The sequence below is a fragment of the Flavobacterium orientale genome, assembly GCF_014638005.1.
In the GTDB taxonomy this organism is placed as follows: Bacteria; Bacteroidota; Bacteroidia; order Flavobacteriales; family Flavobacteriaceae; genus Flavobacterium; species Flavobacterium orientale.
Genome location: NZ_BMFG01000005.1, coordinates 115,344 through 230,686 on the forward strand (window position 1 = coordinate 115,344; position 115,343 = coordinate 230,686).

Annotated in this window: 91 protein-coding genes and 1 tRNA gene (1 of these 92 only partly in view); 61 read left to right on the forward strand and 31 right to left on the reverse strand. The window is 34.6% G+C overall.

Annotated features, from left to right (window positions below; translation table 11 throughout):
• Window positions 1–260 precede the first annotated feature (260 nt).
• Entirely contained in the window at window positions 261–3,878 is a 3,618-nt protein-coding gene (locus IEV15_RS08010; RefSeq protein WP_188362003.1) for a DUF7619 domain-containing protein, read from the reverse strand.
• 606 nt (window positions 3,879–4,484) lie between these two features.
• Between IEV15_RS08010 and IEV15_RS08015 the strand changes: the two genes are divergently transcribed.
• On the forward strand, window positions 4,485–5,291 hold the full coding sequence (locus IEV15_RS08015; RefSeq protein ID WP_188362004.1) for a hypothetical protein: 807 nt from the start codon (window positions 4,485–4,487) through the stop codon (window positions 5,289–5,291).
• 71 nt (window positions 5,292–5,362) lie between these two features.
• Here IEV15_RS08015 and IEV15_RS08020 read toward each other — a convergent pair whose 3' ends face one another.
• The gene (locus IEV15_RS08020; RefSeq protein WP_229734119.1) at window positions 5,363–5,938 is read right to left on the reverse strand and encodes a four helix bundle suffix domain-containing protein; all 576 of its coding nucleotides are present in this window, start codon (window positions 5,936–5,938) and stop codon (window positions 5,363–5,365) included.
• Between the two features lie 400 nt (window positions 5,939–6,338).
• Between IEV15_RS08020 and IEV15_RS08025 the strand changes: the two genes are divergently transcribed.
• The 16 genes from IEV15_RS08025 (at window position 6,339) to IEV15_RS08100 (ending at window position 27,437) form a co-directional block, all read left to right on the forward strand.
• Entirely contained in the window at window positions 6,339–7,475 is a 1,137-nt protein-coding gene (locus IEV15_RS08025; protein WP_188362005.1) for an endonuclease/exonuclease/phosphatase family protein, read from the forward strand.
• A 355-nt stretch (window positions 7,476–7,830) separates the two neighbouring features.
• Window positions 7,831–9,285, forward strand: coding sequence for a class I SAM-dependent DNA methyltransferase (locus IEV15_RS08030; RefSeq protein WP_188362006.1), 1,455 nt, complete (start codon window positions 7,831–7,833; stop codon window positions 9,283–9,285).
• Entirely contained in the window at window positions 9,282–10,529 is a 1,248-nt protein-coding gene (locus IEV15_RS08035) for a restriction endonuclease subunit S (RefSeq protein ID WP_188362007.1), read from the forward strand. Before IEV15_RS08030 ends, IEV15_RS08035 begins: the two co-directional genes overlap by 4 nt.
• Complete coding sequence (locus tag IEV15_RS08040) at window positions 10,526–10,864, forward strand: hypothetical protein (protein ID WP_188362008.1); 339 nt, start codon at window positions 10,526–10,528, stop codon at window positions 10,862–10,864. The genes IEV15_RS08035 and IEV15_RS08040 overlap by 4 nt, the downstream gene beginning before the upstream one ends.
• Before the next feature lie 10 nt (window positions 10,865–10,874).
• Window positions 10,875–13,334 carry an EcoAI/FtnUII family type I restriction enzme subunit R gene (gene hsdR, locus IEV15_RS08045; RefSeq protein ID WP_188362009.1) on the forward strand — a complete coding sequence of 820 codons (2,460 nt, stop codon included), beginning with the start codon at window positions 10,875–10,877 and terminating at the stop codon, window positions 13,332–13,334.
• A 17-nt stretch (window positions 13,335–13,351) separates the two neighbouring features.
• A complete protein-coding gene (locus tag IEV15_RS08050; RefSeq protein ID WP_188362010.1) occupies window positions 13,352–13,615 on the forward strand; it encodes a hypothetical protein in 264 nt (87 codons plus the stop codon).
• 191 nt (window positions 13,616–13,806) lie between these two features.
• Window positions 13,807–14,934, forward strand: coding sequence for a hypothetical protein (locus tag IEV15_RS08055; RefSeq protein ID WP_188362011.1), 1,128 nt, complete (start codon window positions 13,807–13,809; stop codon window positions 14,932–14,934).
• 19 nt (window positions 14,935–14,953) lie between these two features.
• Window positions 14,954–15,808, forward strand: coding sequence for an abortive infection system antitoxin AbiGi family protein (locus tag IEV15_RS08060; protein WP_188362012.1), 855 nt, complete (start codon window positions 14,954–14,956; stop codon window positions 15,806–15,808).
• Window positions 15,809–15,845: 37 nt separating this feature from the next.
• Window positions 15,846–17,699 carry an OLD family protein gene (locus IEV15_RS08065; protein ID WP_188362013.1) on the forward strand — a complete coding sequence of 618 codons (1,854 nt, stop codon included), beginning with the start codon at window positions 15,846–15,848 and terminating at the stop codon, window positions 17,697–17,699.
• Window positions 17,696–18,682 carry an HNH endonuclease family protein gene (locus IEV15_RS08070; RefSeq protein WP_188362014.1) on the forward strand — a complete coding sequence of 329 codons (987 nt, stop codon included), beginning with the start codon at window positions 17,696–17,698 and terminating at the stop codon, window positions 18,680–18,682. The genes IEV15_RS08065 and IEV15_RS08070 overlap by 4 nt, the downstream gene beginning before the upstream one ends.
• Complete coding sequence (locus IEV15_RS08075; RefSeq protein ID WP_188362015.1) at window positions 18,672–20,702, forward strand: AAA family ATPase; 2,031 nt, start codon at window positions 18,672–18,674, stop codon at window positions 20,700–20,702. Before IEV15_RS08070 ends, IEV15_RS08075 begins: the two co-directional genes overlap by 11 nt.
• A gap of 11 nt (window positions 20,703–20,713) precedes the next feature.
• Window positions 20,714–22,504 (forward strand): GmrSD restriction endonuclease domain-containing protein, encoded by a 1,791-nt coding sequence (locus tag IEV15_RS08080; RefSeq protein ID WP_188362016.1) that lies wholly within the window; start codon window positions 20,714–20,716, stop codon window positions 22,502–22,504.
• Window positions 22,505–22,556: 52 nt separating this feature from the next.
• Window positions 22,557–23,234, forward strand: a complete 678-nt coding sequence (locus IEV15_RS08085) for a hypothetical protein (RefSeq protein WP_188362017.1) — start codon at window positions 22,557–22,559, stop codon at window positions 23,232–23,234.
• Window positions 23,235–23,378: 144 nt separating this feature from the next.
• Complete coding sequence (locus IEV15_RS08090) at window positions 23,379–24,014, forward strand: ribonuclease H1 domain-containing protein (RefSeq protein WP_188362018.1); 636 nt, start codon at window positions 23,379–23,381, stop codon at window positions 24,012–24,014.
• A 6-nt stretch (window positions 24,015–24,020) separates the two neighbouring features.
• Window positions 24,021–26,387: a UvrD-helicase domain-containing protein gene (locus tag IEV15_RS08095; RefSeq protein ID WP_188362019.1), complete on the forward strand. Its 2,367-nt coding sequence runs from the start codon at window positions 24,021–24,023 to the stop codon at window positions 26,385–26,387.
• Between the two features lie 231 nt (window positions 26,388–26,618).
• Entirely contained in the window at window positions 26,619–27,437 is an 819-nt protein-coding gene (locus tag IEV15_RS08100; protein WP_188362020.1) for a hypothetical protein, read from the forward strand.
• Between the two features lie 709 nt (window positions 27,438–28,146).
• On the opposite strand, the gene IEV15_RS08105 is transcribed toward IEV15_RS08100, so the two are convergent.
• The gene (locus IEV15_RS08105; RefSeq protein ID WP_188362021.1) at window positions 28,147–31,146 is read right to left on the reverse strand and encodes a DEAD/DEAH box helicase; all 3,000 of its coding nucleotides are present in this window, start codon (window positions 31,144–31,146) and stop codon (window positions 28,147–28,149) included.
• Window positions 31,147–31,956: 810 nt separating this feature from the next.
• Here IEV15_RS08105 and IEV15_RS08110 point away from each other — a divergent pair.
• On the forward strand, window positions 31,957–32,931 hold the full coding sequence (locus IEV15_RS08110; RefSeq protein WP_188362022.1) for a PQQ-binding-like beta-propeller repeat protein: 975 nt from the start codon (window positions 31,957–31,959) through the stop codon (window positions 32,929–32,931).
• Between the two features lie 40 nt (window positions 32,932–32,971).
• Here the strand turns inward: IEV15_RS08110 and IEV15_RS08115 are convergent, their stop codons facing one another.
• From IEV15_RS08115 to IEV15_RS08125, 3 genes are all read right to left on the reverse strand, one after another.
• Window positions 32,972–34,309, reverse strand: a complete 1,338-nt coding sequence (locus IEV15_RS08115) for a hypothetical protein (protein WP_188362023.1) — start codon at window positions 34,307–34,309, stop codon at window positions 32,972–32,974.
• A gap of 88 nt (window positions 34,310–34,397) precedes the next feature.
• A complete protein-coding gene (locus IEV15_RS08120; RefSeq protein WP_188362024.1) occupies window positions 34,398–34,931 on the reverse strand; it encodes a hypothetical protein in 534 nt (177 codons plus the stop codon).
• 888 nt (window positions 34,932–35,819) lie between these two features.
• The gene (locus IEV15_RS08125; protein WP_188362025.1) at window positions 35,820–39,194 is read right to left on the reverse strand and encodes a T9SS type B sorting domain-containing protein; all 3,375 of its coding nucleotides are present in this window, start codon (window positions 39,192–39,194) and stop codon (window positions 35,820–35,822) included.
• Between the two features lie 875 nt (window positions 39,195–40,069).
• Here IEV15_RS08125 and IEV15_RS08130 point away from each other — a divergent pair.
• The 8 genes from IEV15_RS08130 (at window position 40,070) to IEV15_RS08165 (ending at window position 46,890) form a co-directional block, all read left to right on the forward strand.
• Complete coding sequence (locus tag IEV15_RS08130; protein WP_188362026.1) at window positions 40,070–40,888, forward strand: hypothetical protein; 819 nt, start codon at window positions 40,070–40,072, stop codon at window positions 40,886–40,888.
• Window positions 40,889–41,318: 430 nt separating this feature from the next.
• Window positions 41,319–41,486, forward strand: coding sequence for a hypothetical protein (locus IEV15_RS08135; protein ID WP_188362027.1), 168 nt, complete (start codon window positions 41,319–41,321; stop codon window positions 41,484–41,486).
• Window positions 41,487–41,765: 279 nt separating this feature from the next.
• Entirely contained in the window at window positions 41,766–42,464 is a 699-nt protein-coding gene (locus tag IEV15_RS08140) for a phospholipase D-like domain-containing protein (protein WP_188362028.1), read from the forward strand.
• Window positions 42,465–42,870: 406 nt separating this feature from the next.
• Window positions 42,871–43,395, forward strand: coding sequence for a DinB family protein (locus IEV15_RS08145; RefSeq protein WP_188362029.1), 525 nt, complete (start codon window positions 42,871–42,873; stop codon window positions 43,393–43,395).
• 193 nt (window positions 43,396–43,588) lie between these two features.
• Entirely contained in the window at window positions 43,589–44,200 is a 612-nt protein-coding gene (locus IEV15_RS08150; RefSeq protein ID WP_188362030.1) for a hypothetical protein, read from the forward strand.
• Window positions 44,201–44,316: 116 nt separating this feature from the next.
• A complete protein-coding gene (locus tag IEV15_RS14670; protein ID WP_262891224.1) occupies window positions 44,317–44,445 on the forward strand; it encodes a hypothetical protein in 129 nt (42 codons plus the stop codon).
• Between the two features lie 164 nt (window positions 44,446–44,609).
• Window positions 44,610–45,638: an energy transducer TonB gene (locus tag IEV15_RS08160; RefSeq protein WP_188362031.1), complete on the forward strand. Its 1,029-nt coding sequence runs from the start codon at window positions 44,610–44,612 to the stop codon at window positions 45,636–45,638.
• A gap of 916 nt (window positions 45,639–46,554) precedes the next feature.
• Complete coding sequence (locus IEV15_RS08165; protein ID WP_188362032.1) at window positions 46,555–46,890, forward strand: GIY-YIG nuclease family protein; 336 nt, start codon at window positions 46,555–46,557, stop codon at window positions 46,888–46,890.
• A gap of 396 nt (window positions 46,891–47,286) precedes the next feature.
• On the opposite strand, the gene IEV15_RS08170 is transcribed toward IEV15_RS08165, so the two are convergent.
• Together IEV15_RS08170 and IEV15_RS08175 are read right to left on the reverse strand one after the other, a co-directional pair.
• On the reverse strand, window positions 47,287–47,796 hold the full coding sequence (locus IEV15_RS08170; protein WP_188362033.1) for a YybH family protein: 510 nt from the start codon (window positions 47,794–47,796) through the stop codon (window positions 47,287–47,289).
• 1,000 nt (window positions 47,797–48,796) lie between these two features.
• Entirely contained in the window at window positions 48,797–50,764 is a 1,968-nt protein-coding gene (locus IEV15_RS08175) for an endonuclease (protein ID WP_188362034.1), read from the reverse strand.
• 217 nt (window positions 50,765–50,981) lie between these two features.
• Here IEV15_RS08175 and IEV15_RS08180 point away from each other — a divergent pair, with 217 nt between their 5' ends.
• Window positions 50,982–52,106 (forward strand): TlpA disulfide reductase family protein, encoded by a 1,125-nt coding sequence (locus IEV15_RS08180; protein ID WP_188362035.1) that lies wholly within the window; start codon window positions 50,982–50,984, stop codon window positions 52,104–52,106.
• 175 nt (window positions 52,107–52,281) lie between these two features.
• A tRNA-Tyr gene (locus IEV15_RS08185) sits at window positions 52,282–52,363 on the forward strand.
• A 266-nt stretch (window positions 52,364–52,629) separates the two neighbouring features.
• Here the strand turns inward: IEV15_RS08185 and IEV15_RS08190 are convergent.
• Window positions 52,630–53,316 (reverse strand): SIMPL domain-containing protein, encoded by a 687-nt coding sequence (locus IEV15_RS08190; protein WP_188362036.1) that lies wholly within the window; start codon window positions 53,314–53,316, stop codon window positions 52,630–52,632.
• A gap of 58 nt (window positions 53,317–53,374) precedes the next feature.
• Window positions 53,375–54,016 carry a rhomboid family intramembrane serine protease gene (locus tag IEV15_RS08195; protein WP_188362037.1) on the reverse strand — a complete coding sequence of 214 codons (642 nt, stop codon included), beginning with the start codon at window positions 54,014–54,016 and terminating at the stop codon, window positions 53,375–53,377.
• Window positions 54,017–54,123: 107 nt separating this feature from the next.
• Between IEV15_RS08195 and IEV15_RS08200 the strand changes: the two genes are divergently transcribed.
• Window positions 54,124–55,002 (forward strand): lysophospholipid acyltransferase family protein, encoded by an 879-nt coding sequence (locus IEV15_RS08200; RefSeq protein ID WP_188362038.1) that lies wholly within the window; start codon window positions 54,124–54,126, stop codon window positions 55,000–55,002.
• On the opposite strand, the gene IEV15_RS08205 is transcribed toward IEV15_RS08200, so the two are convergent.
• From IEV15_RS08205 to glmM, 4 genes are all read right to left on the reverse strand, one after another.
• On the reverse strand, window positions 55,003–56,487 hold the full coding sequence (locus IEV15_RS08205; RefSeq protein WP_188362039.1) for an aminotransferase class V-fold PLP-dependent enzyme: 1,485 nt from the start codon (window positions 56,485–56,487) through the stop codon (window positions 55,003–55,005). It lies immediately after the preceding gene.
• A 64-nt stretch (window positions 56,488–56,551) separates the two neighbouring features.
• Window positions 56,552–58,168 carry a S41 family peptidase gene (locus IEV15_RS08210; RefSeq protein WP_188362040.1) on the reverse strand — a complete coding sequence of 539 codons (1,617 nt, stop codon included), beginning with the start codon at window positions 58,166–58,168 and terminating at the stop codon, window positions 56,552–56,554.
• A gap of 21 nt (window positions 58,169–58,189) precedes the next feature.
• A complete protein-coding gene (def, locus tag IEV15_RS08215) occupies window positions 58,190–58,837 on the reverse strand; it encodes a peptide deformylase (protein WP_188362041.1) in 648 nt (215 codons plus the stop codon).
• 4 nt (window positions 58,838–58,841) lie between these two features.
• Window positions 58,842–60,251 carry a phosphoglucosamine mutase gene (glmM, locus tag IEV15_RS08220; RefSeq protein ID WP_188362042.1) on the reverse strand — a complete coding sequence of 470 codons (1,410 nt, stop codon included), beginning with the start codon at window positions 60,249–60,251 and terminating at the stop codon, window positions 58,842–58,844.
• A 120-nt stretch (window positions 60,252–60,371) separates the two neighbouring features.
• Between glmM and IEV15_RS08225 the strand changes: the two genes are divergently transcribed.
• Genes IEV15_RS08225 through IEV15_RS08235 form a run of 3 tightly spaced genes read left to right on the forward strand, consistent with a single transcriptional unit; the run spans window position 60,372 to window position 64,486 of the window.
• The gene (locus tag IEV15_RS08225) at window positions 60,372–60,956 is read left to right on the forward strand and encodes an acyl carrier protein phosphodiesterase (RefSeq protein ID WP_188362043.1); all 585 of its coding nucleotides are present in this window, start codon (window positions 60,372–60,374) and stop codon (window positions 60,954–60,956) included.
• Entirely contained in the window at window positions 60,953–62,638 is a 1,686-nt protein-coding gene (gene ggt / locus IEV15_RS08230; protein ID WP_188362044.1) for a gamma-glutamyltransferase, read from the forward strand. The genes IEV15_RS08225 and ggt overlap by 4 nt, the downstream gene beginning before the upstream one ends.
• Before the next feature lie 30 nt (window positions 62,639–62,668).
• The gene (locus IEV15_RS08235; protein WP_188362045.1) at window positions 62,669–64,486 is read left to right on the forward strand and encodes a chloride channel protein; all 1,818 of its coding nucleotides are present in this window, start codon (window positions 62,669–62,671) and stop codon (window positions 64,484–64,486) included.
• 115 nt (window positions 64,487–64,601) lie between these two features.
• Here the strand turns inward: IEV15_RS08235 and IEV15_RS08240 are convergent, their stop codons facing one another.
• Window positions 64,602–65,123: a DUF8685 domain-containing protein gene (locus IEV15_RS08240; protein WP_188362046.1), complete on the reverse strand. Its 522-nt coding sequence runs from the start codon at window positions 65,121–65,123 to the stop codon at window positions 64,602–64,604.
• Between the two features lie 125 nt (window positions 65,124–65,248).
• On the opposite strand from IEV15_RS08240, the gene uvrA reads away from it, so the two are divergent.
• From uvrA to IEV15_RS08275, 7 genes are all read left to right on the forward strand, one after another.
• Window positions 65,249–68,080, forward strand: a complete 2,832-nt coding sequence (gene uvrA, locus IEV15_RS08245; RefSeq protein ID WP_188362047.1) for an excinuclease ABC subunit UvrA — start codon at window positions 65,249–65,251, stop codon at window positions 68,078–68,080.
• A 32-nt stretch (window positions 68,081–68,112) separates the two neighbouring features.
• Window positions 68,113–68,838: an LOG family protein gene (locus IEV15_RS08250; protein WP_188362048.1), complete on the forward strand. Its 726-nt coding sequence runs from the start codon at window positions 68,113–68,115 to the stop codon at window positions 68,836–68,838.
• Between the two features lie 116 nt (window positions 68,839–68,954).
• Window positions 68,955–71,786 (forward strand): aminopeptidase, encoded by a 2,832-nt coding sequence (locus IEV15_RS08255; protein ID WP_229734120.1) that lies wholly within the window; start codon window positions 68,955–68,957, stop codon window positions 71,784–71,786.
• A gap of 184 nt (window positions 71,787–71,970) precedes the next feature.
• Window positions 71,971–74,376 carry an alpha-ketoacid dehydrogenase subunit alpha/beta gene (locus IEV15_RS08260; protein WP_188362049.1) on the forward strand — a complete coding sequence of 802 codons (2,406 nt, stop codon included), beginning with the start codon at window positions 71,971–71,973 and terminating at the stop codon, window positions 74,374–74,376.
• A gap of 90 nt (window positions 74,377–74,466) precedes the next feature.
• Complete coding sequence (locus IEV15_RS08265) at window positions 74,467–75,150, forward strand: peptidoglycan DD-metalloendopeptidase family protein (RefSeq protein ID WP_188362050.1); 684 nt, start codon at window positions 74,467–74,469, stop codon at window positions 75,148–75,150.
• Window positions 75,150–75,623, forward strand: coding sequence for a hypothetical protein (locus IEV15_RS08270; protein WP_188362051.1), 474 nt, complete (start codon window positions 75,150–75,152; stop codon window positions 75,621–75,623). Before IEV15_RS08265 ends, IEV15_RS08270 begins: the two co-directional genes overlap by 1 nt.
• On the forward strand, window positions 75,610–76,080 hold the full coding sequence (locus IEV15_RS08275) for a nuclear transport factor 2 family protein (protein WP_188362052.1): 471 nt from the start codon (window positions 75,610–75,612) through the stop codon (window positions 76,078–76,080). The genes IEV15_RS08270 and IEV15_RS08275 overlap by 14 nt, the downstream gene beginning before the upstream one ends.
• Here the strand turns inward: IEV15_RS08275 and IEV15_RS08280 are convergent.
• The 6 genes from IEV15_RS08280 to IEV15_RS08305 are packed head-to-tail and all read right to left on the reverse strand — an operon-like array spanning window position 76,070 to window position 81,739.
• Window positions 76,070–77,113: an o-succinylbenzoate synthase gene (locus tag IEV15_RS08280; RefSeq protein ID WP_188362053.1), complete on the reverse strand. Its 1,044-nt coding sequence runs from the start codon at window positions 77,111–77,113 to the stop codon at window positions 76,070–76,072. The two genes, IEV15_RS08275 and IEV15_RS08280, sit on opposite strands and share 11 nt — an antisense overlap.
• 6 nt (window positions 77,114–77,119) lie before the next feature.
• Window positions 77,120–77,797: a metal-dependent hydrolase gene (locus IEV15_RS08285; protein WP_188362054.1), complete on the reverse strand. Its 678-nt coding sequence runs from the start codon at window positions 77,795–77,797 to the stop codon at window positions 77,120–77,122.
• Window positions 77,798–77,812: 15 nt separating this feature from the next.
• Window positions 77,813–78,754 carry a 1,4-dihydroxy-2-naphthoate octaprenyltransferase gene (gene menA, locus IEV15_RS08290; protein ID WP_188362055.1) on the reverse strand — a complete coding sequence of 314 codons (942 nt, stop codon included), beginning with the start codon at window positions 78,752–78,754 and terminating at the stop codon, window positions 77,813–77,815.
• 24 nt (window positions 78,755–78,778) lie between these two features.
• Window positions 78,779–80,275 (reverse strand): PH domain-containing protein, encoded by a 1,497-nt coding sequence (locus IEV15_RS08295; RefSeq protein ID WP_188362056.1) that lies wholly within the window; start codon window positions 80,273–80,275, stop codon window positions 78,779–78,781.
• Between the two features lie 3 nt (window positions 80,276–80,278).
• Window positions 80,279–80,878 carry a PH domain-containing protein gene (locus IEV15_RS08300; protein WP_188362057.1) on the reverse strand — a complete coding sequence of 200 codons (600 nt, stop codon included), beginning with the start codon at window positions 80,876–80,878 and terminating at the stop codon, window positions 80,279–80,281.
• Between the two features lie 21 nt (window positions 80,879–80,899).
• Window positions 80,900–81,739: a 1,4-dihydroxy-2-naphthoyl-CoA synthase gene (locus IEV15_RS08305; RefSeq protein ID WP_188362058.1), complete on the reverse strand. Its 840-nt coding sequence runs from the start codon at window positions 81,737–81,739 to the stop codon at window positions 80,900–80,902.
• Between the two features lie 60 nt (window positions 81,740–81,799).
• On the opposite strand from IEV15_RS08305, the gene IEV15_RS08310 reads away from it, so the two are divergent.
• From IEV15_RS08310 to IEV15_RS08320, 3 genes are all read left to right on the forward strand, one after another.
• Window positions 81,800–81,985 (forward strand): hypothetical protein, encoded by a 186-nt coding sequence (locus IEV15_RS08310; RefSeq protein WP_188362059.1) that lies wholly within the window; start codon window positions 81,800–81,802, stop codon window positions 81,983–81,985.
• 67 nt (window positions 81,986–82,052) lie between these two features.
• Window positions 82,053–82,493: a PH domain-containing protein gene (locus IEV15_RS08315; protein WP_188362060.1), complete on the forward strand. Its 441-nt coding sequence runs from the start codon at window positions 82,053–82,055 to the stop codon at window positions 82,491–82,493.
• A gap of 62 nt (window positions 82,494–82,555) precedes the next feature.
• Complete coding sequence (locus tag IEV15_RS08320; RefSeq protein WP_188362061.1) at window positions 82,556–83,767, forward strand: serine hydrolase domain-containing protein; 1,212 nt, start codon at window positions 82,556–82,558, stop codon at window positions 83,765–83,767.
• Window positions 83,768–83,769: 2 nt separating this feature from the next.
• Here IEV15_RS08320 and IEV15_RS08325 read toward each other — a convergent pair whose 3' ends face one another.
• Complete coding sequence (locus tag IEV15_RS08325) at window positions 83,770–84,603, reverse strand: CvfB family protein (protein WP_188362062.1); 834 nt, start codon at window positions 84,601–84,603, stop codon at window positions 83,770–83,772.
• A 62-nt stretch (window positions 84,604–84,665) separates the two neighbouring features.
• Window positions 84,666–86,327, reverse strand: coding sequence for a 2-succinyl-5-enolpyruvyl-6-hydroxy-3-cyclohexene-1-carboxylic-acid synthase (menD, locus tag IEV15_RS08330; RefSeq protein WP_188362063.1), 1,662 nt, complete (start codon window positions 86,325–86,327; stop codon window positions 84,666–84,668).
• Window positions 86,328–86,455: 128 nt separating this feature from the next.
• On the opposite strand from menD, the gene IEV15_RS08335 reads away from it, so the two are divergent.
• Window positions 86,456–86,962, forward strand: a complete 507-nt coding sequence (locus tag IEV15_RS08335) for a GNAT family N-acetyltransferase (protein WP_188362064.1) — start codon at window positions 86,456–86,458, stop codon at window positions 86,960–86,962.
• Window positions 86,963–87,058: 96 nt separating this feature from the next.
• Here the strand turns inward: IEV15_RS08335 and IEV15_RS08340 are convergent, their stop codons facing one another.
• Both IEV15_RS08340 and IEV15_RS08345 read right to left on the reverse strand, forming a co-directional pair.
• Window positions 87,059–87,640 carry a glutathione peroxidase gene (locus tag IEV15_RS08340; protein ID WP_188362065.1) on the reverse strand — a complete coding sequence of 194 codons (582 nt, stop codon included), beginning with the start codon at window positions 87,638–87,640 and terminating at the stop codon, window positions 87,059–87,061.
• 75 nt (window positions 87,641–87,715) lie between these two features.
• On the reverse strand, window positions 87,716–90,859 hold the full coding sequence (locus tag IEV15_RS08345) for a cytochrome c biogenesis protein CcsA (protein WP_188362066.1): 3,144 nt from the start codon (window positions 90,857–90,859) through the stop codon (window positions 87,716–87,718).
• Between the two features lie 150 nt (window positions 90,860–91,009).
• Here IEV15_RS08345 and IEV15_RS08350 point away from each other — a divergent pair, with 150 nt between their 5' ends.
• The 10 genes from IEV15_RS08350 to IEV15_RS08395 all read left to right on the forward strand — a co-directional run bounded on the left by IEV15_RS08350 (window position 91,010) and on the right by IEV15_RS08395 (window position 103,637).
• Window positions 91,010–91,771: a Rossmann-like and DUF2520 domain-containing protein gene (locus IEV15_RS08350; protein ID WP_188362067.1), complete on the forward strand. Its 762-nt coding sequence runs from the start codon at window positions 91,010–91,012 to the stop codon at window positions 91,769–91,771.
• On the forward strand, window positions 91,755–92,282 hold the full coding sequence (locus tag IEV15_RS08355) for a KdsC family phosphatase (RefSeq protein WP_188362068.1): 528 nt from the start codon (window positions 91,755–91,757) through the stop codon (window positions 92,280–92,282). Before IEV15_RS08350 ends, IEV15_RS08355 begins: the two co-directional genes overlap by 17 nt.
• A gap of 6 nt (window positions 92,283–92,288) precedes the next feature.
• Window positions 92,289–93,215 (forward strand): geranylgeranylglycerol-phosphate geranylgeranyltransferase, encoded by a 927-nt coding sequence (locus IEV15_RS08360; protein WP_188362069.1) that lies wholly within the window; start codon window positions 92,289–92,291, stop codon window positions 93,213–93,215.
• Window positions 93,208–93,792 (forward strand): Maf-like protein, encoded by a 585-nt coding sequence (locus tag IEV15_RS08365; protein WP_188362070.1) that lies wholly within the window; start codon window positions 93,208–93,210, stop codon window positions 93,790–93,792. The genes IEV15_RS08360 and IEV15_RS08365 overlap by 8 nt, the downstream gene beginning before the upstream one ends.
• Window positions 93,793–93,805: 13 nt before the next feature.
• Entirely contained in the window at window positions 93,806–94,336 is a 531-nt protein-coding gene (locus tag IEV15_RS08370) for a mechanosensitive ion channel domain-containing protein (RefSeq protein WP_188362071.1), read from the forward strand.
• A gap of 37 nt (window positions 94,337–94,373) precedes the next feature.
• Entirely contained in the window at window positions 94,374–96,206 is a 1,833-nt protein-coding gene (locus tag IEV15_RS08375) for a BamA/TamA family outer membrane protein (RefSeq protein WP_188362072.1), read from the forward strand.
• An 86-nt stretch (window positions 96,207–96,292) separates the two neighbouring features.
• Complete coding sequence (locus tag IEV15_RS08380) at window positions 96,293–96,772, forward strand: hypothetical protein (RefSeq protein WP_188362073.1); 480 nt, start codon at window positions 96,293–96,295, stop codon at window positions 96,770–96,772.
• Window positions 96,773–96,890: 118 nt separating this feature from the next.
• Window positions 96,891–99,395: a PIG-L family deacetylase gene (locus tag IEV15_RS08385; RefSeq protein WP_188362074.1), complete on the forward strand. Its 2,505-nt coding sequence runs from the start codon at window positions 96,891–96,893 to the stop codon at window positions 99,393–99,395.
• Between the two features lie 116 nt (window positions 99,396–99,511).
• Window positions 99,512–101,215, forward strand: coding sequence for a sodium:solute symporter family protein (locus IEV15_RS08390; RefSeq protein ID WP_188362075.1), 1,704 nt, complete (start codon window positions 99,512–99,514; stop codon window positions 101,213–101,215).
• 13 nt (window positions 101,216–101,228) lie between these two features.
• The gene (locus IEV15_RS08395; protein WP_188362076.1) at window positions 101,229–103,637 is read left to right on the forward strand and encodes a TonB-dependent receptor; all 2,409 of its coding nucleotides are present in this window, start codon (window positions 101,229–101,231) and stop codon (window positions 103,635–103,637) included.
• 57 nt (window positions 103,638–103,694) lie between these two features.
• Here IEV15_RS08395 and IEV15_RS08400 read toward each other — a convergent pair whose 3' ends face one another.
• Entirely contained in the window at window positions 103,695–104,546 is an 852-nt protein-coding gene (locus tag IEV15_RS08400; protein ID WP_188362077.1) for a DUF2911 domain-containing protein, read from the reverse strand.
• A gap of 138 nt (window positions 104,547–104,684) precedes the next feature.
• Here IEV15_RS08400 and IEV15_RS08405 point away from each other — a divergent pair, with 138 nt between their 5' ends.
• From IEV15_RS08405 to IEV15_RS08425, 5 genes are all read left to right on the forward strand, one after another.
• Complete coding sequence (locus IEV15_RS08405) at window positions 104,685–105,152, forward strand: SRPBCC family protein (RefSeq protein WP_188362078.1); 468 nt, start codon at window positions 104,685–104,687, stop codon at window positions 105,150–105,152.
• Window position 105,153: 1 nt separating this feature from the next.
• Window positions 105,154–105,852 (forward strand): SDR family NAD(P)-dependent oxidoreductase, encoded by a 699-nt coding sequence (locus IEV15_RS08410; RefSeq protein ID WP_188362079.1) that lies wholly within the window; start codon window positions 105,154–105,156, stop codon window positions 105,850–105,852.
• Window positions 105,853–105,894: 42 nt separating this feature from the next.
• Entirely contained in the window at window positions 105,895–107,181 is a 1,287-nt protein-coding gene (locus tag IEV15_RS08415; protein ID WP_188362080.1) for a cryptochrome/photolyase family protein, read from the forward strand.
• Between the two features lie 22 nt (window positions 107,182–107,203).
• Window positions 107,204–108,664 (forward strand): cryptochrome/deoxyribodipyrimidine photo-lyase family protein, encoded by a 1,461-nt coding sequence (locus IEV15_RS08420; RefSeq protein WP_188362081.1) that lies wholly within the window; start codon window positions 107,204–107,206, stop codon window positions 108,662–108,664.
• A gap of 77 nt (window positions 108,665–108,741) precedes the next feature.
• Window positions 108,742–108,975, forward strand: a complete 234-nt coding sequence (locus tag IEV15_RS08425) for a hypothetical protein (protein WP_188362082.1) — start codon at window positions 108,742–108,744, stop codon at window positions 108,973–108,975.
• A 33-nt stretch (window positions 108,976–109,008) separates the two neighbouring features.
• Here IEV15_RS08425 and IEV15_RS08430 read toward each other — a convergent pair whose 3' ends face one another.
• The 5 genes from IEV15_RS08430 to IEV15_RS08450 all read right to left on the reverse strand — a co-directional run bounded on the left by IEV15_RS08430 (window position 109,009) and on the right by IEV15_RS08450 (window position 113,188).
• Window positions 109,009–109,668 carry an HAD family hydrolase gene (locus IEV15_RS08430; RefSeq protein ID WP_188362083.1) on the reverse strand — a complete coding sequence of 220 codons (660 nt, stop codon included), beginning with the start codon at window positions 109,666–109,668 and terminating at the stop codon, window positions 109,009–109,011.
• A gap of 81 nt (window positions 109,669–109,749) precedes the next feature.
• Window positions 109,750–110,463, reverse strand: coding sequence for a tRNA threonylcarbamoyladenosine dehydratase (locus tag IEV15_RS08435; protein ID WP_188362084.1), 714 nt, complete (start codon window positions 110,461–110,463; stop codon window positions 109,750–109,752).
• A gap of 14 nt (window positions 110,464–110,477) precedes the next feature.
• The gene (locus IEV15_RS08440; protein ID WP_188362085.1) at window positions 110,478–111,161 is read right to left on the reverse strand and encodes a TatD family hydrolase; all 684 of its coding nucleotides are present in this window, start codon (window positions 111,159–111,161) and stop codon (window positions 110,478–110,480) included.
• Between the two features lie 10 nt (window positions 111,162–111,171).
• Window positions 111,172–111,768, reverse strand: coding sequence for a DUF1684 domain-containing protein (locus tag IEV15_RS08445; RefSeq protein WP_188362086.1), 597 nt, complete (start codon window positions 111,766–111,768; stop codon window positions 111,172–111,174).
• A gap of 22 nt (window positions 111,769–111,790) precedes the next feature.
• Window positions 111,791–113,188, reverse strand: a complete 1,398-nt coding sequence (locus IEV15_RS08450; protein ID WP_188362087.1) for an alpha-amylase family glycosyl hydrolase — start codon at window positions 113,186–113,188, stop codon at window positions 111,791–111,793.
• Between the two features lie 232 nt (window positions 113,189–113,420).
• Between IEV15_RS08450 and IEV15_RS08455 the strand changes: the two genes are divergently transcribed.
• From IEV15_RS08455 to IEV15_RS08465, 3 genes are all read left to right on the forward strand, one after another.
• Entirely contained in the window at window positions 113,421–114,629 is a 1,209-nt protein-coding gene (locus IEV15_RS08455) for an MDR family MFS transporter (RefSeq protein ID WP_188362088.1), read from the forward strand.
• 195 nt (window positions 114,630–114,824) lie between these two features.
• Entirely contained in the window at window positions 114,825–115,184 is a 360-nt protein-coding gene (locus tag IEV15_RS08460) for a BlaI/MecI/CopY family transcriptional regulator (RefSeq protein ID WP_188362089.1), read from the forward strand.
• Window position 115,185: 1 nt separating this feature from the next.
• Window positions 115,186–115,343: the 5' end (the start) of a M56 family metallopeptidase gene (locus tag IEV15_RS08465; RefSeq protein WP_188362090.1), read on the forward strand. Its footprint extends 1,609 nt past the window's final position; the window shows 158 of its 1,767 coding nt (coding positions 1–158); it begins with the start codon at window positions 115,186–115,188; the stop codon falls past the right edge of the window.

Here is a 115,343-nt window from a genome sequence, read left to right on the forward strand (position 1 = left end):
ACCTGCCTGCCGATAGGCTGGTCCGCCTCATCCATGCCCAAAAAAAAGAGCGAAGCTCTAACAAAAAAAAAACGAACCTCAAATCAACAAACCAGCAGCCAAAAACAACAAAGCCCGGAAGTACTCCCACCTCTGCAATAAAAGAAGGCACAACCCTAAAGCTAGTAGAGTCTTACATACTGGAATTCACAATCCTACAAAGAATGATGTAAGATAAATAAAAACGAGGAGGCTGCCTTTTAAGCCCCCCCCCTTTCTCCTTAAAATTTAATGAATTTGGAGGTTAAAACTCCTTTATTTGAATAAATTTGGATAAAGTAATTACCCGATTGTAAGCTAGAGACCTCAATGCTTGAAACATTTTGCATGTTGGGCATCGTCATAACCAATTGTCCAAGGGAATTGTAAATCGCAAGGGACGAAATCGTGATATCTTCTTCTCGCGAAAGCTGCAACAATCCGCTTGTTGGATTAGGATAAATCGTGACATACTGTTTAGATTCAAATTCTGGGATGCCCAAGGTTTGGATGTACGTCGTGGCAAGTTCGGTGTCAATAGGATAGTTGTAATCGAAATAAATACTTACACTATTACTAAAAGAATCACCATGTTGCAGACTTGCAAGTGTTCTGATCTTAAAAGCCACATAGCCATCGTTTGTAGCATCATCAAATGGCAAATTGATGTCCTTGAAGAAGAATTCGGCTTTGTTCCCGTCACTTATTTTGGTAACAAACGGATGGCTTCCGCTAACGGGTCTCAAAGAATTGATGTCATATTTTGAAGTGTCAATCAGGTCAACTATGTTGACGTTCTGAGCAGTATAAGTTCCCGTATTTTCAAAGCGGATCATATAATGTACATAATCGCCCACTTGATCTATGGATATTTGGGTGCCTTCCAGACAGGTTTTGTCGTTTGGATCAAACGAATTAACTACGGTTTGGTGCAAGGTGACAGTATTGTCTTCAGGGGTTTCATCAGTTAGTACAGAACTGATTTCGGCGGTAAAATCCAGAATCGATCCGGCGTTCAGAGCTGGCGTTTCAGTAGGTGTGTTCAAGTTTAATGTGACCACTATTTCTCGGGTTTCCAAGGGTTGCATAGCCGCAAAATTCCAATTCAGTGTATTGGCCGTTTGTGTCGTAAAGGACGGAATTGAATTTACTAAATCAGTCACCAAGTCATCATAGCTTAAACTAACCGTGCCCGACTGCATTTGATTCCCCTTGTTTTTATAGACAATTTTGTAATGGGAGTCAAACCCCGGCCTGGCTACATTGAGCGGCAAGATCGTAACGTCGAGATCCGGGTGGTTCCCAATTGGGCTAATGCAGAAATTTTGTGTCAGCGGACTTACCTGTGAAGGGAAACTTACAGTTACGCTCGACGGAGTAACCGAAAAATAAGAAGGGTTTTCGAATACCGGTGTCAAGGTATAATCCCCGGCTGCGACAGGAATAGCATAACCTCCGGATATATTGGTGATGTAACTGAAATCGTTTGTAGTTGAGGACACCTGAAAGTTGAGGTTGGGAAAAACCGGATCGGCTGCATCACAACCATTGCCATTACTATCAAATTTATTGGTTCCCGTTATGAAATAATAGTGCTCGTTCAGTATTCGCAGAATCCTGAGGGCCGGTAAACCGTTGTACGTTCTAAAATTACCTGTAGCGACAATCTTACCATCAGGTTGCAACAGTAAATGGAAGGCACTTCCCGAAAGAAGCGTTCCCGTATCGAAACTGCTGTCTACGCTACCGTTACTGTTTAAACGCTCGAGTTTGGTGAATCCGGACGAGGAAGTGTAGTTGTTCAATAGTTTGCCATCCGGCAAAAGGAGAAAATTAAAAACGTTGTGCGGACTGCTCGAAGGTGGATAAGTAAAGCTGTTGTCAAGTGAGCCCGATGCATTCAGACGCTGGATCTTTGCTGAGCCATTCCATGTTTGCACGAGCTTGATTAGAATTTTTCCATCCGCTTGTGTGCAAATGTTCGAAACGGTCGACCCAACACCACTGGTGAAGGTAGTGTCGAGGCTTCCACTCGGATGCAAACGTACCAAAGCGGTGACAAAGGTGCCGTTTATGGTACTTTGAAAATTGCCACCAACGAGCAATTTACCGTCGGGTTGCAAATACAAATCCGAAATAGAAGCTGTTGGAACAACCAATGAGCTGGTAAAAGTGGTATCCAAGCTTCCGTCGGAATTCAACCGGATGATAGTAGGGCAAGACTGCGAATTATAAGCGTCGAAGTTGCCAAATAGAATAATCTTACCGTCTGGTTGAAGCAACATTTTTCTAACGCCATAGAGTACTGCTGAGCTTGTGAAGCCTGTTCCGATGTTAAAAGTAGTGTCTTTGGAACCGTCGCTGTTAAGCCTGACAACTCCTCTTTGGGATTCGCCGTCAAAAAAAATGAAATCGCCGCCCACTACTATTTTCCCATCAGGTTGCACAACGATCGTCTTGACGGGATTGTTGTAAGGTCCGATTGGAACAGCAGCATTCTCCGAAAACCCAAGGGCTGGTAGGTTGAATGAAGCGTCGTGACTACCGTCGGCATGGAGGCGAACCAACTTTTGGGTGGGGATACCGGTATAGCGTTCGAAGTTTCCTGCGGCCAAGATTTTCCCGTCGGGTTGCAATGCCGAAGCATTAACTTGGCCGTCAAATCCCTTGCGGATATTGGTAAAGCTCGCATCCCGACTTCCATCGGAGTTAATCCGTACGATACGGCCTATCGGAAAACCTTCATAAAATTGTATTGTGCCCCCTGCAATCACCTTATCTCCGGGCTGCCAAACCAAAGTGTTGACGCCTACATTTACTACTGTCGACTCGAAACCAAAACCATTGGCCGATTCAAACGTGGCATCTTTGCTTCCATCGGAATTCAATTTAACGATACCTTTTGAGGCAATACCGTTGTAGGTATTGAAATCGCCGGCTGCCACTATTTTACCATCGGGTTGAACAAGTAAACTTCGCAATCTCGCCGAGTTCTCGAAACCGGTTGAAACATTGAAAGTAGGATCAACAATGCCGTTCGCCTCCAATCGCACAATATTATCAGCACTCGAAGTAGAATAGGAATTGAAACGGCCGCCAAGTAAAACCTTTCCATCATTCTGTAGGGCTATCGCCAAGATAGTTTCTGAGGTACTGATGTTGCCTTGCGCAAAAGTGCTGTCGTAAGAACCATTGCTGTTATATCGTGCCAGCCTGTTATAAGTAGAGCCGCCGTTAGCATTGGAAAGAGCTAAGATTTTGCCGTCAGGTTGCACGAAAAATTTGCTGTTCGCTGTAGCAAAATTATAGGTGTTGACGAAACTGGTATCAAGCGAACCGTCGTTATTTAGACGCGTTATACCATTAATAGTAACGTTGTTATAACTCGGAATCGGACCAAAAACCAGCATTTTCCCATCAGCAAGGGCCACAACTTGCTTAGGCACAGTGGTCGATGTTACATAAAATGAATTGCCAACCGGTTCAAACGTAGTGTCGAGGCTTCCGTCTGTATTAAGTCGCACGATATATTTACGCGAGATGCCGGCGTAGGAAAGGAAATTACCAACAACCACTATCTTTCCATCGGGCTGGATGGAGAAATCGGTTAGGTTGCTGTTGAGTTCAAATGCCGTAGTAAATGTGTGGTCTACCCCGTTCTCATCGATTCGGACCAAAGTGTTAGTAAGGATAAGCAACTTGCCGTCGGCTTGGGCTTCTATTTTTAGAACAGTAGCTTCGTTGTAATACTGATTGATGGCTATCGGAGCAGTATTAAAGCCGGGATCAAGATCGGCGGGATTCTGTGCATGGGCCAAAGTAATGGAAAAGAGGACAAGTAACGAGTAGATTTTTTTCATAAGGTGTAGCTGTGAAACAAATATATAGAACTGTAAAAATATAACCAAATTCCTTACTAACAATTAAGTATGAAATTTACGATTAGGCAGAACATTTACATTTACATTCATTTTGTAGAACGATTTTGTTGTTTTCCGCCTTTACCTAGCCAATCAAAAACTAAAAAACCAAAAATCCCCCATAGCAGTAACCACAAAACCGTATGCTCGCATTTTCTATACCTTCGAAGAAATCGTAACCAATGATGCACTGTTGGGGAATATTTTTGCTAATTTCTGTTTGGTAAATAACAAAGGGGTTACCGGTCTGGTTTCTTTTAGTATCAACTCCGTCAGCATTCCAAACTCTGATGGAGTTGGAGTAGCTTACTTGTATTCATTATCTTTTATCTAAGGTTGTTTCTCTTTATCTGTTAGCATCAATAAGGTAGTGGTACTGTTGTAGTACGTTTGAGTTGAAGTGTCTATGGGTTTACTACCTAGTATCCACGGGGTATCTATAGGGTATATACGCTATAAAGACGCTATATATACGTCATATACACACTATATATACGCTATAAAGTTTTGAAAATTCTTGGTTGGGAAATGGATTTTTGTATCTTTGTGACTAACCGGGAGGGCATTACATCAAAAATACTAATAAGAAATTTAATAAGCAATAGTATGGCAAAAGTAAAAGGGATTATACAGTTAATAGGTACCGTGGGTGATAGAAATTATTATATGCGTAAGGGTAAAAATGTTTCTCGAAAAGCCGGTGGTGGTTTTGATGGGGAGGCTATCAAGACTTTACCAAGCATGGAAAAGGTACGCAACAACGGTACAGAAATGGGGAATGTTTCGCGGTTGGTTAAGTATTTTAAGTTGGGTATTGCTCCGCTCCTATTTTCGAATAAGTTGCCGGAACTGCATGGGCGGTTGATGAGTTTGTTTCTCAATGTGAAGAATGAGGATGTGGTTGCGGAGCGAGGACAGCGGACCTTTGCTAACGGTGCCGGAAGTGTTGCGGGGCGGAAATTATTGTTGGGATATACTATTGCGGGGGCGAAAACCGGGTTTAGGAGTTTGCAGTCGCAGGTTCATTTTGATTGGGCGACTTTTACTTTGACGTTTCGTGGATCATCGGAGGTATTGTTTACTTTTCCGAAGGGGGTTGATGCAATTTCGTTTCAGGTTGGGGTTTTGCAGTTGGGTGCCGGAGAGACGGGTTGTTTGTTGACGCTTTCGGAGACCGTTTTTATTACTAAGGGTGGTGTGTTACCGGAGCAGTTGGTTGTTCCTGTTGAGGAGGTTGTTACGGAGCGGTGTTTGGCGGTGGTTTCGTTGCATCATTGTAAGAGTGTGGGTGGTGGTTATGAGCGGGTGGCGTTGAAGAGTGGTTTTTATTTTGAGGTTGTGGGGGTTAGTTGAGGGGGTGGATATTGGGGACGGTGGTGACAATTGGGACTATGGGGACTTTGGTGACGATGGGGACATTGGGGTTATTTTTGGTGGTTTTTTCTTGATTGATACATTTTTTCTTTGAAGCCTCCTTGGGTGGTGAATTGTCTTTCGAGGGTGGTTAGTTGTCTTGCTAAAAGGTAGGTGTTTACTTTTATCAATAGTCTTAGGACGTTTGTGGTTATTTCGGGGTTTGGGTTTTCGATTGCTTTTTTGAACGTTTGGTAGTTTGCGTTTGGGGTTTTATTGATTTGGTTAAAACGCAAGGTGTATGGGTGGTCTCTTTCCCAAAATGGGATGTTGTTTGTTCTCATGTAATCTTCGTAATCGATTAGCAGCTCTTCTAAGCTTGCCCGAGCTACATTTGTGAGTTTTATTTCAGTTTCTTTAGAGGTGGCTGATGCCATACTGGCTTCGGCAATATTTTGTTTACCTGAACGTGCGGCTTGCATCATTTGGTCGTGGGTTCGGGTATATTTGTTTAGGATGTTGTTGCAGAAGTAGCTGGTTCCATCATAGATAATTTCTGCTTTTTGGAAGGTTATTAATTTTCTATAACCTCCGTGTTTTGGGAAGATGTTTGAATTTTGCATGGCGTGTAAGTGATTGATTAACAAAATTATGGATTTTTTTGATTTTTTGGGGGGTTTGGGGATTTTTTTTTGGGGATTTTTTTTGGGGACGGTGGGGACTTTGGGGACTTTGGGGACGGTGGGGACTTTGGGGACTTTGGGGACGATGGGGACGATGGGGACGGTTGGGCTTACGTACTCACTTAATCGGTAATTTATGATAAAAAATCTTGTTATTCTTTGAAAATAAATTTAGTATTTATTTGATTTTGAGACAATTATTTATATATTCGTTTTTCCAAAAACAAGTTTCTGCCGGTTGGTGGGAATGATTTCCTTTTACTTTATTTTATTTTAATTGAATGTGGTAGACTGCAATGCTTCTGTATTGCCGTTTATGGCTTTTTCTTTTGTATTGTCTTGTACCTGCTTAATTACTAAAAACATGAAACTAACTACATGGAATATAGAACACTTGGCTAAGCCTTTGGCTGCTATGAATACCCCCGATAATAAAGGAAGGTTACAACGTATCTCCTTGCAAATTACTGAAATGGATCCGGATGTGTTGTGTTTGATTGAAGCTCCGGGAGATCCGTTGTTGATTCAGGAATGGATTGATAAACCTACGGATGATGGTGGGTTGAATGGGACTTATAAGGTTGCTATGATTGAGGGTACTGAAGCTTTAATAGCAGCCAATCCGAATAATCCGCGAGAGGCTATCAAAAAATTGTATGCCATGGAAGGGACTTCATTAACAGGGAATCAATGGATTTGGTTTTTGATAAAACATTCTTTTTATACGGCTCACTTTGTAAAATTACAAGAACCTGCTATTTGGCATGGTTTAACGGGACAGAAACAATGGAATGTTAACTATTGGGGGAAAATGAATGCTTCTAAACTTTCTCACTGGCGACACCCTCAGACCTTGGTTTTGGATTTAAACGGCTATGAAGTGGAAATTATTGGGGTACATTTAAAAAGCAAAATCAATCAAGTGAATCCGTTTGATGCTGATAAAAATTTGACCGAAAATTATGTGGCTGAAGCTTTGAAGGCAAGAGTAAAATTAGCTACTGAGACTTATGATGTGCGGATGTATATCAACCAGCGTTTTGAACAGGAAGCCAACCCCAGGATTATTGTTTGTGGTGATTTGAATGACGGACCCGGACGTGAATTCTTTGAACGTCAATTTTTGTTTTTTGATTTGATTTCCAACATTCAAGGTGATATATTTTTTGCGAAACGTTTTTTGAATCATGCTCTTTTTGATTATGAGGAGCATTTGCGATGGTCTACGGAGTTTAATGACCGTATTGAACGATGGGCACTTGAGCACGTGCAAACGTACAATCTACCTGATTTACCGGTTGATGTGACCCGTAGGCAATTGATTGACCATATTTTGTTTACGCAAGAATTTGTAAATCGTGATTCAAGCGGACCAAAAGTCAAAGCCAGATCAGGTTTTGTTGAGCATACGGTGCATGCCAAGACTAACGCCAGCCAACCTGCTAAGTTTAAGACGAGTGACCATCGACCGATATCGTTGTTGGTGGCGGATGGGTATTAGGTGGGGAATTGTTTTTGCATTGGGGACGATGGGGACCATTGAGACGATGGGGACTTTGGGGTTATTTTTGGTGGTTTTTTCTTGGAGTAACACTTTTACCTATCTCCCATTACTCATTACCTTTTTTTATTATATTAGCTACTCCAAAAACAACTTCCTGCTTGCCGGTGGGAGGAACTCCTTTGAATTTATTTTAGTGGAATGCGGGAATCCGTAAAATAGTATCCTTTTTGGTTACTAGCTTTGTAAATAAATCGCTTTTGTAAGGTTTTTAATTACTGTAAGAATTAATTGTTAAAACGAGGAAAATTTGGTAGGTTTGAGGAAACAAAATTAATATAACATAAAAGCATACATGTTCGAACAAACATTCAAAAATATAGACGACCTGCTTTACAAAGATTCAGGGGCAGATAGTGAATTAGATTACATTGGACAAACCTCTTGGGTGATGTTCTTGCGTTACTTAGATGAATTAGAACAAGACAAAGCCGACCAAGCCGAATTAAAGGGAGAGGAATATACTTATATATTAGACGAAGAATACCGATGGCCCAACTGGGCAATGCCAAAAGATGAAAATGGAAAACTCGACCATCACAAAGCAATGACTGGACCCGACTTGGTGCAGTTCGTAGATGGAAAACTATTCCCGTATTTAGCTAAATTTAAGCAAGAAGCGGAATCAGCCAATACGATTGAATATAAAATTGGGGAAATCTTCTCGGAATTGAAAAACAAAATTCAATCGGGTTATAACTTACGTGAGATTTTAGAATATGCCGACAGTCTTCCTTTTCGTGCTTCAACCGATAAGCATGAGTTGAGCCACTTGTATGAAACCAAGATTAAAAACATGGGAAATGCAGGACGAAATGGCGGACAATATTATACCCCAAGACCTTTAATTCGTGCGATGATACAAGTGGTTGACCCACAAATTGGAGAGAAAATATACGATGGTGCAGCGGGTTCCTGTGGTTTCTTGGTAGAAGCCTATGAGTACTTGTACCAACGGATGGAAAAAACGACTGATAATTTAAAAATATTACAAGAAAATACGCTGTATGGAAAAGAGAAAAAGAACTTGGCGTATGTGATTGGGATTATGAACATGATTTTACACGGCATTGAAGCACCCAACATCATACACACCAATACACTAGGCGAAAACATTCGCGACATACAAGAAAAAAACCGGTACCATGTGATTTTGGCTAACCCACCCTTTGGAGGAAAAGAACGACCGGAAGTACAACAAAACTTTGACATTAAAACAGGAGAAACCGCTTTCTTGTTTATGCAACATTTTATAAAGAGTTTAAAAACCGGTGGTCGTGCGGCTATTGTTATCAAAAACACCGTGTTGAGCAATACCGATAATGCCTCGGTAGCGTTGCGTAAATTGTTACTGGAAGGTTCTAATTTACACACTATTTTAGATTTACCAGGTGGAACGTTTACCGGTGCAGGCGTTAAAACGGTAGTTTTGTTTTTTCAAAAAGGAGAACCAACGAAAAAAATTTGGTATTATCAGCTGAACCCGGGACGCAACATGGGCAAAACCAATCCGTTGAATGATAAGGATATGGAAACTTTTGTAGCATTACAAAAAACAAAGCCTGAAACCGAACAATCGTGGAATATAAAAGTTGCCGATATTGACGAAACTACTTTTGACCTAAGCGTTAAAAACCCAAACACTCCTGAAGAGGCTGCTTTAAGAAGCCCAGAGGAAATACTAGACGAAATGGTATATCTTGACAAAGAAACCAAATCTATTTTGAATTCTATTAAAGAGCTAATATGAAAGAAGGTTGGGAATATAAAAAGTTAGGTGATTTAACAGAAGTAATTACTAAAGGAACTACACCTACCTCGGTTGGATTTAATTTTGAAGATGAAGGTGTCAATTTTGTAAAAATAGAATCTATTACATCTAATGGTAATTTCATAGTTAATAAATTCGCTCATATTTCTAGCAAAGCAAACGAAGCATTGAAAAGGTCTCAACTTAAAGAAGGTGATATTTTATTTTCAATAGCTGGTGCACTTGGTAGAACTGCAATTGTATCTAAAGATATATTACCTGCAAATACAAATCAAGCACTATCAATTATAAGACTTAAAGTTGATGAAAATGTATTAATAGAATATATATTTTTAGCTTTAACTTCTGGATATGCTTTAGAGCAAATTGAAAAGTTTAAAGGAGGTGTTGCTCAGCAAAATTTATCATTAGAACAGATGAAAAGTTTTCAAATCCCAATCCCACCACTACAAGAACAAAAACAAATCGTAGCAATTCTAGACCAAGCCTTTGAAGCCATAGACCAAGCCAAAACCAATATTGAAAAAAACATAGCAAACGCAAAAGAGTTGTTTCAATCTAAATTGAATGATATTTTTAGTCAGAAAGGTGATGGTCGGGAGGAGAAGAAACTTGAGGAAATATCTAATATTATAAACGGTTATAGTTTCAAGAGTAACGATTTTTCGGATGATAACGAAATTAAGTCTATTAAAATTACAAACGTTGGAATTATGGAATTTGTTGAGGATATTTCAAATAATTTACCATCTTCATTTGCCAATGATTATTCAAAAGTTAAAGTTCATGAAGGAGATTTAGTTTTAGCTTTAACACGTACTATTATTTCTGGAGGACTAAAAGTTGCTCGAGTTCCTAAAAGTTATCATCATGCTTTATTAAATCAACGAGTTGCAGCTATAGTACCTAATGTTGAAAAAGTGGATAGTGATTATTTATATTATTATTTCAGTTCAAATATTGTGTATAATTATGTTCTAGACAATGTAAATACTCTAATGCAACCTAATTTGTCCATTGAAGATTTAAAAAGAATGATTGTACCTATTACCTCAATAAAAGGTCAAAAAACAATTAGTACTCAAATTAAGAATTTATCAGAAAATACCAATTCTTTGATTAATAACTATGGAATAAAATTAAAAGATTTAGAAGACCTAAAAAAATCGATACTCCAAAAAGCGTTTGCAGGAGAGTTGACAAATAAAGAAGTGGAGGTATGACTTGGACAGAAGCTAGAAAAAAAATAGAAACCTCTCTAAAAGTAAATAACGATTCAATTGATAAAAAATCAATATTTAGAAATGTTAGAGCCGCAAATGATAAAGGTTTCTCAATAGGTAAAGGACAAAACCAAGCTGTTTCTATTCCATGGACAATGCTTGAAACTATTTTTATTTCTTCTAAAAGAAAAGGGTATTATGACAACTCTGTTTTTAAAGAAAAATTTGAAGATAAATTAAAAAGCACAAGTTGTTATGTTCGTATTGTTGGAAACATCTTTTGTGTTGCAGGCATTATGAAAATTGAAGGAAATAAGTTTATATTTATAAATTAAAACATTGTTAATGAACGAAGCACAAACCAAACACGATTTAATTACACCCGCTTTGCAAGCTGCAGGTTGGGGCATTGTGGAAGGCAGTCGTTTGCGTTTGGAGTTTCCCATAACCAAAGGTCGCTTAATTGGGCAAGGCCGGAGAGCCACACCCCTTTTTGCAGACTACGTTTTAGAATATAAAAACAGAAGAATTGGTATTGTAGAAGCCAAAAAAAGAGATGATTATTATACTGCTGGTGTCGGTCAAGCCAAAGATTATGCCGAGCGTTTAAACATTCGCTACAGCTATGCTACCAATGGGTTACAAATCTACGAGATAGATATGGACGAAGCCGCAGAAGGCGAAGTTCCAAAATACCCAACCCCCGACGAGCTTTGGGAAATGACCTACCCTACTCCAAAAGAGGAGTATAAAATAGAAATCGCCAATTGGAAGGAACGTTTGTTCGCTGTTCAATTTGAAGACCGAGGTGGCACATGGCAACCAAGGTATTACCAACAAAATGCCATTGCCAAAGTGTTAGAAGGCATCGCTGAAAAGAAAAACCGAATGTTGCTCACCTTAGCCACAGGAACAGGAAAAACAGCCATTGCTTTTCAGATTGCTTGGAAACTATTTCATGCCAAATGGAATTTAAAACGTGATGCCAGTAGAAGTCCAAGAATATTATTTTTAGCCGATAGAAACATATTAGCCGACCAAGCTTTTAATGCTTTCAATGCCTTTGATGTAATTGATGAAAACATCAAAGTACGCATCAGTCCAAAAGAAATAAAAAAGAAAGGACAAGTTCCTACCAATGGAAGTATCTTCTTTACCATATTTCAAACCTTTATGACTAGCAAACAAAAGGAAGATACCGTAGAAGAAGAAAATGACCGTGATTATATGATTGCCGCTGAACCGATGGAAGTATATGGTAGTTCTGAATTTAATTTCGGGCAATATCCAGCTGATTTCTTTGATTTAATTATTATTGACGAATGTCACCGCGGTGGAGCCAATGACGAAAGTTCGTGGCGAGCTATTATGGAGTATTTTTCTCCTGCGGTGCAATTGGGTTTAACGGCAACGCCAAAACGTGATGTGAATGCAGATACGTATAAATATTTTGGTGATCCCATCTATACCTATGCTTTAAAAGATGGTATTAATGATGGATTCCTTACGCCATTTAAAGTAAAAGAGATCCAAACCAATTATGATGAATATACCGTTACAGCAGATGATATTATTATAGAGGGTGAAGCCAAAGTGGGTGACACTTTTACCTATCGTGATTATGGTAGAAAAATCATCATTCAACAAATAGAAGAATACCGTGTTAAGAAATTCTTGGAGTTGATTAATCAAAATCAAAAGACGTTGGTTTTTTGTGCTACGCAAAAACATGCGGCATTAATTCGTGATTTAATTAATCAGTTTTCGACAAGCAGAAACATTAATTACTGTCATCGTGTAACGGCTGATGATGGAAAAATGGGTGAACAACATTTAAGAGATTTTCAGGATAATGAAAAGAGCATTCCAACGGTATTAACGACTTCACAAAAATTAAGCACTGGTGTAGATGCACCTGAAATTAGAAATATCGTTTTGTTGCGTCCTGTGGATTCAATGGTTGAATTTAAACAGATTGTAGGTCGAGGTACGAGATTATTTGATGGTAAAGATTATTTTACGCTGTTTGATTTTGTGCATGCACACGAACATTTTAAAGACCCCGCTTGGGATGGAGAACCATTGGAGCCAGAACCACCAACAGGCGGTGGAACACCAAGAGTTTGCAAAGTGTGTCAAGTTAAACCCTGTGTTTGCGAAAAAGAGGAAGAAAAAGAATGTGACGAATGCCATAATATTCCTTGTGTTTGCGATATTCCTGAAAGCAAAATAATACGAGTTAAACTATCTGACAATAAAGAAAGAGAAATAGATTCTACGGTAAAAACTTCTTTTTGGAGTCCAACCGGTACTCCTATTTCATCTATTGAATTCATACAACAATTGTTTGGCGATTTGCCTAGTTTCTTCGCTAATGAAGAAGAATTGCGTAAACTGTGGAGTTTGCCAAGCACTAGAAAAAAATTACTCACTGAATTAAGTGAAAAAGGCTATACCAATGAACAATTGGAAGATTTACGACTGTTAATTCATGGAGAAGATAGTGACTTATTTGATGTGCTAAATTATATCGCGTATAGCAAAGACTTAGTACCTAGATTTGAAAGAGCTACTAGAGCAAAAGTACAGTTAGGAGATTACAATGCTAAACAACAAGAGTTTTTAAACTTTGTATTAGAACAATACGTAAAAGAAGGTGTTAATGAATTGGATGATTTAAAATTGTCGCCTTTATTAGTTTTAAAATACAAAGCCATTGCCGATGCCAAAAAAGAACTTGGAGAAATAAAAAGTATTAGAGATGTTTTTATTGGGTTTCAGCAATACTTATATAAAACATCCTAAAGTAAAATATCTATATTATGGCAGTAATCGTAAGAACAAGAAAAATTAGACCATCTACAAGAAAATCAACCTCTGTAAATTATCGGGTAGAAATATCGAAGGTTGGAAAAGATGATACTTTAGAAGTTGAAGTATCTCATGAAAGTAATTCTTTTTTGAGAACATACTATTTTCATGGAAAAGATATCGCTAATAAAAATAATATTAGTTTCAAAGTAATACAAGAAGTTCCAGAAATTGAAATATTATGGAGTGGAGCTAGTCCATTTAAGGTGGAATAAGACTTCTACTTAAGTATTTTAGGTAGTGTTCAGGGCGGAGAGTTTCTCTGACCTCCCAAATTATATTTATGATTTGTTGTTGAGTAGGATTAATGTGAGTGTGCAGACGGATGAGGTTGTTGAGGGGCTGCCGAGGGTGAGGTTTGAGTGATTAAATCACTAATTACAAGTAACTAATAAATTTATATAGTATGAAAAATTGTATTACACTTTTGTTAATTGTAATTAGTTATTGCAGTTATGGACAGACGTATGAAACTTTAAAAAATGTTAAACTACCTGACAATATAATACTCACTAAAAAAGTAACTGTTCCATGTTCACAACCTGTAAACAAAGGTGACAAGGTTGTTAGTGAAACAGAATATAAACATACTGTAGATGGTAAAACAACAACTAAAACTATAATCAAAGAAGATGTAATTTCTACTGATGGAGAAACTACTGACGTTGACAAAGAAATTAAAGTAAAAGTAAAATCAATTAAAGATGGAAAAGCAAATATTTATGTAGATGAAAAAGATAATTCGATCATCCATGTTAATTATTGGCTAAATCCAACAAATAAGCTTTTAAAGAATACGGAAATTGAATATATTATTAGAAGTTACGATTGTGAAGGAGTACTAAAAGAAAAGAAAATAAAAGCTAAACTTGAAACTGATAAAAATTTCTTATTGAAAAAATATATAAAATTAGATAATGAAGATTTTACGAAACACAGCGATACAATAATTAAGGTTTTTAAAAGCGATGCAACTACAGTAGATTATTACTTAGTAAATACATATGACAGAAAAGTAGATTATACATTTCAGTTAGCTAATCGTAAAACAATAGCAGTAAAATATACCTCAGTAGTTTTGGGGGCAATTACAATACCAATAAAATACAGACCTGGACAAGAAAAAAATGATATCAAGGTAAAGGAAGATTTTTCTGCTGATTTCAATGCTGGAATTTTTGCTGGGTGGACAGTTGGAAAGCAAAAAGTAAATTACCAAAGAGGAGTTGGATTCAAAGATAACGTGAGTTTTTGGTCGGCTACAATTGGTCCATTTTTTAGTATAGGTACAACTTCATTAAACAAAAACAACACAACGATTGGAGATACACCTATTACAACTGAAGACACCCAAAACATAGGAACAGTCTCTACTGGCTTAGGATTGATTAAAAATGTATATAACTTTCAGTTCGGTGTTTTCTATGGTTGGGATATTGGAGTTGGCAGAGACTCTAATGATTGGAACTATGATGGCAAACCATGGTGGGGTTTTGGTATTGGTTATAGTTTGACAGGATTTTGGAAGAAATAGAAATTAAATAAATACCCTAATGGAAGTAAATTTAAGTTCAAATACTTTATTTCATTTTACTAACGAAAAAAAATATCTAATCAGTATTTTAAAAAATGGATTATATGTAAGATACAGCTTGGAGAATTATCAAAATTTGATCAACAATAAAGCCGAAATTGTTTTTCCAATGGCTTGTTTTTGTGATATACCGTTATCACATGTTAAGAATCACACAAAAACATACGGAAGATATGCTATTGGTTTAACAAAAGAATGGGGTATGAAAAATAAAGTAAGTCCTGTTATTTACTCCTATCCTAATTCAGAAACAACAGAAATACTGAATTATGTATTCGAAAATATTGAACGGTTTTTTGATATAGAGCTAGAAAAAATACAAAACGTAAAATTAAATAAAAGCACTGAAAAACTCATTGAACATTATGATGAGAGAGACAGAGAATTTGGAAAGAAAATCAGTGGTGTTTATAATAACCTCAGCAATTTTATTAGATATATAAAACCCTACGAAGGTAAATTCTATAGAAATGGAAATTATCTTAAAAGTAATGTTAAGTTTTATGATGAAAGAGAGTGGAGATTCACTCCTACAAGAGATTTTCTTTCAAGTGTTGGTATAAAAGATAGTTATATTAAAGACTTATATATTGACCCAATAAAACGAAGAGCTTTAAATATAAAACTAGCAAAACACATAAAACTAAATTTCGAACCTAAAGATATTCGTTTTATTATTGTTGAAAAGGATAAAGAAATTCCTGAAATGATAAATCAATTAGAAAAAATTTTTGGTAACAAATCCACTTCAAATGATTTAAAGCTATTGAGTACTAGATTGATTTCTATGGAACAAATATTGGAGGATTTGTGATATTGACGATAAAATTTATTCTATTAAGTTAAAAGATATGAGAATTGCTGCTATTTATATTTATGAAGATTCTTTACCTTATGTGTTTGGTGAGAACCATAAAGGTCAAACTATAAATTTAGGTGGAGAATACTTATATGATGTTGGTGAAATACGGGGTAGAACTGTCATATTGAAAAAAGAAAAAAATAAAAATTTCATTAACGATTTTTGGAATAATAATATCATTCTAATTTCAGCAATTGTGGGTGCTAATGGAACAGGAAAATCAAAAATTTTAGAGTATATAAAAACAGGATGTGAACTAGTTATTGAAATTGGAAAGGCATCTAGAATACTTTGGTCAAAAGATGTAGGTCAATTTCTTTTTCACACACCTTATTTAACTGAAAATAATGAAGGACAAGACCAATCAAATGTATTTAACTTATCCAAACTTTCTCAAATGACAAAAGATTCAGGTTCTGCAACTATGGATTTTAACGGTCATTGGGAATATCATACATCAGAAAGATTGAGAAGAATTTTAATTTTTTTAGAAAACGAAAACTTTAAAAAAAGTTTTAATGATTTGAAAATCTCAACTTTTGATAAAGTTAAAATAAAATTTTTAAGAATTAAAGAAGATGATTGGAATACATCAAGAAACTTTATTCCTTATTTTGAAGCTTTAATTAAGTTAAAAGAAAAGGAATGGAAAAAGACTGAAATAGAGTTGCAAAAAAAATTTAAAATAAAAAATAATGAAGATTTAAAAAAAAATAATAGTTATAAAATTGCAAGTCAAAAATTACGATTAAGATTAACTATATTAGAAACTATAATTTTAAAAATTCATTCTATTCTAGAACGAACCGGAAATAAATTTTTGGAAGAAGGCTTTATAAATGGTAATAACTTTCCTACTGACCCAGAATTTAATAAAATTGAATCTACTAAAGAAGCTTTTTTTTGGTTCATTAACAATGCATACTTAAAATTGAGAAGTAAAAAATATTTTTTGCCTGTAAAAGATATTGAAAACTTAGTAAATACGATATTGCCACTAGTCGATTTAGATAGTAAAATTGATAATTGGACTATTCTAACTGTAAATTTTGATAATGCAAAAAAAATTATTGAATCCTATCAAGCATTTTTAATTTCATTTAAAGACATCTTTACATATGATGAAAAAATATTCATTACATTTTACCCAGATAAAAATTTAAGTACAGGTGAAATGTCGTTTTATGAATTATTTTCTTCCTTGAACAATGCAAATTATCGCATAAAAAACAAATTGGATTCACAAGCTTATGAGAAAGTAATAGATCATAAAAATTATACATTTTTATTAGATGAGTCTGATTTAGGTTTTCACCCATATTGGAAAAAAAAATATATAAAATTTTTATGTAATATTATTCCAAAAATATTTAATAGTAAAACCATACAAATAATAATTACAACTCACGACCCTTTAACTTTATCAGATATTCCAAATAATAATATTGTTTACCTCAGAAAACAAAACTATAAATCAGAAGTATTAAATTTTGATAGCAACGAAAGACCTAATAAAACATTTGGTGCAAATATAACAGATTTACTATCTGATAGTTTCTTTATTGAAGATGGTTTAATTGGAGAGTTTGCTAAAGATAAAATTGAAAAAACCATTAATTGGATTAATACGGAGATAATAAAAAAAGAAAAATCTCAAAATAATTATGTAACCGATGAGAAAGAATACCAACATCATAAAAAAATCATATCAATCATTGATGAACATGTAATAAGATTAAAATTAGCGGAGATGCTAGAAGAATTAAAAGGAGTTAAAAAATTACAAGAAGAATTAATTGATAAAGAGATAGAATATCTACAAAATAAAAAAAGAATGTTATGATTTATATTAATTCTAATGATGCAAAAATTAAATCTGCATTAAACTTTCATATAAATGGTTTATTTTCAATTTTGAAAAGAAGAGTTAGTCGCTGCACAAATAGTGACATTAGAAACTTTTTATCAGATGGGAATTTAATGATTTTTTTACAAGGAAATCCAGATGAGATTCAAGGTTTAAATAATCAATTTTATAGTAGTATTACTAATTATACATTCAATGGATATAATGATTTTAGATTAAATATTGATAAAGAACCAAAATCTAGAGCTGAAAAATGTAATGTTACAAAATACAGAACTTTACATTTATTAATTGAAACCATTTTCAATTATGAAACTTCTTTCTCAAAAAAAACAACAAAATATTCTACTTACAATTTAGCTAAAAACTTGGATATTAATACTTGCGTTTATTGCAACAGAATGTATACTAAAACAGTTTTTACCCCTGATAAATTAACTAGACCAGAGTTTGACCATTGGTTTCCAAAAAGCAAATACCCTCTTTTAGCTCTATCATTTTATAATTTAATTCCTAGCTGTCATATTTGTAATAGCTCTTTAAAAGGTGCTACAAATTTGAATCTTAATGAGTATTTACATCCTTATATCGATGATGAAAAAACCATAAATAATGATATCAAATTTAGTTACTATAATAAATCATTAAATACTTACGGTTTTAAAATGAATACTCTCAGTAGCAAAGGAAAGAATACAATTGAAGCATTTAAGATTAAAGAAATATATGAAACTCATGAAGAAGAAATTAAAGAATTAAGACGTATAAGAGATGTTTATTCTGACAGTTATTTACAAAAATTATCTACATTATATAAAGGAATTATTTCTCAAGATGAAGTTTATAGATTGGCTTTTGGAGTATACATAGAAGAGGCTAAGTTTGAAAAAAGACCTTTGAGCAAAATGAAAAAAGACATATTAATTGAATTAGGAATAATTACAAAAAATGAAAAGTAATTTTAAGATTATTGCTTTAAAAGCACTTGAAGAATGTGATTCTAACTTTACTAAAGTTTTAGAAAAAGAAAAATTATATTATTTCTATTCTGATTATGAAATTATTATAAATAATGATGGTAGAGAAGAAATTAAAATTAAGAAGGAGATTGTTGATGGAATATTTAATGACAATGAAATTAAAAATGATGTAAATATTAATATTTGTGCAATTGTTGGTAAAAATGGTTCTGGAAAAAGCTCAATTATTGAATTGCTATTTAGAGCTATTAATAACATTGCTTATAATTTTAAATTTGAATCCGGTATACCAAAAAAAACTATTACAGCCGATTTAAAGATAGTTGATGGTATTCATGTTGAATTTTATTATAAAACGGATAAATTTTACAAAGTAATAGTAAATGAATCAAACTTTGAGGTTTTTAGTTTCAATACAAACGGGTTAGTAAATGAAAAATCTGAAGAATCAAAGTTTGATTTGAGTAAATTATTTTATACTGAAGCCGTTAATTATTCTCATTATGCTTACAATAGTTTTGAATTTGGGTTTATAAAAAATGGAGTGTTTGTAAATTGGCTAAAGGAATTATTTCACAAAAATGATTCTTATCAAACACCTTTAGTTTTAAATCCAATGAGAACTGAGGGTAATTTTGATATAAATAGAGAAAATGATTTAGTTAAACAACGCTTATTAGCAAACATTCTAAGACCTACGCAAAAAGGTAAAATTGATTTTAGAAAATTTGGTGACAATTTAAAAGCTGATACATTAATTTTAAAACTTAAACCAAAAAAAGAAAAAGTTTCATATTGGATCAAAGATAGTAAAGGTGAAGATGTTGAAAGATTTTTTAAATTAGGTGCTTTTACGATTAAAGAAAAAGATGATTTGGTAAATACTTTAATGTTTGAATTACATGGTATTTCAAATATTAAACTAGGTTTATCAAAAAAAATAAAATACGATTTAGCTAGGCAATATATTGTTTATAAACTTGTTTCTATTTGCAAAAAATATGACGATTATAAACAATATTTACTTCCTAAACATTATAAATTCGACACTAGTCTTTTTAAAGAGTTTATTAAACAAATAAAAGAAGACGATAGTCATATTACTTTTAAATTAAAGCAAACGTTAAATTACTTGAAAAATGATTTCATAAATTTAAGTAATGAAGAAATTGAGTTAAACGTCGAAGAACTTTCAAAAAATATTCAAAAAAGAAAAAAAAGAAATCAGTCAATTTTAGAATTAATACCTCCTCCTATTTTTGATATTGAAATAGTTCTTAAACCTATCGAAGAATTAGATAAAATCATTAAATTTAGTTCGCTGAGTTCTGGAGAGAAACAACAAATTTATATGGTAAGTTCTTTACTTTACCATCTATATAATTTAGACTCAGTAACTGGGAATAAAATTAAATATGAAAATATAAATATCATTTTTGAAGAAGTAGAACTATACTTTCATCCGCAAATGCAAAAATCTTTTATTAAATATTTTTTAGATAGTATAAGTAGAATTGAATTAAAGAAAATTAAATCAATAAATATATGTTTTGTTACACATTCACCTTTCATTCTTTCAGATATTCCAAGCAATAATATTATGTTTTTAGAAGTTATTGATGGCAAAGCCATTCAAAAGAAAGAAAATCTTAAAAAAACGTTTGGTGCAAACATTCATGAATTACTAACTGATAGTTTTTTTATGACTGATGGATTTATAGGAGATTTCGCAAAAGATAAAATTGATGAAACTATTAATTGGCTAAACACGGAATTATTGAAAAAAAGAGAATTTGAAAAAAAAGAAACTTCTGAAAGATATAATGTAAATAAAGAAGACTTTAAGTTTCACAAAGGCATCATTTCTTTAATTGATGAACCAATCATAAAAATAAAATTATCAGATATTTTATCTGAACTTGATGATAATGATGAATTTCATGATGACATTATCAATGAACAAATAGAAAATTTGAAAAAACGACTCAAAAAGAAATAATTTCAATTACCATGCAAAAATACTCCGTAAACCAACACCTCATCGAAACGCTATTAACTTGGGTAAAGTCTGGCGAGATTGCTATTCCCGAAATTCAACGTCCGTTTGTTTGGGACAGTTCCAAAGTGAGGGACTTAATGGATAGTTTGTATCAAGGATTTCCGGTGGGTTATGTCATTGCCTGGCGAAATCCGAATGTGCGTTTGAAAGATGGTAGCATGAGTGAAGGTAAAAAAATATTGATTGATGGGCAGCAACGGGTAACTGCTTTAACAGCTGCCTTATTGGGTGAATATGTTGTGGATAAAACCTATCAACGCGTCAAAATAAAAATCGCCTTTAACCCTATTCTTGAAAAATTTGAAGTACAAAACCCTGCTATATTAAAAGACAGTAGTTGGATTCCAAATATAGCAGAAGCTGTTAGTGGTGAAATCAGTATTTTAAAATTGGTTCGTAATTATTTAGCGGTTAATCCTGAAGTTGATGAAGATTTAGTGGAACGTGCTTTTACCAATTTGATTAATATTCCGAAAAAGCAAATTGGAATTATCGAATTATCCCACGATTTGGATATAGAAACCGTTACCGAAATATTTATTCGAATCAATTCAAAAGGAGTGGTTTTAAGTCAGGCTGATTTTGCAATGAGTAAAATTGCTTCCAATACAGAATACCAAGGCAATGTATTAAGAAAAGCCATTGATTATTTTTGTCATTTGGCAATTTCACCGGAGTTCTACAAACACATTGTGGATAATGATCCTGATTTTGCGAAAACCGACTTTTTTGCAAAAATGAAATGGTTAAAATCGGAAAATGAAGATTTATATGACCCGGAATACACGGACTTAATCCGTGTTGCTTTTACATCGCAATTTAATAGAGGTCGTTTATCAGACTTAGTTAGTTTGCTATCCGGTAGAAATTTTGAAACCCGTTCGTTTGAAGATGCCATCGCAGAACAATCCTTTGAAAAATTAAAACAGGGTGTTTTTAATTTTATGAATGAAACGCATTTTAAACGTTTTTTGATGATTATTAAATCTGCAGGTTTTATATCGCCTAAATTAATACGTTCTCAAAATGCTTTGAACTTTGCGTATATACTTTATTTAAAATTAAGAGAATTAAATGTCAATTCTGTTTCTATTGAAAGCTATGTAAAGCGTTGGTTTGTTTTTTCGGTATTAACCGGAAGATATTCAGGTTCGCCGGAATCAGTATTTGATTTTGACATCAAACAAATACACAACCGTCCGTTTGATGAGTATTTAAAAGAAAAAGAAGAAGGTGAATTATCCGAAGCTTTTTGGAATGCTTCACTACCTCAAAGTCTCGACACTTCGGTAGCCAGCAGTCCGTATTTCAATGTGTTTTTAGCTTCACAGGTCAAGGCTAATGATAGAGGGTTCTTATCTAAAGATGTAATGGTTAGTGATTTAATTTCCTTGCGAGGGGATATTCACCACTTATTCCCAAGAGATTTTTTGAAAAAGAATGGGTTAGATAGAAGTAAGTACAATCAAATAGCGAACTATGTTTATATGCAATCGGAAATCAATATTAAAGTGGGTAATAAACCACCTAAAGATTATTTTGAATTGATTACTAATCAGATTGCTGCTGAAAACAAATTAGTGAGTGGTTTATCTTCTCACGAGGAATTAGTAGCTAATTTGAAAGCAAATTGTGTTCCAACTGAAATCATGAACATGAATTTAGAGGATTATCAGGAGTTTCTAATATTGCGAAGAAAGCTGATGGCACAAAAGATAAAGGAGTATTATTTTTCGTTGTAATGGCTAAAAAAAAAAGGTTCAACTTTAATTATTCAATTTAAATACATGTATTATGGCTCGACGATCAAGACCTTTAAATACAACTAGAAGTGAATTCTGGTTGAGAAAACTTATAAATGAACATTCAAATTTATTGAATGAGTATTTACTTGAAAATAAAATAATTTCTAAAAAAGATATTATTGAGTGGTTATCACCGATTTCAAATGATGACAATGCTGAATACTACGACGAGGAGTTTTTAGAAAAATTAAAAATTGATAAGAATAAATTAAAAATTCCATTAAAAGAGTTTTGGCCTTCTGGTGGTCCTAGATGGGATGGTATAGGTAAAACCAATACTAATAAATACTTTTTAATTGAGGCAAAAGCCCATATTGAAGAAGCCGTTGATTATGGTTCAGGTGCAAAAGCAATAAAATCAATAAACTTAATTGAGAAATCAATTGAAGAAGCAAAGAATTTCTATTCAAATAATCAATCTGCTTATTGGCAAAAGCCATTTTATCAATATGCAAATAGGCTTGCACATTTATACTACCTGAAAGAATTAAACGAATTAAATGCCTATGTCATATTTATCTATTTTTGTAATGCACCTGATGTGGTTAAACCTACCAGTAAAGAAGAATGGACGGGACACATTAGAACTATTGAAAAAGTATTTGCATTAAACGGAAAATGCAAGAATAAGGTAAATTTCCTTATAGATACTGATAAGTTAAAATAACGAGGAGTTATTATTTTTAAAAAATATAACTGTAAATTAATGATATAAGTTAATATTATGATCTAAATAGGTTTGTTGCTTACGAGATTTTTTAAAATAAACCTAGTTATTCAAAGTGAAGTATAAAGTGTTTGTTTTTTTTAAATGGCTAAAAAACCTAAATATTACGTAGTTTGGTATGGTAGAGAAACAGGAGTGTTTGACTCATGGGAATTGTGCAAGCAACAAATAGATGGTTTCCCTTCGGCAATTTACAAATCATTCAACACCAAAGAAGAAGCTACAACTGCATTTGCCAATGATAGTTCCTATTATATTGGCAAAAAAAGTTTAGCCAATAAAATAGTAAAAAAAAATCTATATCATTTAGGTGTCCCAATTACTGAAGCCATTGCAGTAGATGGAGCATGGAATACCGCAACAGGTATGGTGGAATATCAGGGAGTGTATCTAAAAACCTATGAAGTTTTGTTCCATATAGGTCCATTAGAAGATGGTACCAATAACATCGTAGAGTTTTTAGCCCTTGTTCATGCTTTGGCTTTATGTAAACAATGGCATTGGAAAGTACCGATTTATTCTGACAGCACCATTGCCCTAGGTTGGGTAAGAGATAAAAAGGCAAGAACCAATCATTTACCCAGTGAAAAGAATAAAAAATTGTTTGAAATGCTAGAAAGAGCGGAAAAATGGTTGGAAAACAATACTTTTGATAACGAATTATTAAAATGGGAGACCAAAGCATGGGGTGAAAATCCTGCTGATTTTGGGAGAAAATAAATCATTATGTTAGAATACAATAACACCATACTTAGGGGTTTAAACGATAAACAAAAGGCATCCATACTTTCGGAAGCCAAAAGAGTCTTAGTGCTTGCAGGTGCAGGTTCAGGTAAAACCAAAACTGTTATTTCAAAATTACTTTATTTAATTTTTGAAAAAAACGTAAAACCATCTTCCATATTAGCCATTACTTTTACAAAAAATGCTGCTAATGAAATGATTGACCGTTTAATTGTTTCTAGTGAAACCACAAATACTTATGAAGCTTTTATTCAAAATAAAACTACAACCGCTTTACAAAAAGATGTTGAGAGAAGGAAAAGAATTCAAGAGCAACCGTGGATTTCAAATTTAACCATCAGAACATTTCACTCTTTATGCTATAAAATACTCCGCGATAATGGTAATCCGGTTTTTGACAACAAATTCAAATTAATTACAGATAATGATGTTGAAGAAGTTGGTGTTGAGTTAAAAGGAATGGATATCTTATCAAGTGAAAAACCAAAAGATATAATTGGTAAAATGTTAATTCTTGCTTGTAAGAATAGAGGCTATTTTTTAAAACTAAAAAGATATATTTTAGATTATTACGTTGATAAAGTTTCTTTAGACAAAGAAATGAAATCCTACGCCAATGAAGGTCAACGAACGTATACAACACTAAAAGGAGAAACAGTAAAATCAAAATCAGAACGCGATATTGCCGATTGGTTGTATCGCCATAACATTAAATATGTATATGAAAAAGTAACCAATTTTAAAGATTTTAATTTTAAACCTGATTTCTTTATTCCGCAAGCCAATCTTTATTTGGAACATGTAACAGATAAGAGTTACTCTATGGAAAATAAAGAAAAACAGTTTATAAAAAGTGGCAAAAATTGTGTTATTACTTACGAATCCATCATGAATAATTCTATGTTGTTTAATTTGGCAATGGAAAGAATTATAAAGGGTAAAATTACGGAAGAAATTACGGAAGAAATTTCTTTGAATTATGAAGAAGAATTTAAAAGCTATCATAATAAAGTGGATGAGTTTTTAAAAACGGTGATGCGACTTCAGTCTATGATTAAAGGTGAAGACATTAATCCTATCAGTTTATTTGATAAATCATCCATTAGCGAACATGAAAGAATTAGAGTTTTTTATGAGCTTGCCATTCCATTAATTGAATCTTATAAAAGTTATTGCACCAATAAATCCTACGTTGATTTTGACGATCTAATCATCTTAACTGTTAAGCTTCTTATTGAAAACCCTGATGTTAGAAGTTTCTATCAAAACAAATACAACTATTTAATGGTAGATGAATTTCAAGATGTCAATGGTTTGCAAGTTAAATTACTGGACTTATTACTTAAACCTGAAAATCAATTGTTTTGTGTAGGAGACGATTGGCAAAGTATTTATGGCTTTAGAGGTTCGGATGTTGATTATATCGTAAATTTTGAAAAGCATTACAAAAATTGTGAAGTTTATAAACTGGATATGAATTACAGAAGTACGCAAACCATTGTTGGTGCAAGTAATGAAGTAATAAAACATAACAAAAATCAGATAAGCAAAGACATAAAAGCTTTTAAACAAACACCAAGCAAAATTCAAATTTATAGAGCAAAAAGTTTAGATATTGATGGTGTAGATTTTTTAGTTGAAGAAGTAAGGAAACTCTATAGCAGTGGATTGGGTAAAGACGATATACTAGTTTTATATAGACGATCAAAAATGTATAGTCACTATTTTAGTGCATTGAAAGACAACAAACTATTTGTGTCATCCAAAACGATACATGCTTCTAAAGGATTGGAAGCAAAAGCAGTATTCATTATTGGTTTGAAAGAAGGAAATGGTGGCTTTCCCGATATATGGTTAGATGATGCTATTTTTAGGGTTGTTAAAGATGTAAAGTACGACATTTTACTTGAAGAAGAAAGACGCTTGTTTTACGTTGCCATAACAAGAGCAAAAGACCAATTGTTTTTGATAACAGAATTAGGTAATGAATCTTCTTTTGTGGATGAAATTCCTAATCATTTTTTCCAAATTAATAAATCTGGATTAAAAAGTGATGTTGAATTAATGCTCGCTTGCGATAAATGTGGGTTGTCAATAAATGAATCAGATAACTTTTGCAGTAAATGTGGTAATAAATTAACCTCTGAATTAACACCAAAGGAACTTCCTGATTATGTTAAAAAAGCAAGGTTAATTCATAAAAATGCATATGAAACTTGGAGTAGTGATGACGATTTAAAACTAAAAGAACTCTATTTGCAAGGAAATTCAATAAAGCAATTAAGTGCGTATTTTGGGAGGAACTCAGGAGCTATTACTGCTAGAATTCAAAAATTAGGATTTGAATAAGTGATTTGTCTTAGCTTCCGCAGCTATCTGAAGTCTTATACGTTAGCACTGTGCTAGGCGAATTTCTCTGACTTCCCACGCTGCTTGCACGAATCCTTTCGTGTAGCTTTTAAATTAAGCAACTCACTCGGCGAATGTTGAAAACCAACTAAAAAACAGCATTTTACGGAAAACCGTAAAAATGTATGATTTTCAAATGATAAGTTTACCTAAATTATAAAACTACCTATTATGAAAAATCAAACAATTTTTTTATTGCTGACCCTAGCTGTTTTTTTAACTTCATGCAAACCTACTTTATTTTATCAAGTCTATGAGACCGTTCCTAAAAATCTAAAAAGTGAATCCAAAACGCTAGTTTTCGAAAATGAACAATGTAGTATTAGCTATAACTTATGGTCTAATGAGGGAGATCCCGGATTTGTTTTTTTTAATAAAACCAATGAATTGATCCATGTGCATCTTGACGAGAGCTTTTTTGTGATTAATGGAACAGCCTATGATTATTTTCAAAATAGGATTTTTTCAAGTTCCAGTGCCACTTCAACACAATCTACAAAAACGAATTCCGTAACACAATGGGGCGGGTGGTTAACTGCCTTAAATGTGCAACAACAGTCGTATGTAGCAATCAACAACCAAAGTGGCATTACAGAGGTGGAATCAAGAACAATTACAATTCCTCCCAAAACCTCGAAATCAATTTCGGAATTCAAAGTCAATAATGTAGTATTCAGAAGTTGTGATTTATTTTTATTCCCAACAACTAAGCAAATCAAATCTATAACGTATAATGAAGGTACTACACCGATACAATTTTATAATTTAATAAGTTATAAAGTCGGTCAGGCAACGGCTCCTCAGATAGTACGCCACGATTTTTATGTTTCCTCCGTCACAAACTATTCCGAAAACGATTTTTATCGCTATGAAGTTGATGAATTTTGCGGTAAAAAAAGTCAAAACAAAAAAAGATATTTTTCACATAATGCCCCTGATAAATTTTATTTAGAATACATCAGAAACTCAGGCGATTCAAGGAAAAATTAAAAGCGTTAAGATACCATTTCAGCCGTTTAAATTTAGATTGATAATGGACGCTCGGTGTCTCCAAAACCCTTGAAGCGTTGTAAATTCTTTAAGGTAACGAGATTAATTGATAAAATTTGAATCTTCATAATGCAACAGGATATCCAAAATTTAGTTGGATAAGCGTTGTCTTGGAAGTCTTCAAATGTTAGAATGGGAAACGAACCTGGCTCCCCGTATTCTCTGACTTCGTAGCTTCATTTTAAAATAATTACAAACCCAACAGCTATCGAGATTGTGTTCTTTTCGGTAGAACAAAACGAATTCATAAACGACTTGTAGTCAGAGCTTATATAGCGTTGCATTTATAATTCTGAGAAGCTGAAACAAGTTCAGCTTGACAGAGCTGGGTGTAAGTTTAGATTGAAGAGATGCTGAAACGAGTTCAGCTTGACAGAGTCGGGTGTAAGTTTAGATTGAAGAGATGCTGAAACGAGTTCAGCTTGACAGAGTCGGGTGTAAGTTTAGATTGAAGAGATGCTGAAACGAGTTCAGCATGACAGAGGGGGATTGAACCTTGAACCCTCGAAGGGTGTTGAACCCTTCGAGGGTGGGTGCTTCGACAGGGTGAGCAGGTCAGAGGGGTATTTAATTGGATTTTGTATGAAAACCGGTTTTACACTATAGGTCGAGTTGATGGATTTTTTTTATCCCTTCAATTATCTTATAGTTATGCATTTTCAACATCATAACTATCAAACAACGTTTTTTGAAACACATCGCCGTTGAACTTATTGATTAATTCTCGGATAAATTCGTAGTGCTTTACATATTGATTGGGGATGACTACTAAATGTATCTTCTTGCCGGCAAGTAATTCCATTTTAATTGTATCTGATTGAATGGTCTTTTTGTTTTGATAATGCTCTCGCCCATTTAATTCAAAAACCACTTTGGGGATGTTGTTTTGATAAAGTACGCCATCAAATTCTTTTTTATTGATTAGTGGGTTGTTGCTTTCTTCCGGAAATAAAGCAGCTACCTTTATATTTCTCGCAAACCTGGCATCGTTTAAGGAACAATAGTGTTGCATGGTTATATAGAATTCATCCTCAAACTTGGAATTGTTGGAGAAGCCTATTGTAAACTTATTGACTGTACTTTTCGCTATTTCAGTGGTTCCGTTTTTAGCGGCATATTCTATTAAGGCATACAAATCATCGTCTTTTCGGGATAAGCTATCTATTGCTTTTTTGTCGGTGACCACAATTAAATTTTCTTTTGCTCTGGTAACACCCACATTGATTAATTGGCTGTTGTTTTTAATCCAGTCGTAGGTTCTAGGGGTTGTTTTCGTTGAAATAGCAGTGGAAATGATGATGGTTTTATTTTCTTGGCCTTGTACTTTGTGAATGGTGCCGCAACTTACTGAAGTAGCTATCGCCCCTGCTCCTTTTGCTTCAGCTAAAAAATAATTGATTACTTCTTCCTGATTTCTAAATGGCGTCAGTATGAAAACATCTGTTAGGTTATTGTCTTTTATATACTTTACAATTTCCGTTGCTTCTTCTATCTGTGCATTTTTTTTCTTTTGATTGGCGTTATTTACTTCCAGCAATTTCAACGTACCACTATTTGTAATCGCGGTAAGGTTTAGTCTTTGTTCATAGAAACGCTTGTTAGAATAATCGATAATTTTCTTGCCACAGCGGTAATGGTAACTCAATAAAATTTCCCTTGAAATGCTGTCAATATTTTTATAAACGGACAGTATGGAGTTGTTGTAATAATCATACTCTTTACTGATATTGAATTGCTGCATTAATTTTTCGTTCTTGCTTTCTTCAAAAATGATGATGGGTTTTAGTTGGTTGGTATCCCCTATCAGCACCATGTTTTTACATTTAGTTATCGGAATCAAGCTGGTTGGAATGTCGCATTGACCCGCTTCATCAATCGTCAATAAATCAAATTTAAATTTGTATCCCAATCGACGGCTTGAAATATTGGTTGTTAGTATGATTGGGAATACTTTGGTGAATTTTTCTAGGTTTTTGTCGCTTCCCATCCATGCATTAAACTCTTTTACTTGTTCGTCTTCGGACAGATAGAGTATTTCAATCAATTCATGGTAGTCTTTGCTTTTTAATCGTTTGATGTATTTCAAGGATTCATAGTAGAAAAATTGAAGGAGCTTGTGATTGCCTTGGATACTTTCAAAGATTCCTTTTACATTATCATCGGTAGTTTCGGGAATGGAATTTATTTTCTTAATTAACTTCTCTTTTTCTTGTTCGAGTAGCCAATAGTTTCCTTTTTTCAACAACTCATTTATAAATTCCAGATTTTGCTCTAAGTCCGTTCGTTCTTCGTAATTGTGTAATTTATCCAGTAATTGTTGGTTTTTCTCTCTTGAATTTTCTTTTAGATTGAGTAATAAGGACTCTTTTGGCACGTCGGTCGTTTCAAACTCGTACAGCTTTTTAATCGTTGCTAATGCCTCTAGGGTGCATTGTTTATTTCCTAGTCGAATAAAGGGTAACAAAATTTCTTTATCTCTATACTTTCCCAATACCAATTTCTCTTTAATTCCATCGATTGGGATATTGTTGTTAGACGTAATCAAAAGTGTTTTATTGTTTGTCAAACAGTTAACTACGATATTTAAAATCGTTTGCGTTTTTCCTGTTCCGGGCGGTCCTTGAACGTAGGTAATGGGGTATTTTAACGCATTATAAATCGTACGAAGTTGGTCGATATTTACATTGTTGTCATAGAGCACGATGTGTGGTTCTTTTCTGTTTTTCCTGTCTAATAAGGACGTGTTTCTAAAGAATGCCTTCAAAGGAATTTGCATTTCATCGTTTTTGTGCTCCGAATTTATACCCTCGTAAATAGCGGTGATGTCTATTCGTGCATAGCCTAAAATGACGACTTCGGGTCTGGTGTTGGGTAACTCCCCTGCTTTAAAATTATCCCGTAGCATTTCGATAGTGCCGGCTCGGTCATTCAAATAAGACTTTTCAAAATCTGCACTGCTTACATCCGTATAATAAGACAAGGTGTATTTTACATCTTTTACAAAAAAATTGGGGTTAAAGTGCGTTTTTTCACTGATTTGAATGGTTCTTTTTACGGGGTCGTAGGTTAATTCCCGGTAGGCTACCACAAATTTTCCTTTGGATTCTAAATCAATTGAAAATTCACATAGAGCGAGTTTGTAATCGTGGAATTTGCTGTACTCATTTTGATATATCTCTTTGATCATGTGCCGTTGTTGCTCTAAGGATAGCTGGTACGGGTTCTGCTTGACCAACTCCGTTACATCAATTTCAGGAATTAAATGGGATCTATGAAGAAAGGGGTCTTTATTGGCTTTGTAGCATTCTAAGTAGTAGTTTACTATATTGTTGTCGTATTGGTCAAATTCGTAGTGTTGTAAACTTTCATCCTCATCAATTTTTTTTATCAATTTATCCGGAACATCGTAATGGGAGAACTTTAGTAGTTCTGCCGTTTGGATTGCAGAAATGTAAATGGACGTGTTTAGTATGGGCTCGTCTTTCATTACATTGAACATGTCGACTACTATTTTGTCATTAGCGGTAATGTCCGTAATGCAAATCCAAAAAGGTTTTATCTCCCCTTGCTTGTTTTTGTAGTGGATGCTTAGGTATTTACCTTCTCTAATGGCGGCTCCTATAGTTGCTGTAATCTTTTTGTTGCTCATTTGAATTGGTTTGCGAGGGGTTTGGGTGGCTTATAGAGAGGAATATCAAATATACGAGATTATCTTTGAATTTGAACCCTCGAAGTGTGGGGAAAGAAGGTTTAATCGACTAAGTAATAAAGCCTAAAAATCAAGAAATAGGTTTTATTAATAATGGAAAATACTTGCTGAAGTTTGTATCTTGAAGAATAGTTTGACGTTTTGGATTAATTTGAAAAAGGGCTCGCTGGACGTTCCTAAAAATTTGGCAAGAGATGTTTCTTCCATTGGTCATTGGGGGGAATGGGGATTATGAAGTGGTTGTTAAAAATACCGAAGACTTACAGTATGTGCTGTATTTGATTGAACAGGATCTGTAAAGATTGAATATAGTAACTTTTCAATTTGTGCTATTTAATGTTTTGATGATGAATAAAGTTTATCTTCTTAAATTATTAAAATTAATTACATATGGAATTGAAAGTAAAAAATTAAATACTTAAGCAGACTGAATATTGTAAAAGGCTATTTATAGGGAAATCAAGATAACTTTGTAGAAACCGTAATGACTATTGGTGGACATTTAATAGATATTCATAAGGTTGAAGTACTTAAGAAAATTAAGTACGATGCTTACAAATATGAATGTATAAATAAGATAAGAAGTCATTTTTACGTTATTGTACCAATCATTCGTTAAGTACCAAATGTATCCAAAAATGTAATCTTTATATGAAACTGATAACAACTACTTCACTCTTTTTTTTCTACCTATTTTCGTACGCACAAATTGAATTCTATAGCTCAAAATTTGAAATATCAAATCATAATTTGACAGCGTTTTATTCGTCCATTATTGATGATTATGAATCTGTTTATGTTATAACTAATGATTTTCACATTCATGCTATAGACAAAAAAACATTATCCACTAAATGGTCTTATTATTTAGCTACTAAAAGTAATGTTCGGCCTGTACTATTTCAAGAATCCATTTTAGTTGGGCAACACAAATCTGCAAATGAAAATTATTGTGTACAATTAAATGCTTTTACCGGCGATACTATTAAAACATTAAAAATAAATAGATTTGAGACTACCCCTAACATCAAAGATAATATCTTATTTGGCACTGCAATAAATCCAAAAACCGGCGGCTCAATGATTGCTTATGATTTAAATAATAATTCAATTGTTTGGCAAAAATTCATTGCTCATGGGTATACCAAAAAACCGTATTATTTTAATGCTAAAATTATTGTAAATGCTGAAAAAGATAATTGGTTTACTATTGATTATTATGGGAATATAATCGATACAATTTGCACTAAAAAAAATAGGTTTTTTGATGATGAAAATGCATGTTTAAGAAATTTTAAATTGATAACATTTGATGAAAAAGAATTGAAAAAAGCATTTTTGGAAAAGCATTTTAAAGAAACATCCAATATTATTCAAGAAAACAATAGTAATATGACCGTCCTTATGGCAAATGAAACTTTGCTTATAATTGGTAAAAACAAAAAAATATTGCAAAAAATAAACCTTAACAATCATATTCCAAAAGTAAGTGATAAAATAAGTGACTACTCAGCGATATTGAAAATAGACGATACCAAGATATGGTTTTTTTATAATGACAATTTAGCGACCTATGATATTAAAATGAAGATTATGACAAATATTTACGACTTAAAAAAATGGAATACACACCAGTTGGTCTTAGATTTAAGTAATTTAAATTTATGGCTAATATCAAAGAATGACGGCCAACTTTATGGCTTAAAACTGAATCAATACTATTAACAGTTTATTAAAATAAAAATTTGTAATCAATTATCTTAACTTAGTTATTAGCTTTAAAATAGGAACTATTAGATACATTATTATTAAAATTGTCAATTCTTGTTTGGAATTCCTTTGTAAGCTTAACATCCCCTTCCTCTTTATAAATTGCATGCAATATAGTTAGTGTATTTAAATGGTTTGGATTACTTCTTTCAGCATCCTTTAAATACGACTTCATTTTATTAAAATTAATTGCTATTTTTTGTTCAATTAATGTTTTTTGTTGGTTATCATTTGTTTTTTGTAATTCTTGCATAAGACCAGCTGATATTTTACCATAAAATAAGCCCAAATAAAAATAAACCTCTGTTTCGTTTGGACTTTTTTTGAGCACTAAATCATAATGTTTTAAAGCCTTTTCTTCAAATTTTTTAAATTCACTACTTTCATATTGAAAATCAATTGCAGCTTCCAAACATGCAGTTATTACGTCAATTTGAAGAGAAATATTTTTGGGGTCTTTGGAAGCAATATCTATAAATTTTTGTACATATAAATCATATTCTTTTTTATTTTTATAATGTAGCAATTCCCTTCCAATTAGATCAGGATTATCAGAAAACAATATCTTGCCTTTTTCCAGATATTCAAATGCTTGCTTTTCATTCGTATCTATTGTTAAATCAAACAAGTGTGCGTAAACAATGACTTCTTTGTAATTTTTATTATATAATTCTATATACTTTTCTAATGCTTTATTTTTCATTCCTAATTTAACGGCAGTTCCAGCATACCAAAAAGTGTACTTTTCTAGTTTCGCATTATCAAAATTTTCATGATTTATATGACTGTAAATATTTTGCAAATCAATTAAGCAACCTACATCATTTAAGGTAGCATAATTATAATTTTCGGAAGTTATTATAAATTCATCACTTAACGATATTTCTAATTTTTTAAAATACTCAATTATTTTATTTCTAAGTGAGTTGTTTTTTGGAAAATCATCAAATAATTTTAAAAATATTACAAATGACATTCTACCAGACTCTTCTTGTCTTAAAAAATTCGGATTATATGATTTTTTTAAAATTCCTTTTCTATACGATTCAAAAATTTCAAAGTAAATTTCACCAAACAAAAAAAAATCATTGAAATCATATATTTCGTAATTTGAAAGCTCATTATCTTTTGAGGTTCTTATTATTTCAATTTTTTCGAAAGCGTTTGATAATTGATTTACATCTCCAGATTTTTTGAAGGACGTAAATTCATTTTTAGCAGATTTAAAGACATTCTGATGATAATGATTTTGAGAAGTAGCAATCATTGTGAAAAAGAAAATAATATATCCATTTTTCAAAATATGTAGAAATTTAACTTTGATCAGTTCCATAAATAAAATTTTAAGTTAAAAAATGTTTGTAAATGTAAATAATTTTCTTTTATTTTTACAGTGCAAAAATAATTTTCGAGTTACAATATTAATAATTAGCCGAACTCCAATGATATAGTATCCAATTCGTTTTAGTTTCAATTAAGTAATTGTGTTCATGCCAATAATCGTCAAAACATATTACATTAATAATGGTATTTTGATCTAGTAAATTAAAATAAACTTCGCGGTTGTCATTTTTGGTAAATTCGAAGGTAGGTTTAGCGATGATATTGGATATGGTTTCACTGTAATTCTTGTAGAATAATTTTGTTGAAACCTTTTTACCAATTGTATTAATAAAACCACGCTGAGCAATAAAAAACTCAATAAATTGGAATACTGTTGGTGTAGTTGTGTTCCAATGTTCTTCCCAAATAGCAAGTGCCTTGGTTTGTTTTTGTAATAAATAAATAAGTGCCTCAATATTGGTTGTTGCCTCTTCTTTTGATAAGGTGATGACTATAGCTTTGTTCCAAAAGGAGCTATTAGTTTCAATTGCATAAAAATCAGCTTTTTGCCAAATTTCATTGGTTAATAAATAGTTATATTGATGCGTGTTATAAATGGTGTTTAGGTTCATTTTAAAAAAGATAATATCATAAGGTTGTTACAAGATACAATTGGGTGACATTTATATCAGCATTAAAGGTTTATCTCCCCTTACCAGTTTTAATAGGTTATGCTTAGGTACTTACCTTCTTTAATGGCTGCTCCTATAGTTGCTGTAATTTTTTTGCTGCTCATTTGAATTGGTTTGCGAGGGGTTTGGGTGGCTTATAGAGAGGAATATCAAATATACGAGATTATCTTTGAATTTGAACCCTCGAAGGGTGTTGAACCCTTCGAGGGTGGGGAACCCTCGAAGGGTGGGGAAAGATGCTTTGACTTGTTGGGGTGATTGGGGTGGAGATGCTGGAACAGGAGATGCTGAAACGAGTTCAGCATGACAGCGTCAAATGTAAGTTCAGATTTAAGAGGTGCTGAAATATTGAAATAATTTCAACACAAGCAAGTTCAGCATGACAGCGTCAGGAGCAAGTTCAGCGTAAAGAGAATCTGAAACACGTTTAGGTAGTTAGTGGCACACAAGTTGCCAAGTGCTTCCTATGACTACTGTCATGCTGCCTTAATTCACTATCTAGTAATGACTTTATACTTAGATTTATCCAAAAAACATAAGATTGAAGCAATCGTTTTCTCTCCAATTACGCCTTTGATTATTGTCCGGTATAATCCCCAAAATAGGAACATTGAAAAAATCAATAGTGATAGTACAAAGTTCATAATTATGGCTCAGTGGTAAATTTAGTCTAATGGTTTTCCGGTTTGCGAAGACGGGGTTTTTACAACATTAAACTTCAATAGAAGCACAAAGCTTGAATTTAGCACTTCGCTTTCTTTGATACACAAAATTTACTTTTAGTACTAAAACCGCCACTTCTTACCTAACTTGTTGATAGAAGCCTTGTCATCTTTTCAAACTAAAATGACCTTTATATTCTTTTCCGTTTTCTCTTGTAACCACAAACCAATAGTCACTTGATAAAAGCTCATTGCCATTATATGTACCGTCCCAAGAAGTGGTATTATTCAATGTTTTTATGAGCTTACCATAACGATCAAAAATATTTACTTTTAAGTTTGGCTCATAATAAGAAAATTTAATTGCCCAAGTATCATTATATCCATCACCATTGGGCGTAAAAAATTTAGGATACGTTAGCAAGAATATATCATCTGCGGCAATGCCACATCCATTTTTATCACGAACATAGACGGTATATTGTCCGCTATTTAATCCAGAGAAGATATTACTATCTTGATAAATAATGCCATCTATTGAAAATTCATAATTTCCAAAACCATTTGTGTTTACAATTATTATGTTTTCTGCATCAGTCCAATCTTGAGTTTCAATAGAAGTAATTGTTGCAGCATTCGATAGAACAACAGTGAAATCTTTTGTTGTAGAACATATTTTATTTCCATAATCAAATGATGCCGTAACTGAATAATTTCCGGGTTGTGAAATTGTAATGGCTTGTGAAGTTGATCCATTAGACCATAAATAACTATAGGAATTATTAGTAGCATTTACCAGTACACTACCATTTTCACATAGTATCACATCGTTAGGGATTGTTGAAAGAATTGGAGTTGCCAGAAGTAAAAAATCAATCTTGGCAATACTGGAACAATTATCAGGTGATATAATAGTTACAAAAACAGGGTTCTGATTATTTAGTATCTCATAACTTGTAAAATTTTGAATTTGATTGTTAAGATTTAAATTTTGAGCATCTGTAATTGTCGTAAAATAATAAAAATTATAAGCACTGTGATTGTTTATCAAAAAAGTAGCATAATCTGTTAAATTTATTGTTTCAACTTGGTTGTTATCACTATCGCAAACATAGGCCTGATAATCAGAAACCGAAGGGTTTGGGAGGTAATTTGAATTGAAATTTACATTAATAGCTTGCGAAGTACAATTATTATTTTTCACTACTATTATATAATTGATATTACCTGTTAAATTTGAAATAGTATTATTTGAATCCCAAGTAAGCCCATTGTCAAAACTATATAAATCAGCTACTGTTGTTATGGTAATACTACCATAGGTATTGCAACCGGCATTTGCTATTTGATAACTCGGAGAAATATCAGTAAAATCTTGAAGATGAATAAGTACAGAATTAGATTCACAGTTTACTCCATTTCTAACTTTTATAAAATAAAAATTAGGCGAAAGGTTATTAAATGAGGAGTTTGATGACCAAGTAACGCCGTCATTAATACTATACTCTTGAGCCGTTGTTAAAATATTTATACTACCATTATTAGTACAACTTGAATTAATTAGTGAATAATCAATATCAATAGCTAAAATATAGGTTTGTAAGTAGACTATTTCCGCTAATGATACACAGTTTTGAGCATCTTTAACTTTTATTTGGTGATAGCCAGGATTTAAGTCTGTTGCAATGTTGTTAGTCGACCATGTAACTCCGTCATCAAAACTATATTGGGCTGCTTGCGTAATTACTGTAATTGTACCCAACATTCCACAAGCAGGTTGCGTGAAAGTAACTTGAGGTTTCTGTAAATTATCAGTTCCTATGAAAACTTGTTTAATTTCAGAAATACAATTAAATTCATTTTTTATCATAACATTGTAACTACCGGCACTTAGATTGGAAAAAGTAGCATTGTCGAACCAAGTAACTCCTCCATTTATGCTATATTGTTGTGCCGTTGTAGTAATTGTGATTGTACCTCCAATACCGCATCCCGAATTTGTGGTAGTTACTGTAGGTTCAGGGAGTCTGAAAGGCATCATTACAACATACTTAGCAACTGTTATACATCCTAACAATGTTTTAATTCTAACTTTATAATCGTGATAATAATTAGGAGGTAAATTACTTAAGGTTGGATTTGTAGTCCAAGTCACACCATCATCAAAACTATACTCTAATGCAGGAGTTGTTACTGTAATTGAGCCATTAGTTTGACATCCAGGTTGTACGACAATTACTTCAGGTTGCGTGTAAATAGTTTCTAGTGGTGGAGAAATTAATACAACATACCTTGCACTAGATGTACATCCATTTTTTTTAATTAAAATCTTTATGGGATTAAAAAATGCAGTTAAATCGCCTTTTGATGGGTTTGTAGACCAAGTTACACCATTATCAAAACTATATTCATCAGCAGGAGTAGTGATTGTTACAGTTGTAGTTCCGGGAAAACATGGCGACTGGTCAATGGTATAATCAGGAACATCAATAACTGTGTTCACGTTATAAAAAGGACTTATTTTACATAAACTTGAATTAGTAATTTTAACTTGATAATTTCCAACAGTATTCGTACTATAATTTAAATTTAATATACTATTTGTAGCACCTATAATTGCAACCCCATTTTTATACCATTGAAAAGAATATCCAGTGCCAATACTTGAATCAATAGCAGCATTTAAAGCTAGTGTATTTTCGCAGAAAATTCCAGTTGAATTAATTTTAAGTCCTAAATTAGAGGAATTGTTTAAGATTATATTATCAAAATAAAAATACGGAAAACAAGATCTATAATCATATTCATCTACATAAGTATCAGGTACATTATAGGGAGAACCTAACATTATTGAATTCACATTTATTGAAGGTGTAAAAATAATAGATAATTGATTCCAGTTTTTTGAAGGTAAATAGTTAGCAGTTCCTAATGGCAGCCATCCGTAAGGAAAAAAGTTTGTATTTGGTGGTGTAGAAGTATTGCAGTTTGATCTACCATATAACGTTATTTCAATTCTTCCAGCGTTCAAAACACCATCATTACAAACTAGTCCGATATTTGGATCGTTACCTATAGTTCTGCCGGATGAAGAAGAAGCAATGTCAAAATTTAACTGATATTTAGTGCCCGCTACTAGCGTCGTGTTAGTACAAATCCCTATAAATTCTTTATAGTCTCGTGCAACTAATATACCTGCAACACCATTTCCATTTGAAGGCGGCAAAGGATAAATACCAGCGTCTGTTGCTGAAATAGGAACAAAACCACAAGAATTAATATAATCAGTAGTTGCTGAACTGGGTAAAAACCAATTTGTTGCTGCATTAAATTGTGCAAAATTATTTGGACAAAAATTTATTTCTTCAAAATCATGGTTATTAACAAAGCTTGCAGTAGTTGTATTTTGGCAGATACAGTCCGGATCATTCAAATCAATCAATCCATCGCCATCATCATCAATTCCGTTATTACAATTCTCTTGTCCCATAGACATAATTGTAAATAACATAAATAAAATTGAAAGTGTCACTTTCTTCATATATAATTATTTTTTTAAGACTTTCATTGCGAATTTTTTGTTTAAAAAAAATCGTCACGGTTTTTTAAAGTTTCTGCCAACTAGCAAACATCTCCAAATATAAACATCTTTTTCACCACATCCCAAAACAACCCAAGAGTTTTCTTATCTGTTTACTAACAAAGAAAAGTAATAATTAAGAAGCCCGATTACGGATTTCCGTAATCGACATATAAATGTTTAATGATAAATCCCACCGACTGGTGGGAGCTTGTTTTTGGAAAGACTAAGGTAGGGGAAAAAAAATTAAGAATTTTTTCATGGTTGGCTTTTCAAGTTTAAAGAATCTCGAGCTATTATAGTCTGGTATTTTATATCCGAAAAGTCGTCAATAAAACGTAAGGGATATTCATTCCTTTTTAAAAATTCATTTCTGTAATTTCTGTCTGTTAAAAATTGTGGAATATTTAGCATAAGTGGTAAAGTTTTATCTGCTACAAATTTTTCGAATTCATTCCAACCTAATTCCCTTTCAAAGCCTTGTCCAACCTGTTGCCCTAAGTCTCCTATCTAACACGCTGCTCGGCGAATGTCTCTGACTTCGCCTTATAAAACGTAAAGTTACTTTAAAATTAACTACATTTTTTAACCTTACTACACAAACCGCTTTTTCTGATGTCAACTCAAATTTTGAATAGAAGGATAATGTGTAAACGCTTGTGGTAATGCAATACGTTTCACTCACTGCTTACACGAATCCTTTTGTGTAGCTTTTCAATTTAGCATCCCACTCGGCGAATGGTGAAAACCAACTTAAAAAACAGCACTTTACGGAAAACCGTAAAAATGTATGATTTTCAAATGATAAGTTTACATAAATTATAAAACTACCTATTATGAAAAATCAAACTATTTTTTTTCTGCTGACCCTAGCTGTTTTTATGACTTCATGCAAACCTACTTTATTTTATCAAGTCTATGAGACCGTTCCTAAAAATCTAAAAAGTGAATCCAAAACGCTGGTTTTCGAAAATGAACAATGTAGTATTAGCTATAACTTATGGTCTAATGAGGGAGATCCCGGATTTGTTTTTTTTAATAAAACCAATGAATTGATTCATGTGCATCTTGACGAGAGCTTTTTTGTGATTAATGGAACAGCCTATGATTATTTTCAAAATAGGATATTTTCAAGTTCCAGTGCCACTTCAACACAATCTACAAAAACGAATTCCGTAACACAATGGGGCGGGTGGTTAACTGCCTTAAATGTGCAACAACAGTCGTCTGTAGCAATCAACAACCAAAGTGGCATTACAGAGGTGGAATCAAGAACAATTACAATTCCTCCCAAAACCTCGAAATCAATTTCGGAATTCAAAGTCAATAATGTAGTATTCAGAAGTTGTGATTTATTATTATTCCCAACAACTAAGCAAATCAAATCTATAACGTATAATGAAGGTACTACACCCATACAATTTTATAATTTAATAAGTTATAAAGTCGGTCAGGCAACGGCTCCTCAGATAGTACGCCACGATTTTTATGTTTCCTCCGTCACAAACTATTCCGAAAACGATTTTTATCGCTATGAAGTTGATGAATTTTGCGGCAAAAAAAGTCAAAACAAAAAAAGATATTTTTCACATAATGCCCCTGATAAATTTTATTTAGAATACATCAGAAACTCAGGCGATTCAAGGAAAAATTAAAAGCGTTAATATACCTTTTCAGCCGTTTAAATTTAGATTGATAAAGGACGATCGGGGTCTCCAAAACCCTTGAAGCGTTGTAAATTCTTTAAGGGTAACGAGCTTATTTGATAAAATCTGAATCTTTATAATGCAACAGGATATCCAAAATTTAGTTGAATAAGCGTTGTCTTGGAAGTCTTCAAATGTTAGAATGGGAAACGAATCTGGCTCCCCGTATTCTATGACTTCGTAGCTTCATTTTAAAATAATTACAAACCCAACAGCTATTGAGATTGTGTTCTTTGCGGTAGAACAAAACGAATCCCTAAACGACCTGTAGTCAGAGCTTATATAGCGTTGCATTTATAATTCTGAGAAGCTGAAACGAGTTCAGCATGACAGAGCTGGGTGTAAGTTTAGATTGAAAAGATGCTGAAACAAGTTCAGCTTGACAGAGTCAAGTGATGTTGCCTACAGAGATTTAGCCTTCCGGAAAATATTGGATGACGTTATGTCTAAACAACGTAAAAACGAACTGGATTTAGATCGTCTATTTGCTAAAGATGACGCTTTTTATCAAGCTTTTTTTGATACTATGAAGCGAATGGTTGGGTGAATGTTTAGGGGTAGAAAATTAGTGTAAGTAAGGATTAAACCTAACAGTACTATTAAATTAGTTACAAAGAATTTAAAACCAAACTGTTGTAACCTGTAAAAAATTAAATTGTTTAATAACAACATTATTTCAATTTGGCATTGATAGTATTCTTAAATTGCAAACTATTTCAAATAAATACTATCATTAAATCACAACATTTTTTATAATTACAAACTATATAGTAAATCATTATATTTTTTGATATAAAATAGCGATTATAAAGAATAACACTTAAACATGGCAAAATTTTTAACCACATCAGGTACCTCATATTACATAGAGAGTATAATATTGGGAGCAAAAAAAGAACTCTATTTAGTTTCTCCTTATTTACAAATTTCAAAGACACTTTCGGAAAGACTAAAAGATGCGGCCAGTAATGGGGTTTTTATAAAAATAATTTATGGTAAAAGTAATTTATTAGCGGATCAACTTAAATTACTTGAATCTATTCAAAATCTACAAATATATTTTTTTGATAATTTACATGCTAAATGTTATTTCAATGAGCAAACAATGGTGATTACCTCCATGAACATGTATCAGTTTTCTGAGAAGAATAATCGCGAAATGGGTATTTTTATTGACAAAGATGCAGATGCAGATTTGTTTGGAGATGCATACCGTGAAACAAAGTCAATCATCCAATCTGCTGTAATCCATAAAAAAACCGGTGCTATAATTAAAAAAGAAAGCTCAGTCAATATTATTCAGAAAGAAAAAACGAAAACACAAAACCCAAAAGGATTTTGTATTCGATGTAATGATAAAATATCCTATAACATTGAAAGGCCTTATTGCAAAACGTGTTTTTATATTTGGAGCGAATGGGAAAACTACAACTATGTAGAAGTGGGTTGTCATGGCTGTGGAAAGCCAGAAGCTACAACATTCATGAAGCCTGAATGTTATTCGTGTTTTAAAAAAAATTCGTGAATTCGTGTATAATTATAGTTTACTCTTTTTTAACTAATTTTCTCCCTACTCCCCGAATCCCGATAGAGCTATCGGGACTGACTTCGTGGTTTCATTTTAAAATAATTACAATCCCAACAGCTATCGAGATTGTGTTCTTTTCGGTAGAACAAAACGAATTCATAAACGACTTGTAGTCAGAGCTTATATAGCGTTGCATTTATAATTCTGAGAAGCTGAAACAAGTTCAGCTTGACAGTTCTATAAAACATATTCTTTATATTTGTTCCGTAGGTCAGCAACTAAAAGTAGTCAAACTTCTTTTACCGGAAGTAACAGGTACGAATTGCTGCTTACCTATTACCAATTAAAAAGTATAGTTTGCTACTTTTTTAGCTAATTTTCTTCACAACAAACACTCATTGCCATGCGATATTTATTTATTTTACTGCTTTCCGTTTTATTTTGTCCGTCTGTAATGGGTCAAAACCACGACTCCTTATTTGTGGCCTCTGCTTTAAAAAAACTTGAAAATTCAAAAGCCTATTTATTACAAGTGGCCGATATGATGCCGGCAGACCAATATGCTTTTAGACCAACCGAAGAAGAGATGCGTTTTGGCGACCAACTTTTACACATTTCTTCCAACATAGGATGGCTTTGCTCTTCGTATTTGTCCGACGGAACAAATCCGGTTTCAAAATCCGACGAAAAGTTAACAACCAAAGATAGTATCCGAGCCGTAGTTGTTCGCACGTATGATTATGCGATTGGTGTTTTAAAGCAATTTCCATCCGATGCTTTAGGAGATAAAGTCTCCTTTTTTGCAGGACCGCTAACCAAATTACAAATTATCAATTTGTTAAGTGATCATCAAACGCATCATAGAGGGCAACTGCTTGTGTATCTTCGGCTTTCGGGATTGACGCCGCCTAGGTATGTGGGGTGGTGATAGCATGGTAGCTATCGAAGGTTTCCCCCACCCTCGAAGGGTTCGAAAACCTTCGAGGGTGGGGGAAACCTTCGAGTTGAAAAAAAATCCTTTGAAAAGTTCAAAATCTTTATTAGTTTTGATTTGTTAATCTAAAAAGCTTCCGAAACTTTTAAGGATTTAACAATTATCTATACGCCAAACAAAACTAATTATGGAAGTAAAAACACCTTTACTCCACGGACATTATTATCACATCTATAACCGTGGAAACAACAGCTCTCCCATTTTCTTTGAAAATGAAAACTATTACCATTTTCTTCGTTTGTATGCCAAGTATATCGACCCTATCGCGGAAACCTATGCCTGGTGTTTACTGAAAAATCACTTTCACATTTTGGTTAGAATCAAAGAAAAAAGTGAAATTATTGAAAGTGATTTGACTTTCAACACTACTGCAAAACCAAAGGTAATTGAACCGTATCGGCAGTTTTCGCATTTGTTTAATGCCTATACGCAGACCATCAACAAACGACACCAACGCACGGGTAGCTTGTTTGAAAATAAATTTGAGCGAAAAATGGTCACTTCTGAAAACTATTTTCAACAATTGATCTTTTACATTCACAACAATCCGGTTCATCATGGTTTGGTGAAGCAAATGGGTTTGTATCCTTGGTCCTCTTTTGAATCCATGCTTTCCCAAAAACCTACTATGCTGAAAAGAGAGGAGGTTATGGAACTGTTTGGTGATAGAGAAAATTTTATTGACTATCACCATCAAGAACAAACTGATGATGGGATTTTGGATTTGATTATCGAATGACTCGAAGGGGGGTAACCCTCGAAGGGTTTTGAACCCTTCGAGGGTTACCCCCCTTCGAGAGTTAAAAAAAATTTCCTTTCTTTGTAATCATCCATCAAATAAAAACAGCACCCATCATGCGTTACGTCATCGCCTTCTTCCTCCCCTGGCTATCTTTGATGCTTCAAGGTAAAATTTTGTCAGGTATCATCTGTTTGATTTTACAAATCACCATCATCGGTTGGATTGCTTCGCCAGTTCGCTAACGCTCGTGTCCCGCCGTTATTTGGGCCTTTACCGCCTTAAATCGCATGTATGCGGATAGGAGAACGAATAAGATTATTAAAGAGATGAAAGCAAGTAAGGGATAGCTAGTCATTTTCGTTACCTATTTAATTCCTTACTTTTAGTACCTAAAACAAAACAACCTATGATACGACTTCTTTATTTTTATTTACTCTTACTGGTTCTCCCCACTCAAGGCCAAACCGATTTTTCAAAAGGCACCTATACCACCCTTGATGGTGTTGCTACGGATGCCTATATCGCATCCCGCAACTGGAACGAACCGTTTGAAAGCATTCAAGTAAAAACCAATTTGAACGATAGTCCCAAAACCATTGCAATTGAGCAATTGCAAAAATTGTTCGTTTCCCCCGAGAATCAATTTGTTCGCCAAAAGATATGGAAAGCTCCGGTTTGGGTACCCGATCACACGGAATTAAATTATACTAAAAATGAAGCCGTCTTTTTGAAACTCGTGGGTTATGGCAAAGTCAGTCTCTATACCTATTATGAAGGCACAACACAGCGAATCGTTTATCAAGCCAAGTCCAATCGCTTTATGGAATTTGTACCGCCGAATGCAACCGCTACTAAAACCGGAAAGCCTTTGGATTATAAAGACCAGATAAAAGCAGATTTTAACAGCTCCCTGTATCAGGAACGCGATTTGAAGCAACTCACCTATTCCCTGTTAACCCTTATCGAATTCGTTAGAAATTATAACAGTTATATCAGGGATGATAATCAAGTGGCCTATTCTGAAGTGGTTGCGATGGAAAGAGCTCCACATGGCGAGGTGATGGAAGAACCCGACTTTGAAGTACCTTTTGCTGTAGTAGAAAAAAGTCCGGTGTATCCCGGTTGTGAAAACCTAGCTACTGAAGAAGAAATCAAAACTTGTTTGAACACCGCATTGGAAGCTCTTTTTGTAAAGCATTTTAAGTATCCCAAAGCAGCGGCTCCTGAACACAAAGACAAAAAAATGTTTGTGAAGTTTCTGATTCAAAAAGATGGTACGGTTCAATTGTCTTCCCTGCGTGCGGCTCATCCTTCTATTGATGAAGAACTGCGACGGGTATTTGGGAAAATGAAAAAGTTAAAACCCGGTATGGTTAGGAATACGGCGGTTAATGTGGCGTATTTTCAGGTGTTTAAAGTGAAGGAGAAAAAGTAGGTTGAGATGCTGAAACAAGTTCAGCATGACAGTAGTGGGTTCAGCAGGATAGTGGTGTGATAAAAGAGATGCTGAAACAAGTTCAGCATGACAGTAGATTAGTGTTCAGCATATCAGAAATCTAATCACCAACTCTGTCAAGCTGAACTCGTTTCAGCTTCTCTCTAACCTAAACCTGTCAAGCTGAACTCGTCTTCTATACCTGTCAAGCTGAACTCGTTTCAGCTTCTCTCTAACCTAAACCTGTTAAACTGAACTCGTCTTCTATACCTGTCAAGCTGAACTTGTTTCAGCTTTTCTCTAACCTAAACCTGTCAAGCTGAACTCGTCCTCTATACCTGTCAAGCTGAACTTGTTTCAGCTTCTCTCTAGCCTAAACCTGACAAACTGAACTCGTCTTCTATACCTGTCAAGCTGAACTCGTTTCAGCTTCTCTCTAACCTAAACCTGTCAAGCTGAACTCGTCTTCTATACCTGTCAAGCTGAACTCGTTTCAGCTTCTCTCTAACCTAAACCTGTTAAACTGAACTCGTCTTCTATACCTGTCAAACTGAACTTGTTTCAGCTTCTCTCTAACCTAAACCTGTCAAGCCGAACTCGTCTTCTATACCTGTCAAGCTGAACTTGTTTCAGCTTCTCTCTAACCTAAACCTGTCAAGCCGAACTCGTCTTCTATACCTGTCAAGCTGAACTCGTTTCAGCTTCTCTCTAACCACCACCTCTGTGAAGCTGAACTTGTTTCAGCTTCTCTCTAACCTAAACCTGTCAAGCTGAACTTGTTTCAGCTTCTATTAAAATTATTATTACTTTTATATTATATAAAGCTGAACAGAAAAACAGATGGAATGAAAGAGATGCTGAAACAAGTTCAGCATGACAGTAGAATAGAATTCAGCTACTATAAAAATCAAACATAATGGCTAACAGAGACTACCACAACTATTGGGTGTACATCCTTACAAACAAACCAAACGGCACTTTATATATTGGTGTGACAGGTGGTTTAGACGATAGAATGGAAAGGCATTTGAACAATGAAGGAAGTAAATTTACTGCTAAATATAATTTGAAAATACTAGTTTATTTTGAAGAGTTTCACTACATAAATGATGCTATTGCAAGAGAAAAACAATTAAAGAATTGGCACAGGCAATGGAAGATTAATTTAATTGAGGAGCATAATCCGAATTGGATTAATTTATGGAAGGGTGGTGGTGCTATTGAGGGAGATGCTGAAACGAGTTCAGCATGACAGTAGTGGGTTCAGCAGGACAGGGGATTTGGGTTCAGTAGGATAGTGATGTGATAAAAGAGATGCTGAAACAAGTTCAGCATGACAGTAGTGGGTTCAGAATGACAGTAGTTGGGGTTTAACAAGAAAGGAGTATGGAATAAAAGAGATGCTGAAACAAGTTCAGCATGACAGTAGTGGGTTCAGAATGACAGTAGTGGGTTCAGAATAACAGTAGTTGGGGTTTAACAAGAAAGGAGTATGGAATAAAAGAGATGCTGAAACAAGTTCAGCATGACAGTAGTTGGTTTAGCATGACAGTAGTTGGTTTAGCAGGATAGGAATGGAGCGTTGTGCATGAAAGTAAATAATAGTGCGTACATAAAAAAAGGTGAACATTGCTGTTCACCTTTTCTTTTATTCTTTTTTCATAAGTGGTGCGTCCGGTGTACTCATATCGCGGATACACACATACTTCCCATCTCGTTTTTCGAAAAGGCTCATATAATGTCCGGTTCGGGCTTTGCCACCTAAGGAATCTAAAGAAGTGTACGAACCAATCTCGGTCACTAAAGACCCATCATTGGAAACAAATACATCTTTCACCGAGTAAGAAACGGTGGAACCTTTTGGATAACTTAGCAAATCTTCTTGAATGGAAGCTCTCATCGCTTCTTTTCCAACAACAGGTGCTTTTTCAGACGGATAACTAACTGCATCATCAGCATAATAGGTCATAATTCCATCCACATCTCTGGCATTAGAGGCTGTAGCATAAGCATCTTCTAACGCTTGGATTTCTGTTTTGATAGCATCCGCATCAACGGCAGGAGCTTCTTCTACCGGAGCTTCCGATTTTGTGTTGCAGGCAGTCATTAATACCATGCAAATACCCAACATTAGGGGTTTTAAAAATTTTTGTTTCATAATTTAATTCATTTAAGGGTTTAGATAAGTAACTATTTTACAGTTAACAGACTAAAGATAAACAAATTAAAAACACTGTGAATTAATTTTTTAACATTTTTTAGTAATACTCGATGGTGGTTGCTATTTGGTAAAAAAGGCTTACTATAAATCTTACTTTAACCTATAAGATATGTTTTGTTTCGTTTTTTTTTTTTTAACCACATAGAGCCATAGTTGTTTATTCTATTTAAGACGCTTCGCTCAATTAAAGTAAATCATAGCTATGCGAAACCAAGCATTGGTTCTATGTCCTTTTTCCTATGTAGCTATGTGGCTAATTTTTTTGTTTGTTTTTTTTTAAACCACATAGAGCCCTAGTTGTTCATTCTATTTAAGACGCTTCGCTCAATTAAAGTAAATCATAGCGATGCGAAACCAAGCATTGGTTCTATGTCCTTTTTCCTATGTAGCTATGTGGCTAATTTTTTTGTTTGTTTTTTTTTAAACCACATAGAGCCCTAGTTGTTCATTCTATTTAAGACGCTTCGCTCAATTAAAGTAAATCATAGCGATGCGAAACCAAGCATTGGTTCTGTGTCCTTTTTCCTATGTAGCTATGTGGCTAATTTTTTTGTTTGTTTTTTTTTTAAACCACATAGAGCCATAGTTGTTCATTCTATTTAAGACGCTTCGCTCAATTAAAGTAAATCATAGCGATGCGAAACCAAGCATTGGTTCTGTGTCCTTTTTCTTATGTATCTAGGTGTCTAATTTTTTTTGTTTGTTTTTTTAAACCACATAGAGCCATAGTTGTTCATTCTATTTAAGACGCTTCGCTCAATTAAAGTAAATCATAGCGATGCGAAACCAAGCATTGGTTCTGTGTCCTTTTTCCTATGTATCTAGGTGGCTAATTTTTTTTGTTTGTTTTTCTCCAACCCCATAGAATACTAGTTATTTAAAATAAAAATAAGGGCCAATTAGCCCTTATTTCTTAAGTAGTTATGTGGTGTGTATTTTACTTTATGATTATTTTCTTGCTTGACGTTTTGTCGTTTGAAGTTACTTTGATGAAGTACATTCCTGAGGCTACATCTAAAGTTAATGTAGTTACACCGTTTGCCGTAGCTGCTGCTACTCTTTGCCCGTCGATGGTGATTACTTCATAGGTATAGCTCCCTTCAACACCGGCAAGCGTCATTGTTCCTGATGACGGATTCGGATACAGGTTAAAATCCAAATAAGTTGGGTTTTCCACACTTAAATTACCTTGCCATACTTGACCGGCGTTGGCTCCCCAGATGTAATCTGCCAGTTGAGGTAAGTCAATAAACGGATTTCGGTTGTATTGCCACGTATAGATATAATTATTTCGGTTCATTTCAAAATCATCCGAAGGATCCGTTTGATTCCAAGTTAACAGCGTTGCTAAATCACCTAATTCATATAAAGTATTGTCCGGAGGGTTACCGTTCACTACATTTAAAACGTTGTATCTCACAGCCATGTAAAAAACCGCACGAGCTACATCACCTTTCCAGCTTCCCAAATTTCCTGTGGGACCGTTGTAATCATTCAATCCGTAATCTCTGTTGTTACGCGAACTGTTTTCCGGACCGTCTTCTGCACGAATATGGTGAGCATCGGCATGTCCTGCTAAAATATCATTAGCATCAGTGGGTAACCAAATATCGATTCCGTCTGCGGTATCGCTGGTTCCATTAGAAAATCCACCTCTCGATTGCGGATAAATATGTTCTCTATTCCATTTTCCTGTACTACTTCCCGTAGTTTGAAAATCTAATTTCGCACGCGGTTGTTCCACATACATCAACCACACTTGGTTGTTGTTGGCCGGATTTTGATCGGCTAGTTTGAGTATATCTGTAATGTCACCATAATTGTGAGCACGAACTACATTTGGATTCGCAATGATATCCTGAAGGGCTTGTGTTAATACGGCACCTGCTTTTCCATTTAGTGAATCATAATAGCCTGCCGGTGCGGTACTGGTAACCACTCCATACGTAGGATTCAAAGGTGTTCCCCAAGGAGAAACCGAAAAATCATTATCAATCACACGAATGTAAATGTTGTCATTCATTCGAACATAACCGTCGGGTATCACCCCAAAACGAATACGCATTTCTTCATCCCCTTCATCCAATTCGTCATCTATGATTTGAATGGTGGATGTAAACGTTGTGCCTCCTTGTGGGATAAAAACGTTTAGATTGCCTGAAAAATCGGCTGCATTAAACCCGCCATTGTTCAGCAAAAAGCTAAAATTTAAATCGGACAGGGTTGGGTTTTGTGTGGTAAACGTAATATCAAAACTATCCCCTTCGTTTTTATGTGATGTGTCAACTGTGATGGTGATTCCGTTAAATTGAATCCCACTTCCGTCATTATTTGCTCCGGGTGTTGGGATTTTTACTTCATACGTCCCGTCATTTTTTCTTTGAATGGAATGATTGGCCGCTTGACCAAACTGATTTTCGTTGGTTTGCACAAACACATTAAATAAATCCATCAACCCAATAGCCTGTGGGTCACTGGTATCATAAATCAACACATCAATAAGATTGGTGGTGGTCGCTAATGTAAAATCAGGAAAATCATCGGGAGTACCTAAATAAATCGCCACGGCATCTTCACCATTTTGAATTAAATTATCTGCAATTATACGTTGCGGTACAGGAGCAACCAAAGCACTTCCAATCACCACTAAGCCGTTGGCATCGGTAACCAATCCTGATAAATTGATTGTTAAATAACTTCTGTTGGCATTACTAGCCGTAGGGTTTCCGTTAAAAAAAACCAACACATAACCGTCAAGAGAAAAGAAAGGTGTGGTGGATTTTAATTCTACAAATTCTTTATCATCAATACCCGGCGTATCGGAATCTAATTCATTTATAACCACTTGGCTAAAAGAAAATGTAGCCACTAAAGTCAACAAAAAGGTGTAGAGGTATTTTTTCATCAAGATAAATTTGTTTTTGCGAAGATAAGTTTATTTGAAAGGAAATCATATTTCTTTAACATTAAGCCATTATTATCAGTTCATTGTGTTGTTTTTTATAAGAAATTTTAGCTATAAAATTCTATTAAATAAAAGATAAAAAACTATTACTACTAGATTAATTTCTATAATTTTGGCAAAAATTAAAAACGACTACATTCTTATGAAACAATTGTTTATGCTAATAGCCCTTGCGGCTTTTGTAACTTCTTGCAACGAACTTAAAGAGAACGAATTTAAAGTTGAGGGAACTATTGAAGGACTTGCCAACGACACCAAAATCATCCTTGAACGCCAGAATGAATTGGGTCAATTTGTGGCTCTTGATTCTACCACGCTAAAGGACGGAAAATTTTCTTTCAAAAATGAATTTGCAGAACCTGAATTTCGTTACATCCAATTTAAAGATGTTCCAGGTAAGGTACCTTTTATTGCCGAAAACGGAACTATTTCCGTTGTTGCTTACAAAGACAGTGTACACAGAAGCAGTGTAAAAGGAACGTATAGCAATGACCAGTATTTGGCTTACATAAAAGAAGGAGAAGCTTCTAATAAAAAAAGAAAAGCATTTCAAGAGGCAAACAATGCCAAATGGATGGCAGCCCAACAAGCTCAAGATACGGCTACCATCAATGCATTAATGAAAGAGAGCAAAAAATATGAAGATGAAATGATTGCTATTGGTAAAAACCACATTAAGAACTATCCGAAATCCTTCATATCTGTTTTGTTTTTAGATCACCTTGCGGGCATGCCTGATGAAGATAAAACGGAATTAAAAAAATGGTATGACAATTTATCGGAAACCTTAAAGAATACAAAACCGGGTAAATCGGCACTTGAAAAATTAAACTTTGTAGTACCTCAATTGCCATCCAACGTTGGTCAAGAGGCACCTAACTTTTCAGCACCCAATCCGGATGGTAAAGTTATTTCGTTAAAAGAAAACTTAGGTAAAGTAACTATCATTGATTTCTGGGCTTCGTGGTGTAAACCATGTCGTATTGAAAATCCGAATATGGTAGCTCTTTATAATGACTTTAAAGGTAAAGGTCTTCAAATAATTGGTGTTTCACTAGATCAGGAAAATGCTGGTGAGGCCTGGAAACAAGCTATTGCTGTTGACAAATTAACGTGGGTTCATATGTCAAATTTAAAGCATTGGAAAGATCCGATTGCACAACTTTATAGTGTGGAGTCGATTCCAGCTATTTTTATATTGGATGAAAACGGAACTATCGTTGCAAAAGATTTACGTGGTGATGCTCTTAGAGCTAAAATCGCTGAACTTTTAGGAGCGTAGGCTTTCAAAATCACTACTAAATCGACTTTAAATGAACATTTTTTAACTTCATTTAAAGTCGATTTCCTTTTATATCACTTTATTCCAATGGATTAAAAAAATATTCCAATTATTTTGAAGGAATGGTTTGCAATGTTTGAAAACAATTCTATATTTGCAACCGCAATAACGCGATGGGGAGATACTCAAGCGGCCAACGAGGGCGGACTGTAAATCCGCTGATTACATCTTCGCAGGTTCGAATCCTGCTCTCCCCACAAAACAAAAATCCCTGACATATGTCGGGGATTTTGTTTTTGGTTAGGCTTCTAACCTAGGATGACCGAAGGTAGTTCTTTCGAGGTTTGCATAGCACAAATAGGAACGCGGATTAGGGCAGGTAGGCTTCGCCAAACGGTGATAACGCAGATTTCTCGAAATCCTGATAAATTTAGAGCACAAAAAGAGAAAATGAATCATTAGCAAAAAAAAAAGGATGCACTAAAGTGCATCCCCATTCCAATTGCTTCGCAATTGGTATGATTTATTCTAATACAAAACTCACCGATACATTAGTTAAAATATCTATTTCGCCTATGGCTAGTGTTTGTTGGCTGGAACTATCTGAGGCTTCCATCGCATACAAAGTATTTTTATACATCGGTGGTTGATAATGGCTTGAATTATCCATAATTAAAATCGCTTTTCCTACTTTTTGATTTAATACTGACACATAATCTTCTGCTTTCTTTTTGGCGTCAATAATGGCTAATTTTCGAGCTTCCGATTTGTGTTGCTCCATTTTAGACGATTTGAATTCCACGTTGTCGATTGAATTCACTCCGTTATCCATAAGTCCCATCATTAATTCATCATATTTCGTCAAATCTTTTAAAACAATAGCAATGGTCTGACTAGCTTGGTAGGTTTGTTTCTTTTTATCGTAGTCGTATGTTCTATTCAAACTCACTTGCGTGGTTTTAAAATCGGATGCAGGAATGCCGAATTTTTTGATGTATTTCAACACCTTATCGACGGTTTCGTCGTTTAGCTTTTTTACTTCGGCAGCATCTTTGCCTAAATTTTTAACTCCCAAATTGATTTCAACACGGTCCGGTACGACTTTAACTCTTCCTTCGCCATTAACAGAAATTTGAGGAACTTGTTTCGATTCCTGAGCAAACATTGTGGTTTGAGCAACCAAAAATAAGAACAAAACTATTTTTTTCATGATTATAATTTTAAGTTAAAGCATCCATCCAATTAACATGCCAAAATCAAAAGCAACTTTACAATTTACCTAATTTTGCCAGTATAAATAAAATAACAATCGGAATGGCTAGCAGCACGACCATCAGTGTGTTTTCTGTCAACAAATACGGTTGGTTAAACAACGTTATCATATAACCACCGATGGCTCCTCCGAAATGTGCGGTGTGACCAATATTGTCTCTTCTGGATTTCATTCCGTAAATAGAATACAACAAATAACCTATTCCAAAAATATAAGCCGGTATTGGAATTGGGATAAAAAAGAAATACAGATTCATGTCGGGACGCAGTAAAATTGCTGAATACAACACCCCGGTGACAGCACCTGAGGCCCCTACTGCTCGATAGTAGAATTCATTTTTATGGAATTGCAAGGTTAACAAACTGCCACAAATTAGACTTCCGAAATAGACTAATAGGAATGATGGCGTTCCCAGATTTGTGATCACAACGGGAGCAAAAAAATAAAGTGTAATCATGTTGAAAGCCAAATGGGCAAAATCCACATGAAGAAAAGCGGAGGTAATCATTCGCAAACTTTCACCGGAGCGAATGCTTCCTACATGAAATTCATATTTTCTAAAAAATAATACATCATTAAATGCCTTATAACTAATTAAAACATTTGCTGCAATTATTACAATTAAAATTACTGCCATTTTTTTCCTTCTTTTTTGTTTTGTAAAAATAGTAATTGTTTTCAGCAATTCAGAAAGACCTCTTTATAAAATTAGAAATACCCTTATATTTGTAAAAAAATAAATTCATGCAATTTTTATTATATGTTGTTTTGTATCCTATTCTTTGGATCATTTCAATACTGCCTTTCCCTATTTTTTATGCCCTTTCTGATTTGGTGTGTTTCTTCACCTATCGTGTTTTTGGGTATCGAAAGAAAACGGTTCGAAAAAACTTAGCGATTGCCTTATCTCATTTACCAGAAGCGGAACGGCTTGTGATTGAAAAGAAATTTTACAGTCATATGTGCGATTTATTTTTGGAAATGGTCAAAACAATGACCATTTCGACTACAGAAATGGATAAACGGTTTGTGATACAAAATCTTTCTTTTATGAAAGAATTAGAAAAAAAAGGAAAAAGCATCGCCATTATGACTTCCCATTATGCCAGTTATGAATGGTCGATTTCTATCAATAAAAAGTTGTCTTTTGAATCTTTTGCGATATATAAGAAAATAACCAATCCGTATTTTGATAAGTTAATTCGTCGTATTCGTTCAAAATTCGGAGCTACATTAATCAACACCAAAGAAACGATTCCGACCATTGAATCTAATTTTGCAAAAGGACATCCCAGTATTTATGGATTTGCGAGTGACCAATCACCCAGAGCTTCACGAGCGACACATTGGGATACTTTTTTTGGCATTGAAACACCAATTCAAACCGGTGCTGAAGTATTGTCAAAGAAATATGACATGATTATGGTATTCATGCACATCAAAAAAGTAAAACGCGGCTTTTATGAATGCCGCTTTGAATTGATGTCAGACGATCCGAAAAGTGTACCTGATTTTGAACTGACCACTAACTTTATGCGAAGAGTGGAAGCTCAAATATTAGAAGCACCTGAATACTATTTGTGGACCCACAAACGATGGAAACACAAAAGAAAATCGAACTAATTAGTTAAACCAACTTTTGACCATTTCTTTTTCTGGAATTGTATCATTTTTATGATAGAAATTATTGGTTTTTCCATCATAAATATAGTCTTCGCTCCAAGTTTTGTGGTTGGCTGCTACTTGTTTGATGCTTTCACAAACTTTCTTAATTTCTTCTGACGTAGTAGTAGGATGAATAGACATTCTAATCCAACCCGGTTTTTTAATTAAATCACCCGATGTAATTTGGCACACCAAATCATTGGATGTTTGTTGGTCAACGTGCAATAAATAATGCCCGTAAGTTCCGGCACAACTGCAACCGCCACGGGTTTGAATACCAAAACGATCGTTTAGCATTTTGACACCCAAATTAAAATGCAACTCGTCAATATAAAACGAAATTACACCCAAACGATTTTGATGTTGTCCTGCTAAAATTTTAATATTTTCAATTGTCCCTAATTGTTCGAAGACATAGGCTACCAGTTCGTGTTCGCGGTCTAAAATATTTTGAACACCCATCTTTTCTTTTAATTGAATAACCAAAGCGGTTTTGATTACTTGTAAAAAACCAGGAGTTCCACCATCTTCCCTATCTTCAATATTGTCGATGTATTTGTGTTCACCCCAAGGATTTGTCCAACTTACGGTGCCACCACCCGGACAATCGGGTACGTTATTCTTATATAAATTTTGATTGAAAACTAGAACCCCTGAAGTTCCGGGGCCACCTAAAAACTTGTGCGGCGAAAAGAAAATAGCATCCAAATAACTTTCCGGGTCTTCCGGATGCATATCAATTTCAACATAAGGTCCTGAACAAGCAAAATCAACAAAACAAACGCCATTATTTCGGTGCATTATTTTAGCCACTTCGTGATAAGGTGTTTTAATTCCCGTTACATTAGAACACGAAGTAATGGACGCTATTTTAAAAACGCGGTCTTGGTATTTTTGCACTAACTTTTCGAATTCGTTGATGCAAAACAATCCCTCTTCATTAGCAGGAATTACTGCAACATCTGCAATTGTTTCCAACCATGACGTTTGATTGGAATGGTGTTCCATGTGCGAAATAAAAACAATTGGTTTTAAAGCATCAGGAATCGTAGTAAATTCTTTTAAATTTTCCGGAACCCGCAAACCTAAAATGCGTTGAAACTTATTCACAACGCCTGTCATTCCTGTTCCGTCTGTGATTAAAACATCATTTGAATTGGCATTAACATGTTTCTTGATGATGGAACGGGCTTCGTGATAAGCCATGGTCATTGCCGTTCCCGTAATGGTAGTTTCTGTATGGGTATTGGCTACAAAGGGTCCGAACTGATTCACTAATTTTTCTTCAATAGAACGGTACAATCTTCCGCTTGCTGTCCAATCCGTGTAAATGATTTTCTGTTTTCCGAAAGGGGAAGTAAATTCTTGGTCAATTCCGACAATATTATTTCGAAATTGTTGAAAGTATATTTCCAATGCTGTTTGGGTCTCCGTAGCTGTCATATTCACCTAATTTGGGTTCAAAGATACATATTTTTACTAACTGCAAGCAATCGGAAAGCGACTACTATTTCGTTTGCGTTGGAGCTGCAACGGTTTCCAAGATATATTCCAGTTCCGGGTCATCTCCCTTAATTCGTTGTTCTACTGTTGGAATAATCTCCACATTTGGCATGATTCCTCTACCCTCTTGCTCCGTTTTGTAAACGGGACGAATATCCATCAACCCTAAGCGAAGGGGTAGTTTTGAATGGGGTAATTTTAATACAGGCATTCTTCCCGCAACGGTTCCGTTGAAAGCACCTCCGGTTTCTTCGCCTACAAAAACAGCTCTTCCCGTGGCTTGCAAATTTGAAGCAATAATACACGAAGCCGAAAAACTACCTCCATTTATGAGGACATAAACTTCTCCGTCAAAATGCAACGGATTTGCCTCCATCGGTTTAGAGCTTTTAATTTTGAAATACAACTTTCCATCCTTTTTTTTCTTCGTTTTTGAAACCATTACGGTAGCAAAAACCGGATATAAAGGAGCCGCAATCGGATAAGTAAGTATAGGCAGTTGATTGAAATAATTGGCGAACAGGCTGGTTCGTGAAGTCACTTCCGGTTCCTGAATGAATTGGAATTCTTCTGCCACTAAATAGGAATACAATTTTTGAATTTCATTGAGTCGACCACCCGGATTATCACGCAAATCGATTATCAATGTTTTAGATTGTTTTTCCTTAATTTTTGCAAACACCTCTTCGTACACTTTCTTTATTTTTCCGGAAGAAAAGTTTTTTATTTTCAAATAAGCCACGGTACTATCAGCACCTATAAACTGTAGCGTTTTATTGAATTCTTTGGCTGTATAATCATATCCATATATTCTTTTATGCTCCCGTTCCTTTTTCATTTTTTCTTTTGCAACAGGCGATTTTCGAGCCAATTTAATGGAATCTTTCTGTGTTTGCGAAAGCGAATCTCCTTTTTTAGGGCCTACTTTGAAGCGTTTGATCACTTTAGTGTAGGTTACCTCGTCATTTTTGAAAACATAATTCAAACTGTCCTGCACCCCTATTTCATTGGCCAAAAAGGAGCTGAATCTTTTTTGAAATTGTTTGGGTATGAAGGTTGTATTGTACCCATCAGATGCATAACTATTTTTGTATTTTGAAAAGATTTGTTGCGGCGTGACTCCGTTAATTGCAATCACTTCCGATCCTTTTACAATCGTAGTATCTTGCGATTTATTTACTACAACATACATTTTATCCTTTTCCCAAATCATTTTAAATTGGGAAAGTGGCCCTGTTCCGGCCTTAGTTATTATTTTTCTTTCCTTTTTTTCTAATTTCTTAGTTAAAGGTCGTAAACCCATATGACCTTGTCGGACAGCAGCAACAACGGGACTTATTTTAAAGAAGAATTCGTTGGGTGTCAGTGGTTCTTTTACCTCTGAACGCAAGCTGTCAAATTTTCCATTTAGCTCTTGTTCGCTGATATACCAATACAAACTCGGATGTAGTTTCACTAACTTCTTTTGCACATAATTCACATCCTCTATTAACTCTTCGGGAGGAATTGCCGTTTGAATGTGTTTGTTATATTTTTCAACGGAGCCACAACCGAAGCCCACAACAACTACTAACAATGCCAGTAAACGGTTGGCTTTTTTATAAAAATGAATCTTATGCAATTGGATTAGAATTTAAGATTATTATCGTTTTACTGTTTTCTCCAGCGACAGGTTTACCCCTTCGCCTATCGGAGCACTTTGAAATGCTTGCTGTTCTATCATTCTGTCGGTAAACAAAATACCTTCTAAATGATCTATTTCATGTTGAAAAATTACGGCTGTAAAACCTTCAATAACTTCTTGTTTAAAATCCCCATTTGCATCGAAATAGGAAATTTGTATGGTATAATTTCGATACACATCACCACGTTCATCGGGAATGGACAAACAGCCTTCTGCTCCTTTTCGAATTAGATTGGAACGCCAAACGATTTTTGGATTTACATAATATTCAAAGGGTTCATTGGGTTTATCAAAACGTTGCACCCAAATGATATTTTTGTTGATACCTACTTGAGGAGCGGCAATTCCCACTCCGGGTCTGGCAGGATCACGCATCGCTAAATACATTCGTTTGGCTAAAACCGGAATTAGTTTGTCTTTTGGATTGATATCTGTAGAAACTGCTTTCAGTATTTTTAAATCTGCCGAATCCGTAACTTGCGTCACGCGTAACATCTCCGTTTCCGGACCGGAAAGAATCAAATCTCGTTCAGCTTTTGAAAAGCTTTGCGAAAAAGCGGTCATCGAGACCAGTAGCACTACCCAAAACAAACTTACTTTTTTCATCCTATTATGTATTTACAATGGCTTCAATTTCTTGGATAATTCGCAATGCCAGAGCATCTGCGTCGTGTTGTGTGGGAGCTTCCGTATAAATTCGAATGATCGGTTCTGTGTTTGATTTTCGCAAATGCACCCATTCTGATGGGAAATCTATTTTTACGCCATCGATAGTACTAATTTTCTCGTGCTCATATTTTTTTGAAATCGTTTCTAAAATCGCATCCACATCGATTTGCGGCGTCAATTCAATTTTGTTTTTGCTCATATAATACTGCGGATAGGAAGCTCTCAACTCTGCAACTGTCACATCCAAAGCAGCCAAATGCGTTAAAAATAAAGCGACACCAACGAGACTGTCTCTTCCATAATGCGATTCCGGATAAATGATACCGCCATTACCTTCACCACCGATGATGGCATTGGTCGCTTTCATTACTTCCACTACGTTTACTTCGCCAACCGCACTGGCTTGATAGTTTCCGTTGTGTTTTAACGTGATATCTCGTAAGGCTCTTGATGAAGATAAATTGGAAACGGTATTTCCGGGTGTTTTACTCAACACATAATCGGCACAAGCCACTAAGGTATATTCTTCACCAAACATTTCGCCATCGTTGGAAATAAATGCCAAACGATCTACGTCAGGATCCACCACAATTCCGAAATCGGCCTTTTCGGCTACCACTAATTCACAAATATCTCCCAGATGTTCTTTTAAAGGTTCCGGATTGTGCGGAAAATGTCCGTTAGGTTCGCAATATAACTTCACGACCTCAACACCCATTTGTTCTAATAATTTTGGGATGATTACCCCTCCAGAAGAATTCACCCCATCAACCACCACTTTAAATTTTCTTTTGGCAACCGCTTCCGCATCAACCAAAGGTAAATTCAACACCTCATCGATATGAATATCCATATAAGCATCATTTTCAGTAATGGTTCCTAAATCATCTACTGCTGAAAACTCAAAAGCTTCCGCTTCGGCTATTTCTAAAATTTTTGCTCCTTCAGCTCCATTTAAAAACTCCCCTTTTTCATTTAATAATTTCAAGGCATTCCATTGTTTTGGATTGTGAGAAGCGGTGAGGATAATTCCGCCGTCGGCATTTTCTAAAGGAACAGCAATTTCTACCGTTGGCGTTGTAGACAATCCCAAATCAATCACATCAATACCTAAACCTACCAAGGTATTCAACACCAAATTGTGAATCATCGGGCCTGAAATTCGGGCATCGCGACCAATTACTACTTTTAGTTTCGAGTTGCGTCCCGAAGTTTCGGGAGCAGGTTGCGAATTTTTTAAAAAAGTGCCATAAGCCGACGCAAATTTAACGGCATCCACCGGTGTTAGATTATCGCCTACTTTTCCTCCAATGGTTCCACGAATTCCTGAAATTGATTTTATAAGTGTCATTATGAATCTGATTATATTTTATACTATTTAAAAAACTAAAGAAGCAAAGATAAAGAATTGCCATTTTGTAAAACTGATTTAAAATTCAAAATTTAAATTATTAATTCTTAATTTAGGCCAATGAATTTTCTGGCACATATCTTTCTCTCCGGTGAAAACGATTTTATTAAAATCGGTAATTTCATGGCCGACGGCATTCGTGGCAATGATTATCTTGAATTTCATCCTGATATTCAAAAAGGAATTATTTTGCATAGAGCCATTGATACTTTTACAGATGCACATCCTATTTTCAGAAAAAGCAAGCATCGTTTACATGAGAAATACGGTCATTATTCCGGTGTGATTATCGATATTTTCTACGATCATTTTTTGGCTAAAAACTGGTCCGATTATTCCAACGAAAGTTTAGAAGCTGTAGCCGCCAATTTTTATGACCTTTTGAAAGCCAATTATGCCATTTTAACCGAACGCACCAAAAATATGATGCCGTATATGATTGCCCGAAACTGGTTTGTAAGTTATGCTTCCATTGAAGGATTATCCATGATTTTATTTCAAATGGATCATCGCACTAAAAATAGGGTAGCCATGCATGAATCGATAGTAGAACTCCAAGAATTTTACTCAGAATTTGAAGATGAATTTACTCGTTTTTTTGAAGAAATTCGATTACATTGCAATGAAAAATTAGCCACTTTATGAAAAAATCCTTGTTGCTATTATTTCTTGTTTTCTTAAGTTGCAAAACAGAAAAGAATACTGTTGAACCGACAGGTTTAGTCACTTCAAAAGTCATGGTCGTTTCGGCTCGTGAGGAAGCATCTCAAATTGGCGTTCAGATTATGGAACAAGGAGGCAACGCCTTTGATGCGATGATTGCCACGGAATTGGCCTTAGCTGTTTCTTATCCCTATGCCGGAAATATTGGCGGTGGGGGTTTTATGGTGTATCGAAAATTCAATGGCGAAACGGGGAGTTTGGATTATCGGGAAAAAGCTCCTATGGCGGCAACAAAATATATGTATTTGGATGAAAAAGGAGAGGTAATCAAAGGATTAAGCACAGAAACCGGTTTGGCAGTAGGTGTTCCGGGAACTATTGCCGGCATATTTGAAGTTCATAAAAAATATGGCACTTTACCGATCGAAACCCTTTTAAAACCGGTTATTGCTTTGGCCCGCAAAGGTGTGGTGGTTACAGAAAAACAAGAAGAGCGATTGCATAAGTTTCGAAAAGCAATTGTCAAAGCCAATGGTTCAGCAACGTTATTCGCTCAACCTTTCAAAACCAATGACACTATTAAATATGAAGCTTTAGCTACTACCTTGGAACGCATTGCAAAAAATGGAAAAGACGAGTTTTATAAAGGAGAAACTGCTCAAAAATTGGTTACTTATTTGCAATCAAAAGGCAGCATTATTACCTTGGAAGATTTGGCTTCTTATGAGGCAAAATGGCGTAAACCCATTGTAAATTCGTATCGGGATTATAAAATTATTTCGATGGCTCCGCCTAGTAGTGGCGGTATTACTTTAGGTCAGATTTTAAAAATGATTGAACCTTATGATTTAAAAGAAATGGGCCATAATTCAGAAAGCTACATTCAAGTTTTGGTGGAAGCCGAACGACGAGCTTATGCGGATAGAAACCATTTTTTAGGCGATCCTGATTTTGTAAAAATGCCTATTGAACAACTATTGGACACTACCTATCTCAACAAACGCATGGCTGATTTTTCTTTTGAAAAAGCAACGAAATCCACTGATGTATCCCACGGAAGTGTCACTTTTTCGGAAAGTACAGAAACGACACATTATTCGATTGTAGATTCGTTTGGCAATGCTGTTTCAGCCACCACCACCATAAATGATGCTTATGGTTCGAAATTATATTGTGACGAGTTGGGCTTTTTTCTGAATAATGAAATGGATGATTTTTCAGCCAAACAAGGCGTTCCCAATCTATTTGGTTTGGTAGGATCGGATGCCAATAGTATCGCACCACAAAAACGAATGTTGAGTTCTATGACACCAACTATTGTAGAAAAAAATGGTGTTTTATTTATGGTGGTTGGAACTCCGGGTGGCTCCACCATTATCACTTCGGTGTTGCAAACCATTTTGAACGTAACCGAATTTAATATGAGTATGCAAGAGGCGGTTGATGCTCCACGATTTCATCACCAATGGTTGCCGGATGAAGTGGTTTTTGAACCCGAAAGTTTTCCTAAAGAACTCCTTAAAAATTTAAAATCCAAAGGCTATTCCATTAATCAAAAAGCCACTCCTGTACTTGGAAAAGTTGATGCTATTTTGGTTTTACCGGATAAAAAAATGGAAGGTGGTGCCGATTCCAGAGGTGATGATACAGCTGTAGGTTTTTAATGGTCCTCCAATTTACAAATACTAAACTATATGCCCAATTCAAAAAAAACACGAATTAAAAATTTCTTCAAAAAAAGTTTTAGAAGATTAGAAGGATTTTTATTCTTCTTGAAGACTTTTCTTTCGCCAAGACAATTTATTTATTTGGCGTGTTTTTTAGTTGGGGTTTCTTCTGCATTAGCGGTAATTGCTTTAAAAACATTTGCCCATTCCGTTTATGTTTTTGCTCAGTATATTGATTCCATATTACATTTACCTTATAGTAATAGTACTTTGCCCATTATAGGCATTGTATTAACCGCTTGGGTGGTTAAAAAGTTTTTGGGAGGTTCGATTGAAAAAGGCACTTCTCAAATCATGTATGCCGTAGCAAAAAAATCAGGTATTCTTCCCAAAAAACAGATGTATGCTCAAATTATTACCAGTTCGTTAACCGTTGGTATGGGAGGTTCGGCAGGTTTAGAATCGCCAATTACCATAACGGGAGCAGCCTTTGGAAGTAATTTTGCTCAGAATTATCGGTTGAGTTACAAAGACCGCACTTTATTATTGGCTTGTGGCGTTGCTGCCGGCATTGCCGCAGCTTTTAATGCTCCCATAGCCGGTGTTTTATTTGCCATTGAAGTCGTTTTAATGGACGTTAGTATTACCGCTTTTATTCCCATCATGATTTCTTCTGCCACAGGAGCTATTGTTTCTGCGATTTTATTAAAGGAAGATATTTTACTTACGTTTAGTCGACAAATCGAGTTTGATTATCACAACTTACCTTTTTACATTTTGTTGGGCGTTGTTTCGGGTTTTGTCTCCATTAATTATGCCCGAACTTTCAGAAGAATAGAACATTACTTTGAAAAATTGAAAATGGGTCCTATGCGAAAAGCGTTGTTTGGAGCGTGTATTTTAGCTATTCTTATTTTCTTTTTTCCCACACTATTTGGTGAAGGCTATTCGAGTATAAAAATGCTTTCGTCGATGCATCCTGAACAAATTTTAGACAATACCGTTTTGCAAAACTTTAAAGATAACACTTGGATTTTGTTATTATTTGTTGGGGCAACTATGTTGATAAAAGTATATGCGACAAGTATTACTTTGGGTAGCGGCGGTAACGGAGGTAATTTTGCTCCTTCCCTATTTGTGGGTTCCTATTTGGGCTTTTTTGTGGCGTCGTTTGTCAACATGTTTGGTTATTTCAAATTACCCGTTTCCAATTTTACTATGGTTGGCATGGCCGGCATTTTAAGTGGTTTGTTTCATGCACCCTTGACGGCAATTTTCTTAATTGCAGAAATCACTAGTGGTTACAGTTTGATGATTCCTTTGATGCTTGTGTCTTCTATAAGTTTTGCCATTTCAAAAAGATATGAACCTTATTCCTTTGATATTAAAAATTTGGCCGATAAAGGCGATGTTTTTACAGATGATCGCGATAAGAATATTTTGTCCGGAATTTCAGTTTCACGATTAATTCAAAGTCCGATTCAAACCTTAACACTACAACCTTCTTTGGATGAACTCGTTGAAAAAATTGCAGGTTACAACCAAATGTTATTTCCCGTGGTTGATGAAAAAAACCAACTTTTAGGATTGGTTGAATTTGACGAAGTAAAATCATTTCTTTTTAATTCCTACAAAATCAAATACACCACCATAAAGGATATCATGCGACCTCCAAAGGAAATTGTTGCTTATGATGAAACCGCTGAAACCCTGATGGAGAAATTTGAAAAATCAAAATCGGATTACCTACCCGTGGTTAAAAACAACCAAGTAATCGGCATAATCTCTAAAAATGCATTGCTTGAAGCGTATCGAGAAAAGCTGAAAAGCATTATTATTGAATAGGTTGTCTGTTATCTGTTGTCTGTTATCTGTTGTCTGTTATCTGTTGTCTGTTGTCTGTTATCTGTTGTCTGTTGTCTGTTTTAGTTACGGATAACAGATAACAGACAACGGAATACTACTTTGTTTTTTCTCCAACAAAATAATCACTTGTGCTTTTAAACAAAACATTAAACGTAGTGAGACTACCATAAATTCTAGTAATATATTGTTGCAGGTCAATTTTTTCGGCTTCGTCTAAATTACTTGAATTTATCTTTTGTTCCATCACTCTGATTCTGTCGCGAACCATTGTAATTTTGTGAAAGAACGTGTCAATTGGCACTTCTTTATTTTGAGTAGCCGTTCCGGGTTCCATGATTAATTTTCCGCCTTTCCATTTATCAGCAATAGGAACAACTTGTGATACATCTGACCATTTTTGTAAAATATTCTTTAGAGAGCGTTCCACATCATAAAAGCTTACAGAATCCACTTCATCTTCTAACGCTTCAATCACTTCAAATTCACTATCAATTTCAATGGTTTCGAGTCCATTCTCAATAAAAGTTACCCAATAATGTTTAGATGTAACATTTGTTACGACACCTAATCCGAATGCTTCATGTTTTAATCTAGAGCCTATTCCTAATAATTTCATGTTTTTTTAATTTTTTGGTATTGCTATTTTTTTCAAAAATAGAAATTGTTTAACAAATTCTTCTACTATGTATATCAAAATCTTTAGGTCAAAATCGTACCTTTGCGTTTTGCCGTAAAAAACATATGCTAAACCCTGAAGAATCTATCGAAGTTTTAGGAGCTCGAGTTCACAATTTAAAGAACATTGATGTTTCCATTCCCAGAGAAAAACTGGTGGTTATTACCGGACTTTCGGGTTCCGGAAAATCGTCATTAGCCTTTGATACCATTTATGCAGAAGGGCAACGTCGTTATATCGAAACCTTTTCTGCATATGCCAGACAATTTCTTGGCGGATTAGAACGTCCGGATGTTGATAAAATTGACGGACTATCTCCTGTAATTGCCATTGAGCAAAAAACAACGAGTAAAAGTCCGCGTTCCACCGTTGGAACCATCACAGAAATTTACGATTTTCTTCGTTTATTATTTGCCCGAGCAGCAGACGCTTATAGTTATAATACGGGCGAAAAAATGGTTTCCTATTCGGATGAACAAATCAAAGATTTGATTATTGAAAGTTTCAACGGAAAACGCATCAATATTCTGGCACCGGTTATTCGTTCCCGAAAAGGACATTATGCTGAATTGTTTCAACAAATTGCCAAACAAGGATTTGTGAAAGTACGGGTTAATGGCGAAATAAAAGATCTTGTTTCCGGCATGAAACTCGATCGTTATAAAACGCATGATATCGAAATTGTCATCGATCGCATGCAGATTGAATCGGATGAAGATACAAACAAGCGATTGGCAGAAAGTATCAAAACGGCGATGCATCATGGTGATGACATTATGATGGTTATTGAACACGACAGTCAGGAAGTACGCTATTTCAGTAGAACATTAATGTGTCCCACTTCCGGAATTTCGTATCCCAATCCGGAGCCCAATAATTTTTCATTCAATTCACCAAAAGGAGCTTGTGACAGTTGCAATGGTTTGGGAACTATCAATCAAATCAATTCGAAGAAAATTATTCCGAACCCCAAATTATCTATCAAACAAGGCGGATTTGCTCCACTTGGCGACTATAAAAACACTTGGATTTTTAAACAATTAGAAACCATTGGTGAAAAATATAATTTTAAAATCACCGACCCTATTGACTCCATTTCTGATGAAGCTATGGATGTTATTCTCAATGGCGGTAAGGATAAATTTGCGGTTGCATCTAAAACATTAGGTATTACTAAAGAATATAAAATTGATTTTGAGGGGATTTCGAGTTTTATCAAAAACCAACACGATGACAGTAATTCTAATTCCATAAAACGATGGGCAAAAGAATTCATGGATGAAATTCCTTGTCCGGATTGTGACGGTTCTCGTTTGAAAAAAGAAGCCTTATATTTTAAAATTAACGAAAAAAATATTGCCGATTTATCCTTGATGGACATTTCGGAATTAGCGGTTTGGTTTGGACAATTGGAACCCTTTCTATCGGAAAAGCAAAAAGCGATTTCCGGAGAAATTACCAAAGAAATAAAAACCCGTTTGCAGTTTCTGTTGGATGTGGGATTGAATTACCTATCCTTGAACAGAAGTTCAAAATCGCTTTCCGGCGGTGAAGCACAACGCATTCGATTAGCCACTCAAATTGGTTCTCAATTGGTGGGTGTTTTATATATTTTAGACGAACCCAGCATTGGTTTGCATCAACGTGACAATGAGCGATTGATTAATTCGTTAGAAAATTTAAGAGATATCGGCAATTCTGTTTTGGTTGTAGAACACGACAAAGACATGATTGAACGTGCCGATTGGGTGATTGACATTGGTCCGAAAGCCGGTCGATTTGGCGGCCAAATCATTAGTCAGGGAACACCGGAATCGCTATTGCAAGAATCGACCATTACGGCTCAATTTCTCAATGGCAACATGAAAATTGAAGTTCCGAAAAAACGCAGAGAAGGCAATGGTAAAAAGCTAAAACTAACCGGAGCAACAGGCAATAATTTAAAAAATGTATCAGTTGAATTTCCTTTAGGGAAAATGATTTGCGTTACGGGAGTTTCCGGAAGTGGAAAATCGACGTTGATTAACGAAACGCTTTACCCTATTTTAAATGAATATTTTTTTAATGCGGTAAAAAAACCGCAACCTTTCAAAAAAATCGAAGGTTTAGAACATATTGACAAAGTCATTGACATTGACCAAAGTCCGATTGGAAGAACCCCTCGAAGTAATCCGGCTACTTATACTGATGTGTTTTCGGAAATCAGAAGTTTGTTTACACAAACACCCGAAGCCATGATTCGGGGTTATAAGGCAGGACGTTTCAGTTTTAATGTCACAGGCGGTCGATGTGAAACCTGCGAAGGTTCCGGAGTGAGAACCATCGAAATGAGTTTTTTGCCTGATGTTTATGTGGAATGTGAATCGTGTATGGGAAAACGTTTCAACAGAGAAACTTTAGAAATCCGATACAAAGGAAAATCCATTTCGGATGTTTTGAATATGACAGTGGATGAAGCGGTAGATTTTTTTGAAAACATTCCTAAAATTTACAGAAAAGTAAAAACCATTCAAGATGTTGGTTTGGGGTATATCACTTTGGGGCAACAAAGCACAACGCTTTCGGGTGGTGAAGCACAGCGAATCAAATTAGCCACAGAACTTTCTAAAAAAGATACCGGTAATACGTTTTATATCCTAGACGAACCTACCACAGGTTTGCATTTTGAAGATATACGGGTGTTGATGGATGTTTTGAATAAATTGGTAGACAAAGGCAATACGGTCTTGGTGATCGAACACAACATGGATGTCATCAAATTGGCCGATTATATAATTGATATCGGTTTGGAAGGTGGAAAAGGCGGCGGAGAAGTCATTGCGAAAGGCACTCCCGAAGAAATTATAAAAAACAAAAAAAGCTTCACGGCTCAGTTTCTAAAAAAAGAATTACTTTAGCACGTTTGTTTAATTTAAAAAAGAAAAGAAAAATGGCAGCACATAATTACGATAACGAAGACGATAGAATCCAAGCAAAATTCAAACAAAAAAACTGGAACGAAATACGAACCAATGATTCTTGGGCCATTTTTAAGATCATGGCTGAATTTGTAAATGGTTATGAAAGTATGGCTCGGATTGGACCTTGTGTTTCTATTTTCGGATCAGCAAGAACAAAACCGGGTGAGAAATATTATGAATTGGCTGAAAGTGTGGCTTACAAAATCAGTAAAGCAGGCTATGGCGTTATTACCGGAGGAGGTCCCGGAATTATGGAGGCCGGAAACAAAGGAGCTCATCGCGGTGAAGGAACTTCAGTTGGATTGAACATTGACTTGCCATTTGAACAACATTTTAATCCCTATATTGATAAAGACAAAAACCTGAACTTTGATTATTTCTTCGTTCGTAAAGTTATGTTTGTCAAATATTCACAAGGATTTGTAGTAATGCCAGGCGGTTTCGGAACTTTAGATGAATTGTTTGAAGCCATCACGTTAATTCAAACAAAGAAAATTGGGAAATTCCCAATTATTTTAGTCGGAAGCGAGTTTTGGTCCGGTTTATTAGATTGGATTCAAAACGTCATGATTGACATCCAAAAAAATGCGAGTCCGGAAGACATGAACCTCATCCGAGTTGTTGATACCGAAGATGAAGTTGTTGCCGTGCTTGATGCCTTCTACAAAAAGTACAATTTGAGTCCGAATTTCTAATACAAAGCTGCTTTTGCAGCTTTTTTTCAATACATCAAGCAACCCAATACGCTAATTTGTATCTTTTAATTAGTAAATTGGCAGATTGAAACCTACAACTTTTTTTCTATTCACCATTGAAGACACTATTTCGATATCTCATTTGTATAATCACCTTACTACTGGTCAATCCAGTAGTGGCTCAACATGAATTGTATTTAAATGTAGAGCTTCATCCCACTTCAAAAAAGTTATTTGTTCAACAAGAAATCGTTTTTAAAAATACAACCAAACAAGTTTTACAGTCCCTTATTTTAAACGATTGGAATCATGCCTATTCTGATAAAAACACCCCATTAGGAAGACGTTTTTCCGATGAGTTTGTGCGTAATTTTCATTTAGCAAAAGACGATGAGCGAGGCAAAACCTCTGATTTAACGATTCTGGATTCGGAATCCTTATTTTTAGATTGGAACCGAGTGGAAAAACATCCTGATTTGATTGAAGTTAAATTAAGAAAACCTCTACCTCCGGGAGACAACATCGTTTTAAAACTTACTTACATCAGTTACATACCCAAAGATAAATTTACAAAGTTTGGTCACAATGATTCCGGTGATATGTATCTTAAAAATTGGTTTTTGACGCCTGCTCGTTATGAAAACAATGATTTTGTACGCTATAGCAATTTAAATTTAGATGACATTCCCAATGCTCAATTTGACATACAATTAAAATTAAAACTTCCAAAAAATTTAAAATCGTTTTCTGATCTCAATTCCGGTAGTCTCAGCGAGGAAGAAATTCATAACGTTTATACTTATTCGGGTGAAAACAGAAATGATTTCAACTTGTTTATTAGTCAGACTTTAGATTTTAACAGTTACAAAAACAGTATTGTAAATGTCATTACAAATTTGAAAGAAAACCGATTGAGTTCCATTCAAAAAGCTGTTGTTATTGACCGAATTGTTCATTATGTGGACACTACAATTGGAAACTATCCCTTTGAAAAAATAACTGTTTCGCAAGTGGATTATGAACGTAATCCGTTTTATGGATTGAATCAATTGCCCTCCTTTATCAGTCCGTTTCCTGATGAATTTATTTTTGAATTAAAGTTTTTGAAAACCTATTTGAATAATTTTTTACAAAACACACTTCAAATCAACCATCGTTCGGATAGTTGGGTTCATGATGGTATTCAGGTTTATTTGATGATGCACTATATTGATGAAAATTACCCGGAAATGAAAATGATGGGTAACATTTCCAAGATGAAACTTTTGAAGAGTTACAATTTAACCAATGTTGATTTTAATGAACAGTATAGTTATTTCTATATGTTGATGGCTCGAAAAAATTTAGATCAACCCATTGGCGATTCCAAAAGCAGTTTTATAAAATTTAATGAACAAATTGCCGGAAAATACAGAGCCGGTTTGAGTTTGAAATATTTAGATAATTTTTTAGGAAACAATTCCGTTAATCAATCTATAGCTGAATTTTATGCTCTCAATTTAGAAAAACAAACAGACCGATGTGATTTTGAAGATGTACTCCAAGAAAAAACACGAAAATCATTGGACTGGTTTTTTAAGACCATTATTAATTCCAGAGACCTAATTGATTACAAATTTAAAGACCTCAAAAAATCAAAAGACAGTGTTGAAATTACGCTTAAAAACAAAACGGGGATTACTGTTCCCATTCCGGTCTATGGCATAAAAGATTCAAAAGTTGTTTTTAAAGATTGGATTGAAAATGTTTCCACCGATACCGTTTTGGTATATCCAAGAAATGACATTGATAAATTGGTCATCAATTATAAAAATGAAGTTCCCGAATACAATTTGAGAAACAACTGGAAATCAACAAAACCTTTTGTGATTACCAATCGACCCGTGAAATTTAATTTTATGAAAGATTTGGAAGACCCGTTTTACAATCAAATATTATATGTACCGACAGTATCCTATAATTTATACGATGGTTTAACGCCCGGACTTCGTTTTCACAACAAAACCATTTTAGACAAACCCTTTATTTTTGATGTAAATCCGGCTTACTCGTCGCTGACCCATTCCTTGGTTGGCAATTTCAGTTTGGTTCATCTTCACAACAGAAGGGAGCACAATCTTTATCAAATGAGATTTTCGTTAAACGGTTCTTTTTTTCATTATGCACCCGATGCATCGTACATGAAACTAACTCCAATGGCTATTTTAAGAATGCGACCCAGCAATTTCAGAGACAATAGAAAAGAATTTTTTGTGTTTCGGAATATTTTTGTGAATAGAGAACAAAATAATTATACCATTTTACAACCTGATAACGACAGCTATTCTATTTTTAATGCCAAATACATTAACAGTAGAACCGAATTACGCGATCATTTTAGCGTAAAAACAGATTTACAGTTGGCTTCTATATTTGGAAAATCAACGATAGAGTTAGAATATCGCAATTTATTTGACAACAATCGCCAATTGAATGTTCGCTTTTTTGCCGGTTCTTTTTTATATCGAAACACCAATTCCGATTTTTACAGTTTTGGCATTTCGCAAGCCAACGATTATTTGTTTGATTATAATTTGTACGGAAGATCGGAAACTACCGGATTTTTTAGTCAACAATATGTAGTAGCAGAAGGAGGATTTAAATCACGATTTGATGATTCTTTTGCCAATCAATGGATTACTTCCATAAATTCCAGTATCAATATTTGGAATTGGATTGAAGTTTATGGCGATGCGGGAGTTTATAAAAACAAGTATTTTTCAGAAAAATTCATCTACAATTCCGGTATCCGACTCAATTTGGTTACCGATTATTTTGAAGTCTACTTTCCGGTTCATTCCACTTCAGGTTGGGAAATTGGTCAAAAGAACTACCAAGAACGGGTACGATTTATGATTACTTTAAGTCCCGAAATTCTAGTTGGATTATTTACCCGAAAATGGTTTTAACTACATGAAATCGCCTTTTTAATCAAACATTAATCAAGTAAATTGCTATTTTTATTGCATTATTGATAAAATACCTTCCTCATTTTGCCTTTTTTTTATCAATAATTAAAAAATATTTTAAAATCAAAATGATTGATTTATTAGATTTTTACTTAAATTTGTTCACAACAAGTTATTTTTTGCTATGACATCATCCGAAACAACAAAGATTATTACGTTTGAAGATTTTAAAACCGAAGTTTTAAATGACTATAAAATTGCGATACTAAGTAGAGAATGCAGCCTTTTGGGAAGACGTGAAGTTTTAACCGGAAAAGCCAAGTTCGGAATTTTTGGCGATGGAAAAGAAGTGCCACAATTAGCTCTTGCTAAAGCATTTCAAAATGGTGATTTTCGTTCCGGTTATTATAGAGACCAAACTTTCATGATGGCCATTGGTCAATTAACAATAGAACAGTTTTTTGCTGGTTTATATGGTCACACCGATATTAATTTTGACCCAATGAGTGCCGGAAGACAAATGGGAGGCCATTTTGCCACCCATTCTTTGGATGAAAACGGAAATTGGAAAGATTTAACCAAACAAAAAAACTCCAGTTCTGATATTTCTCCAACAGCAGGTCAGATGCCCAGATTGTTAGGTTTGGCTCAAGCTTCAAAAATTTACAGAAATGTTGGTGTTTTACCCAAGAAAAATAAATTTTCAACTAACGGAAATGAAATTGCTTGGGGAACCATTGGAAATGCGAGTACTTCTGAAGGTTTATTTTTTGAAACGATTAATGCTGCAGGCGTACTTCAAGTGCCGATGGTCATGAGCGTTTGGGATGATGAATACGGCATTTCAGTACACGCAAAACACCAAACCACCAAAGAAAACATATCCGAAATTCTTAAAGGATTTCAACGTGATGAAAACAATAAAGGTTATGAGATTCTAACCGTTTTAGGTTGGGATTATCCGGCTTTAGTGAATACCTACAAACAAGCTGCTCAAATTGCACGTGAGGAACATGTTCCTGTTTTAATTCACGTGAAAGAATTGACACAGCCCCAAGGTCATTCGACTTCAGGAAGTCACGAACGCTATAAAAATGCTGATCGATTGGCTTGGGAAGCTACCTATGATTGTATTGCTCAAATGAGAAAATGGATGCTTGCCAATTCGATTGCTACCAATGAAGAATTGGAAGAAATTGAATCGGCGTCTAAAAAAGAAGTTTTAGAAGGCAAAAAAAATGCATGGAATGCCTTTTTAGACCCAATAAAAAAAGAACAAAACGAATTGGTCACGCTGTTAGAATTCATTGCAGCATCAAGTGTAAATCGCGTGTTTATTCAGAAATATGCCGATGATTTAAAAAGTAGCAAGGAACCTATTCGAAAAGATATTATCACCACAGCACGTAAGGTGCTTCGAATGATTATTGGTGAGAGCGGTCAAGGAAAATTAGCTGCATGGATTTCAAATTACATCGAAACCATTCAACCTAAATTCAGTTCGCATTTGTTTTCTGAATCCAATCAAAATGTATTTTCAGTTAAAGAAGAACTTCCAACTTACGATGAATCGAGCGAAGAAGTAGATGCCCGTTTGGTTTTACGAGATAATTTTGACGCTATTTTTACTAAAAATCCGGAAGTATTACTATTTGGTGAAGACTCCGGAACCATTGGCGATGTAAACCAAGGTTTGGAAGGAATGCAGGAAAAATTCGGGGAACTTCGTGTGGCCGATGCAGGAATCAGAGAAGCCACCATTTTAGGACAAGGAATTGGAATGGCAATGCGTGGTCTGCGACCCATTGCCGAAATTCAATATCTGGATTATTTGTTGTATGCCATTCAAATTATGAGTGATGATTTGGCAACTTTACAATACAGAACCAAAGGAAAGCAAAAAGCTCCTTTGATTATACGAACCAGAGGTCACCGTCTTGAAGGCGTTTGGCATTCAGGCTCGCCGATGGGAATGATTATAAACGCACTTCGAGGTATTCATGTTTTGGTACCGAGAAACATGACCAAAGCAGCAGGTTTTTACAACACCTTATTAGAAACTGACGAACCGGCATTGCTCATTGAATGTTTAAACGGTTATCGATTAAAAGAAAAAATGCCTACCAATTTAGGTGCATTCAAAACGCCAATTGGCGTTGTAGAAACCATCAGAAAAGGTACAGATATTACTTTAGTATCTTATGGTTCTACGCTTCGCTTGGTGGAACAAGCGGCCAAAGAATTACAAGAAGTTGGCATTTCATGTGAAATCATTGACATTCAATCGTTGTTGCCTTTTGATATCAATCATGACATTCAAAAAAGTTTGGCTACAACCAATCGCTTATTAATAATTGATGAAGATGTTCCCGGTGGTGCCTCCGCTTATATTTTACAACAGATTATTGATGTTCAAAATGGTTATGATTATTTAGACAGCAAACCACAAACGCTAGCTGCCAAACCTCACCGACCTGCTTATGGCACAGATGGTGATTATTTTTCAAAACCTTCTGTAGAAGATATTTATGAAAAAGTGTATGCTATGATGCATGAAGTTAATCCAAAAGAATATCCAAGTTTATATTAAAAAACACTCTAAAGCCGTTCCTTAGTTGAGCGGCTTTTTTTTAGTATCATAAATAAAAAAGTGACTTTCAATTTTGAGTATCTTTGTTGAATGCAAAACTTAATTTCCCTTTTTGAAACTATTGAATCGGTTCAAGTTATTGACTCTTCTATTTCTTATACCGATTATTTCCCCATTGATTTATCGATAAACAGTGCGTTATTGGCCAATGGAAAGCCCGAAAACGCTACTGAATATGAAGTTTTAATCAACAATTACCTGCAACAAAACAAGGCCAAAGTAGCTTATGGAGGCTATTGTGAACATCGGAATTTGTACCGAAGAAGTACTGTTTTCAATAACACCACTACTGACGAACGGAATATCCACATTGGTTTGGATTTATGGATTGCGGCCGGCACCAGCGTTTTGGCAGCTCTAGACGGAAAGGTTCACAGTTTTCAATACAATTCCAGTTTTGGTGATTACGGACCCACCATTATTTTGGAACACGAGATAAATAATCAAAAATTTTATACGCTTTATGGTCATCTGTCGTTAGAGAGTTTAGAAAATTTAAAAATTAATCAAGAATTTAAAAAAGGAACAATTATTGCAACTTTGGGTGATGCAACTGTAAACGGAGATTATGCTCCCCATTTACATTTTCAAATTATTACGGATATTCAAAATTATAAGGGTGATTATCCGGGGGTTTGCAGCTCCAACGATTTGTCCTTTTATAAAGAAAATTGTCCTGATCCGAACTTGCTTTTAAAAATCAATACTAACTAATGAAAAAAATAATTTTACTTTGTTTGGTAGTACTAATCAGTAGTTGTAAATCAACTAAGGGCGTTGTGACTACAAAACCTACTGACAAACCCAACTATGAAGTTTTAGCTCTCAGCGAGGTAAGTACGCTCCAAAAAAACAGAACCTATGAGTTAGGCAAACGCGTATTAATGACATGTAACACTTCTGCATTCAAACCCTTTACTTCACAAGAAGCTACGAATGAAGTAATAACAAATATTAATAAAGAAAAAATTTCACTGACTTGTCACAACGTTCTGAGAGGTTTTGGGAAATTTAATGATATGAAATTGATTGAAGTTATTCGGGACAATACGAATTCCATCTCCATTTTCAGGTACCAATGTGACTATGAAAAAAAATACAGAATCAAAGAACTACGAGTTTCCATTAATGATGACAACAAAGTAACGGCCATTAATTCAAAAGATTGGAAAGATGCATTCAACTAAGGAACTTATCTCCGATTTTTATACGGCATTTCAACAATTGGATGCTGCAAAAATGGCGGCATGCTATCACGAAGATGCAACATTTCTAGATCCAGCCTTCGGAAAATTGAATCATGAAGAAGTTTGTGCCATGTGGAAAATGCTTATTGAAAGAAGCAAGGGACACTTAAAAATAGAATTTTCTCAAATTGATACCAACGACAATTATGGTTCTGTAAATTGGATTGCCACTTATCATTTCAGCAAAACCAATCGAAAAGTCAGGAACGTGATCAAAGCTAAATTTGAATTTAAAAACGGATTAATCTATTGTCACAAAGATTGTTTTGATTTGTGGAAATGGAGTCAAATGGCATTAGGATGGAAAGGCTATTTGTTTGGTTGGACCACCTTTATGAAACAAAAAATTCAATTGCAGGCAAGAAATTCTTTGCAACATTATCTTGCTAAAAATTAAGTGCGTTTGTATTCCATTTTAGTTGGCTATCGTAAAATAATTTTCCTTTTTCAACAACAAGCGGACCATCAAAATTATTAGTATATAAACCTCCGGTTCCTAAACCTTGAGGCAATGAATTATTTTGTAAAAAAGTCCATTGCGCAATTGCGTTTAAACCAATATTACTTTCTAAAGCCGAAGTAATCCACCAATCTATTTGAAGCGATTCTGCTATATCAATCCATTCTTTTGTGCCCCGAAATCCGCCAACCAAACTAGGCTTTAAAATAATATACTGTGGTTTGATTTTAAGTAGTAATTGCCTCTTTTCTTCCTTCAGAAAAACACCAATTAACTCTTCATCTAATGCTATTGGTAAAGGTGTAATTTTACACAGCTCTGCCATCCTGTCAGTATTGTTTTTAGCAATAGGTTGCTCTATGCTATGCAGCTTATAACCAGATAATTGATTCAATCTATCTAAAGCTTCATCAGAAGAAAAAGCACCGTTTGCATCGACACGAATTTCTATCGTTTTTTCATCAAAATGTTGTCTGATAAAATGCAATAAACCCAATTCTTTTTCAAAGTCAATAGCACCGATTTTCAATTTTATACAACGAAAACCTTGGGCTAATTTTTCTTCAATTTGGGCTTTCATAAACGACTCCTCACCCATCCAAACTAATCCGTTTATTTCCATATCCTTATTTCCGGAAGTAAATTCAGACGGAAATAATTCGAACGGATTTTGACTTTGTAACGACAGAAAAGCCATTTCAACACCAAACTGAATGGACGGAAATTCGATTAAATTATCTAAAAGTGCCTCCACTCCCAAATGGCTATTTTGGCAAACCCATTGCAACTTTTCTTCGTAATCGGGTCGGTCATCTATGCTTAAAGTTCGCAAAATTCCACATTCACCAATACCTTTTTTACCCTCACTTTCAAGAAAAATAAACCACGTTTCCTTTTGAGTTAAAACGCCTCTCGAAGTACCGGAAGGTCTTTTGAAATTTAGAATGTATTTTTGATAAGTAGCTTTCAAACGAATTTACAACTCAATAAAATCACCAATTTCTAACAACATCAAATCTTTTCCTTTTTCAAAGAATTTCTTGATCGCCTCTTCATGATTGATTTCGATGTAACCAAAAGTATCATAGTGAACCCCTAAAATTTTATCGCAAGCTACAAAATCAGAAGCCAGAATTGCATCTTCCACATCCATGGTGAAATTACTTCCAATTGGAAAAATGGCTAAATCTAATTTGGTTCGCATCGGAATTAACTTCATATCAAAAGTCAGGGCCGTGTCACCGGAAATATAAATATTTTTATGTTCGCCTTCAATTACGAAACCACCGGGATTTCCACCATAACTTCCGTCGGGAAACGAACTTGAGTGAATGGCATTAACATATTTTACAGAACCAAAATCAAATTGCCAACTTCCACCAAGATTCATTGGATGGTTTTGAAACCCTTTATTCCCATAATAAGTAGCAATTTCCCAGTTAGAAACGATAACCGCATTGGTTCGTTTTGCAATCGCTTCCACATCTAAAATATGGTCTTGGTGAGCATGAGTCAACAATATATAATCTGCTTGCAGGGTGTTTATATCAATGTGAGCTGCTTTTGGATTAGCTGTTATAAACGGGTCAATCAATAGGTGTTTTCCTTTAACTTCAATTCCGATAGAAGCGTGTCCGTAGAATGTAATTTTCATAGCTACTAATTTGTGTTAAACAATTAAATCTGAAATAAAATAAATTAAACATAACGACAGCAACAGTGAAAGTAAAAATGTTGCAATGGCCAAACGTTTCAGTTCCGGATCAAGATCTCTGGGGTTGCTTGTTCTCTTAACTCGAAGTAAATGACTGATTAAGGGTAAAAAAACAACCACATACAAAAATTGATCAATGGCAAAGTTTTTTATAAATCCGAATGAAAGGGTCAAAAGCATTGCCGTAATCACCAAAAAATAGTGGTATTGTTTTGCTTTTGCTCCGCCCATTTTTACCACGATTGTATTTTTCCCGGCTTTTCTGTCTGATTCTTCATCTCGCATGTTATTGAGATTTAAAACCCCCATACTCAAAAAACCAATGGCTATTGCAGGTAACAATAAGTATAAATCAAATTCTTTGGCAAACATAAAATAAGAACCGTAAGTGCTGACCAAACCAAAAAATATAAAAACAAAAATATCGCCATACCCTTTATATCCGTAAGCCTCTTTGCCAACAGTATATCGTATGGCGGAAGCAATTGCAATAATTCCCAACAGCATAAAAAATACGGAATAATAGAAATATTTAAATTCGAAAGCCGAATATATCAACAGCAATGCAGAAATGAACGTCAAAATTGCTGTGATTATTATGGCTTTTTTCATGGCAAGTGGCGAAATAACGCCGCTTTGAATCGCTCTTTTGGGTCCGATTCTATCCTCATTATCTGTACCTTTTACACCATCGCCATAGTCATTTGCAAAATTAGAAAGCACTTGCAAACCAATTGTGGTTAAAATTAGAAGTCCGAATATTTTCCAACTAAAAACTTGTGTCGGCGTCAATATTTCTTGCGTAGGACGCGACAATGCATAAAAACTTCCTACTAATATTCCCGAAACCGAAAGCGGTAATGTTCTAAGACGTGCTGCTTCAACCCAATGTTTCATTTCAATTCAATTTATTTTATAAAATTACATCCATTTTTTAGAACTACGTTCTACTTCAACCAACCAATAATTAATCCAATTTTTTAGTTTGGAATACTTTGCAAATTTAAATCCAACATCGCCGGCGGCGGTATGAAAAGTAATGTGAGCCACATCTGCCTTTTTGTGCCAAAAATATTGCTTTGTTGTTATCCCTTGAATTTTATATACTTCCAAAAATTGGTGCTGTACTTCCCAAGCATTTCTTTTAAACTCAATAAAATCGGCGTTTACATACATTCTATAGTTTCTAAACTTAAACCAAAGCACTATGCCAACAAACACTAAATATACTAAAATTAAAGGAAAATAAAGTTGTATTTCCGGCAAAACAAACAAACCCAAAATAAGCACCGTAGCAACCGGCACAATAATCGTTAGGATTACCGCTTTTAGTAAATATCGAAAATTTGGGGTAAGTACTTCTTTCTCCTTTGTCATTTTCCCATAAATCATGGTCATGATGTTATTGCGTTCAGCGTCTGAACAACCCGGAATTTCGATAGTTCCTTTTTTTGCGTTTTCTTGTTCAAATCCGTCATTTGATGAAGCTTGATTGAGCTCCATCGTAAATAAATTTAATTTCTTTTGAAAGAAATTTTGTGAAAACAATGCCGATTGTACTTTTATCGGTTTTAATAACGTGTTCTTTTTGGCAATTAATCCGTGACTTACTACCAACGATTCATTTTGTTTTTTTATTTGATAATCAAAATATTTAAAAACAATTCTACCCACGTTTAAAGTTATGACCACAATCAAAATCAATAAAATGATAAATGAAAATGAAAAATAAGCAATGCTCTGATCAATATAACCTTCGACTTCTTGTTCGTCAACTTCAAATGTTTCTTTAAAATCATAAATACCGTTATACATTGTTCCAAAAAAACCAATGATTAGGGCGATACTTCTACCATAATTAGAAGTAAAACCCACTTTTATTAGTGTGAGTAAGTTAATTTTTAAAACTGAATCTTCGACAAAATCAGTAGCAACTTCATTTGTTTTCGTTTTCTCTGAGGCAACCAATACTTCTTTTAAGTAATTGGCCATTTTAAAATCAATAGCTCGAATGCTCACCTCTTTTTTGGTGCTTCCGGCCGTGTCAATGTCTAAACTGTAAACACCCACCATTTTTTGAATTATGGATTGATTGATATTTACTTGCTGGATTTTATTGAGTTGCAACGTCACTTTATTCTTAGAAAAAATCCCTTCTTGAATCACAAATTCTTGTCGATTGGAATCAAGATAAAAAGTAAAATTTTTATATTTCAGATAAGCAACAACGCCAATAATAAGCAACACCAAAACTAGAAAACCAAAAACCACAAAAATTTTGGTCCAATCCATTTTATACAAAACCAACAACAAAGGAGCCCATAAACCTCTGATGATACCTTGTAGTGTATCGGCAAACATTATGGCAATTCCTTTAACGGATTGTCTTTGAGGTTGACTAAAATCGTAGGTTTCCATCAGTTATAAGTTGGATTCATCGGTTGCTTTAGAATCATCTGACTCCAAGCTAGTTTCAGGAAGTTGTACTTCTTCATCGGGTGTTTCTACTTCTTCATTTTCAATTAATCCCAACAAATATGTTTTGATACTTTCTGCTTGTTGTTTCGGCAATCCCGAAATATGTAAATCGCTACTGCTTCCTCCTGCTGTATAAATTTGCAATTCGCTCAAATCATACATTCTGGAAAAAACGCCTTCGTGTAATGCCACATGTTGGATTCGGTTAAACGGAATTATGGTTGTTGTAGTGGCTAAAATTCCTTTTCTAAAGATGACATCTCTTTCCCTAACGGCATAGCCTTTCTTTTTAAAAGCTATAGTTGTCAACCAAAACAGCAATCCAATAACGAGAATTTTAGCTGCCGCCAAAGGAAGTATGTAATCTCGTGAATCATCATTAAACAATAATAATGCAAAAAAGCCTAACGTTAAAATGACCGAAAAAATGGCGTTACCAATATAAACTACATTTAAATAGTCTTTGTGAAGTGGTGTAAATACGACCTCTTCCCATTTAGGTAAATCGTCAAAATTGATCTGATTGTTTGTAAAATTTTCCAATTTATAATGTTGTAAAATTGATTAAGGAATCCATTTTTTCTCAAAATTAGGCTTACGTTTTTCCAGAAAAGCATTTCTTCCTTCTTTTGCTTCGTCAGTCATATATGCTAGTCGGGTTGCTTCACCGGCAAAAACCTGTTGTCCCACCATGCCGTCATCCGTAAGATTCATAGCAAATTTCAACATTTTGATTGAGGTTGGCGATTTGGCTAAAATCTCTTGAGCCCATTCATAAGCCGTATTTTCGAGTTCGTCATGAGGAATTACGGCATTGACCATTCCCATATCAAAAGCTTCTTGTGCGGAATAATTTCTACCTAAAAAGAAAATTTCTCTGGCTTTTTTTTGTCCGACCATTTTGGCTAAATAGGCAGAACCATAACCGCCATCAAAACTGGTTACATCGGCATCTGTTTGTTTAAAAATAGCATGTTCTTTACTAGCTAAAGTCAAATCGCAAACCACATGCAAACTATGTCCGCCACCCACTGCCCATCCGGGAACAACAGCAATAACCGCTTTTGGCATAAAACGAATCAACCGTTGTACTTCCAAAATATTCAATCGATGCATGCCGTCTTCACCCACATAACCTTGATGACCTCTGGCTTTTTGATCGCCACCACTACAAAAAGAATATACCCCATCTTTGGAAGAAGGCCCTTCTGCAGAAAGTAAAACTACACCAATTGAGGTGTCTTCTTGAGCATCGTAAAAGGCTTGGTATAATTCGGCCGTGGTTTTGGGTCTGAAAGCATTTCTAACATCAGGTCTGTTAAAAGCGATTCGGGCCACACCGTTACATTTTTTATAGGTGATATCTTCAAATTCTTTTGCTGTTTTCCAATCAATTTGTGACATAACGATTCAATTTTTACGTAAAAATAGTACTTTTAGCCATTTAAATAAAACAATTTCCATATGAAAAAGAAACTGATTATTTTAAGTATTTTATTCCTAGCCTTTTATAGCCATGGCCAACATATAAAAACACCCACTTTTGAAATTTTGTTTCCGTTAGCACCACAATTTCAAGAAACTACCATTCCCACAGAAGCCGGAGATTCTACTTTAAAAATGGTTCAACTACAGTACTTAAAAGAATAAGGAACAACACTTTATAACAATTTACTGTATTCTTTTAAGTTAGTAAATTTAAAATAACAGCTTTTTCATGACAAAAATTTTCCCATCATCAATCCATTATTTGAGCGGAATTCTATTAACCGTTCTTGGTGCTTTTTTACTTCTTACCTCACTTTATGTGTTGTTTTTTGAAGATTTAATTGTTGAAACAATCCTAGTGTCTTCGCTTCTACTTAGTGTGGGATTACTTTGCTTTTGGATTTTATCAGACACCCACTATAAAATCGACAAGACCTATGTTTATTATGTTTCAGGTCCTATTCGAGGGAAAATTGAAATTGCTTCCATCAGAAAAATTGAAAACCAAAAAGGATGGTATACCAAAAGTTTATTAAAACCCTCTTTAGATTACAATGGCATTTACATCTATTACAACAAATTCGACGACATTTATATTTCGCCTAAAAATCGTGTCGAATTTGTTAACTACTTGTTGACAATTAATCCTAATATTATGATAATTGAATAGGGTTGCTGACTTAAAAAAATTAGTTTTGTATATCTAAAATCGATTTAATCAAATTTTTTGACATGCCCAAAACCATAACAGCTGTCTTTTTATTAGTAGCATTTCTATTTCAGTCTTGTAAAAAAGAACAAGAAAAACCTTTATTAGCAGAAGCTTTAGAAGTGAAGAAACCTATTCATGACAGTTTGTTATTATCCATTCCGTTTCCTCTCAATTCTTCGTATCCTTCAGAAGACTATATGCTTCAGAAAAAAATAGCTATTTCAAATTTCTATACCAAAACATTTGAACCGGTTGATTTTAGCGGCAGTTTTTTGGTTGCCAAAAATGGGGTTATACTTTATGAAAAGTATCGAGGTTTTGAAAATTTTGAGAAGAAAATCCCTGTAACATCAACCTCATCGCTTCATGTTGCTTCCATCAGTAAAGTGATTACAGCGACCGCCATTTTAAAATTAGTTCAAGACAATCAGGTTCAGTTAGATCAAACCGTTCAAAGTATACTTCCTGATTTTCCTTATGAAAAAACTACCATTCGAACCCTTTTAAATCACAGAAGCGGATTGCCTCATTATTCCAGATTTCCTGAAACTATAAAAGGTTGGAATTCTAAAAAAGTTTTGACAAATCATGATGTTTTGGATTATTTAAAGCGATACAAATTGGCGTTGGTTTTTAAAAACGATACTAAATTCAATTATTGCAATACCAACTATGTAATGTTGGCTTTAATCATTGAAAAAGTGACTCAAAAAAGTTATGCTGAAGCTTTAAACACTTTGATTTTTGAACCCTTAAAAATGAAGAATACGTTTGTTTTTGATTATTTGAATCAGAAAAATGACGTAAGTCAATCTTATAAAAGCACCAAAGTAAATTATGGTTGGGATCAGTTTGATGCCCTTTATGGCGACAAAAATATTTATACCAATCCGAGAGATTTGGCCACATTTGATTTGGCTACTTATTCTTCTGAATTTTTACGAAAAGATCTTTGGGAAGAAGCGTTAAAAGGCTATAGTTATGAAAAAAGAGGTGTTCGCAATTATGGCTTAGGCATCCGAATGAACGAATGGGAAACCGGTCAACATTTACATTATCACAATGGCTGGTGGCATGGCAGTACATCATCTTATGTAACCATTAAAAAAGATACCGTTGTAATCATTGGTATTTCAAATAAATACACTCAAAAAACCTATCAGTCTATTAAACTTTCAAGATTGTTTGGTGATTATCCTTATGAGTTGGATTCACAAAATGTGGAACAATAGATTTATTTTACCAAATAAATTCCGTCTTCTTTAATCTCAATTTGTTTTTGTTTGTATAACATTCCCACTGCTTTTTTGAACGTTTTTTTACTCATTTTCAAAACCGTTTTAATGTCTTCCGGATGACTGTTATCGTTTAATCTCAAAAATCCGCGATTGATTTTTAACTCGTTTAGAATTTTTTCAGCGTTGGGTTCGATACTTTCAAAACCTTGTTTTTGCAACGAAACATCAATTTTCCCATCAGGTCTCAAAGCTTTTATGTATCCTGTAGTTTGATCACCGGGTCTGAATTTGTCTTCATAAAAACCATCAGCATAAATCAAACCCTTATGCTTTTTATTAATGATGACATTGATTCCTAACTCCGATTGATGAGAATACAATAATGTTACCTCCTCACCTACTTCATAAGTTGGTGGTTCTTGATTTAAAAATTGATTGATTTTACTGGAAGCTACTAATCTATTGGTTTTTTCATCTAAATACAAATGCACCATGTATCGTTTCCCAACTTCCATTTTTCGAGCTTGTTCCAAAAAAGGAGCAAAAATATCTTTTTCTAAACCCCAATCTAAAAATGCTCCAAACTGGTTGATGTAATTCACCCGAAGAAATGCAAAATCATTAATTGTGATATAAGGTTGTAGTGTTGTTGCTACCGGACGTTCCTCATGATCAAGATAAACAAAAACGGTAATTTCATCACCAATTTCGTATGTTTTAGGCACATATTTGTTTGGCAATAAAACATCATTTTTACCATCTGTTAGAAATAAACCAACTAGTGTAGTTCTGTCAATTCGTAAGGTGTGAAAAGTTCCAATAGTTAACATGTCAATTTTTTTTCAAAGATACGCATAGTTTAAAGAATACCTAAAAATGAAAATGCGAGAAATTAAACTACGTTTTTAAAATAATCCTTCAACAATTTATCATTATCATAGGTTGGCGTAAAAACTTCAAGAATTTGCGGTTGTTCTGAATTAGCAAAAAAAGGTGTTAGTTCTTGTTTTAAAGATTCTATTGAACTTGCTTTTGTATACTTCATACAATACATTTTAGCTAAATTTTCAGCGGTCAAGCAATGTGACGTTTCAAAATAAGTATGAAAAGTATCATTTTCTTCATGTCCGGGTAAAATTCTGAAAATGCCACCTCCACCATTATTAATTACAATAATTTTGAAATTTTTTGGCATATAATTGTTCCACAACGCATTACTATCATAAAAGAAACTCACATCACCAGTAATCAAAACAGTTGGTTTTTGTGAAGCAACTGCCGCTCCAATAGCCGTGGAAGTACTTCCGTCAATACCACTGGTTCCACGATTGCAAAACACCGGAATTGAAGGATTGAATTTGAATAATTGTGCGTAACGAATAGCAGAACTATTAGAAATTTGAAGGTGAATTTCATCCGAAAAACTAGTAGCTAAAAGTTCAAAAACCTTCAAATCACAAAAATCAATTTTAGATAGAAACAACTCGTGTTTCATTAATCTATCATTTAAAACAGCTAAAAAATGTTGCTGATAAGAGCTTTCTTTGTAAGTAACATGCACTAAAAACTTTTCAAAAAACAACTGTGGAGTCGTTTTAAAATGGTGCTTCAAACAGCCAAACGTATTGTAGGCTCTTAGCGAATCAATATGCCAATGGTGCTCCGGTTGATAACTTCTTAAAAAAGATTTTATCCGTTTTGAAACTATCATTCCACCAAAGGTTACCAAAACATCAGGCTGAAATGCTTTAAAATCGGCATCGGAAAAAGGTGTAATTAATGTATCAATATGTGGTATAAAATTCGGGTGATGAATATTTGAAGTTGTTTCAGTCAATACTACCACCGAAGGATCGTTTGCCAGATGATTTACAATTTGTAATTCGATTGCATTTGGCGGCAATGTTCCCACTAAAATCAATTTTTTATTTGCAGTATTCCAAATCGCTTTAGCTGCCAGAATCTTTTCAAGAGAAACAATTTCTTCTTCTTTATTCAAGGGTAAAATTAACGAATCCACCGAAAGTGAATCGACTACTTCATACAATGGTTCTTCAAAAGGCACATTGATATGTGTGGGTCCTGATTTCAACATTGCGGTATTGAAAGCAGCATTGATTTTTATATCGTTTTCTTCCGATGCAATTTCAGTTAAATTCGCATTATATAAGGTATGATTGGCTAAAACATTTTCCTGTCTGATGGTTTGTCCGTCACCAATATCAACTTTATCCAAAGGTCTATCAGCAGAAATTACAACTAAAGGAATCATGCTGTAAAAAGCTTCAGCCACAGCCGGATAAAAATTTAAAACCGCCGAACCCGAAGTGCAAACCACAACAACCGGTTTATTAATTTGTTGAGCGATTCCCAACGCAAAAAAAGCAGCACAACGTTCGTCAGCAATACTATAACAAGTAAAAAACGGATTGTTTGTAAAACCAAGCGTAAGCGGTGCATTTCGCGAACCGGGCGAAATTACAATATGTTGTATACCTTTTGCTTCACAAATTTCGAGTAGGCTTTGAGCCAAAGGTATTTTTGGATATTTCATTAGTAAACAACTATTAAAAGAAAGCGTTAAACAGTAACGCTATTTGAACACAAATTTAAACTTTAGTAAAATAAAAACACCTGCTACAACGTGTAAAGTTTTGTTATATTTGAACAACTTTTCAACATATGGCAATTCAAATACGACCTTATACAGCAACTGATGTTCCTGCTATTTTAGAAATTATCAATTTCAACATTCTTCATTCTACTTCATTGTATGATTATGAACCCAGAACGCTTGATTTGCAACAAAAAATTCTAGCCGAAAAAACAGCAAAAAACTTTCCGGTTGTTGTGGCTGTTGTTGAAGATAAAGTAGCCGGTTTTGGCATGTATGGCGAATTTCGATTTCGTGAAGCTTATCGGTTTACTGTTGAGCATTCTGTTTATATTTCGAATGATTTCAAAGGAAAAGGAATTGGTGGCAAACTGCTTCAACATTTAATTGAGGATGCTAAAAACAAAAAACTACACACAATGATTGGTGTAGTTGATGCTGAAAATAAAGAAAGTATTCTTTTTCATGAAAAACATGGCTTTAAAACTGTTGGCATTATAAAAGAATCCGGGTTTAAATTTAACCGTTGGTTGGATTCAGTAATTATGCAATTAATTTTGGAAGAGAATGTATAAATGAAGAACACAGATTAGATAAATCAATAAAAATTTTAAAATTTATCTGATTTTTCTATTCTGTGTTCGTGACCACTTGGGTCAATATACGTTAATTTAACTCGCTAACCAATCTAATATTTCTTTGTCTTTTGGACTTGTTCTCGGACTGATTACTTTTTCTAATTCGCCTCTTTCATTAATCAAATATTTTTGAAAGTTCCATTCTACTTCGCTGTCTTGCAAACCGTTTTTAGCTTTTTGTGTTAAAAACTGGTAAATTGGAGCCATTTCATTTCCTTTTACCGAAATTTTACTCATCATCGGGAAAGTCACGCCGAAATTCTTTTCACAAAAAGCTCCGATTTCTTCATTAGTTCCCGGTTCTTGCGACATAAAATCATTGGCCGGAAAACCAATAATTACTAATCCTTTGTCCTTATATTCTTCATATAATGCTTGAAGATCTTTGTATTGTGGTGTTAATCCACATTTAGATGCCGTATTTACAATCATCACTTTTTTACCTCTTAACGAAGCAAAATCAAATTCTTTTCCTTCCAAATCTTCAACTTTGAATGTATAAATAGCTTGTTTCATAGTGGTTTCTGTTGTTGTATTTTCTTTTTTTGTTTGAGCTTGGTTTTGACAACTCATCAACATAAAACAAGAAAAAATGATTAAAAAAGATGATTTCATACTACTTATTTTTATTTCAAATTTACATTTTTATAAAAGATGAACCTACTAAACAAATCACAAATGATTACTAAACTATTTTTTATAATATTTTTTATATTTAAAGTAAGATGCAATACCTAACAATGTTATCAAAATCGCAGAAATATATACAAAACTTGGTGTTACAACTTTATCCCCACTCGCATACGAATGCAATCCTGTTAAGTAGAAATTCACTCCAAAATAGGTCATCATAATCGAATAGAAAGCGAAAATACTCATCAAATTAAACACCCAAGTTCCACGTAACGAAGGCACAAATCGAGCGTGAATTACAAACGCATAGACCATAATGCTAATCAAAGCCCACGTTTCTTTTGGATCCCAACCCCAGTAGCGGCCCCAACTTTCGTTGGCCCATTGCCCGCCTAAAAAGTTACCAATCGTTAGCATTACTAAACCAATGGTTAACGCCATTTCGTTGATGTAGGTGATTTCTTGAATGCTTAATTTCATTCGCTCTTTATTTTTGTCATTGGTCAACAAAATCAATAAAAGCGATACTATTCCGAGAATCATTCCTAACGTAAATGGTCCATAACTCCCTACAATTACTGATACGTGAATCATCAACCAATAGGAATCTAAAACCGGTTGTAAGTTGGCAATCGAAGGATCCATCCAACTCCAGTGAGCAATCATCAAAATCATTGATGCTACAAATGCTCCCGAAGCAACGGTTAACTTAGATTTTCTGTCAAACGCCAATCCGAAAAACATTGTTGCCCAAGCTACGTAAATCATACTTTCGTAGGCATCACTCCACGGTGCGTGACCTGAAATGTACCAACGAGCAATTAATCCTAACGTATGTAAGACAAAGAAAAATCCGATTAGAATATGAAAAGCATTTATCGTATAATTGATGAATTTGGATGATTTAACAATTTGAATTACCGTAAAAATCAACATCAAAACGCCCGCCAACATATACAAATAGTACAAATTCTTGAAAATATCGTATTTGTTATATAAGATTTCCGAATCAATTTTGCTATCAGACGGACGAACTTCACTTCCGTACTTGATTTGAAATTTCTCCATTCCGCCGATGATGTCATCAGCCATTTTATAATCTTGCGTTTTACTTGCCTCCCCTAAAATTTGCATATATGCCGGAAGAATATTTTTTAGGTTGACAAGTTCTGTATCTTGGTATTCATCCAATTCCAGATAAGAAATCCATTTGTTGTTGTCATCATTCGGAACCGGGAAAATTTTGAGAATGCTTCCGCTTAAAGCCGAATTTAACAACACTACTTTTTTATCCACTTCAATAAAATCCTTCTGAAATTGATTTGGAATTGTAGCTTTGTAAGCATCATCCAAAAACGGAGATAATTTATAATTCCCTTTATCATCAAAGAAACTGATGAATGGAGCAAATTTAGCCTCCTTGGAAACCCCTAAAATATTTCTGATACTGTCGTTACCACGTTTTAAATAAACCAATGGTACTTCGAACCAAGCGTTTGGGGTTTGCGACATCGATAGAAAAACCTGATCAGAAGTATACCCTTTGTAATTGTCACTTTTACTGACTTTACGTAGTAATTCCGACGAAAAAGTATTCACCGGTTTCATTCTTCCACCCGCATCCTGAATCACTAAGCGTCCAAACTTGGCTGCATGTTCGGGTTTTGGAATAGTTGTTTCCAGAAACTTCTCAACTTCTGCTAGTGAAGGTCGTTGATGCTTGTGATTCTCCTCAGCATTTTGAGAAAATCCTATCAACGAAAAAAGCAAAAATGAAAGGGATAATAAAGCCGATTTCTTTTTCTTCACTTTTTCCAACTTCACTTTAATATCATTGAAACGTGTGTTTTTATCAAACAGAATTGCCATCATCGCAATGTAAAGTAAAAAATAGCCAATGTAAGTGAGCCAAGTTCCCCAAAAATCATGATTTACCGAAAGAATAGTTCCTTTTTCATCTTGATCAAATTGAGCTTGAAAAAATCGATAACCTTTGTAATCCAAAATGTTGTTCATAAAAATATGAGCATCTTGCTTTTTATCGCCATCCAGAACGGTCACTTTACTTTCAAAAGCGGAATAACTGTTGATGGTTCCGGGATATCTTTTAGCAATAAAATCATTTAAATGAATACTAAACGGAAGTTCATAAATTTTACTTCCAAACATCAATGTGATGTCCAAATCGCCCATTGTCACCGTTTGCGGAACACCTTGTTTTCCTTTGGAACCGACTAAAGTTACTTCCTTTGTTTCACCATTGGCTTCCACTTCAACAATCAACGCATCATCAGTTGACATATCTTTCCAATTGTTATTGGATACATATTCTTTTTTACCTTTGACAGGTGCATCGGGCAAAACAAATTGAGCTCCGGCAATGTTGTAAAGCGAACGAAACATCAATGGTTGCAGTGAATCTTTCACAACAAGTCCTTTCATTTGATCGGCCATTCGCATAAAATCTCCTCCAAAAGTAGATTTGATAAAAAAGGAATCTCCGTCTTGAATGATATTAATTGCTCCATTCGTTTCTTTGTTGTAAGCAAATAGAATTCCGTGTAAACTTTGCACTTCGCCTTCTTTTAAGTGATGTTCATGGCGAGTTCCACCACTTGATTCGACTAATTTTAAATACGTTTCGCCACTTTCATCCGGTTTGATGCTTTCGGTGGCGTTCATAATAAAATTTTTATAGCGAATGGTGTATGGTTTTGTATCAAACTTATCGTTAATCGTAAAACTATTATTAGCTGCTTGCGATAAAATTAGCGGTTTTTCCTTGGTTTTTCGCTTGGTTTCACCTCTGTAATCGCCATCGGTTAAAACTGTCAGGAATGTTTTATCGGAATAAAATCGTTTTTCTGCAGCACCTTCACGAATTGGCATCATCCCTTCAAAACTGATGTAACGTGTAACGAATGCTCCTACAAGGATAAAAATAAATGAAAAATGCAGTAATAAAGTCGCCCATTTTTCTTTTTTCCAAAGTTGATACCGTTGAATATTTCCGATAAAATTGATGACAAAAAATACCATAATTACTTCAAACCACCAGGCATTATAAACCCAAATTCGGGCAGTATCTGTATTATAATCATTTTCGATGAAGGTTCCAACTGCCATCGCTGCGGCAAATACGATAAATAAAAAAGCCATTAAACGAGTGGAAAAAAGGAAGGAAAGTATTTTTTTGTCCATTTTGAGAAGGGTAATTTTTGAAAGCACAAAAATACTTATAAAAGAAAGAATCTTATCTATTTTTATAGAATTTTTAAGGTAAGTTTAATCAGTCTTTTATTCTTATTAATTTTAATCGGAAATCGGCTGTGTTTTTATTATTTTTGACGAATGGTTTCAATCGTTATTATCGGTTCCGGAAATGTAGCTCAACATTTGATTACGGCTTTTTTGCAAAGTGATGAAATTGAGCTGATTCAGGTTTTTTCGCGGCAAAAAGAAAGTGTTTCACATTTGATTTCTTCGGATAAAATTGTTTCTGATTATGTTGAAATTAAACAAGCGGATTTATATCTAATTGCCGTTTCGGATAATGCGATTGCTGATGTTTCAGCAAAACTTCCCTTTGAAAATAGATTAGTTGTTCATACTTCAGGTAGTATGCCGCTGGAAATTTTAGATTCAAAAAATCGTCGGGGTGTTTTTTATCCATTACAAACTTTTACTAAAAATAAACCTGTCGATTTTAAAGAAATTCCGATTTGTTTGGAAGCGGAAAAAGAGAAGGATTTTAAAATAATTGAAACTGTTGCTACTACTATTTCATCGGTTGTGCAATCTATTTCATCTGAACAACGAAAAGCATTGCACGTGGCTGCTGTTTTTGTGTGTAATTTTGTTAATCATCTGTATAGTATCGGAGCTGAAATTTGTGAAGAAAACAAGTTGCCTTTTTCCATATTACAACCTTTAATTCAGGAAACGGCAAATAAAATTGCGATTAAAAGTCCGGATGAAGCTCAAACCGGACCTGCAAAAAGAGGCGATACTAAAACGATTAACACGCATTTGCATTTTTTATCAGATGAAAATCAAATAGAAATTTATAAACTCATAACAAAATCTATTATAGATCATGGCAAAAAGCTATAAAGAATTAATGAATACCATTACCACATTTATTTTTGATGTTGATGGTGTTTTAACAGATGGAAAAGTACATATCGCTCAAAATGGAGAACTGCTACGAGAAATGCACATTCGCGATGGTTTTGCCATGAAAGCAGCTGTTGAAAGCGGTTATCATGTTTGTATTATTTCCGGTGGTAGTAACGAAGGCGTTCGAATCAGACTACGAAACTTGGGTATAACAGCTATTCATTTGGGTTCGCCTGACAAAGTTGAAACCTTTAAAGAATATTGTGATTTGTACCAAATCAATCCTGAAAACGTGCTTTATATGGGCGATGATATTCCGGATTTTCATGTGATGCAATTGGTAGGATTGCCCACTTGTCCACAAGATGCATGTCCGGAAATCAAATCTATTTCAACTTATATTTCTCATAAAGAAGGCGGTACCGGAGCCGTAAGAGATGTCATTGAACAAGTGATGAAAGTTCAAGGAAAATGGAATACCTATTTTAATGGAAAATTAGATTAACTCCCGATGAAATTTTTAAAACTTATTCGTTATCAAAATTTGATTTTGCTTGCTTTGATGCAATTTTCTTTTCGCTATGGCTTTTTGATTCATCAAGATGTATCGTTAGCATTAGCTGATTGGCAGTTTTCCCTTTTAGTATTGGCAACGGTACTTTTGGCTGCAGCCGGATACATTATCAATGATATTTTTGATCAAGACACAGACGCGATTAACAAACCTCAAAAACAAATTATAGGCAAATCTATATCCGAAAACAAAGGCTACAATTTGTATGTTGCTTTAAATTTAACCGGTGTTGCCATTGGGTTCTACCTTTCAAATGTGATACTTCGCCCCAGTTTTGCAGTAATTTTTATATTTATTGCGGCTTCTTTGTATTTTTATGCTACGCAACTCAAAAGAATTGCACTTGTTGGCAATTTATTAGTAGCTATTTTAACCGGAGTTAGTGTTTTATTGTTGGGTGTTTTTGATTTATATCCCGCAACTTATGACGCCAACCGAGATCAAATGGCTATTCTATTTAAGATTTTAGTGGATTATGCCTTTTTTGCTTTCTTTATCAATTTTATTAGAGAATTAGTAAAAGACGCTGAAGATTACAAAGGTGATTTTGCAGTTGGTGCCAAAACTTTGCCTGTATTAATTGGCACAAAAATAACTGCGAAAATTGTTTTTGTATTACACCTGATTGCGTTGTTGCTTTTGATAAATTATACGACTAGCAATTTGTTTGAAAACAATTTATTGATTGCTACGTTGTATGTATTGGTAACGGTAGTTGCACCATTAGTACTTACTATGATAAAAAGCTGGAAAGCTTCTACAACTGAAGATTTTCAAACCATTTCAAAAGTGCTGAAGGTGGTTATTTTCTTTGGAATTATGTCAATTGTAGTGATCACTTATTCAATAAAATGGAATGCTTAGAGATAAATTAAAACATAAAAATATCATTCTCGCTTCGGGTTCGCCAAGAAGACAGCAGTTTTTTAAAGATTTGGGCATAGATTTTGAAATCAAACTCAAAGAAATTGACGAGGTTTATCCAGAACATCTGAAGGCTGAAGAAATCACGGATTATTTAGCGGTTTTAAAAGCAAATGCATTTGAAGGCGAACTTAAGGATGATGATGTTTTAATAACCAGCGACACGATTGTTTGGTTGAATGAAAAAGCGTTGGGAAAACCCAAAAATTATGATGATGCATTTAAAATGTTATCTGATTTATCAAACAAAACACATGAAGTAATAACCTCTGTTTGTTTTAAAACAAATGATAAAACCGATGTTTTTCATGACAAAACAAAAGTAACATTTGAAAAATTATCTGATGAATCGATACGGTATTATCTTGATAATTTTAAACCTTTTGACAAAGCCGGAAGTTATGGTGTTCAGGAATGGATTGGTTGGATTGGTATAAAAAAAATGGAAGGTTCGTATGCAAATGTTGTAGGAATGCCGATACATCTTGTATTTAAAAAATTGGCTACATTTATTTAATTATTTTATAATTATGGAACTTTTTAATGAGTATATAAGAGAAGTTATTATTACATTATTTGTTTTAGTAATTTTAATTATTGTTCGTTTACTGATTGCAAAAATCGTTAAACGTTTTGCCCGAATAAGTGAAATATTAGAACACAGAACAAGGTTAGTTATTAAGTATTTCAACATATTGATTGGCACCATTGCAATTATAACTTTATTTGTGATTTGGGGTGTTAAACCTGAAAATATAGTTTTAGTCACCTCCTCAATTTTTGCGGTTATTGGCGTAGCTATGTTTGCTCAATGGTCGATTTTGAGTAATGTAACATCAGGAATAATTCTGTTTTTTTCTGCTCCTTTTAAAATCGGTGATACTATTAAAATTCATGATAAAGATTTTCCAATCGAAGCAGAAATTGAAGATATTAGAGGGTTTCATACCTATTTAAAAACAAAAGAAGGAGAAATTATAACCTACCCCAATAGTTTGTTATTGCAAAAAGGGGTGTCTATCATTTATCCTGAAAAGGACACAAGAGAATTTACCGATTAAAATGGAATGGGTTTTAATGAAGATGATTTAAAAATAAATGATACCAAAAAAAGTTGTTATCGGGCTTTTCTTAATTTGTAGTTTTTTCGGCTACAGCCAAGATAATACAACAAAAAAAGATACGATAATCACTGCTTATAAAAACATTGAAAACTACTCTAAAAAAAGTAGATTCACCAAATTTGTGCATGGTTTAGTTTTTAGAACGGTTCAAACGAAACCTACTGTAAACAAACACGCCAAAAGAAATCAGCGAAAAAGTTTTCAGAATTATGAGAATAAAATAATTCGAAATATTGAAATCACCACTTTAGATCCATTTGGTTATTCCACCTCGGATACAGCTGCAAAGCCAACACGTTTCATGTCTAAACTAGGAAACACGTTGCATGCAAAAACCAAAAAATTTATTATTAGAGATTTATTATTAATAAAAAAAGGCGACCGTTTGGACACGCTTTTGGTTAATGAAAGTGAACGTATTATTAGAAGTCAACGTTACATCAGAAGGGTTCAAATTGAACCTCAAATGATTTCGGCAAAGTCGGATAGTGTTGATGTTATTATTCGCGTTTTAGATTCTTGGAGTTTAATTCCTAATATTACGCCAACAACCAGTAGAGTGACTTATGAAGTTAGAGAGCGTAATTTTTTAGGTTTAGGTCATGATTGGTCCAATTCGTTCCGACAAAATATTGACGATTCTAAATCTGCTTTATCCACAAGATATACCTTACCCAACATCAAAAATACTTTTATAAGAGCCACTCTAAACTATCAAATTGATTTACAAGACAATTACACTAAAGGAATTCAAGTAGAACGAACTTTTATTTCACCCTATACAAGATGGGCCGGTGGATTTCAGTATGAAAACCGATTTTTACAAGACAGTTTACCATTGTTACCCAATCAGTACAAAAAAGAAAATTTTAAATCGGATACTTATGATACCTGGATTGGCTATTCATTGCCTGTAACTATTGGAACCGGTAATTTTACTAAGGAAACCAATTTAATTACAACACTCCGCTTTTTACATGTTGATTTTACTGAAAGACCCTCCATAGAATCTGACAGTATTGCTTTTTTTTCTGATGAAAAATTTATTTTAAGCGGTATTGGAATTTCCCACCGAAGTTTTGTTCAAGATAGTTATATTTTCAATTACGGCATAACGGAAGACGTTCCTATTGGAAAGTATTTTGGAGCCACGGCAGGTTACCAAAGAAAAAATGAAGGCAGCAGATTGTATTTGGGACTTCGTGCAACTATGGGAAATTATTTCAGTTGGGGTTATTTGAGTACTAATTTTGAGTTTGGAAGCTTTTACAGAGACAAAAGCACGGAACAAAATACGTTTGTATCCCAATTAAATTATTTTACCCCTTTAATTGAAATGGGACGTTGGAAAATGCGACATTTTATCAAAAACGATATTATCATTGGAAATAACCGACTAAATTCTGAAGGTGACCGATTAAATATAAATGAAAGTAATGGTATTCAAGGCTTTAATAGTCCGAAGTCTTTAGGTACCAAAAAAATAGTCCTCTCACTCCAATCGCAAACCTATTCTCCGTGGCAGTGGGCAGGATTTCGTTTTAGTCCTTTTTCCAGTTATAGTCTTGCTTTGCTGGGTGATGGTGCCAATGGGTTCAAAAAAAGTGAGGGATTCAACAAATTTACTTTAGGCGTTATTCTTACTAATGATTATTTGGTGTTTAACAACTTTCAGTTGTCTTTTTCATTCTATCCAAAAATACCAAATCAAGGAGAAAATATTTTTAACACCAATTCCTTTCAAACCTCTGATTTTGGTTATCTTGACTTTGAGATTAACAAACCCCGAACGGCAACTTACAATTGATTTGGTTATTACTTAACCTTGGTGGCATGATTTTTGGCTACACTAATTTAAGAATGAAAAATTAGTACTCACTAAAATTTTGAATTATGAAACCAATAAAATTAGGATTTACAGCACTATTGCTCTTATTTGTAGCAACCGCATTTTCACAAGTGAACATTACTATCGGAACACCACCACCATGGGGTCCTGCGGGTTATACTGATGTGCGTTATTATTATGTTCCGGACATCGAAATGTATTATGATGTGCAACAATCTCAATATGTCTATTTCGAAAAAGGAAAATGGTACAGAAAAAGAAATTTACCCGGAAAATTTAAAAAATATGATTTCTATTCCGGATATAAAGTAGTAGTCACTGATTATCACGGACCAACACCTTATTTACATTTTAATAATCATAAAGTAAAATATCCAAAAGGTTATAAAGGTCCACCACAAAAAACAATTGGATCAAAAAACAGTAACAAAAACAAATCTGTTTTTGTTAAAAACAAAAAAACAAAATCCAATTCAGTTGGCGTTAAAAACGCTAAAGGAAATAAGAAAAAAAATAAAAATTAATTATAGATTATCAAAAAACAGAGGCTTTCAGTCTCTGTTTTTTTTGTTAAAGATATTTTAAATAAAAAATAAAGTCGCTTTAATTAGTATATTTGAAAAGGCCATTAAACCTTATCGAATGATTCAAAAAACCTGTCTACTTATTTTATTTTGTTTAAGTTACGTATCCAATTCCATAGCTCAACAACCTGAAAAACTTACTTCAGTTGCGATTTACCATAAAATTCAAAAATTAAACTTTTTAGGCTCCGTGCTTTATATTGCGGCACATCCTGATGATGAAAACACCCGATTGATTTCCTATATGGCCAATCATCAAAAAGCCAGAACCGCCTATTTATCTTTAACCAGAGGTGATGGCGGTCAAAATTTAATTGGTACAGAATTACGAGAGCTACTTGGTGTAATCCGAACACAGGAATTGATTGAAGCTCGAAAAATTGATGGTGGCGAACAATTTTTTACGCGAGCCAATGACTTTGGTTATTCTAAAATTCCGGATGAAACCTTAAAAATCTGGAACAAAGAACAAGTCAAAGAAGACATGATTTATGTGATTCGAAAGTTCAAACCCGATGTAATTATCAATCGTTTTGATCATCGTTCGCCGGGAACCACTCACGGACATCACACTTCGTCGGCTCAACTTTCAATAGAAATTTTTGATGAGATTAACAATAAAAGTGTATTTCCAAAACAGTTGGATTATGTGAGTTTATGGCAACCCAAACGTTTATTTTTCAATACCTCTTGGTGGTTTTACGGAAGTAGAGAAAAATTTGATCAGGCAGACAAAAAGAATTTAGTGAACTTTGAAACCGGCGTTTACTTTCCACTTTTCGGAAAATCAAATCAGGAAATTGCTGCTTTGAGTAGAAGTCGTCATCAGTCGCAAGGATTCGGAAGTACCGGAAGCCGGGGTGAAGAAATTGAATATTTGGAATTGATAAAAGGTGCCATTCCGTCTGACAATACATCTATTTTTGAAGGCATTGACACGTCTTGGAATAGAGTAAAAGGAGGCCTTGCAATTGGCAAACTACTTTTAGAGGTAGAAGAAAATTTTGATTTTAAAAATCCATCTGCCAGTATTCCATCGTTAGTTTCAGCCTATGAATTGGTTCAAAAATTAGAAGATGACCATTGGAAGCAAATAAAATCGGAAGAATTAAAAACAATCATTCAGGCATGTGCCGGATTATATCTTGAGGCGGTTGCCACACAACAGTCGGTAGCTCCGGGAGAAAAATTGACCGTAAAATTGGAGACCATCAATCGAAGTCCCATTCCGATGACACTTTTGACCACTGGTTTTTATCCCGAAGGAAAAACTATTTCATCTACTAAAAAGTTGTCTAATAATGTTTCCGAATCCAATGAATTGGAAATTACACTACCCGAAAATTTAGAATATACTGAGCCGTATTGGCTTCAAAAAGAAGGAACTGTTGGTATGTATCGCGTTGATGAACAAGAGCGAATTGGGGTACCCGACATCATCAGACAATTGAAAGTAGTTTTTATGATTGAAATCAATAAAACAACCATTCCTTTTGAAAAAGAAATCATATACAAATACAACGACCCCGTTACCGGTGAAGTTTACAAACCCTTAGATGTAGTTCCCAATGTCACTACTTCCATTGTTGACAAAGTAAAAATTTTTCAAGCCCAACAAACATTGCCGATAACCATCAAAGTTAAATCGGGAAGAGATGCTGTTGCCGGAATTTTAAAATTGGAGCTTCCTAAAAGTTGGAAAGTTAGTCCTGACAACATTCCGTTTGATCTTTCCAAAAAAGGAGCCGAGGCTAGTTTTACTTTTCAAGTAACAGCTCCCAAACAAGTGGAAGAAATTCAAGCTAAAAGCATCGCCGTTGTAAACGGAAAAGAAGAAAACAAAGAACAATTGATTATTTCCTACAATCACATTGCTTCGCAACAGGTTTTGGCTACTTCAACTTCAAAATTCATCCGTTTGGACATTAAAACAAACCAAGAAAGGATAGCTTATATTATGGGAGCCGGAGATGAAGTGCCAACCTATTTATCACAAATGGGATATGACGTTACTATATTGAAACCAGAAGAAATTACCGCTTCAAATTTAAAGAAATACCAAGTAGTTATCGTTGGAATCAGAGCTTATAATACGGTGGAAGAATTAGCATTTAAACAGCAATTGCTTTTTGATTTTGTAAAAGAAGGCAACACCATGATTGTGCAATACAACACCACAGGAAAGTTGACCGTAAAAGATCTAGCACCGTATCCGTTAAAAATTTCAAGAGACCGAGTTACCGAAGAAGCTGCCGAAGTTCGGTTTTTAGCCCCTAATCATAAAGTTTTAAATTATCCCAATACAATCACCTCTAAAGACTTTGAAGATTGGGTGCAAGAACAAGGTTTGTATTTTCCGAATGAGTGGGATGCCAACTTTACCCCTATTCTTTCTTCCAATGATTTAGGCGAAGAGCCAAAAAACGGAAGTTTATTAGTTGCTCCTTACGGAAAAGGACATTACATTTATACCGGATTAAGTTTTTTCAGAGAACTTCCGGCAGGCGTTCCGGGAGCTTATCGATTGCTGGCTAACATGATTTCAATCAGTTCAACAAAATAATAACGATGGAAGAAAATAAAAAAAATGCTTTAAATTCTACCTATGTCTGGGTAATTATTGCCAATGCTATTTATATTCTGATTTTCTTTATCATCATGAAAAACTTCTCCTAATCCATGCAATTAATTGATTGGTTCATACTTGCTTTTACGTTACTTTTCATAGTAGTTTATGGTGCTTGGAAAACAAAAGGCAGCAAAGATGTAAAAGACTATATATTGGGAAACAACGAGTCGAAATGGTGGACCGTTGGGATTTCTGTAATGGCTACACAAGCGAGTGCCATCACTTTTTTGTCCACTCCCGGACAGGCTTTTCATGATGGAATGGGTTTTGTGCAATTCTATTTTGGTTTGCCCATTGCCATGATAATCATTTGTATTTTTTTCATTCCCATATATCACAAACTCAATGTTTATACTGCTTATGAATTTCTAGAAAATCGATTTGACCAAAAAACCAGAAGTTTAGCTGCAACCTTATTCTTGATCCAACGCGGTTTGGCTGCCGGAATTACCATTTATGCTCCGGCCATAATTCTTTCTTCCATTTTAGGTTGGAATTTGAATTTATTGAATTTAATTATTGGCGTTTTAGTTATCATATATACCGTTTCCGGCGGGACAAAAGCGGTTAATGTTACCCAAAAACAACAAATGTTCATTATTATGTCGGGTATGTTTATTGCTTTCTATTTGATATTAAGCTACTTACCTGAAGAAGTTTCCTTTAACAATGCTCTACAAATTGCGGGTGTTAATGACAAAATGAACATCTTAGATTTTTCATTCAATCCTAACAGTCGCTATACCTTTTGGAGCGGCATCACCGGCGGTTTATTTTTGGCTCTATCCTATTTTGGTACCGATCAATCACAAGTGCAGCGTTATCTTTCCGGAAAATCTATTCGTGAAAGTCAGCTCGGATTGGTGTTTAATGGTTTACTGAAAGTGCCTATGCAATTTTTTATTCTGTTAACCGGTGTTATGGTATTTGTTTTTTTTCAGTTTAATAAAGTACCCTTAAATTTCAATCCAACCAGTCAGATTGCTGTTGAAAAATCAATTTATGGCAATGATTATAAAGATTTGGAAAATCGATTGGGTGAAATTCAAGAAGAAAAAAAGGAGGTGACTTTAACTTATGCCAACCAATTGAATTTTGATGTTGACAATCCCGTTTTACGAAAAAGGATAATTGCACTTTCTGAAAAGGAAAAAACAATTCGTGAAGAAGCACAAGTCATTATTAAGAAAATAAAGCAAGAGCCCAATGACAAGGATTATGTATTCATTCATTTTATATTACATTATTTACCGGTAGGTTTGGTTGGACTTTTACTAGCTGTGATACTTTCTGCAGCCATGTCTTCCACAGCATCAGAATTGAATGCTCTTTCTTCAACCACCACAATGGATATTTACAAACGGAATTTAAAAACCCAAAAATCAGATAAACATTTTGTTTTAGCTTCAAAGGGATTTACACTTTTGTGGGGAATCATTGCCATTCTCTTTGCTTGTTTTGGAACTTTAATTGAAAATTTGATACAATTAGTTAATATTGTTGGTTCTGTGTTCTACGGAACGATACTTGGCATATTTCTTGTTGCATTCTTTTTGAAATTTATTAAAGGAAATGCAATTTTTTATGGAGGTTTGATTAGTCAAATTATTGTTTTTATAATTTACTACAATTACATTCATATTTATCCTTCGGGTAAAGAACTATTGGGTTACTTATGGCTGAATGCCATTGGTGCCGGTTTAACCATTGGACTTGCTACTTTAATACAATTGATTACTAAAATCAAAAACTAAAAAATCAATTTTTATGTCAAAAAAACTATTTGGATTGCTTTGTTTCCAATTGTTTTCTTTTACATTATTTTCTCAAAATGTAACGGTTTTAGATGCTTTTTCCGGTGAACCTATTGAGGCCGTCACCTTAAATTCTAATCATCCAAAAATAGCAACAGTTACGAATTCAAAAGGGGAAGCTACACTAACTGATTTCAAAGACGCCAAGAAAATTTATATCCGTTGTTTGGGTTTTGAAACTCAGATTATCAGTTACAATCAAATCGAAAAAAATAATTTTACACTTTATTTGAATCCTGAAAACACCTCTTTAAATGAAGTGATTATTTCTACTTCCAAATGGCAGGAAACCAAAAAAAGCATTCCCAATTCCATAGTTACTTTTAAAATGAAGGACATTCAACTAATGAATCCGCAAACGTCTGCCGATTTATTAAACAATACGGGAAAAGTGTTTGTTCAAAAAAGTCAATTAGGCGGTGGAAGTCCCATGATTCGAGGATTTGCAACCAATCGTGTGTTATTGAATGTAGATGGAATCAGAATGAACAATGCTATTTTCAGAAGCGGAAATATTCAAAATGTTGTTTCTATTGATGCCAACAGTATTCAGAATACTGAAGTTATTTTGGGACCGGGAACCGTAATTTACGGTAGTGATGCCATTGGCGGTGTTATGAATTTCTACACTTTTGAGCCTGAATATGCCAAAGAACACCCTTTTTATTCGGGAAATGCTTTAAGCAGATGGTCATCGGCCAACAATGAAAAAACAATTCATTTTGATTTGAATGTAGGCACTTCAAAATGGGCTTTTGTCACTTCTGCAACGGTAAGTGATTATGAAGATTTGAGAATGGGAAAACACGGTCCGAGAGCATATACGCGTCCTGATTTTGTTCAAACTATTGATAATGTAGACGAAATACAAACCAATAACAACCCAAATATACAGGTTGAAACCGGATATAGTCAAATCAATTTATTGCAAAAAATTGCTTTTAAACCCAATGAGTATTGGAATTTTATTTATGCCTTTCACTATTCTACCACTTCCGATTTTAACCGGTACGACCAGTTATTGCGAAGAAGAAATGATGTATTGCGATTTGCAGAATGGTATTACGGCCCACAAGAATGGACCATGCATCATTTAAAGATAAGTCATTCCAAACCCAACAAATGGTTTGACAAAGCCCAATTTAATGCCAGTTATCAATTATTTGAAGAAAGCCGACACAATCGAAATTTAAATGCTACCCTTCGAAACAGCAACATCGAAAATGTTGGGGCTTTTTCATCAAATTTTGATTTTATCAAAAAAATAAATGACAAACACAAACTGTCTTATGGCGTAGAGTACATTCATAATAAAGTCAACTCCGAAGGATTTCAAACCTCACTGCTAACTGACGAAAGAGAAGCTATCCCATCACGATATCCTGATGGATCCAATTGGCAATCGTTGGCTACTTACTTGCAATATGAAAACAAGATCAATCAAAAATTCACCTTTCAATCCGGTTTCCGATTCAATCAAATTTGGCTAGACGCTACTTTTGATTCTTCCTTTGTGGACTATCCATTTGAAAAGACAACTATCAACACCAGTGCCTTTACAGGAAGCCTTGGATTTACTTATTTAGCAACCGATAAAACAGCTTTATTTTTCAATACCGGCACCGCTTTTCGTTCACCAAACATTGATGATATCGGTAAAACGTATGAAAGCACCCCGGGAAATGTTGTGGTGCCTAATGCAAATTTAGAATATGAATATGCCTATAATTTTGAAGTGGGTATTCTTCAAAAAATTGCACAATCCGTTGCACTTGACCTAACCGGATTTTATACGATTGTAGAAGACGCATTGGTTCGAAGAAATTTCACTTTTAACGGAGCAACTACCATTATATTTCAAGGTGAAGAAAGTAACGTTCAAGCTATTCAAAATGCGGCAAAAGCAAATGTTTATGGAATTCAAGCCGGATTAAACATTGAACTCTCTCCCATCTTAAATTGGAAAACCAATGCCAATTGGACCAAAGGTGAAGAAGAACTAGATAATGGAAATAAAGCTCCCTTGCGACATGCCGCTCCATTTTTTGGTGATAGTAGGTTGCAATTAAAAACCAGAAATTGGACTACCGATTTATCTGTAATTTACAATTCTAAAATAAAATCAAAAAACTTAGCTCCATCAGAAATTGAAAAAGAGTACTTGTATGCTCTTGATAGTAACGGTCAACCTTATGTACCTAGTTGGTATACTATTAATCTAAAAGCACTCTATAAATTAGATAAAAATTGGTCGTTTTCCGGAGGCATTGAAAATATTACCGACCAACGTTATCGACCCTATTCGTCGGGTATTACTGCGGCCGGAAGAAATTTGATTTTGGCGGTTCGAACTTCATTTTAGCACAAAAAAATCCTATCAAAACGAATCTTGATAGGATTTTTTATAAGTGAACTTTATTTATTTTTTACTCCACTCCGCAATGCTGTCTTTGTTCATTTTTACATAATCAGCATTCCCCGCTTTTTCAGCAGCATCTAAAGAAACTTTAGCTGTTTCGATAGCCCCTTTTTTATCGCCTAATTTAGCTTGTATTTGTGATTTCAAACGGTTGTACCAAAATGGTGTACCTTTAGCGGCAGTCATTTCAGTGGCTTTATTCATATAGTCTAAAGCTGTTTTCATGTCGCCGTTAGATTGAAAATAATATTGAGCTGCAGAAAAATAATCAGAAGCTGCAGGTCCGGATAAAGCTTTAGTAATGTTATCCATTGCTAATTTTTTGGTTGGCACTTCAAATTTGATAGCTGCCAATGTTTTTTCCCAAGAAATTTCTAAATGGGCAAAATCATTATCCACGTTATTCAATGCAATGGTAAATGTTTCAATGTGTCGATTTTGCATTTCAGGTTTTACATTCGTTTTTAAAGCTACTTTTGCTTCATCCCAATTTTGCGGTGTTCCCCAATTTTCCGTATCTGTATAAAAAACAACTTCCCAATTATCCGCTTTTGGTGTTACAAAAATGGCATACTTTCCTTTTTTTAAGGTTGTACCACCAATTACAACGTCATCCCCAAAAGTAATCATGGAGTTTTGATTAGCTCCGGTACGCCATAATTTCCCAAAAGGCACTAAATCCCCAAAAATGGTTCTTCCTTTTGCACTCGGACGACTGTAATCAATTTCAACATTGGTTAAACCAACAACTTGTTCAAAATTAGCTCTCGGACTTGGAGCCGGAGTTTTTACTTGTGCTTCCATTGAAATTGAAGTCACTAAAAACAATGCAGCAAATACTATTTTTTTCATTTTTAAATTAGTTTAGTTATTCTTCAAAATTACAATTTCGTAAGTTCTTACTATGTTAAAGAAACCATAAAACAATTTATTTTGTTTAACTTTTATAAAATAATATTAAACATTTATTACCTTTACAAAAAATAAAACATGAAAATATATACGCTTCATACCAAACAAAATCTACCGATTTCATTAGAAGAAGCTTGGGATTTTTTATCGAGTCCGAAAAATTTAAAAACCATCACGCCTGATTACATGGGATTCAACATTTTGAGTGGTGCAGAAAAACCGATGTTTCCCGGACAAATCATACAATATATTGTAACTCCGGTATTAGGCATCCCAACCAAATGGGTAACAGAAATTACCCATGTTAAAGACAAAGCCTATTTTGTGGATGAGCAACGATTTGGACCTTATGCCTTGTGGCATCACAAACATTTTTTAAAAGAAATTCCAGGTGGTGTTGAAATGGAAGACATCGTTGATTATAAACTTCCGATGGGAATTTTGGGTCAAATGGCACATCCGATTTTGGTTAAACCCAAGTTGAAAGAAATTTTTGACTACAGACAGAAAAAACTAATTGAACTTTTTGGAGAATATAAAGGATAATATGAAAAACATACTTTTAATCGGTGGTTCCTACGGTATAGGTTTAGCCATCGCAAAAGAATTACAATTTGAAAGCAACATTTATATTGCTTCACGAACTAATGATCAAATTTCAGATTTGAAAGTCACTCACATTCCTTTTGATGCTACTTCTGACACTTTAGATGTTTCGCAACTTCCATCTACAATTGACGGCTTAGTTTATTGTCCAGGCAGCATCAATCTCAGACCTTTTAAAGGCATCAAACCCGAAACTTTTGAAAGCGATTTGCATATCAATTTTATCAGTTTGGTGAAAGTCATTCAATCGGTTTTACCTAATTTAACCGCTTCGGAACAATCGAGTATCGTTATGTTCAGTAGTGTAGCTGCTTCAATGGGAATGCCTTTTCACACCAGTGTTGCTGCTGCAAAAGGAGCCATTGAAGGTTTTGCAAAAGCATTAGCCGCAGAATATGCTCCGAAGATTAGGGTAAATGTCATTGCACCATCGTTAACCGAAACGCCACTTGCTGATAAATTTTTGAATAATGATGTGAAAAAAGAAAAATCATCAGAACGTCATCCGTTAAAACGATTCGGTCAACCCGAAGATTTGGCTCAAATGGCACAATTTCTTTTGAGTGATAAAAGCACATGGATTACAGGACAGATTTTTCATGTGGATGGCGGGATGTCAACTTTGCTTGTAAATGGTTAACTTTGACCTATTACCCATTACCATTAACCTATTACCCAAATTATGACTATTTTTTGGTTTCGAAGAGATTTACGTTTAGACGATAATATTGGACTTTTTCATGCTTTAAACAGCAATGAAGAAGTGCTACCTATATTCATTTTTGATGCATTTATTTTATCTCAATTACCTAAAGACGATGCTCGGGTAACATTTATTCATGAACTGCTTTCGAACCTACAGAAACAATTAGAAGAAAAAGGAAAATCTCTAGCTGTTTTTCATGGAAACCCTTTTGATGTATTTCAAAAACTACTTATTGAAAATAAAATTTCAGCCGTTTATACCAATCATGATTATGAACCTTATGCTCGCAAAAGAGACAAGGAAATCTATCAATTGTTTAAAGAGCATGCTGTCGAATTTAAAACGAGTAAAGACCAAGTTATTTTTGAAAAAAGTGAAGTGGTAAAAGATGATGGATTGCCTTATGTAGTCTATACTCCGTATTCCAGAAAGTGGAAAGAAAAGTTTAAAACAATTCAATTAGTTCCTTATGATTCTGAAAAAAAGTTGGACAAAATTGTCAAGCACTCCTACCCTTTCTTGAGTTTGAATGACATCGGATTTGAAGCTTCCAAAATTAAAGTTTCGCCTTATGATATTTCAGATAAATTAATTTCGAATTACGAAGCTACTCGAAATTTCCCGGCTGTTTCAGGCACGTCTATGTTGGGAGCTTATCTTCGATTTGGAGCAGTTTCTATCCGAAAAATGGTAGCCAGAGCAATCGAATCTAAAAACGAAACCTTTTGGAATGAACTGATTTGGCGTGAGTTTTTCATGCAAATTCTTTGGCATTTTCCGCATACTATTAACAGAAGTTTTAAAGAAAAATACGATGCTATTCAATGGAATAACAACGAAGCAGATTTTAAAAACTGGTGCGAAGGCAAAACCGGTTACCCGATGGTAGATGCCGGAATGCGTGAATTGAATGCCACCGGGCACATGCACAACCGTGTGCGAATGGTAGTAGCCAGTTTTTTATGCAAACACCTATTAATCGATTGGCGTTGGGGCGAAACCTATTTTGCTCAAAAACTCTTTGATTACGAACAAGCCAGTAATGTGGGCAATTGGCAGTGGGCAGCCGGTTCAGGTGTAGACGCTGCTCCTTACTTTCGAATCTTTAATCCTACAGAACAAATTAAAAAGTTTGACAAAGACTGGAAATATATTAAAAAATGGGTTCCAGAAGTCGAAACAGCTGCTTATCCAAAACCAATCGTAGACCATAAAGATGCTCGCGAGCGTTGTTTGCGAGTTTACAAAGAAGCGGTTGGCTAAAACTTAAAAAGAAAAAATTACAATGAAAATTGTTTGGTTCAAAAGAGATTTGCGATTAACTGACCATGAAGCTCTCTTTCGAGCTTTGGAATCGCAGAAGCAAACGCTATTACTCTACATTTTTGAACCTTCATTATTGAACGACCATCATTACAGTCAGCGTCATTTTGATTTTATCAAACAATCGTTGGAAGAACTTCAAAATCAATTAAAACCTTTTCAAACTCAAATTTTAATTATTGAAAGTGAAGTAGTTGAAGCATTTGAAAAAATCAATCAAATTCAACCCATTTCGACTATTTATTCCCACCAAGAAACAGGAATACAACTCACTTTTGAACGAGATAAAGCGGTGGCTTCCTTTTGTAAAAAACACAAAATCGTTTGGAATGAATTCATCACCAATGGTGTAAAAAGAGGATTATCCAATAGAGCTACATGGAAAGACGATTGGTGTGAATTTATGGATTTGGTCCCATTTTCATTTCAACCCAAATCAAATTCATTTTTGTCTCCAAATGATTTTGAAAAAATTAGTTCCATTTTCAAACTTGTTTCATTAACTACTTCCAAAAACACACCTTTTCAAAAAGGAGGCACCTCAACAGGAATGCGGTATTTGAAATCTTTTTTAAGAGAACGGGTTGTTAATTACAGTAAACACATTTCGAAACCTGAATTAGGAAGACACAGTTGCAGTAGAATTTCACCTTACATTGCTTGGGGAAATTTATCGATGCGACAAGTGTGTCAATTGGCATTACAATTCAGAGATCAGAAAAAAAATGTGCGTCAAATAGATAATTTTGCTTCACGATTACGATGGCAGGCTCATTTTATTCAGAAATTTGAAATGGAATGTCATATGGAATTTATTGCTGTAAACAAAGGCTATCGCAATCTTAACCAAACTATAATTCCGGAATTTCATCAAGCTTGGATTGAAGGAAAAACAGGCGTTCCTTTAGTGGATGCTGGCATGCGATGTTTGAATACTACCGGTTATTTAAACTTTAGAATGCGGGCTTTGGTGGTTTCCTTTTACACCCATCATTTATTTCAACCGTGGCAAAATTGTAGTCCGCATCTGGCTCAACAATTTCTTGATTTTGAACCGGGAATTCATTATCCGCAAATTCAAATGCAAGCGGGAGTGACCGGAATCAATACGTTGCGGGTTTACAATCCTGTCAAAAATTCCTATGAACATGACCCAGAAGGTACTTTCATCAAAAAATGGGTTCCTGAATTGGGTTCCATTCCAGCTGCATTTGTACACGAACCCTGGAAATTAACTCCCATTGAACAAATGCTATATGATTTTGAAATAGGAAGTAATTATCCTTTTCCGATAGTCAATTTAGAAGAAGCCTGGCGTTTTTCAAGCGATTTTTTCTGGTCCATGCGAAAAGAAAAAGCCGTTAAAATGGATGGAAAAAGAATCGTTGACAAGCACACATTACCCAACAGCAAAAGGAGCTAAAAAAGTTAAATAAATGACTATTTAACACAATTTGGATTAATATTGATTACCTTACAACAAATATAAATCTAATTACAATGAAAAAAAGTGTATTTCTATTAAGTTTAATGGCCGGAATTGTTTCAATTTCATGTGGTCAAAAAGAAGAAAAACCTGCTGATACAATTATTATTGAACAGCCGGCTCAAGAATCAGCACCTAAAGTAGAAGAAGAAAAAGACGGAACTTCGTTAGAAGTTACTAAAGACGGAGTAAAATTTGAAACTAAAGATGGAGATAAAAGCACCTCTGTTAAAGTTGAAGGTAACTAATAAATACAAACTAAACCCCTTTTTACGAGGGGTTTAGTATTTTAAATTCCTAATTTTATTGAAAGTCAATTCGTTAAAATGACTTATTACTTCATCAGCCATCGCATAGTCTTGCAACTTCGAATTCACACTATCATAACCAATACAATAAATTTCAGCCGCTTTAGCAGCTAAAATTCCGTTGGTACTATCTTCAATTACGATACAATTTCTTACCGGTGTTTTGGCTAATTCCGCTGCTTTCAAAAAAATAGCAGGATGTGGTTTTGATTTAGGAAAATCTTCCCCAGAAACTTTGTGTGTGAAATAGTTATCCAAATTAAAGCGATTGAAAATTCGCTGTATAGTTACGTTTGCAGAAGAAGAAGCCAACACCATTTGCATTCCGTTTTGATATAACTCTTTGATTAAATCTTCTACTCCATCCAATAAATACAAATCTTCCTTTTGATCAAAAGCATCGTTGAATAAGTTTCGCTTGGTTTCTACTAAAGTTTGAATATCTTCTTTCAAATTGTAAATTCCCTTCAAACGTTCATAAATATTTTTGGTAGAATTGCCTGTAAACGAAGCATACATTTCAGGTGAAACGTCAATATTTAATTGTTTAAAATGTTGTTGATAGGCAAAATGATGCACCGGTTCGGTGTCAACGATTACGCCATCCATGTCGAAAATTACGGTTTGTATCATTTTTTGAGGTTCTGAGGGACTAAGGTTTAAAATTTTGTTATCCTCAGTACCTTAGTCCCTCAGTACCTTAGAGCCTTTTTTTTATCTCTTCAACAAATACTTCACCACCGTCTCCGCCGCATACAAGCCAAAAAGGCAAGGCATCCAACTATTGGTTCCATAGAATGATTTTTTGAAGTTTTTGCCGTCGGTCATTTTTAGGCTGGATTCATCTTGAATTTCTGAGGAGAAAACGACTTTTAATTTGTCAATTTTTACTTCTTTCAACCGTCTTTTCATCGTTTTGGCCAGGTAACAGTTTTCGGAATTATTAATGTCGGTTACTTTCACTTTTGAAGCTTCCATTTTTCCTCCGGCACCCATACTTGAGATTATCTTGACACGTTTGCGTTTTGCTGCGATAATTAAATTCAATTTGGGTGTGATACTGTCAATGCAATCCAGCACATAATCAAACTCTTCAGCAACCACTTCAAAAGCTCTTTCGGGCGAAAGAAATTCCTCTAAACGGGTAAGGTTCAATTCCGGATTAATATCCATCAAACGATCGCCAACCACGTGTACTTTTGGCATTCCAATAGTAGAATGCAAAGCCGGCAATTGACGGTTAATGTTAGTAATATCCACCACATCGCCATCCACAATGGTCATATTTCCTACTCCGGCACGGGCTAGAAATTCGGCAGCAAAAGAACCAACACCACCTAAGCCAACTACGAGTACGTTAGCGTTTTTTAAATTGTTTACTCCTTCTTTTTTAAATAAGAGCTCCGCTCTTTCTTGCCATTTAGCCATTGCTAGGTAATAGGTTAAAGGTTATGGGTAATCGGTGTATCGTCCATTTTCATTCTAAAAACTTTTTCAAAATTTGCTTTTACGATGGACTTTATTTCTTCAATTTCTATGTTTTTATAGTTTGCTGCTAACGCATAAACTTCTTCTAACGATTCATCCACGGTGTCGGTTTCTAGAAAAAATTTATCATTTGGTACGGATTGAAAAACCGATTTTAACTCCGGATTTCGCAATAAATATTTCCCGAACGAAAGATAAAATCCGTTGTCCAAAAGTTGTTTTGCTGTTTGTTCGCTTTTAGAAAATCCGTGAATAATCATTGGAACCGTAACGTTTTGTTCTTTTTTGATTTGTATGATTTCCTGAAAAGCAGCAACGCAGTGCAAAACTAATGGTTTTTGCTGTTTTTCTGCAATTAAAATTTGAGCTTTGAAGATTTTTTTTTGAATTTCGATGGGAATTTCAATGCGTTTATCGAGTCCACATTCGCCTAAAGCGAGACAATTCTCTAGAGCTATTTTTTGGTCAATAATTTCTAAATCAGAGGACAACCTGCTTTCATTACTATACCAAGGATGAATACCGATAGAATAAAATGGGATTGTTTCATCAAATTCCCAAGGGTATTGATTGACCAATTCAAGAATGTTTTCTTGGTTGGTGAAGTGGTGTGTATGAAGGTTGAAGAGTTTTGGCACAACAAAAAAATTACTTCTTAAACGTCTTCACTCCAGCTTTTATTTCTACTTTTAAATCATTTTCTTTTGGAACGATTGGGCAGGAATAGACTTCGTTGTAGGCACAATATGGATTATAAGCTTGATTAAAATCAACTGTCCAATTCTTTCCTTTTTGGATCTCGAGGTCGATGTAACGACCACCGCCATAACTTTCTACACCGGAAGTGTAATCGGTAAAAGGAAGAAACAAACTGTTTTTGTAACCCGGCTTTTTAGCAAATTCAACATTTTGATAGACATTTAGTTGACAAGGAATCCCGTCGATTTTAAAATGGAGTTCACCGTATTTGACATAAATTGGTTTTCGTGAAGTGGTAGTTTTCATTTCAAACGGTTTTTCCTTTTTAGTTCGGATGAATTTGGCTTGCACAAAATAGTTTTCATTGATTGGAAAAAATTCTAAATCTTTAAAAACAGCTAAATCTTTTTTCTTGAGCGGACTTTTGGCAGAATCTCCATAATGCTCATTCATCTTTTTTTGAAATTGAATAACGGAATCGCGTTCAAATTTTTGTTGCGAAAAAGCAAGTTGTGTAAACAGGAATAGAAATAGTATTTTTTTCATTATTTTATAGTCTAATTGCTAATTACTCTTTTACAAAAACTTTATACGTCCAAGGAGCCATTGAAAAAGTTGTATCTTCATTAAATGTTATCATTTTCTGCGTTGTAAAATCCCGATAAGTCCCGTGATATAAATCCTCTTTTAAAGTAACATTTTGAGTATTCGCGGAAAAATTAAACACACAAAAAACTTTATCTTTCTCATTTTGTCTCACAAAACTAAACACTTCTTTTTCATTTGTGTTGGGTACTTTTATCATCAATGCACCCCAATCGGCATGCCATAAAGCCGTATTTTTTTTCATTAAAGCAAATAATTTTTTATATAAATCTCCTATCGGATGCGGTTTCCAAACGATTGGGTCTTTTTCAAAAAAGGCTAACCGCTTGGGTTCTCCGGCTTCTTGACCGTTATAAATCAAAGGCATTCCGTCACCAACAACTGAAAGTACAATCGCAGCTTCCACACCGTCACCAAATTGTTCCCACATGGTGCCTTCCCAGGCATTTTTATCGTGGTTACTCACAAAAGTCATTCGAATACTGTTATCAGGAAAGAAACTTTCATTCCAAGAATAATAAATATAGAGTTCATTAACATCAGCTTGCCCTTTGCAAATTTTATGTAATTTTTCGTTCCAACTCCAAGCGTAAGTCATGTCGAATGCGTGGGCATGCATGTCACGAGATTCCCATTCGGCCAACATAAATACAGGTTTAATCGCGTCTAATTCTGTTCTTAGATTATCCCAAAAATCGATGGGAACAAATCCGGCAACATCACATCGATACCCATCAATATCGGCTTCTTTGACCCAATATTTCATGGCTTCGGTCATGTATTTACGCAATTCCGGTTTGCTGTAATCCAAATCAATAATATCATCCCAATCCCACCATGGCGTAGGTCTGAAGTTCCCTTTATAATCTCGTTTGTACCATTCCGGATGTTGGTTTACCAGATTATTATCCCAAGCAGTATGGTTAGCTACCCAATCTAAAATGACATACATTCCAAGTTCATGTGCTTCTTTTACAAAGGCTTTTAAATCGTCTAAGGTTCCAAATTCTGGGTTCACTCCATAATAATCTTTTACAGAATAGGGACTCCCTAAGGTTCCTTTTCGATTTTTTTCACCAATCGGATTGATTGGCATAAGCCAAATAATATCAATACCCATTTCTTTTAATCGGGGTAATTCTTTTTGAGCGGCCCGAAATGTTCCTTCTTGAGAAAATTGTCGTGTATTTAATTGATAAATAGCAGCATTCTTAGACCATTCGGGATGTTTCACTTGCACATATTCTTTTGGAATATATTGATCTTCTGAAGCTATTTCGGTTTTTTTTGTTTCTGTGGAATTACATCCCAGTACTAATCTGGCAATGAAAATCAAAGTAAAAAATTGAAGTGTTTTCATATAGAACAAAAAATTTGATTTTGAATGTATAAATATAATTAAAAAGAACTTTATCATTTTAATTGAAATGAAATTCATTATTTAAAATCCTTTTCTTTACGCCATAATTACCTAGCCCAAATAGTAGTGGATAGCCGGAATAGCTTCTAAAAAATCACAACCATTATTTATTGCTCCGTTCGCTTTTTAAACAAACGCAACTTTGTACCTTTGTTGCTCTCAATTTTTACCGATGCTCAAGACTGCTTTTTCAAGATATATTAATTCTTTTCGTGGATTTACGCGAGAAATTTGGATTTTAACTCTTGTTACTTTTATTAACAGAGCGGGTACGATGGTGTTGCCGTTTTTAACTAAGTATTTGAATGAAGATTTAGAATTTAGTTATTCGGATGTGGGAACAATTATGGTGTTTTTTGGTTTGGGTTCAATGTTAGGTTCCTATTTGGGTGGAAAACTGACGGACAGCATTGGCTTTTATAAGGTAATGATTTTCAGCTTATTTGTGAGTGGTTTGTTATTTTTTGGCCTTCAATATGTGACCTCATTTTATGGATTGTGCATTGCGATGTTTGTGATTATGACCATTGCCGATATGTTTCGTCCGGCGATGTTTGTTTCACTAGGTGCATATGCTAAGCCCGAAAACCGTACGAGAGCCCTAACTTTAGTGAGATTAGCAGTCAACTTAGGTTTTGCAGCCGGTCCTGCCATGGGTGGATTGATAATTATGAATATTGGTTATCATGGTTTGTTTTGGGTGGATGGTGCTTCGTGTATTCTAGCCATTTCTATCTTTTGGTTGTTGGTCAAAGAAAAGAAAAAAACAATTGAAGAAAATGCCGTTTCAGAAAGTCTTGCGGTAAAATCGGTTTACAGCGATCGTCCTTTTTGGGTATTTTTGTTAGTGATTTTTATCACAGGAATGGTTTTCTTTCAGTTGTTTACCACGCTTCCACTCTATCATCAAAAGGCGTATGGTTTAACCGAATTCCAAACCGGATTACTCTTGACACTCAATGGTTTTTTGGTCTTTTTGTTGGAAATGCCCATAGTGAATTATTTTGACCGCAAGAAAGTGAATAAGGTAAAATTAGTTTTAGTTGGGTCATTGTTCATGGCTTTGGGATTTTATGTCCTTCTACTAAATGTATGGGCCGGCATTTTAGTCATCAACGTTTTATTTTTGACTTTTGGAGAAATTTTTGCTTTTCCATTTTCTAATTCTTTTGCATTAGGTCGTGCTCCACGCGGACAGGAAGGTCGTTATATGGCTTTTTATTCGATGAGTTTCAGTTTGGCTCACATCATGAGTTCTAAAACAGGAATGAATATTTTTGATCATTTTGGCTATTTAACTAACTGGGTTGTCATGGGAACTTTGGGAATGGTTGCTGTTGCGTGTTCTTTTTGGGTGATGAAAATGGTACGGGAGGAATAGGTTTGAAGGTTGTGGGTTACGGGTTGCGGGTTACGGGTTGCGGGTTGGGTTGGCTTACTAGAACACAAAACTTCCATCTTCCATCTTCCATTTCCCATCTTCCATCTCTCTAAAACTTAATTTTTAGTTAAATAACTACTTTTATAGTTGCGTAACTAAAAATATAGTTGTAGATTTGTTTTAAACTTTACAACCATGCAAAAGCTCACGAATAAAGAAGAAGAAATCATGCACATTTTATGGAAGTTAGAAAAAGCTTTTGTAAAAGATGTGATGGCGGCTATTACCGAAGACCAACCGCATTACAACACCTTATCAACCATTATTAGAAATTTGGAAGAGAAAGGGTATGTTTCGCATCAGGCGTATGGCAACACTCACCAATACTATCCTATAATCACAAAGGAAAAATATCGTAAGGCATTTATGAATAATGCGATTGAAAATTATTTCAATAACTCCTACAAGAGTATGGTTTCGTTTTTTGCGGAAGAAGAGAAAATTTCTGCCGAAGAACTCAGAGAGATTTTAGACATTATCGAAAAAAAGAAATAGTATGGATGTGGTGTTTCTCTATTTTTTAAAAGCAAACGGATTATTGGCCTTATTTTTTGTGGCCTATTATGTCATGCTTCAAAAAGAAACCTTTTTTAATTCCAACCGTTGGTATTTATTACTCGGGTTGTTTACTTCCGCATTATTACCTTTGTTTTC

What these genes read in the sequence shown, in the direction of transcription:
- IEV15_RS08010 (WP_188362003.1), bottom strand. Translation starts at nt 3,878, where the DNA reads ATGAAAAAAATCTACTCGTTACTTGTCCTCTTTTCCATTACTTTGGCC.
- IEV15_RS08025 (WP_188362005.1), top strand. Translation starts at nt 6,339, where the DNA reads ATGAAACTAACTACATGGAATATAGAACACTTGGCTAAGCCTTTGGCT.
- IEV15_RS08030 (WP_188362006.1), top strand. Translation starts at nt 7,831, where the DNA reads ATGTTCGAACAAACATTCAAAAATATAGACGACCTGCTTTACAAAGAT.
- IEV15_RS08035 (WP_188362007.1), top strand. Translation starts at nt 9,282, where the DNA reads ATGAAAGAAGGTTGGGAATATAAAAAGTTAGGTGATTTAACAGAAGTA.
- IEV15_RS08040 (WP_188362008.1), top strand. Translation starts at nt 10,526, where the DNA reads ATGACTTGGACAGAAGCTAGAAAAAAAATAGAAACCTCTCTAAAAGTA.
- hsdR (WP_188362009.1), top strand. Translation starts at nt 10,875, where the DNA reads ATGAACGAAGCACAAACCAAACACGATTTAATTACACCCGCTTTGCAA.
- IEV15_RS08050 (WP_188362010.1), top strand. Translation starts at nt 13,352, where the DNA reads ATGGCAGTAATCGTAAGAACAAGAAAAATTAGACCATCTACAAGAAAA.
- IEV15_RS08055 (WP_188362011.1), top strand. Translation starts at nt 13,807, where the DNA reads ATGAAAAATTGTATTACACTTTTGTTAATTGTAATTAGTTATTGCAGT.
- IEV15_RS08060 (WP_188362012.1), top strand. Translation starts at nt 14,954, where the DNA reads ATGGAAGTAAATTTAAGTTCAAATACTTTATTTCATTTTACTAACGAA.
- IEV15_RS08065 (WP_188362013.1), top strand. Translation starts at nt 15,846, where the DNA reads ATGAGAATTGCTGCTATTTATATTTATGAAGATTCTTTACCTTATGTG.
- IEV15_RS08070 (WP_188362014.1), top strand. Translation starts at nt 17,696, where the DNA reads ATGATTTATATTAATTCTAATGATGCAAAAATTAAATCTGCATTAAAC.
- IEV15_RS08075 (WP_188362015.1), top strand. Translation starts at nt 18,672, where the DNA reads ATGAAAAGTAATTTTAAGATTATTGCTTTAAAAGCACTTGAAGAATGT.
- IEV15_RS08080 (WP_188362016.1), top strand. Translation starts at nt 20,714, where the DNA reads ATGCAAAAATACTCCGTAAACCAACACCTCATCGAAACGCTATTAACT.
- IEV15_RS08085 (WP_188362017.1), top strand. Translation starts at nt 22,557, where the DNA reads ATGGCTCGACGATCAAGACCTTTAAATACAACTAGAAGTGAATTCTGG.
- IEV15_RS08090 (WP_188362018.1), top strand. Translation starts at nt 23,379, where the DNA reads ATGGCTAAAAAACCTAAATATTACGTAGTTTGGTATGGTAGAGAAACA.
- IEV15_RS08095 (WP_188362019.1), top strand. Translation starts at nt 24,021, where the DNA reads ATGTTAGAATACAATAACACCATACTTAGGGGTTTAAACGATAAACAA.
- IEV15_RS08100 (WP_188362020.1), top strand. Translation starts at nt 26,619, where the DNA reads ATGAAAAATCAAACAATTTTTTTATTGCTGACCCTAGCTGTTTTTTTA.
- IEV15_RS08105 (WP_188362021.1), bottom strand. Translation starts at nt 31,146, where the DNA reads ATGAGCAACAAAAAGATTACAGCAACTATAGGAGCCGCCATTAGAGAA.
- IEV15_RS08115 (WP_188362023.1), bottom strand. Translation starts at nt 34,309, where the DNA reads ATGGAACTGATCAAAGTTAAATTTCTACATATTTTGAAAAATGGATAT.
- IEV15_RS08120 (WP_188362024.1), bottom strand. Translation starts at nt 34,931, where the DNA reads ATGAACCTAAACACCATTTATAACACGCATCAATATAACTATTTATTA.
- IEV15_RS08125 (WP_188362025.1), bottom strand. Translation starts at nt 39,194, where the DNA reads ATGAAGAAAGTGACACTTTCAATTTTATTTATGTTATTTACAATTATG.
- IEV15_RS08130 (WP_188362026.1), top strand. Translation starts at nt 40,070, where the DNA reads ATGAAAAATCAAACTATTTTTTTTCTGCTGACCCTAGCTGTTTTTATG.
- IEV15_RS08140 (WP_188362028.1), top strand. Translation starts at nt 41,766, where the DNA reads ATGGCAAAATTTTTAACCACATCAGGTACCTCATATTACATAGAGAGT.
- IEV15_RS08145 (WP_188362029.1), top strand. Translation starts at nt 42,871, where the DNA reads ATGCGATATTTATTTATTTTACTGCTTTCCGTTTTATTTTGTCCGTCT.
- IEV15_RS08150 (WP_188362030.1), top strand. Translation starts at nt 43,589, where the DNA reads ATGGAAGTAAAAACACCTTTACTCCACGGACATTATTATCACATCTAT.
- IEV15_RS14670 (WP_262891224.1), top strand. Translation starts at nt 44,317, where the DNA reads ATGCGTTACGTCATCGCCTTCTTCCTCCCCTGGCTATCTTTGATGCTT.
- IEV15_RS08160 (WP_188362031.1), top strand. Translation starts at nt 44,610, where the DNA reads ATGATACGACTTCTTTATTTTTATTTACTCTTACTGGTTCTCCCCACT.
- IEV15_RS08165 (WP_188362032.1), top strand. Translation starts at nt 46,555, where the DNA reads ATGGCTAACAGAGACTACCACAACTATTGGGTGTACATCCTTACAAAC.
- IEV15_RS08170 (WP_188362033.1), bottom strand. Translation starts at nt 47,796, where the DNA reads ATGAAACAAAAATTTTTAAAACCCCTAATGTTGGGTATTTGCATGGTA.
- IEV15_RS08175 (WP_188362034.1), bottom strand. Translation starts at nt 50,764, where the DNA reads ATGAAAAAATACCTCTACACCTTTTTGTTGACTTTAGTGGCTACATTT.
- IEV15_RS08180 (WP_188362035.1), top strand. Translation starts at nt 50,982, where the DNA reads ATGCTAATAGCCCTTGCGGCTTTTGTAACTTCTTGCAACGAACTTAAA.
- IEV15_RS08190 (WP_188362036.1), bottom strand. Translation starts at nt 53,316, where the DNA reads ATGAAAAAAATAGTTTTGTTCTTATTTTTGGTTGCTCAAACCACAATG.
- IEV15_RS08195 (WP_188362037.1), bottom strand. Translation starts at nt 54,016, where the DNA reads ATGGCAGTAATTTTAATTGTAATAATTGCAGCAAATGTTTTAATTAGT.
- IEV15_RS08200 (WP_188362038.1), top strand. Translation starts at nt 54,124, where the DNA reads ATGCAATTTTTATTATATGTTGTTTTGTATCCTATTCTTTGGATCATT.
- IEV15_RS08205 (WP_188362039.1), bottom strand. Translation starts at nt 56,487, where the DNA reads ATGACAGCTACGGAGACCCAAACAGCATTGGAAATATACTTTCAACAA.
- def (WP_188362041.1), bottom strand. Translation starts at nt 58,837, where the DNA reads ATGAAAAAAGTAAGTTTGTTTTGGGTAGTGCTACTGGTCTCGATGACC.
- glmM (WP_188362042.1), bottom strand. Translation starts at nt 60,251, where the DNA reads ATGACACTTATAAAATCAATTTCAGGAATTCGTGGAACCATTGGAGGA.
- IEV15_RS08225 (WP_188362043.1), top strand. Translation starts at nt 60,372, where the DNA reads ATGAATTTTCTGGCACATATCTTTCTCTCCGGTGAAAACGATTTTATT.
- ggt (WP_188362044.1), top strand. Translation starts at nt 60,953, where the DNA reads ATGAAAAAATCCTTGTTGCTATTATTTCTTGTTTTCTTAAGTTGCAAA.
- IEV15_RS08235 (WP_188362045.1), top strand. Translation starts at nt 62,669, where the DNA reads ATGCCCAATTCAAAAAAAACACGAATTAAAAATTTCTTCAAAAAAAGT.
- IEV15_RS08240 (WP_188362046.1), bottom strand. Translation starts at nt 65,123, where the DNA reads ATGAAATTATTAGGAATAGGCTCTAGATTAAAACATGAAGCATTCGGA.
- uvrA (WP_188362047.1), top strand. Translation starts at nt 65,249, where the DNA reads ATGCTAAACCCTGAAGAATCTATCGAAGTTTTAGGAGCTCGAGTTCAC.
- IEV15_RS08250 (WP_188362048.1), top strand. Translation starts at nt 68,113, where the DNA reads ATGGCAGCACATAATTACGATAACGAAGACGATAGAATCCAAGCAAAA.
- IEV15_RS08260 (WP_188362049.1), top strand. Translation starts at nt 71,971, where the DNA reads ATGACATCATCCGAAACAACAAAGATTATTACGTTTGAAGATTTTAAA.
- IEV15_RS08265 (WP_188362050.1), top strand. Translation starts at nt 74,467, where the DNA reads ATGCAAAACTTAATTTCCCTTTTTGAAACTATTGAATCGGTTCAAGTT.
- IEV15_RS08270 (WP_188362051.1), top strand. Translation starts at nt 75,150, where the DNA reads ATGAAAAAAATAATTTTACTTTGTTTGGTAGTACTAATCAGTAGTTGT.
- IEV15_RS08275 (WP_188362052.1), top strand. Translation starts at nt 75,610, where the DNA reads ATGCATTCAACTAAGGAACTTATCTCCGATTTTTATACGGCATTTCAA.
- IEV15_RS08285 (WP_188362054.1), bottom strand. Translation starts at nt 77,797, where the DNA reads ATGAAAATTACATTCTACGGACACGCTTCTATCGGAATTGAAGTTAAA.
- menA (WP_188362055.1), bottom strand. Translation starts at nt 78,754, where the DNA reads ATGAAACATTGGGTTGAAGCAGCACGTCTTAGAACATTACCGCTTTCG.
- IEV15_RS08295 (WP_188362056.1), bottom strand. Translation starts at nt 80,275, where the DNA reads ATGGAAACCTACGATTTTAGTCAACCTCAAAGACAATCCGTTAAAGGA.
- IEV15_RS08305 (WP_188362058.1), bottom strand. Translation starts at nt 81,739, where the DNA reads ATGTCACAAATTGATTGGAAAACAGCAAAAGAATTTGAAGATATCACC.
- IEV15_RS08310 (WP_188362059.1), top strand. Translation starts at nt 81,800, where the DNA reads ATGAAAAAGAAACTGATTATTTTAAGTATTTTATTCCTAGCCTTTTAT.
- IEV15_RS08315 (WP_188362060.1), top strand. Translation starts at nt 82,053, where the DNA reads ATGACAAAAATTTTCCCATCATCAATCCATTATTTGAGCGGAATTCTA.
- IEV15_RS08320 (WP_188362061.1), top strand. Translation starts at nt 82,556, where the DNA reads ATGCCCAAAACCATAACAGCTGTCTTTTTATTAGTAGCATTTCTATTT.
- IEV15_RS08325 (WP_188362062.1), bottom strand. Translation starts at nt 84,603, where the DNA reads ATGTTAACTATTGGAACTTTTCACACCTTACGAATTGACAGAACTACA.
- menD (WP_188362063.1), bottom strand. Translation starts at nt 86,327, where the DNA reads ATGAAATATCCAAAAATACCTTTGGCTCAAAGCCTACTCGAAATTTGT.
- IEV15_RS08335 (WP_188362064.1), top strand. Translation starts at nt 86,456, where the DNA reads ATGGCAATTCAAATACGACCTTATACAGCAACTGATGTTCCTGCTATT.
- IEV15_RS08340 (WP_188362065.1), bottom strand. Translation starts at nt 87,640, where the DNA reads ATGAAATCATCTTTTTTAATCATTTTTTCTTGTTTTATGTTGATGAGT.
- IEV15_RS08345 (WP_188362066.1), bottom strand. Translation starts at nt 90,859, where the DNA reads ATGGACAAAAAAATACTTTCCTTCCTTTTTTCCACTCGTTTAATGGCT.
- IEV15_RS08350 (WP_188362067.1), top strand. Translation starts at nt 91,010, where the DNA reads ATGGTTTCAATCGTTATTATCGGTTCCGGAAATGTAGCTCAACATTTG.
- IEV15_RS08355 (WP_188362068.1), top strand. Translation starts at nt 91,755, where the DNA reads ATGGCAAAAAGCTATAAAGAATTAATGAATACCATTACCACATTTATT.
- IEV15_RS08360 (WP_188362069.1), top strand. Translation starts at nt 92,289, where the DNA reads ATGAAATTTTTAAAACTTATTCGTTATCAAAATTTGATTTTGCTTGCT.
- IEV15_RS08365 (WP_188362070.1), top strand. Translation starts at nt 93,208, where the DNA reads ATGCTTAGAGATAAATTAAAACATAAAAATATCATTCTCGCTTCGGGT.
- IEV15_RS08370 (WP_188362071.1), top strand. Translation starts at nt 93,806, where the DNA reads ATGGAACTTTTTAATGAGTATATAAGAGAAGTTATTATTACATTATTT.
- IEV15_RS08375 (WP_188362072.1), top strand. Translation starts at nt 94,374, where the DNA reads ATGATACCAAAAAAAGTTGTTATCGGGCTTTTCTTAATTTGTAGTTTT.
- IEV15_RS08380 (WP_188362073.1), top strand. Translation starts at nt 96,293, where the DNA reads ATGAAACCAATAAAATTAGGATTTACAGCACTATTGCTCTTATTTGTA.
- IEV15_RS08385 (WP_188362074.1), top strand. Translation starts at nt 96,891, where the DNA reads ATGATTCAAAAAACCTGTCTACTTATTTTATTTTGTTTAAGTTACGTA.
- IEV15_RS08390 (WP_188362075.1), top strand. Translation starts at nt 99,512, where the DNA reads ATGCAATTAATTGATTGGTTCATACTTGCTTTTACGTTACTTTTCATA.
- IEV15_RS08395 (WP_188362076.1), top strand. Translation starts at nt 101,229, where the DNA reads ATGTCAAAAAAACTATTTGGATTGCTTTGTTTCCAATTGTTTTCTTTT.
- IEV15_RS08400 (WP_188362077.1), bottom strand. Translation starts at nt 104,546, where the DNA reads ATGAAAAAAATAGTATTTGCTGCATTGTTTTTAGTGACTTCAATTTCA.
- IEV15_RS08405 (WP_188362078.1), top strand. Translation starts at nt 104,685, where the DNA reads ATGAAAATATATACGCTTCATACCAAACAAAATCTACCGATTTCATTA.
- IEV15_RS08410 (WP_188362079.1), top strand. Translation starts at nt 105,154, where the DNA reads ATGAAAAACATACTTTTAATCGGTGGTTCCTACGGTATAGGTTTAGCC.
- IEV15_RS08415 (WP_188362080.1), top strand. Translation starts at nt 105,895, where the DNA reads ATGACTATTTTTTGGTTTCGAAGAGATTTACGTTTAGACGATAATATT.
- IEV15_RS08420 (WP_188362081.1), top strand. Translation starts at nt 107,204, where the DNA reads ATGAAAATTGTTTGGTTCAAAAGAGATTTGCGATTAACTGACCATGAA.
- IEV15_RS08425 (WP_188362082.1), top strand. Translation starts at nt 108,742, where the DNA reads ATGAAAAAAAGTGTATTTCTATTAAGTTTAATGGCCGGAATTGTTTCA.
- IEV15_RS08430 (WP_188362083.1), bottom strand. Translation starts at nt 109,668, where the DNA reads ATGATACAAACCGTAATTTTCGACATGGATGGCGTAATCGTTGACACC.
- IEV15_RS08435 (WP_188362084.1), bottom strand. Translation starts at nt 110,463, where the DNA reads ATGGCTAAATGGCAAGAAAGAGCGGAGCTCTTATTTAAAAAAGAAGGA.
- IEV15_RS08445 (WP_188362086.1), bottom strand. Translation starts at nt 111,768, where the DNA reads ATGAAAAAAATACTATTTCTATTCCTGTTTACACAACTTGCTTTTTCG.
- IEV15_RS08450 (WP_188362087.1), bottom strand. Translation starts at nt 113,188, where the DNA reads ATGAAAACACTTCAATTTTTTACTTTGATTTTCATTGCCAGATTAGTA.
- IEV15_RS08455 (WP_188362088.1), top strand. Translation starts at nt 113,421, where the DNA reads ATGCTCAAGACTGCTTTTTCAAGATATATTAATTCTTTTCGTGGATTT.
- IEV15_RS08460 (WP_188362089.1), top strand. Translation starts at nt 114,825, where the DNA reads ATGCAAAAGCTCACGAATAAAGAAGAAGAAATCATGCACATTTTATGG.